Annotated in this window: 108 protein-coding genes, 1 tRNA gene and 9 pseudogenes (1 of these 118 only partly in view); 65 read left to right on the forward strand and 53 right to left on the reverse strand. The window is 69.6% G+C overall.

Going from position 1 to position 112053, the window contains the following annotated elements; all coding sequences use genetic code 11:
- Positions 1–93: pseudogene (locus tag AC07FN_RS15775) on the reverse strand (superoxide dismutase); the annotation flags it as partial.
- Between the two features lie 164 nt (positions 94–257).
- Between AC07FN_RS15775 and AC07FN_RS15780 the strand changes: the two are divergent.
- Both AC07FN_RS15780 and AC07FN_RS15785 read left to right on the forward strand, forming a co-directional pair.
- On the forward strand, positions 258–1061 hold the full coding sequence (locus AC07FN_RS15780; protein ID WP_478396268.1) for an SAM-dependent methyltransferase: 804 nt from the start codon (positions 258–260) through the stop codon (positions 1059–1061).
- Between the two features lie 106 nt (positions 1062–1167).
- Positions 1168–2280, forward strand: a complete 1113-nt coding sequence (locus AC07FN_RS15785; protein ID WP_478396269.1) for an acyltransferase family protein — start codon at positions 1168–1170, stop codon at positions 2278–2280.
- Positions 2281–2324: 44 nt separating this feature from the next.
- On the opposite strand, the gene AC07FN_RS15790 is transcribed toward AC07FN_RS15785, so the two are convergent.
- Entirely contained in the window at positions 2325–3692 is a 1368-nt protein-coding gene (locus AC07FN_RS15790) for a S28 family serine protease (RefSeq protein ID WP_478396270.1), read from the reverse strand.
- 148 nt (positions 3693–3840) lie between these two features.
- On the opposite strand from AC07FN_RS15790, the gene AC07FN_RS15795 reads away from it, so the two are divergent.
- On the forward strand, positions 3841–4236 hold the full coding sequence (locus AC07FN_RS15795) for a PPOX class F420-dependent oxidoreductase (protein ID WP_478396271.1): 396 nt from the start codon (positions 3841–3843) through the stop codon (positions 4234–4236).
- An 85-nt stretch (positions 4237–4321) separates the two neighbouring features.
- Here AC07FN_RS15795 and AC07FN_RS15800 read toward each other — a convergent pair whose 3' ends face one another.
- The gene (locus AC07FN_RS15800; protein ID WP_452618179.1) at positions 4322–5272 is read right to left on the reverse strand and encodes a coiled-coil domain-containing protein; all 951 of its coding nucleotides are present in this window, start codon (positions 5270–5272) and stop codon (positions 4322–4324) included.
- A 267-nt stretch (positions 5273–5539) separates the two neighbouring features.
- Positions 5540–6115, reverse strand: coding sequence for a TetR/AcrR family transcriptional regulator (locus tag AC07FN_RS15805; RefSeq protein WP_452618178.1), 576 nt, complete (start codon positions 6113–6115; stop codon positions 5540–5542).
- Positions 6116–6557: 442 nt separating this feature from the next.
- Here AC07FN_RS15805 and AC07FN_RS15810 point away from each other — a divergent pair, with 442 nt between their 5' ends.
- From AC07FN_RS15810 to AC07FN_RS15820, 3 genes and pseudogenes are all read left to right on the forward strand, one after another.
- Positions 6558–8051, forward strand: coding sequence for an aldehyde dehydrogenase family protein (locus tag AC07FN_RS15810; RefSeq protein ID WP_478396272.1), 1494 nt, complete (start codon positions 6558–6560; stop codon positions 8049–8051).
- Between the two features lie 188 nt (positions 8052–8239).
- Positions 8240–9789 (forward strand): annotated as a pseudogene (locus AC07FN_RS15815) (APC family permease).
- 21 nt (positions 9790–9810) lie between these two features.
- Complete coding sequence (locus AC07FN_RS15820; protein WP_478396273.1) at positions 9811–11358, forward strand: GMC family oxidoreductase; 1548 nt, start codon at positions 9811–9813, stop codon at positions 11356–11358.
- Positions 11359–11468: 110 nt separating this feature from the next.
- On the opposite strand, the gene AC07FN_RS15825 is transcribed toward AC07FN_RS15820, so the two are convergent.
- From AC07FN_RS15825 to AC07FN_RS15835, 3 genes are all read right to left on the reverse strand, one after another.
- The gene (locus AC07FN_RS15825; protein WP_478396274.1) at positions 11469–11843 is read right to left on the reverse strand and encodes a VOC family protein; all 375 of its coding nucleotides are present in this window, start codon (positions 11841–11843) and stop codon (positions 11469–11471) included.
- Positions 11840–12406 carry a TetR/AcrR family transcriptional regulator gene (locus AC07FN_RS15830; RefSeq protein WP_478396385.1) on the reverse strand — a complete coding sequence of 189 codons (567 nt, stop codon included), beginning with the start codon at positions 12404–12406 and terminating at the stop codon, positions 11840–11842. Before AC07FN_RS15830 ends, AC07FN_RS15825 begins: the two co-directional genes overlap by 4 nt.
- Positions 12407–12622: 216 nt before the next feature.
- A complete protein-coding gene (locus tag AC07FN_RS15835; RefSeq protein ID WP_452618173.1) occupies positions 12623–13186 on the reverse strand; it encodes a helix-turn-helix domain-containing protein in 564 nt (187 codons plus the stop codon).
- A gap of 49 nt (positions 13187–13235) precedes the next feature.
- On the opposite strand from AC07FN_RS15835, the gene AC07FN_RS15840 reads away from it, so the two are divergent.
- The gene (locus tag AC07FN_RS15840; RefSeq protein ID WP_478396275.1) at positions 13236–14408 is read left to right on the forward strand and encodes a benzoate/H(+) symporter BenE family transporter; all 1173 of its coding nucleotides are present in this window, start codon (positions 13236–13238) and stop codon (positions 14406–14408) included.
- A 57-nt stretch (positions 14409–14465) separates the two neighbouring features.
- Here AC07FN_RS15840 and AC07FN_RS15845 read toward each other — a convergent pair whose 3' ends face one another.
- A complete protein-coding gene (locus AC07FN_RS15845) occupies positions 14466–15101 on the reverse strand; it encodes a cyclase (RefSeq protein ID WP_478396276.1) in 636 nt (211 codons plus the stop codon).
- A gap of 368 nt (positions 15102–15469) precedes the next feature.
- On the opposite strand from AC07FN_RS15845, the gene AC07FN_RS15850 reads away from it, so the two are divergent.
- Positions 15470–16366 (forward strand): TIGR03619 family F420-dependent LLM class oxidoreductase, encoded by an 897-nt coding sequence (locus AC07FN_RS15850; protein ID WP_478396277.1) that lies wholly within the window; start codon positions 15470–15472, stop codon positions 16364–16366.
- 36 nt (positions 16367–16402) lie between these two features.
- Here AC07FN_RS15850 and AC07FN_RS15855 read toward each other — a convergent pair whose 3' ends face one another.
- Both AC07FN_RS15855 and AC07FN_RS15860 read right to left on the reverse strand, forming a co-directional pair.
- Positions 16403–16936 (reverse strand): DinB family protein, encoded by a 534-nt coding sequence (locus AC07FN_RS15855; protein WP_478396278.1) that lies wholly within the window; start codon positions 16934–16936, stop codon positions 16403–16405.
- 9 nt (positions 16937–16945) lie between these two features.
- Positions 16946–17110, reverse strand: coding sequence for a hypothetical protein (locus AC07FN_RS15860; RefSeq protein ID WP_478396279.1), 165 nt, complete (start codon positions 17108–17110; stop codon positions 16946–16948).
- Between AC07FN_RS15860 and AC07FN_RS15865 the strand changes: the two are divergent.
- The 12 genes and pseudogenes from AC07FN_RS15865 to trpA all read left to right on the forward strand — a co-directional run.
- Positions 17084–17173, forward strand: a pseudogene (locus AC07FN_RS15865) (3-alpha-hydroxysteroid dehydrogenase); the annotation flags it as partial. The gene AC07FN_RS15860 and the pseudogene AC07FN_RS15865 overlap by 27 nt on opposite strands.
- 73 nt (positions 17174–17246) lie before the next feature.
- Positions 17247–17519 (forward strand): SDR family oxidoreductase, encoded by a 273-nt coding sequence (locus AC07FN_RS15870; RefSeq protein WP_478396280.1) that lies wholly within the window; start codon positions 17247–17249, stop codon positions 17517–17519.
- 199 nt (positions 17520–17718) lie between these two features.
- Positions 17719–18402, forward strand: coding sequence for an HAD family hydrolase (locus tag AC07FN_RS15875; RefSeq protein ID WP_478396281.1), 684 nt, complete (start codon positions 17719–17721; stop codon positions 18400–18402).
- Positions 18399–19439 carry a phosphotransferase family protein gene (locus AC07FN_RS15880; protein WP_478396282.1) on the forward strand — a complete coding sequence of 347 codons (1041 nt, stop codon included), beginning with the start codon at positions 18399–18401 and terminating at the stop codon, positions 19437–19439. The genes AC07FN_RS15875 and AC07FN_RS15880 overlap by 4 nt, the downstream gene beginning before the upstream one ends.
- A gap of 1 nt (position 19440) precedes the next feature.
- Positions 19441–20652 (forward strand): acyl-CoA dehydrogenase family protein, encoded by a 1212-nt coding sequence (locus AC07FN_RS15885; protein ID WP_478396283.1) that lies wholly within the window; start codon positions 19441–19443, stop codon positions 20650–20652.
- A gap of 312 nt (positions 20653–20964) precedes the next feature.
- Positions 20965–21720, forward strand: a complete 756-nt coding sequence (fabG, locus tag AC07FN_RS15890) for a 3-oxoacyl-ACP reductase FabG (protein WP_478396284.1) — start codon at positions 20965–20967, stop codon at positions 21718–21720.
- The gene (locus tag AC07FN_RS15895) at positions 21720–22904 is read left to right on the forward strand and encodes an acyl-CoA dehydrogenase family protein (protein ID WP_478396285.1); all 1185 of its coding nucleotides are present in this window, start codon (positions 21720–21722) and stop codon (positions 22902–22904) included. Before fabG ends, AC07FN_RS15895 begins: the two co-directional genes overlap by 1 nt.
- On the forward strand, positions 22901–24019 hold the full coding sequence (locus AC07FN_RS15900) for an acyl-CoA dehydrogenase family protein (RefSeq protein WP_478396286.1): 1119 nt from the start codon (positions 22901–22903) through the stop codon (positions 24017–24019). The genes AC07FN_RS15895 and AC07FN_RS15900 overlap by 4 nt, the downstream gene beginning before the upstream one ends.
- Positions 24020–24213: 194 nt before the next feature.
- Complete coding sequence (locus tag AC07FN_RS15905) at positions 24214–24666, forward strand: MaoC family dehydratase (RefSeq protein ID WP_478396287.1); 453 nt, start codon at positions 24214–24216, stop codon at positions 24664–24666.
- Between the two features lie 217 nt (positions 24667–24883).
- Positions 24884–25024: a tryptophan biosynthesis modulator TrpM gene (trpM, locus tag AC07FN_RS15910; RefSeq protein ID WP_435829115.1), complete on the forward strand. Its 141-nt coding sequence runs from the start codon at positions 24884–24886 to the stop codon at positions 25022–25024.
- A 98-nt stretch (positions 25025–25122) separates the two neighbouring features.
- Complete coding sequence (gene trpB / locus AC07FN_RS15915) at positions 25123–26364, forward strand: tryptophan synthase subunit beta (RefSeq protein WP_478396288.1); 1242 nt, start codon at positions 25123–25125, stop codon at positions 26362–26364.
- A gap of 11 nt (positions 26365–26375) precedes the next feature.
- The gene (trpA, locus tag AC07FN_RS15920) at positions 26376–27206 is read left to right on the forward strand and encodes a tryptophan synthase subunit alpha (protein ID WP_478396386.1); all 831 of its coding nucleotides are present in this window, start codon (positions 26376–26378) and stop codon (positions 27204–27206) included.
- Positions 27207–27272: 66 nt separating this feature from the next.
- On the opposite strand, the gene AC07FN_RS15925 is transcribed toward trpA, so the two are convergent.
- From AC07FN_RS15925 to AC07FN_RS15945, 5 genes are all read right to left on the reverse strand, one after another.
- Complete coding sequence (locus AC07FN_RS15925; RefSeq protein WP_478396289.1) at positions 27273–28832, reverse strand: AbgT family transporter; 1560 nt, start codon at positions 28830–28832, stop codon at positions 27273–27275.
- A gap of 245 nt (positions 28833–29077) precedes the next feature.
- A complete protein-coding gene (locus AC07FN_RS15930; protein ID WP_478396290.1) occupies positions 29078–29695 on the reverse strand; it encodes a TetR/AcrR family transcriptional regulator in 618 nt (205 codons plus the stop codon).
- 70 nt (positions 29696–29765) lie between these two features.
- Positions 29766–30539: an SDR family oxidoreductase gene (locus AC07FN_RS15935; protein ID WP_478396291.1), complete on the reverse strand. Its 774-nt coding sequence runs from the start codon at positions 30537–30539 to the stop codon at positions 29766–29768.
- A 104-nt stretch (positions 30540–30643) separates the two neighbouring features.
- Positions 30644–31399 (reverse strand): SDR family oxidoreductase, encoded by a 756-nt coding sequence (locus tag AC07FN_RS15940; protein ID WP_478396292.1) that lies wholly within the window; start codon positions 31397–31399, stop codon positions 30644–30646.
- A 43-nt stretch (positions 31400–31442) separates the two neighbouring features.
- Positions 31443–33116 carry a class I adenylate-forming enzyme family protein gene (locus AC07FN_RS15945; RefSeq protein WP_478396387.1) on the reverse strand — a complete coding sequence of 558 codons (1674 nt, stop codon included), beginning with the start codon at positions 33114–33116 and terminating at the stop codon, positions 31443–31445.
- Between the two features lie 198 nt (positions 33117–33314).
- Here AC07FN_RS15945 and AC07FN_RS15950 point away from each other — a divergent pair, with 198 nt between their 5' ends.
- The 3 genes from AC07FN_RS15950 to AC07FN_RS15960 all read left to right on the forward strand — a co-directional run bounded on the left by AC07FN_RS15950 (position 33315) and on the right by AC07FN_RS15960 (position 35748).
- Complete coding sequence (locus tag AC07FN_RS15950; protein ID WP_478396293.1) at positions 33315–34295, forward strand: chitinase; 981 nt, start codon at positions 33315–33317, stop codon at positions 34293–34295.
- 171 nt (positions 34296–34466) lie between these two features.
- Positions 34467–35051 carry a DNA-binding protein gene (locus tag AC07FN_RS15955; RefSeq protein ID WP_132487565.1) on the forward strand — a complete coding sequence of 195 codons (585 nt, stop codon included), beginning with the start codon at positions 34467–34469 and terminating at the stop codon, positions 35049–35051.
- A 40-nt stretch (positions 35052–35091) separates the two neighbouring features.
- A complete protein-coding gene (locus AC07FN_RS15960) occupies positions 35092–35748 on the forward strand; it encodes an RES family NAD+ phosphorylase (protein ID WP_207954457.1) in 657 nt (218 codons plus the stop codon).
- A gap of 275 nt (positions 35749–36023) precedes the next feature.
- Here the strand turns inward: AC07FN_RS15960 and AC07FN_RS15965 are convergent, their stop codons facing one another.
- A complete protein-coding gene (locus tag AC07FN_RS15965; RefSeq protein WP_478396388.1) occupies positions 36024–37001 on the reverse strand; it encodes a TerC family protein in 978 nt (325 codons plus the stop codon).
- 528 nt (positions 37002–37529) lie between these two features.
- Between AC07FN_RS15965 and AC07FN_RS15970 the strand changes: the two genes are divergently transcribed.
- Both AC07FN_RS15970 and AC07FN_RS15975 read left to right on the forward strand, forming a co-directional pair.
- A complete protein-coding gene (locus AC07FN_RS15970) occupies positions 37530–40343 on the forward strand; it encodes an alpha/beta fold hydrolase (protein ID WP_478396294.1) in 2814 nt (937 codons plus the stop codon).
- Positions 40340–41269, forward strand: a complete 930-nt coding sequence (locus tag AC07FN_RS15975; protein ID WP_478396295.1) for an ABC transporter permease — start codon at positions 40340–40342, stop codon at positions 41267–41269. Before AC07FN_RS15970 ends, AC07FN_RS15975 begins: the two co-directional genes overlap by 4 nt.
- Positions 41270–41336: 67 nt before the next feature.
- On the opposite strand, the gene AC07FN_RS15980 is transcribed toward AC07FN_RS15975, so the two are convergent.
- Positions 41337–42377 (reverse strand): sigma-70 family RNA polymerase sigma factor, encoded by a 1041-nt coding sequence (locus AC07FN_RS15980; RefSeq protein ID WP_478396296.1) that lies wholly within the window; start codon positions 42375–42377, stop codon positions 41337–41339.
- A gap of 76 nt (positions 42378–42453) precedes the next feature.
- On the opposite strand from AC07FN_RS15980, the gene AC07FN_RS15985 reads away from it, so the two are divergent.
- From AC07FN_RS15985 to AC07FN_RS16010, 6 genes are all read left to right on the forward strand, one after another.
- Positions 42454–43044, forward strand: a complete 591-nt coding sequence (locus tag AC07FN_RS15985; protein WP_478396297.1) for a DinB family protein — start codon at positions 42454–42456, stop codon at positions 43042–43044.
- Between the two features lie 607 nt (positions 43045–43651).
- The gene (locus AC07FN_RS15990; RefSeq protein ID WP_478396298.1) at positions 43652–45346 is read left to right on the forward strand and encodes a sensor histidine kinase; all 1695 of its coding nucleotides are present in this window, start codon (positions 43652–43654) and stop codon (positions 45344–45346) included.
- 44 nt (positions 45347–45390) lie between these two features.
- Positions 45391–45831: a roadblock/LC7 domain-containing protein gene (locus AC07FN_RS15995; protein ID WP_478396299.1), complete on the forward strand. Its 441-nt coding sequence runs from the start codon at positions 45391–45393 to the stop codon at positions 45829–45831.
- A gap of 2 nt (positions 45832–45833) precedes the next feature.
- On the forward strand, positions 45834–46193 hold the full coding sequence (locus AC07FN_RS16000) for a DUF742 domain-containing protein (RefSeq protein ID WP_358572567.1): 360 nt from the start codon (positions 45834–45836) through the stop codon (positions 46191–46193).
- Complete coding sequence (locus tag AC07FN_RS16005) at positions 46174–46746, forward strand: GTP-binding protein (protein WP_452618147.1); 573 nt, start codon at positions 46174–46176, stop codon at positions 46744–46746. The genes AC07FN_RS16000 and AC07FN_RS16005 overlap by 20 nt, the downstream gene beginning before the upstream one ends.
- Positions 46747–46778: 32 nt before the next feature.
- Positions 46779–47345, forward strand: a complete 567-nt coding sequence (locus AC07FN_RS16010) for a GAF domain-containing protein (RefSeq protein WP_478396300.1) — start codon at positions 46779–46781, stop codon at positions 47343–47345.
- A 58-nt stretch (positions 47346–47403) separates the two neighbouring features.
- On the opposite strand, the gene AC07FN_RS16015 is transcribed toward AC07FN_RS16010, so the two are convergent.
- Positions 47404–48963, reverse strand: a complete 1560-nt coding sequence (locus AC07FN_RS16015; RefSeq protein WP_478396301.1) for an acyl-CoA dehydrogenase family protein — start codon at positions 48961–48963, stop codon at positions 47404–47406.
- 642 nt (positions 48964–49605) lie between these two features.
- Here AC07FN_RS16015 and AC07FN_RS16020 point away from each other — a divergent pair.
- The 6 genes from AC07FN_RS16020 (at position 49606) to AC07FN_RS16045 (ending at position 55591) form a co-directional block, all read left to right on the forward strand.
- A complete protein-coding gene (locus AC07FN_RS16020; protein WP_478396302.1) occupies positions 49606–50502 on the forward strand; it encodes a LysR family transcriptional regulator in 897 nt (298 codons plus the stop codon).
- Between the two features lie 234 nt (positions 50503–50736).
- A complete protein-coding gene (locus AC07FN_RS16025; RefSeq protein WP_478396303.1) occupies positions 50737–51930 on the forward strand; it encodes a CaiB/BaiF CoA transferase family protein in 1194 nt (397 codons plus the stop codon).
- A complete protein-coding gene (locus AC07FN_RS16030) occupies positions 51927–52700 on the forward strand; it encodes a crotonase/enoyl-CoA hydratase family protein (RefSeq protein WP_478396304.1) in 774 nt (257 codons plus the stop codon). The genes AC07FN_RS16025 and AC07FN_RS16030 overlap by 4 nt, the downstream gene beginning before the upstream one ends.
- Complete coding sequence (locus AC07FN_RS16035) at positions 52697–53431, forward strand: acetoacetate decarboxylase (RefSeq protein ID WP_478396305.1); 735 nt, start codon at positions 52697–52699, stop codon at positions 53429–53431. The genes AC07FN_RS16030 and AC07FN_RS16035 overlap by 4 nt, the downstream gene beginning before the upstream one ends.
- Before the next feature lie 14 nt (positions 53432–53445).
- Complete coding sequence (locus AC07FN_RS16040; RefSeq protein ID WP_478396306.1) at positions 53446–54390, forward strand: 3-hydroxyacyl-CoA dehydrogenase NAD-binding domain-containing protein; 945 nt, start codon at positions 53446–53448, stop codon at positions 54388–54390.
- 16 nt (positions 54391–54406) lie between these two features.
- Positions 54407–55591, forward strand: a complete 1185-nt coding sequence (locus AC07FN_RS16045) for an acyl-CoA dehydrogenase family protein (RefSeq protein WP_478396307.1) — start codon at positions 54407–54409, stop codon at positions 55589–55591.
- Between the two features lie 85 nt (positions 55592–55676).
- Here AC07FN_RS16045 and AC07FN_RS16050 read toward each other — a convergent pair whose 3' ends face one another.
- Positions 55677–57104 (reverse strand): MFS transporter, encoded by a 1428-nt coding sequence (locus tag AC07FN_RS16050; protein WP_478396308.1) that lies wholly within the window; start codon positions 57102–57104, stop codon positions 55677–55679.
- 60 nt (positions 57105–57164) lie between these two features.
- Here AC07FN_RS16050 and AC07FN_RS16055 point away from each other — a divergent pair, with 60 nt between their 5' ends.
- Positions 57165–57689: a winged helix-turn-helix transcriptional regulator gene (locus AC07FN_RS16055; protein ID WP_478396309.1), complete on the forward strand. Its 525-nt coding sequence runs from the start codon at positions 57165–57167 to the stop codon at positions 57687–57689.
- A 54-nt stretch (positions 57690–57743) separates the two neighbouring features.
- Here the strand turns inward: AC07FN_RS16055 and AC07FN_RS16060 are convergent, their stop codons facing one another.
- Entirely contained in the window at positions 57744–58610 is an 867-nt protein-coding gene (locus AC07FN_RS16060; RefSeq protein WP_478396310.1) for a helix-turn-helix transcriptional regulator, read from the reverse strand.
- 123 nt (positions 58611–58733) lie between these two features.
- On the opposite strand from AC07FN_RS16060, the gene AC07FN_RS16065 reads away from it, so the two are divergent.
- Entirely contained in the window at positions 58734–59639 is a 906-nt protein-coding gene (locus tag AC07FN_RS16065) for an SDR family NAD(P)-dependent oxidoreductase (protein WP_478396311.1), read from the forward strand.
- A gap of 43 nt (positions 59640–59682) precedes the next feature.
- Here AC07FN_RS16065 and AC07FN_RS16070 read toward each other — a convergent pair whose 3' ends face one another.
- Together AC07FN_RS16070 and uvrB are read right to left on the reverse strand one after the other, a co-directional pair.
- A complete protein-coding gene (locus AC07FN_RS16070) occupies positions 59683–60123 on the reverse strand; it encodes a VOC family protein (RefSeq protein ID WP_478396312.1) in 441 nt (146 codons plus the stop codon).
- Between the two features lie 617 nt (positions 60124–60740).
- Positions 60741–62897, reverse strand: a complete 2157-nt coding sequence (gene uvrB / locus AC07FN_RS16075) for an excinuclease ABC subunit UvrB (protein WP_478396313.1) — start codon at positions 62895–62897, stop codon at positions 60741–60743.
- Positions 62898–63005: 108 nt separating this feature from the next.
- On the opposite strand from uvrB, the gene AC07FN_RS16080 reads away from it, so the two are divergent.
- The 3 genes from AC07FN_RS16080 to AC07FN_RS16090 all read left to right on the forward strand — a co-directional run bounded on the left by AC07FN_RS16080 (position 63006) and on the right by AC07FN_RS16090 (position 64741).
- On the forward strand, positions 63006–63437 hold the full coding sequence (locus AC07FN_RS16080; RefSeq protein WP_452618127.1) for an SPW repeat protein: 432 nt from the start codon (positions 63006–63008) through the stop codon (positions 63435–63437).
- 94 nt (positions 63438–63531) lie between these two features.
- Complete coding sequence (locus AC07FN_RS16085) at positions 63532–64128, forward strand: ribonuclease FAU-1 family protein (RefSeq protein ID WP_478396314.1); 597 nt, start codon at positions 63532–63534, stop codon at positions 64126–64128.
- Between the two features lie 106 nt (positions 64129–64234).
- Positions 64235–64741 carry a DUF402 domain-containing protein gene (locus AC07FN_RS16090; protein ID WP_478396315.1) on the forward strand — a complete coding sequence of 169 codons (507 nt, stop codon included), beginning with the start codon at positions 64235–64237 and terminating at the stop codon, positions 64739–64741.
- Between the two features lie 45 nt (positions 64742–64786).
- On the opposite strand, the gene AC07FN_RS16095 is transcribed toward AC07FN_RS16090, so the two are convergent.
- Both AC07FN_RS16095 and AC07FN_RS16100 read right to left on the reverse strand, forming a co-directional pair.
- Entirely contained in the window at positions 64787–65437 is a 651-nt protein-coding gene (locus AC07FN_RS16095) for a response regulator (protein ID WP_207954460.1), read from the reverse strand.
- Entirely contained in the window at positions 65434–66588 is a 1155-nt protein-coding gene (locus tag AC07FN_RS16100) for a sensor histidine kinase (protein ID WP_478396316.1), read from the reverse strand. The genes AC07FN_RS16095 and AC07FN_RS16100 overlap by 4 nt, the downstream gene beginning before the upstream one ends.
- A 183-nt stretch (positions 66589–66771) precedes the next feature.
- On the opposite strand from AC07FN_RS16100, the gene AC07FN_RS16105 reads away from it, so the two are divergent.
- The 3 genes from AC07FN_RS16105 to AC07FN_RS16115 all read left to right on the forward strand — a co-directional run bounded on the left by AC07FN_RS16105 (position 66772) and on the right by AC07FN_RS16115 (position 69011).
- Positions 66772–67320: a GlcG/HbpS family heme-binding protein gene (locus AC07FN_RS16105; RefSeq protein WP_478396317.1), complete on the forward strand. Its 549-nt coding sequence runs from the start codon at positions 66772–66774 to the stop codon at positions 67318–67320.
- A gap of 61 nt (positions 67321–67381) precedes the next feature.
- Positions 67382–68140 carry an ankyrin repeat domain-containing protein gene (locus AC07FN_RS16110; RefSeq protein WP_478396318.1) on the forward strand — a complete coding sequence of 253 codons (759 nt, stop codon included), beginning with the start codon at positions 67382–67384 and terminating at the stop codon, positions 68138–68140.
- Between the two features lie 163 nt (positions 68141–68303).
- On the forward strand, positions 68304–69011 hold the full coding sequence (locus AC07FN_RS16115; RefSeq protein WP_478396319.1) for an ankyrin repeat domain-containing protein: 708 nt from the start codon (positions 68304–68306) through the stop codon (positions 69009–69011).
- 7 nt (positions 69012–69018) lie between these two features.
- Here the strand turns inward: AC07FN_RS16115 and coaE are convergent, their stop codons facing one another.
- Both coaE and rpsA read right to left on the reverse strand, forming a co-directional pair.
- Positions 69019–70209 carry a dephospho-CoA kinase gene (coaE, locus tag AC07FN_RS16120; RefSeq protein WP_478396389.1) on the reverse strand — a complete coding sequence of 397 codons (1191 nt, stop codon included), beginning with the start codon at positions 70207–70209 and terminating at the stop codon, positions 69019–69021.
- A 194-nt stretch (positions 70210–70403) separates the two neighbouring features.
- On the reverse strand, positions 70404–71906 hold the full coding sequence (gene rpsA / locus AC07FN_RS16125; RefSeq protein ID WP_478396320.1) for a 30S ribosomal protein S1: 1503 nt from the start codon (positions 71904–71906) through the stop codon (positions 70404–70406).
- A 292-nt stretch (positions 71907–72198) separates the two neighbouring features.
- On the opposite strand from rpsA, the gene AC07FN_RS16130 reads away from it, so the two are divergent.
- The 4 genes from AC07FN_RS16130 (at position 72199) to AC07FN_RS16145 (ending at position 76953) form a co-directional block, all read left to right on the forward strand.
- Positions 72199–73053, forward strand: coding sequence for a class I SAM-dependent methyltransferase (locus AC07FN_RS16130; protein ID WP_132487613.1), 855 nt, complete (start codon positions 72199–72201; stop codon positions 73051–73053).
- A 241-nt stretch (positions 73054–73294) separates the two neighbouring features.
- On the forward strand, positions 73295–74224 hold the full coding sequence (locus AC07FN_RS16135; protein WP_478396321.1) for an N-acetyltransferase family protein: 930 nt from the start codon (positions 73295–73297) through the stop codon (positions 74222–74224).
- Between the two features lie 45 nt (positions 74225–74269).
- Positions 74270–74932, forward strand: a complete 663-nt coding sequence (locus AC07FN_RS16140; RefSeq protein ID WP_478396322.1) for an ATP-binding cassette domain-containing protein — start codon at positions 74270–74272, stop codon at positions 74930–74932.
- The gene (locus tag AC07FN_RS16145) at positions 74929–76953 is read left to right on the forward strand and encodes a YhgE/Pip family protein (RefSeq protein ID WP_478396323.1); all 2025 of its coding nucleotides are present in this window, start codon (positions 74929–74931) and stop codon (positions 76951–76953) included. The genes AC07FN_RS16140 and AC07FN_RS16145 overlap by 4 nt, the downstream gene beginning before the upstream one ends.
- Positions 76954–77065: 112 nt before the next feature.
- On the opposite strand, the gene AC07FN_RS16150 is transcribed toward AC07FN_RS16145, so the two are convergent.
- The 5 genes from AC07FN_RS16150 to polA form a co-directional block, all read right to left on the reverse strand.
- A complete protein-coding gene (locus AC07FN_RS16150) occupies positions 77066–77515 on the reverse strand; it encodes a hypothetical protein (protein WP_478396324.1) in 450 nt (149 codons plus the stop codon).
- The gene (locus AC07FN_RS16155) at positions 77476–77889 is read right to left on the reverse strand and encodes a MerR family DNA-binding transcriptional regulator (protein WP_478396325.1); all 414 of its coding nucleotides are present in this window, start codon (positions 77887–77889) and stop codon (positions 77476–77478) included. Before AC07FN_RS16155 ends, AC07FN_RS16150 begins: the two co-directional genes overlap by 40 nt.
- 43 nt (positions 77890–77932) lie before the next feature.
- Positions 77933–79252, reverse strand: coding sequence for a Tn3 family transposase (locus AC07FN_RS16160; RefSeq protein ID WP_478396326.1), 1320 nt, complete (start codon positions 79250–79252; stop codon positions 77933–77935).
- A gap of 182 nt (positions 79253–79434) precedes the next feature.
- Entirely contained in the window at positions 79435–79845 is a 411-nt protein-coding gene (locus AC07FN_RS16165; protein ID WP_478396327.1) for a VOC family protein, read from the reverse strand.
- Between the two features lie 241 nt (positions 79846–80086).
- Complete coding sequence (polA, locus tag AC07FN_RS16170) at positions 80087–82732, reverse strand: DNA polymerase I (protein WP_478396390.1); 2646 nt, start codon at positions 82730–82732, stop codon at positions 80087–80089.
- 136 nt (positions 82733–82868) lie between these two features.
- On the opposite strand from polA, the gene AC07FN_RS16175 reads away from it, so the two are divergent.
- Positions 82869–83291 (forward strand): PaaI family thioesterase, encoded by a 423-nt coding sequence (locus AC07FN_RS16175; protein WP_478396391.1) that lies wholly within the window; start codon positions 82869–82871, stop codon positions 83289–83291.
- Between the two features lie 4 nt (positions 83292–83295).
- Here the strand turns inward: AC07FN_RS16175 and AC07FN_RS16180 are convergent, their stop codons facing one another.
- Together AC07FN_RS16180 and AC07FN_RS16185 are read right to left on the reverse strand one after the other, a co-directional pair.
- Positions 83296–83826: a LysR family substrate-binding domain-containing protein gene (locus tag AC07FN_RS16180; RefSeq protein WP_478396328.1), complete on the reverse strand. Its 531-nt coding sequence runs from the start codon at positions 83824–83826 to the stop codon at positions 83296–83298.
- A 212-nt stretch (positions 83827–84038) separates the two neighbouring features.
- A pseudogene (locus AC07FN_RS16185) lies at positions 84039–84374 on the reverse strand (helix-turn-helix domain-containing protein); the annotation flags it as partial.
- Here AC07FN_RS16185 and AC07FN_RS16190 point away from each other — a divergent pair.
- Complete coding sequence (locus AC07FN_RS16190; protein ID WP_478396329.1) at positions 84274–84750, forward strand: cupin domain-containing protein; 477 nt, start codon at positions 84274–84276, stop codon at positions 84748–84750. The pseudogene AC07FN_RS16185 and the gene AC07FN_RS16190 overlap by 101 nt on opposite strands.
- Before the next feature lie 48 nt (positions 84751–84798).
- Here AC07FN_RS16190 and AC07FN_RS16195 read toward each other — a convergent pair whose 3' ends face one another.
- Together AC07FN_RS16195 and AC07FN_RS16200 are read right to left on the reverse strand one after the other, a co-directional pair.
- Positions 84799–85410, reverse strand: coding sequence for an ANTAR domain-containing response regulator (locus AC07FN_RS16195; protein WP_093273187.1), 612 nt, complete (start codon positions 85408–85410; stop codon positions 84799–84801).
- A gap of 117 nt (positions 85411–85527) precedes the next feature.
- Entirely contained in the window at positions 85528–86919 is a 1392-nt protein-coding gene (locus tag AC07FN_RS16200) for an amino acid permease (protein ID WP_478396330.1), read from the reverse strand.
- 163 nt (positions 86920–87082) lie between these two features.
- On the opposite strand from AC07FN_RS16200, the gene AC07FN_RS16205 reads away from it, so the two are divergent.
- The 5 genes from AC07FN_RS16205 to AC07FN_RS16225 all read left to right on the forward strand — a co-directional run bounded on the left by AC07FN_RS16205 (position 87083) and on the right by AC07FN_RS16225 (position 91050).
- Positions 87083–87156: transfer RNA gene (locus AC07FN_RS16205), tRNA-Leu, on the forward strand.
- A gap of 87 nt (positions 87157–87243) precedes the next feature.
- Positions 87244–88479 carry a site-specific integrase gene (locus AC07FN_RS16210; protein WP_478396331.1) on the forward strand — a complete coding sequence of 412 codons (1236 nt, stop codon included), beginning with the start codon at positions 87244–87246 and terminating at the stop codon, positions 88477–88479.
- Positions 88480–89261: 782 nt separating this feature from the next.
- Entirely contained in the window at positions 89262–89585 is a 324-nt protein-coding gene (locus AC07FN_RS16215) for a hypothetical protein (protein WP_478396332.1), read from the forward strand.
- Positions 89585–90748, forward strand: a complete 1164-nt coding sequence (locus AC07FN_RS16220) for a putative T7SS-secreted protein (RefSeq protein ID WP_478396333.1) — start codon at positions 89585–89587, stop codon at positions 90746–90748. The genes AC07FN_RS16215 and AC07FN_RS16220 overlap by 1 nt, the downstream gene beginning before the upstream one ends.
- Positions 90745–91050, forward strand: a complete 306-nt coding sequence (locus tag AC07FN_RS16225; RefSeq protein ID WP_478396334.1) for a hypothetical protein — start codon at positions 90745–90747, stop codon at positions 91048–91050. Before AC07FN_RS16220 ends, AC07FN_RS16225 begins: the two co-directional genes overlap by 4 nt.
- 635 nt (positions 91051–91685) lie before the next feature.
- On the opposite strand, the gene AC07FN_RS16230 is transcribed toward AC07FN_RS16225, so the two are convergent.
- Positions 91686–92192: a hypothetical protein gene (locus AC07FN_RS16230; RefSeq protein WP_478396335.1), complete on the reverse strand. Its 507-nt coding sequence runs from the start codon at positions 92190–92192 to the stop codon at positions 91686–91688.
- A gap of 171 nt (positions 92193–92363) precedes the next feature.
- On the opposite strand from AC07FN_RS16230, the pseudogene AC07FN_RS16235 reads away from it, so the two are divergent.
- A pseudogene (locus AC07FN_RS16235) lies at positions 92364–93114 on the forward strand (IS701 family transposase); the annotation flags it as partial.
- Between the two features lie 35 nt (positions 93115–93149).
- Here AC07FN_RS16235 and AC07FN_RS16240 read toward each other — a convergent pair.
- The 5 genes and pseudogenes from AC07FN_RS16240 to AC07FN_RS16260 all read right to left on the reverse strand — a co-directional run bounded on the left by AC07FN_RS16240 (position 93150) and on the right by AC07FN_RS16260 (position 96066).
- Positions 93150–93680, reverse strand: a complete 531-nt coding sequence (locus tag AC07FN_RS16240; protein ID WP_478396336.1) for an IS3 family transposase — start codon at positions 93678–93680, stop codon at positions 93150–93152.
- Between the two features lie 6 nt (positions 93681–93686).
- Positions 93687–93949 (reverse strand): annotated as a pseudogene (locus tag AC07FN_RS16245) (FAD-dependent oxidoreductase); the annotation flags it as partial.
- Complete coding sequence (locus AC07FN_RS16250; RefSeq protein ID WP_478396337.1) at positions 93946–94620, reverse strand: arsenate reductase ArsC; 675 nt, start codon at positions 94618–94620, stop codon at positions 93946–93948. The gene AC07FN_RS16250 and the pseudogene AC07FN_RS16245, both read right to left, overlap by 4 nt.
- Positions 94604–95692 (reverse strand): ACR3 family arsenite efflux transporter, encoded by a 1089-nt coding sequence (gene arsB / locus AC07FN_RS16255; RefSeq protein ID WP_478396338.1) that lies wholly within the window; start codon positions 95690–95692, stop codon positions 94604–94606. The genes AC07FN_RS16250 and arsB overlap by 17 nt, the downstream gene beginning before the upstream one ends.
- Entirely contained in the window at positions 95689–96066 is a 378-nt protein-coding gene (locus tag AC07FN_RS16260; protein WP_478396339.1) for an ArsR/SmtB family transcription factor, read from the reverse strand. Before AC07FN_RS16260 ends, arsB begins: the two co-directional genes overlap by 4 nt.
- A gap of 129 nt (positions 96067–96195) precedes the next feature.
- Between AC07FN_RS16260 and AC07FN_RS16265 the strand changes: the two genes are divergently transcribed.
- The 3 genes from AC07FN_RS16265 to AC07FN_RS16275 all read left to right on the forward strand — a co-directional run bounded on the left by AC07FN_RS16265 (position 96196) and on the right by AC07FN_RS16275 (position 98733).
- Positions 96196–97269 carry an ArsO family NAD(P)H-dependent flavin-containing monooxygenase gene (locus tag AC07FN_RS16265; protein ID WP_478396340.1) on the forward strand — a complete coding sequence of 358 codons (1074 nt, stop codon included), beginning with the start codon at positions 96196–96198 and terminating at the stop codon, positions 97267–97269.
- A 69-nt stretch (positions 97270–97338) separates the two neighbouring features.
- Complete coding sequence (locus AC07FN_RS16270) at positions 97339–97653, forward strand: MerR family DNA-binding protein (RefSeq protein WP_478396392.1); 315 nt, start codon at positions 97339–97341, stop codon at positions 97651–97653.
- Positions 97654–97809: 156 nt separating this feature from the next.
- Positions 97810–98733, forward strand: a complete 924-nt coding sequence (locus AC07FN_RS16275; RefSeq protein ID WP_478396341.1) for an alkylmercury lyase family protein — start codon at positions 97810–97812, stop codon at positions 98731–98733.
- 118 nt (positions 98734–98851) lie between these two features.
- Here the strand turns inward: AC07FN_RS16275 and AC07FN_RS16280 are convergent, their stop codons facing one another.
- The 3 genes and pseudogenes from AC07FN_RS16280 to AC07FN_RS16290 all read right to left on the reverse strand — a co-directional run.
- On the reverse strand, positions 98852–99421 hold the full coding sequence (locus tag AC07FN_RS16280) for an MFS transporter (protein ID WP_478396393.1): 570 nt from the start codon (positions 99419–99421) through the stop codon (positions 98852–98854).
- A gap of 215 nt (positions 99422–99636) precedes the next feature.
- Entirely contained in the window at positions 99637–99936 is a 300-nt protein-coding gene (locus AC07FN_RS16285; protein ID WP_478396394.1) for a helix-turn-helix domain-containing protein, read from the reverse strand.
- 34 nt (positions 99937–99970) lie between these two features.
- A pseudogene (locus tag AC07FN_RS16290) lies at positions 99971–100474 on the reverse strand (recombinase family protein); the annotation flags it as partial.
- 588 nt (positions 100475–101062) lie between these two features.
- Here AC07FN_RS16290 and AC07FN_RS16295 point away from each other — a divergent pair.
- Both AC07FN_RS16295 and AC07FN_RS16300 read left to right on the forward strand, forming a co-directional pair.
- Positions 101063–101245, forward strand: a complete 183-nt coding sequence (locus tag AC07FN_RS16295) for a hypothetical protein (protein WP_478396342.1) — start codon at positions 101063–101065, stop codon at positions 101243–101245.
- Positions 101232–101864 (forward strand): hypothetical protein, encoded by a 633-nt coding sequence (locus AC07FN_RS16300; RefSeq protein WP_478396343.1) that lies wholly within the window; start codon positions 101232–101234, stop codon positions 101862–101864. The genes AC07FN_RS16295 and AC07FN_RS16300 overlap by 14 nt, the downstream gene beginning before the upstream one ends.
- Positions 101865–102145: 281 nt before the next feature.
- Here AC07FN_RS16300 and trhA read toward each other — a convergent pair whose 3' ends face one another.
- From trhA to AC07FN_RS16325, 5 genes are all read right to left on the reverse strand, one after another.
- Positions 102146–102835, reverse strand: coding sequence for a PAQR family membrane homeostasis protein TrhA (gene trhA / locus AC07FN_RS16305; protein WP_478396344.1), 690 nt, complete (start codon positions 102833–102835; stop codon positions 102146–102148).
- A gap of 49 nt (positions 102836–102884) precedes the next feature.
- Positions 102885–103022 (reverse strand): hypothetical protein, encoded by a 138-nt coding sequence (locus AC07FN_RS16310; protein ID WP_358582119.1) that lies wholly within the window; start codon positions 103020–103022, stop codon positions 102885–102887.
- A gap of 203 nt (positions 103023–103225) precedes the next feature.
- On the reverse strand, positions 103226–103405 hold the full coding sequence (locus AC07FN_RS16315) for a hypothetical protein (protein WP_358387629.1): 180 nt from the start codon (positions 103403–103405) through the stop codon (positions 103226–103228).
- On the reverse strand, positions 103402–103740 hold the full coding sequence (locus AC07FN_RS16320) for an STAS domain-containing protein (RefSeq protein ID WP_478396345.1): 339 nt from the start codon (positions 103738–103740) through the stop codon (positions 103402–103404). Before AC07FN_RS16320 ends, AC07FN_RS16315 begins: the two co-directional genes overlap by 4 nt.
- Before the next feature lie 381 nt (positions 103741–104121).
- Positions 104122–104325 carry a cold-shock protein gene (locus AC07FN_RS16325; RefSeq protein ID WP_478396346.1) on the reverse strand — a complete coding sequence of 68 codons (204 nt, stop codon included), beginning with the start codon at positions 104323–104325 and terminating at the stop codon, positions 104122–104124.
- Positions 104326–105549: 1224 nt separating this feature from the next.
- Between AC07FN_RS16325 and AC07FN_RS16330 the strand changes: the two genes are divergently transcribed.
- Positions 105550–105870, forward strand: coding sequence for a helix-turn-helix domain-containing protein (locus AC07FN_RS16330; protein WP_478396347.1), 321 nt, complete (start codon positions 105550–105552; stop codon positions 105868–105870).
- A gap of 502 nt (positions 105871–106372) precedes the next feature.
- Here the strand turns inward: AC07FN_RS16330 and istB are convergent.
- The 4 genes and pseudogenes from istB to AC07FN_RS16350 form a co-directional block, all read right to left on the reverse strand.
- Complete coding sequence (istB, locus tag AC07FN_RS16335; RefSeq protein WP_478396348.1) at positions 106373–107161, reverse strand: IS21-like element helper ATPase IstB; 789 nt, start codon at positions 107159–107161, stop codon at positions 106373–106375.
- Positions 107162–107191: 30 nt separating this feature from the next.
- Complete coding sequence (gene istA / locus AC07FN_RS16340) at positions 107192–108547, reverse strand: IS21 family transposase (RefSeq protein WP_478396349.1); 1356 nt, start codon at positions 108545–108547, stop codon at positions 107192–107194.
- A gap of 149 nt (positions 108548–108696) precedes the next feature.
- A pseudogene (locus tag AC07FN_RS16345) lies at positions 108697–109197 on the reverse strand (MFS transporter); the annotation flags it as partial.
- Between the two features lie 17 nt (positions 109198–109214).
- A pseudogene (locus tag AC07FN_RS16350) lies at positions 109215–110557 on the reverse strand (FAD-dependent oxidoreductase).
- A 100-nt stretch (positions 110558–110657) separates the two neighbouring features.
- Here AC07FN_RS16350 and AC07FN_RS16355 point away from each other — a divergent pair.
- Positions 110658–111506, forward strand: coding sequence for a helix-turn-helix domain-containing GNAT family N-acetyltransferase (locus AC07FN_RS16355; RefSeq protein WP_478396350.1), 849 nt, complete (start codon positions 110658–110660; stop codon positions 111504–111506).
- A gap of 71 nt (positions 111507–111577) precedes the next feature.
- Positions 111578–112053: the start of a flavin-containing monooxygenase gene (locus tag AC07FN_RS16360; RefSeq protein ID WP_478396351.1), read on the forward strand. The gene runs 631 nt beyond the window's last position; only the first 476 of its 1107 coding nucleotides appear in the window; it begins with the start codon at positions 111578–111580; its stop codon lies beyond the right edge, outside the window.

Raw genomic sequence — 112053 nt, forward strand, 5'->3', positions numbered from 1 at the left:
GCTGTGGTGCAACTCGTTGATCTCACCGGCGATCGCCGGCTCCAACGCCGCGTAGTCGTAATCCAACTCCGGCAACACGTACTGCTGCGCCATTGTCCTCATCCTTCCGCCGATCATCTGCGATCGACGAAAGTCTCAAACTTCAAGCGCGCTGCAGGTCAATGACACGATGGTGGTGTGCTCGATCACGTTTCACCCTGTTCGGCCGATGCCCGGCCGACTACGCTCCGCTTCCTGCACGGTTACCCGGAGGCATCATGTCGGCACACGGCCAGCTCCCGCAGGACCTCGACCCGGACCGCCCCAGCGGCGCCCGCGTGTACGACTTCTTCCTAGGTGGCGGCAGCAACTTCGCGGTCGATCGCGAGCTGGGCCGGCGCGTGCTGTCGGTGGCCCCGGACATGCGGCTGAGCGCGCTGGCCAACCGCGCCTGCCTGCACCGGGTGATCCGGATGTGCCTGGCCCAGGGCGTTCGGCAGTTCCTCGACGTCGGCTGCGGCATCCCGTCGATCGGCGCCCCGCACGAGCTCGTCCAGCGGCTCGACCCGACCGCGCGCGTGGTCTACGTCGACAACGAGCCGGTCGCCGTGACGCACGGCGAACTCGTCCTCGAGGGCAACCCGAACACCGCCATCGTGCAGGCCGACCTGCGCGACATCGACGAGGTGCTGGCCGCCGCCGACGTCCGGCGGCTGCTCGACCGCGACCAGCCCACGGCGGTGCTGATGTTCGCGGTGCTGCACCACGTCCCCGACCGCGACGACCCGTCCGCTCTGGTCCGCGCCTACCTGGAGTCCTTCGCGCCCGGCTCGTTCCTCGCGCTGACCCATTTGACTGCCGACCACGCGCCGGAGATCATGCGAGCCGTGTTCGACCTGCTGCCGACCGGCCCCGATCCCGGGACGTCGCGCAGCCGGGCCGAGCTGGAGTCCCTGCTGGCCGGCCTCGACCTGGTCGATCCGGGCGTGGTGCCGATCGCGCAGTGGCGACCGGAGCGGGGCGATCTGGACCTGCTGCAGGCTGTGCCGCTGGGCTACGCCGCTGTGGTGCGGAAGCCGTGACCGACCCGGCAGCGGTCCGGTGAACCGGTTCTCGTCGTGATCAAACCGATCAGAATCCGGCAATAATCAGACAAAACTCCCTGGTACGGTGGCGGGCGTGCCCGAAATGACTACTGCCAGAACCCGTCAAACCTCGGGCCGGAGCACTCGCAAGATCAGCTGGGACGTGGTACGCACCGGCTGCGTGGTGCTCGTCATGTGCTACCACTCGACGTTCCTCGGCATCTTCCTGCACCCCGAGATGACGCCGCGCGACATCGTCTTCCCCTACCAGGTCGGCGCGAGCCTGCTGCTGGTGATCTCGGCGTACTTCGCCTGCGTGACCATCGGCCGCGGCACCGTGCTGCGCTACTGGTGGGGCCGCATCGCGCGGCTGCTGCCGCCGTTCCTCGGCGCGGTCGTGGTGATCTTCGCGGTGATGCGCTGGGCGGCGATCGAGGGCTGGTTCTACCCGAGCTTCAACGACCTCTGGTGGAACCTGCTGATGCTGTGGAACTGGAAGCCGGCGGACTACTGGTTCATCGACGGATCGCACTGGACGGTTCCGCTGCAGCTGATGGGCTTCACGGCGGCCGCGCTGCTGTTCCGCACCAGGTGGGGGCACGGGCGGCGGATCATCGCGGTGCTGTGGGCGGCCGTGCTGGTGCCGATCGCGCAGTGGCCGATCCGGGTGGCCGACAAGTCCGAGGCGTACCGCACGATCGTCGACGGCATCGGCGTGCACCGCTGGCACCTGTTCGTCGCCGGGGTGGCGATCTGGCTGTGGTCGACGCGGCGCATCCACCTGCTGCACTTCGCGGCGATGCTGGCGGCCTGCATGCTCGGCCAGGCGCTGCACAACTACAGCGAGACGCCGGAGGGCCTGATCGCCGACTGGGGCTCGACGGTCGCGGTGTGCATCGGCATGGTCGTGGTGGCGCTGACGGCCTTCGGGCCGGACTGGAATCGGTTCGTCCCGGCGTGGCTGGCCGGCCGGATCACGTGGTTCGCCGGGATCTCCTACGGCGTTTTCCTGGTGCACCAGACCATCGGCTACATCGTCATGAAGAAGCTCGACGAGGTCGGCGTCGACCCGCTGCTGCAGACCGCCGCGATGCTGGTCGGCGGCACGGCGCTGGGCTGGGCGCTCACCCGCGTCGTCGAGCGCCCGACGCACAAGTTCCTGATGCGCGCCTACGACTCGCTGGCCGGCCGCCGCACGCGGTCGAGCGAAGCGTGAGGGGCGCCCGCCACCGGCCGAGCCGGTGAGACGCCCCTCGCGCGTCAGACCGGGCGCTGCGTCGCGGGCTCCGCGTCGAGCGGGGTGAGAACGCGGGCGGGCGCCTGGACGCCGGCCCAGCGGCGGACCGCCGCTTCCGCCTCGGCTCGCTGCTGATCGGGCAGGCCCTCGATCTTGGCCCCGTGGTTGCCGCCCGGCACCACGTAGCTGTAGGAGTCTGCGGTGCCCTGGCCGAGCTCGAAGGGTTCCGCGCTCCACGGGTCGCGCTCGCCGTTGACGAACATCAGCTCCGCTCCCCTGCTGCGCACCCACGCGTCGACCTGCCGCATGACGCCCGGCTCGAAGCTCATCGGGATGTCGCGCGACACCAGGTTGCGGGGCTGGCCGAGCTCGCGGTGGTGCAGCAGGTCGGCCAGCGGCTCGTCGGAGACGCCGGGCCAGCCGAGCTGGGTTCCGGCCTGGTAGTAGTACGGCGCGTACGGCTCGATTCCCTGGTCGGTGTAGAAGGAGAACTGCACGGTCTCGTCGAAGAACGCGTAGATCTCGTCGGTGCTCGCGGTGGTCGCCGGGACCTTGCCGCAGTCCTGCTGGCCGCGGTACTGCCAGAACGCGAACGGCGCGTCCAGCACGACCATCTCCAGGCCCCGGTCGATGTCGCCGATGATCCGGTCGAAGGTCAGCCCCTCGGCGTCGACGTAGGCGCGGAACTTCGCGAGCATCTCGTCGCGCCGGACCAGCGCCTCGCGCTGCACCGCGAGCAGCGCGCCGCGGCAGGCCGGGTCGGTGCCGACCGAGGCCAGGAACTCGTCGTAGACGTCCCGGTCGTTGTCGACGTCGTTGGGCGCCACGTAGGCCACCGTGCCTGCCACGTCGTCGGGGTAGAACCGGCGGTGGTAGACGGCCGTCATGCCGCCCTTGCTGGCGCCGGTCGTGAGCCATTCGCGCTGGTAGGCGGACTTCAGCGCGGCGATCACCCGGTGCTGGTCGGTGGCCGCCTGCCAGATGTCCAGGTCGTTCCAGTCGGCGGGATCGGGCCGGGACGGGGTGAAGAACCGGTGCTCCAGGTCGACCTGGTTGCCGTCGACCAGCCGCGTCGGCTCGGTGCGGGCGGTCCGGCTCGGCAGCTCGTACCCGCTCGTGTAGAGCACCGTGGGCCGGTCGAGGTCGCGGTGCAGCAGGGTCAGGCGCTGCTGGAACTGCCCGGCTTCCGGGTGCCGGTGGTCGTCGGGCTGCGTGAAGGTCAGGTCGAACAGCCGGAATCCCGGCTCGGTGGGCCGCTCGCCGACGACGGTCAGCCCGGGCACCGCCGCCAGCCGCTCCCCGATGTCGTCCGGCGGAGCCGCGCCCACCGGCGCCCCGACGAGCAACATCCCGCACACCACCGCGAAGGTGACCAGACCGCGCCAGTTCATTCCGCCTCCTGCTGGGCCCGAGATCAGGCCGAACCTAGTTCCACCGGGCGGCAGCGGGAAGGCCGCGGCGTGTTCTCGCCGATTCCCGCTGCGCCAGCTGGAATCCTCGCGGCAGGTAACGAGAACCGCCTCCCGGAAGGAAGAATCGATGCCGAAGGAAGACCTGCCTGCGGACGTGCAGGAGCTGCTGTCGCGCCCGAACCCGGCGGTGATCGCCACCGTCAACACCGCTGGCGCGCCGGTCTCGGTGGCCACCTGGTACCTCTGGGACGGCGGAAAGGTGCTGGTCAACATGGACGCGGGCCGGGCGCGCCTGAAGCACCTCCGGGCCGATCCGCGGGTGTCGCTGACGGTGCTGGACGGCAACAGCTGGTACCGGCACGTCAGCTTGCGCGGCCGGATGATCGCCCTGGAGGACGACCCGGACCTGACCGACATCGACCGGCTGGCCCGGCACTACACCGGCGAGCCGTACCCGGTCCGCGACCGGCCGCGGATCAGCGGCTGGATCGAGGTGACCTCCTGGCACAGCTGGGGCGGCTGACGGCGGCCCGGCGCGAGCAGGCAGCGGTGAACGGCCTGTTCACCCCGCTAGACGGTGCGAACGGGCCGTTCACTCCACCACCCGGTCAGGCCGTGGCGGCGGCGTCCGCCTCCTGGGGCACCGGCTCCTCGTCGCGCTGCTTGGGCACGTTCACGTCGTCGGACGGCACCTGTCCACTGTGGACCACCTCGGCGACGTAACCGTCCGCCTCCTCGCTCCCCGCGCCGGCCTCCGTCGCCGCCAACAGCGGCTCCGCCGTCGCCAGCACCTGCTGCGCAGCCCGGACCCGCTCCGCGACGTCCTGCCGCATCCGCAGCAACGACTCGGCGTACTCGTCCGCCTCGCGCATCCGCCGCTCGGCCTCGGCGGTCGCTTCGCGGACCCGCCGCTGCGCCTCATCGCGGCTCTTCTGCTCGCGCTCGGCCTGGATGCGCATCGCCTCTTCGCGGCGCGCCGCCATCGACACCTCGAAGTCGTGCTCGACCTGGGTGCGCCGCTCCTCGGCCTCGGTGTCCAGCCGGCGGCGGCACTGCTCCGCCTCGCGCGCCATCGCCTGGACCTCTTCGCGGGTGCGGGTCAGCATCTCGCCGCGCTGCTGCTCGGACTGGCGGCGCCACTCGTCGGCCTCGGCGACCAGCTTCTCGTAGCGTTCCCGGAGCTCGGCGGCGGCCTGCTCGGAGCGCGCCCACTCGTGCTCGGACGCGGCCTGCGCGGCGGCGACCACATCGTTCGCCTCGTCCTGCGCGAGCCGGACCATCCGGCGTAACCGGTCGGTCAGCGCGGCGGCGTCGATCGGCGTGCGCGCCTGCTCGTCGAGCTGCTCCTTGAGCGACTCGATCTCGGCTCGGGCCTGGTCCAGCTGCGCCGACAGGTCGCCGACCTGGCTGAGCGCCGAATCCCGGTCCTCCGTGATGAGCCTGATCTCGTTCTCGGTCTGCTGGATGTAGAACTTCACCTGCGATCGGCGGAACCCGTACCACACTGTGTCGAAATCCGACTTCAGCGGCACCAGTTCGCGGTCTTCGATGTGCCCCACGGTCTCACCCCGCTCGATTGATCAACTTTGCTGGGAGCGAGCCACGCCCCGACGCGGCAAGTCCGTTGTACACCTGGAGAACGTCCCCGCGATGTGCTCCGCCGGACTGAATCCGCCGGAGTGCACGCGCGGACGCGAGGTGCCACGGATCGCTGCGCCCATTGTCGCCCCCAGCGGCGATCGAGATCAACAGCCCGGAATCCGGTGCAATGCAACGGTCATCGGATGTTGACCATCCGGTCACCAGGGCGGAATTGCCTGCTGGAATCAGGTTTTCGCGCCCGGGCCGAGCACCCGGCGGAATATCGTCTCGATTTCATCTCGGCTCGGCACCGATTCCCGGACGATGCCTTGCAGCAGCAAACCGCAGAACAGAACGGACAATGCACGCCCGGTGGCCGGATCGGTGTAGGAGGCGAACAGCTCGGCCAGCGCGGTGTCCCATTCCTGGCTGACGCCGCGCAGCGCCGGCTTGTGCAGCGAGGCGATGTAGAGCTCGTGCTCGACGGCGGTCTGCGAGCGGGCCGGGCCGAGGTAGTGCAGCACCAGGTCGGTCAGCGCGACGGCGAGATCACCGCCGCGCTCCAGCCGCTCGGCCCACCGCCGCAGGTGCTCGACGTCGTCCTCGGCGGCCTGCCGCAACGCGCTGGCCAGCAGGTCGTCGAGCGTCGCGAAGTAGTAGGTGGTCGACCCCAGCGGAACACCGGCTGCGGCCGCGACGGCACGGTGCGTGAGCTTCTCGACCCCGCGCTCGGCGACGACCGTGATCGCGGCGCGGGCGATGCGCTCGCGGCGGGCCGGGTCCTTGCGGCGGGCGGCGGGCGCGGGCTGGGTGGTCGACATTCGCTTCGGCGTTCCTCCCGTGAACTCCACAACGGTGTCCAGCGTGCCATGTTGACCACCCAGCGCGATGCGGCCCAGGTCACCGGAACGGCGTTCCGCCTGTTCATCACGCCTTTTTCGGCGATTCATCCCGGGGCCGCAACCCTGATGATGTACAGATGTACAGGACCGGTGTTAGGGTCTTCCGCGGCACTGCGCCGGGACACAAGCGTTAACCCGCCACCGAATGGACCGCCAGGAGGTGAATTCCGCAACTCGCGGGTCGATCGGTCCCCATTCGGCGAATAGCGCGCCGCCCGCGCTTACCGGCGGCGCAATCGACGGACGCGCTTTAGTGTGGCGGAGCGAAACGGATCGCGGCCATGTGCACACCGGTACCAGAAGTGCGCAGCTGTGCGGTTCCGGCGCGAAAAGCAGAATCGACATCACGGGGAAACGAGCCATGTCGCAAGCAGAGAATTCGACAGCCTCGCTGTTCATCGATGGCGAGTGGGCGTCGGCCGCCGACGGCCGCACCCGCGAGATCCGCTGCCCCGCCGACGGCTCGCTGGTGGCCACGGTCGCCGAGGCCGGGCCGGCCGACGCCGAGCGGGCCATCGCCGCCGCGCGCCGCGCCTTCGACGACGGCGCATGGGCGAACACCTCACCGTGGGAGCGCGGCGACCTGCTGCTGCGGGTCAGCGACATCCTGCAGCGGGACAAGGCGGAGTTCGCCCGCGCCGAATCGCTGGACACCGGCAAACGGCTGGTCGAGAGCGAATTCGACATGGACGACATCACCGCGTGCTTCCGGTACTTCGGCAAGATCGCCGGCACCGACGCGGGCCACCTCGTCGACACCGGATCGCCGGACGCGATCAGCCGCGTGCAGTACGAGCCGGTCGGCGTGTGCGGCATGATCACGCCCTGGAACTACCCGCTGCTGCAGGTGGCCTGGAAGGTCGCCCCGGCGATCGCGGCGGGCAACACCTTCGTGCTCAAGCCCAGCGAGCTCACCCCCAGCACCTCGATCCTGCTGATGCGGGCGCTGACCGAGGCCGGGCTGCCCGCCGGGGTCGGCAACCTCGTGCTGGGCACCGGCGCCGAGGCCGGCTCGGTGCTGGCCGAGCACCCGGACGTCGACCTGGTGTCGTTCACCGGCGGCCTGCACACCGGCCGCAAGATCTCGGCAGCCGCGTCCGCGACGGTGAAGAAGGTGGCGCTGGAGCTCGGCGGCAAGAACCCGAACGTCGTGTTCGCCGACGCCGACTTCGAGACCGCGGTGGACTACGCGCTGACCGCGATCTTCCTGCACTCCGGGCAGGTCTGCTCCGCCGGTGCGCGGCTGATCGTGCAGGACGAGCTGCACGACGCGCTGGTGGACGAGATCGTCCGCCGCGCCGAGCGAATCCGCATCGGCGGACCGTTCGACTCCGACGCCGAGACCGGGCCGCTGATCTCCGCCGCGCACCTGAAGAAGGTGGACGACTACGTGGCCAAGTCGGTCTCCGAAGGCGCCGTGCTGCGCACCGGCGGCCGCCGCCCCGAGGGCGAGCGCTACGCGAACGGTCACTACTACCTGCCGACCGTGCTCGACGAGGTCAAGCAGGGCAGCCACGCGGTCAACGAGGAGTCCTTCGGGCCGGTGCTGACCGTCGAGCGCTTCACCGACGAGGACGACGCGGTGCGCATCGCCAACGACACCTACTACGGCCTGGCCGGCGCGGTGTTCAGCGGCGATCCGGGCAAGGCCCAGCGGGTCGCCAACCGGCTGCGGCACGGCACCGTCTGGATCAACGACTTCCACCCCTACCTGCCGCAGGCGGAATGGGGCGGCTTCAAGCAGTCCGGCATCGGCCGCGAACTCGGCCGCGCAGGCCTCGGCGAGTACCAGGAAGCAAAGCACGTCTACCAGAATCTGCGGCCCGGACCCCAGAACTGGTTCTCCGGAGAATAAGGAGGAATTCCCCTCGCCCCGCGGCGGTGACCGAGCCACCGCCGCGGGAACCGCGCGGCCGATCGGGCCGCGCTTTAGCTCGAAACCGCCGCCGTAGGCGGTGTTCTTCGCGCGACGCAAAACAACCACCCGATTCGTTCCCCTCCCCGCATCCGGCGGGCGGGGAGGGTCGGGAAAGGAGTCGGGGCATGAGCGCGCCCAATTACGACGCCGAGCTCAACGAGTTCGGCTACACCAACAAACTGAAGAGAAGCCTGGGCGGATTCTCCACCTTCGCCGCCGGGATCAGCTACATCTCGGTGCTCACCGGCACCTTCCAACTGTCCTACTTCGGCCTGTCCTTCGGTGGCCCCGCCTACTGGTGGTCCTGGCCGATCGTGTTCGTCGGGCAGTTGCTCGTGGCGTTGAGTTTCGCCGAGCTGGCATCCCGGTACCCGATCGCGGGTTCCATCTACAACTGGGCGAAGAAGCTCGGCGGTCAGCACGTCGGCTGGCTGGCCGGCTGGATGATGCTGCTGGCCTCCATCGTGTCGATCTCGGCCACCGCGCTGGCCTACCAGAACACGCTGCCGCAGATCTGGTCCGGCTTCCAGCTCGTCGGCGACGGCAGCACCGGCACCGAGCAGGCCGTCAACGGCATCTTGCTGGCCCTGGTGCTGATCCTGTTCACCACGATGGTCAACGCCTTCGGCGTGAAGCTGATGGCCCGGATCAACAGCGCCGGGGTGTTCATCGAGCTGGTCGCCGCGGTGCTGCTGATCGTCGCGCTGGCGCTGGTCGTGGTGAACCCGCCGACGATCGTGTTCGACACCAACGGCACCGAGTCCGCCTTCGGCGGCAACTACCTGAGCGCGTTCCTCGTCGCCGGGATCGCCTCGTCGTACGTGATGTACGGCTTCGACACCGCCGCCTCGCTGGGCGAGGAGTCCATCGACCCGCACCGCAACGCGCCGAAGGCGATCCTGCGGGCGCTGATCGCCTCGTTCATCCTCGGCGGCCTGATCATCCTGCTCGGCCTGATGGCCACCAAGGACTTCTCGGCGCCGCAGCTGGCCGAGAGCGGCCTGCAGTTCGTGCTCAACGACGCGCTGGGCCCGCTGGTGGGCCGGCTGTTCCTGCTGTCGATCTTCGTGGCGATCACGGTCTGCGTGCTGGCGGTGCACACCGCGGCGATCCGGATCGCCTTCGCGATGGCCCGCGACAACGCGCGCCCGCCGGTTCGCTGCTGGCGCGGGTGAGCCCGCGTTTCCAGACGCCGATCGTGCCGGCCGTGGTCATCGGCGTGCTCGCGGTGGCGCTGCTGGTGGTCAACGTCGGGCAGCCGCAGATCTTCACCGCGGTCACCAGTCTGGCGATCATCCTGATCTACATCTCGTACCTGCTGGTCACCGTGCCGATGCTGGTCGCGCGGCTGCGCGGCAAGTGGTCGGTGCCGCGGGACGAGGCCAAGCGGCAGGGCCGGTTCAGCCTGGGCAAGCTCGGCCTGCCGATCAACGTCCTGGCCGTGCTCTGGGGCGTGGGCATGACGGTCAACCTGGCCTGGCCGCGCCGCGAGGTCTACAACGCCGAGCCGCCCTACCACTGGTACCTGCAGTACAGCTCGGTGCTGTTCGTCGGAGTCGCGGCGGTCGGCGGGTTCGCGTACTACTGGTTCGTCCAGCGCCACAAGGTCGGCGTGCTCGCGGACCACGCCGCCCGGTCCACCTCGGACGACGACACGACCAGCCCGGTTGCCTGAGCGGAAACGGAGTTTCGATCCATGACTGACCAGTTCGACTACGTCGTGGTGGGCGGCGGCAGCGCCGGCGCAGCGGTCGCCGCGCGGTTGTCCGAGGACCCGGATGTCACCGTGTGCCTGCTGGAGGCCGGGCCGTCCGACGTCGGCGACAAGGCGATCCTGGAGCTCAATCGCTGGATGGCGCTGCTGGAGTCCGGTTACGACTGGGACTACCTGATCGAGCCGCAGGAGAACGGCAACTCGTTCATGCGGCACGCGCGGGCCCGGGTGCTCGGCGGCTGCTCCTCGCACAACTCCTGCATCGCGTTCTGGGCCCCGGCCGAGGACCTCGACGAGTGGGAGTCGATGGGCGCCACCGGGTGGGGCGCCAAGGACATCTTCCCGCTGTACAAGCGGCTGGAGACCAACGACGGGCCGGGCGAGCACCACGGCCGCAGCGGTCCGGTGACCATCCGCAGCGTCCCGCCGGAGGACCCGTGCGGCGTCGCGCTGCTGGAGGCCTGCGCCCAGGAGGGCATCCCGACCACGGAGTTCAACTCCGGCAAGACCGTGCTGCACGGCGCCAACTGGTTCCAGATCAACGCGCGGGAGGACGGCACCCGGTCCTCGTCGTCGGTGTCCTACCTGCACCCGAACCTGGACCGGCCGAACCTGGAGATCCGCACCCAGGCGTGGGCCAAGAAGATCACCTTCGACGGCACCCGGGCCACCGGCGTGCAGTACCTCGACGCGGACCTGATCCACACCCGCGCGGTGACCGCGCGCCGCGAGGTGGTGCTGTCCGCCGGCGCCATCGACACCCCGAAGCTGCTGATGCTCTCCGGCATCGGGCCGTCCGAGCACCTGCGGGAGTTCGGCATCGACGTGCTGGTCGACTCCCCCGGCGTCGGGTCCAGCCTGCAGGACCACCCGGAGGGCGTGATCAGCTGGGAAGCCAAGCAGCCGATGGTCACCGATTCCACGCAGTGGTGGGAGATCGGCATCTTCACCACCACCGAGCCGGGCCTGGACCGCCCGGACCTGATGTTCCACTACGGTTCGGTGCCCTTCGACATGCACACCGTGCGCCAGGGCTACCCGACCTCGGAGAACAGCTTCTGCCTGACCCCGAACGTCACCCGCGCCCGGTCCACGGGCACGGTCCGGCTGCGCAGCCGGGACTTCCGGGACAAGCCGAAGGTGGACCCGCGGTACTTCACCGACCCGCACGACATGCGGGTGATGACCGAGGGCATCAAGCTGGCCCGCAAGATCGTGGCGCAGCCGGCGATGCGGGACTGGGCGGGCGCCGAGCTGTTCCCCGGCCCGGACGTGCGCACCGACGACGAGATCGCCGACTACCTCAAGCGCACCCACAACACCGTCTACCACCCGTCGGCGTCGGTGCCGATGGGCGCCGAGGGCGACCCGACGAAGCCGCTGGACCCGCGCCTGCGGGTGAAGGGCGTGCAGGGCCTGCGCGTGGCGGACGCCTCGGCGATGCCGTTCCTGGTGGCGGTGAACCCGAACATCACGACGATGGCGATCGGCGAGAAGTGCTCCGACATGCTCAAGGAAGACAACCGCTGATCAGGTGAGGGGAGCGCCGATTTCGCGCGAAATCGCCACCCGTGCGCCACTCCGAGAGCGCGTCTGCCGAAGGTCCCTCCGGTCCCCCGTCCCGGAGGGGCCTTCGGCTTTCACGCCGTGGTCATGACCTCGTAGAGGTTCCCGGTTTCGTCGGTGAAGAACAGGCCGCGGGGGCACAGCGGGTGGTCGGTGCGGCCGTTGGCGGGATCGCGCGGGCTGTTGCCGTAGGACACACCCCGCGCCTGCAGCCGCGCGAGGATCTGGTCGAACTCCGGCGGTTCCACGTCGAACGCGAGGTGGTGCGGTTCGGCCACCGGCAGGGTCATGAACTGCAGGGTCAGCGAGTCGTTGACCGCGACCGGCGCGAACTTCCCGTCGACGCCGTCCGGCGGCAGGCGCCGCAGGCCCATGATCCCGGCGAAGAAGTCCGCCTCCGCATCGTTGTCCCGGGCCGGGACGATCGTGTGGTTCAGGATGACCGTCATTTCGCCTCCTCCTTCGCGCCGTGCAAGAAGACCTCGACGATCTCGGCGGTTTCGACGGCCGCGGGCTCCGCCATCCGCGACCGCACGAACAGCAGCCCGAGGAACATCGCCGCCAACTTCTCCGGCGGCAACCGCAAGGACTCCCGCTCCGGCTCGAACAGGTCGGCCATCGCCTCGCGGATCTGCCGCATGGATTCCGCCCGGTCGTCGGGCTTCGGCGGCTCTCCGCGCCCGCGCAGCTGCCCGGAAGCATGCAGGGATCCGACCACCGCGCCCATCCGCTCCAGGTGCGCGGCCAGCGCGTCGGCCGCGTCGACGAGCCGCTGCGCCAACGGCTCGTCGATCGAAATCGAGCCGATCTCCCGCACCACGTGGTCCGGCCGGACGGCTTCCGCCACGCACGCCCCCAGCAGCTCGTCCTTGTCCGCGAAGACGCGGAAGATCGTCGCCTCACCGATCCCCGCGGCTCGCGCGATGCGGCTCGTCGTCACCGCCGCCCCGTACTCCGCGACGAGCGGCACGGCCGCCGCGATGATCATCGCCCGCCGCTCTTCCGGACTCATTCCCGGCGCCCTGCGCCGCGTCTTCGTTTCCGCCATGCCTCCAAAGTACGGAGTGAGCACTCACTCCGTCAAGGGTGAAGTGAGTGCTCACTCCGATCTATTCCGCCGCTGATGCGGAGTGAACGGCTCGTTCGCCTCGCCGGGCGAGGCGAACAGGCCGTTCACTTCATCCACACAACGCCGGCGCGGTCCAAGGCGCTCGCGAAACCGGATGCTTCAGGTCGACTCGACGTAGCGCATGACGAGCGTCGCGGTGGCATCGACTTCCAGCGCTTGGTAGACGTGGTCGACGCCGCCGTCGAAGCGGATGTAGTCGCCCGGGCCGAGCGTTTCGGGCGCGGGTTCCGGGCCGGCGACCAGGGTTCCGGAGTGCACCAGCAGCTGCTCGATCACGCGCGGCCGGTGCGCGGCCGAGACGTACCGGCTTCCGGCGCGCACGTGCAGCCGGTACACCTCCAGCTGCTGGCCACCGCCGAACACCCGGTCCATCAGCTGCACGTCCACCGTCCGCCCGGAGAGGTCCGAGCCGCTGGCCCGGCTGACCACCACCGCCGGCTCCGCGGCGGCTTCGGGCTCGGCGACGAGCAGCCATCCCAGCGGCACGTCGAGCACCGTCGCGAGCGCATACAGCGTCTCCAGCGTCGGATTGCGCCGGCCCGCCTCCAGCTCGGAGAGCGTGCCCTTGCCGATGTCGGCCCGGCGGGCGGTCTCGGACAGCGACAGGCCGCGCAGTGCCCGGGCGGCGCGCAGGTTCGCGCCGACCACCTTGACCAGCTCCACCACTTCCTCCTAGCATCGCATCGTTCCATAAACAGAACGGAAGCTCAAAGTGCAGTTGCGGCAACAGCTCCCGACCGCCCCGCCGATGTCCACATTGGTCTCCGGCGCCATCACCACGCTGGTCGGCGTGGTGAGCTCCGCTGCCATCGTCTTCCAGGCCGCGCGGACACTCGGCGCGGGCCCCGCGGAAATCGGCTCGTGGATCCTCGCGCTCGGCGCGGGCATCGGCGTCACCTCGATCGCGCTGTCCCTCCGCTACCGCGCGCCGGTCGTGCTGGCCTGGTCCACGCCCGGCGCCGCGCTGCTGGCCACGAGCGGTCAAGGGACCTCGATGGCGGAGGCCGTCGGCGCGTTCCTGATCGCCGCGGCGCTGACGGTGCTGGTCGGGCTCACCGGCTGGTTCGAGCGGGCGGTCAACCTGATCCCGGCGTCGATCGCGTCCGCTCTGCTCGGCGGCGTGCTGCTGCAGTTCGGGCTCGGCCTGTTCACCACCATGCAGACCCAGTTCTGGCTGGTGCTGGCGATGCTGGTGGGCTACCTGCTCGGCAAGCGGCTGCTGCCCCGGTACGCGGTGCTCATCGCGCTCGTGATCGGCGTGGTGTTCGCCGCCTTCCAGGGCTCGTTGCACTTCGACGGCGTCGGCTTCGCGCTCGCCACGCCGGTGTGGACCTGGCCGAGCTGGTCGCTGCACGCGACGATCAGCCTGGCCGTGCCGCTGTTCGTCATCACGATGACCTCGCAGAACCTGCCGGGCATGGTGACGCTGCGCGCCCACGGCTACTCGACGCCGGTCTCGCCGATCCTGTCCTGGACCGGGGCGGTGAACGTGGTGCTGGCGCCGCTGGGCTGCTTCGGCATCAACCTCGCGGCGATCACCGCCGCGCTGTGCATGGGCCGCGACGCGCACGAGGACCCGGCGCAGCGCTACAAGGCCAGCATCGCCTCGGGCGTCTGCTACCTGCTCTTGGGGATCTTCGGGGCGATGCTCGGCAGCCTCATCGCCGCCTTCCCGATCGCGCTGGTCACCGCGCTCGCCGGGATCGGCCTGCTGGACACCATCGGTGGCTCGCTGGCCAAGGCCACCGAGGACCCGGGCAGCCGCACCGCCGCGCTGATCGCGTTCCTGGTGACGGCCTCGGGCGTGACCGCCTTCGGCATCGCCTCGGTGTTCTGGGGCCTGCTCGCCGGCCTCGCCACCCACCTGATCACCAGGAGAGGATGATGCGGAACGGCCTGCCCGCCTCCGTCGCCGAGGCGGGCAGGCCGTCTCATCGCAGGATCAGCCGATCGTCGTGGTGGTCAGGACCGGGTTGGGGTTCGGGAAGCACCGCGACGGCACGTTCTGGTCGCCGATGATCGACCCGACCACGGCCGTGAAGGTCAGGCCCGGGTCGTCGTGGCTGGTGCCGTGCAGCTTGGTCTCGATCGTGCCGGAATCACCGGCCGTGAGGTGCGCGGTCACGGTGGGCAGCTCGAACTCCGAGCCGCCGGCGATCGGACCGTCCAGGTGGATCGTGGCGACGTTGCCGTCCACCGTGAACGTCGGCGGGTTCGGCCCGAGACCGGAGCCGCCCGTCAGGTCCGCGGAGACGAACGTGGTGTTCGCCGGGATCGGGATCTTCAGGTCCATGCCCTCGATCCGCTTCACGGTGTACCCGTTGACCTCGGCGGGCACGGTGTTCGGACCCGGGTCGATCACGATGTCGAGCGCCCCGCCGGGAGCGACCGAGGCCGGCGCGGTGACGTCGGCGGCCTGCTGCAGGGCGAACTTCTGCTCCCCGACCGGGGAGTCACCGGCGCAGTCGAAGTTGATGTCGAATGCGGCGGCCATGGCTTGGGGGGTCAACGCGAGCGCCGTGGCCGCGGCGACCGCCGCGGTGATGGCGGCACGTCTACCACGAAGAAGGGACTTCATTGGCCTCACCTCGCAGAATCGGTGAACGAAAGGGGCGAGCCGCGCGGCGACCGAAATACTTACTGACGAGTAAACTCGGCGTCAACGCGAAGGCTTTTCACAGAATTCACAGCCCGCACCGAGCACCACGGCCCGCTGTCCCCGGCTCCGCGCGCAACCGCCGACGGGCTGGATCGCGTTGCGACATCCGTGTTCCGGCGAAGCTCGATCGGCTCGATTCGCGACCTGGTGTGATCGCGGAGCTCCATTGGTGGTAGTTACACGCTCACCCGGGGCAAGGCCGCGGCCCGCGGCGCGCACTCGCCCGAACGCCGACCAGGTGCGCCCGTTCCGACCAGCGCCATCCCGGATCGACAGGAGGATTTCCCATGCGTCTCGGACTCGCCCTCCCCCAGTTCGGCCCCTTCGCCGACCCGACCCTGGTGCCGGCGATCGCGGCCGAGGCCGAAGCGCTCGGCTTCGAAAGCCTCTGGACCGGCGAACGCGTGCACGCCGCCACCACCCCGAGCACGCCGTACCCGGGCGGCACCATGCCCGAACAGTTCCGCAGCGGCCTCGACCCGATGCTCGTGCTGACCCTAGCGGCGAACGCCACCACGCGCCCGCGGCTGGGCACCAGCACGCTCAACGCCCCGCTGCACCCGCCGATCCACCTGGCCCGCAGCCTCGCCGGGCTCGACCGGCTCAGCGGCGGCCGGGTCATCGCCGGGCTCGGGCTCGGCTGGTCGCGCGACGAGTACGACGCCGTCGCGGTGCCGTGGCGGGAGCGCGGCGCCCGGCTGGACGAGACGCTGGACGTGCTGGAAAGCCTCTGGGCGGCCGACCCCGTGCGGCACGACGGCAGGTTCTGGACCATCAGCCCCGGCGACTTCCGGCCCAAGCCGGTGCAGCAGCACCTGCCGATCTACCTGGGCGGGCTCTCCCCCGCCGCGTTCCGGCGCGTCGGTCGCCGCGCGGACGGCTGGCTCGGCGTGGCGCTGCCGGCGGAGGCGCTGCGGGGCGCGCTCGCGAGCATCGGCGACCAGGCGCGGGACGCCGGGCGCGGACCGATCGCCACTGCCCTGCGCATCAACGCCGCGGTCCACGCCGCGGCGACGGAGAGGCCGGGGACCGGCCCGGTCGAGCGGCTCGTCGACTACCTGCACGAGGTGGCGGAGCTGGGCATCGACGACGCGTTCGTGGACCTGCAGTTCACCACCTCGACCCCGGCCGAACTCCTGGACCTCGCGGCCAGGATCCGCAACGCCTTCGAAACCACCGACTGACGAACCGCACCGGATCTCGCCTGGAGCCGGACGGGTTCAGGCGAAGCTCCGGCCGGCCGAGGCGCGGTAGAGGTCGCGCAGCAGGCTCACCTCGGCGCCGTGGTGGAACAGCTCGCGGTTGAGGTGCAGCGCCAGCGCCACGTAGCTGCGGTCGGCGAACGGCCCCTCCGCCGGACCGACCGGCTTCTCCCAGCCCTCGACGTCGAGCGCGCCGATCCCGTTGCGCCACAACGCCTTCTGCTCGTCCAAGTAGGCCAGCGCGGCTGCGGCGGTGCCCGGGTAGTCGTGGTTGTCCATCCGGTACGACGCGTCGCCGAAGTGGTTGTCGGCGCGCATCGCGAAGACGTGCCCGGAGATGTGGCCGAGCCGCCAGGCGATCGTGGTGAACGGCGGCGGCACCGGCTCCGGGTCGCTGAAGTCCATCGCCCAGCCGTCGTCCACCTGCCGCAGCGACCAGCACCCGGCGACCGGCTCCCAGAAGTACTCCTCGTCGGTCAGGCCGTCGAGGCCGGGGCGCCACATCGTCCAGTAGAAGTCGAGCTGATCCAGCACTTCCGCCCGCCAGTCCATGCCGCGAGCCTAGACGAGCAGTACCGATGTGCTCGGTGGCCGAAAGCCACGTGACGGCGGCCGCCTTAATGGCAGTTTCTGCCACACGAGGCGGTCGCATCCGGGGTCCGGCTCGTCGACGAGCCGCTCGACACCTTCCAGCGCATCATCCAGACGAATCTCGTCGGTGTCCACATCGGAATCCAGGCCGTGGTTCCGGCGATGCGGCGGGCCGGCGGCGGGTCGATCGTCAACGTCTCGTCGGCCGCCGGCCTGGTGGGCATGGAGCTGACCGGCGCGTACGGCGCGGCCAAGTGGGGGGGTGCGCGGCATGACGAAGCTCAGCGCCGTCGAACTCGCACCGGAACGCATCCGGGTGAACTCGGTGCACCCGGGCATGGTGCTCACCCCCATGACCGCCCCGACCGGGATCAGCATCGACGAAGGCGGATTCCCCAGCGCTCCGTCCGGACGGGTCGGCCGTCCGGACGAACTCGTCGGAGCGATCACCTACCTGCTCAGCGACAGCGCGAGCTACAAGACGGGCGCGGAGCTCGCCGTCGACGGCGGCTGGACGGCCGGCCCGCCGATTCCCGGCCACTAGGAATGCCGGGACCACCGGGTGCGCGGACCGCGCCCGGTGGTCACCGCCCCGCACGAGCGCCCAGCCCCTCGGCGCCACCGCCATCGGCAACGACTCGTCCAGGTTCGACCTGCGGCGACCGCCCGAATTTCGCGGAACACCGCCCGAGGTGAGCAGCGGGGTCTAGCGCACATACCGTCTAGTCGGTACGGTCCTGGGCATGGGTTCCAGTGACGCGACCCCGGAGATCCGGGCGGCGATCTTCGACTACGGTGGCGTGCTGACCACTCCCGGCCGCACCGCCATCCGGGCCTGGACCGAGCACGAGCGGATCCGCCCGGAGACCTTCTCCTCCGCGATCAAGGACTGGCTGTCCCGCAACGCCCCCGCGGGCACCCCGATCCACAAGCTGGAGACCGGCGAGATCACCGCCGACGAGTTCGACCGCACCCTGGCGGAGCGGCTGCGCACCGTCGACGACGGACCGGTCGCGCCCGACGGACTGATGGGCCGGATGTTCGCGCGGATGCGCAGCGAGCCCGCCATGCTCGACCTGGTGCGCCGGCTGCGCGACTGCGGCGTGCGGACCGCACTCCTGTCCAACAGCTGGGGCAACAACTACCCCTGGGAATTGCTCGACGGGCTCTTCGAGTGCACGGTGATCTCCGGCGAGGTAGGACTCCGCAAGCCCGATCCCCGCATCTACGAACTGACCCTGGACCGGCTCGGCCTCACCGCGGGCGAAGCGGTGTTCGTCGACGACGGCGCCCCGAACATCGAAGCCGCCGAGCGCCTCGGCCTGCAGGCGGTGCTGCACACCGACGTCGCCGCGACCCTCACCCGGCTCACCGAGCTCGTCCCGGCCCTGCGCCGGAGCGTCCCGCAAGGCAAGGAGAGTTCATGAACGCCCAACCGTCGCCCGGCGAGCTGCCCGGCCTCGACCTGGACCGGCTGCGCGCGCACCTCGACGCCGAGCTGCCGGGCCTGGTCGGCGGCCCGCTGACCGGCGAACTCGTCCAAGGCGGCCGGTCGAACCTGACCTACCTCGTCGGTGACGGCGCGAACCGCTGGGTGGTGCGCCGTCCGCCGCTGGGCCACGTGCTGGCCACCGCGCACGACATGAGCCGCGAGTTCCGGGTGATGTCCGCGCTGGCGGGCACGCCCGTGCCGGTGCCCGAGACCCACCTGCTGTGCCAGGACGAGGACGTCGTCGGGGCCCCGTTCTACGTGATGGAGTACGTGCCGGGCACCGTCTACCGCACGCCGAAGCTGACCGATCAGCTCGCCCCGCAGCAGCGCGTCGACCTGGCCTGGCAGCTGATGGACGTGCTCGCCGACCTGCACTCGATCGACCCGATGTCCGTCGGGCTGGGCGAATTCGGCCGGCCCGAGGGATTCCTGGAACGGCAGGTGCGCCGCTGGAGCAAGCAGCTCGCCGCCTCGCACAGCCGCGACATCGACGGCATCGACGAGCTCGCCGCCCGGCTGGCCCGGACCGTTCCCGGCACGCCGCGCGCCGGCATCGTGCACGGCGACTACCGGCTGGACAACGTGATCGTCGGCGACGACCAGCGCATCCGGGCCGTCCTGGACTGGGAGATGGCCACCGTCGGCGATCCGCTCACCGACCTCGGGCTGCTCGCCGTGTACTGGGAGGGCTTCAACGGCGTCGAGCGCAACCCCATCGCCAAGGGCGTCGGCCCCGAGTACGGCTTCCCCACCGCCCGGCAGCTGCTGGACCGCTACGCCGAACGCAGCGGCACCGATCTGTCCGAAATGGACTGGTACGTGGCGTTCGGGTTCTTCAAGATCGCCGTGATCCTGGAAGGGATCCACTACCGCTTCATCCACAACCAGACCGTCGGCGAGGGCTTCCAGCACGTCGGCGCTCTGGTGGCACCGCTGGTCGCCCAGGGTCTCGCCACCCTCAAGGAGGAATGAGATGGATTTCGGCTACGACGAACGCACCGAGGAGCTGCGCAAGCAGCTGCTGGACTTCATGGACTCCCACGTCTACCCCGCCGAACCGGTGTTCCTCGAACAGCTGGCCGCGGGCGACGACCCGTGGTCGGCGCACCCGCCGATCATGGAGGACCTCAAGGCCGAGGCCCGCAAGCGCGGTCTGTGGAACCTGTTCCTGCCCGGTGAGCACGGCGCCGGGCTGACCAACCTCCAGTACGCGCCGCTGGCCGAGATCATGGGCCGGGTCGGGCGGCTTGCCCCGGAGGCCACCAACTGCGCCGCGCCGGACACCGGCAACATGGAGGTGCTGTCGCTGTTCGGCACCGAGCAGCAGAAGAAGCAGTGGCTGCAGCCGCTGCTGGACGGCGAGATCCGCTCCGCTTTCTGCATGACCGAACCCGACGTCGCCTCCTCCGACGCCACCAACATCGGCACCCGCATCGAGCGCGACGGCGACCACTACGTGATCAACGGCCGCAAGTGGTTCTCCTCCGGCGCGATGAGCCCGCGCTGCAAGATCCTGATCGTGATGGGCAAGACCGACCCGGACGCCGAGCGGCACCGCCAGCAGAGCCAAATCCTGGTGCCCAAGGACACGCCCGGCGTGCAGGTCATCCGCAGCATGAACGTGTTCGGCTACGACGACGCCGACCACGGCGGGCACGCCGAGATCGTGTTCGACAACGTCCGGGTGCCGGCGGAGAACATCATCGCCGGCGAGGGCGAGGGCTTCGCGATCGCCCAGGCCCGGCTCGGGCCGGGCCGCATCCACCACTGCATGCGCGCCATCGGGATGGCCGAGCGGGCGCTGGAGCTGATGTGCCGCCGCGCCAACGAGCGCATCGCCTTCGGCAAGCCGCTGGCCGAGCAGGGCGTGGTGCAGCACTGGATCGCCGAGTCGCGGGTGAAGATCGAGCAGGCCCGGCTGCTGGTGCTCAAGACCGCGTGGCTGATGGACACGGTCGGCAACCAGGGCGCGCACACCGAGATCCAGGCGATCAAGGTCGGGGTGCCGGAGATGGTCACCTGGGTGATCGACCGCGCCATCCAGGCGCACGGCGGCGGTGGCGTCAGCCAGGAGTTCCCGCTGGCCAACCTGTACGCGCACGCCCGCACCCTGCACATCGTCGACGGTCCCGACGAGGTGCACCGCCGCTCCCTGGCCCGCCGGGAGCTGAAGAAGTACAAGTAAGAGGTGCGGGCTGGTTTGCGTAGCGGTGCAAGCAGCGGAACCTCAGAGGCCTTCTCGGTCCGGGATCCCCGACTCATGTATGACCAATACGCCACGCTGGGGCTGTCCTCCCGAGAAAGACCTCTGAGAACCCGCGGCGGTGCAGGTTGCGGGGGCCGGAAAGGAGAAAGCGGCTGGCGCCGCTTGCCTGACGCAAACCTGCAGCCGCGTACGCAATACCACCGTCCCTGAGGCCTCGTGAGTGGTAGTGGTCGTTGGAACGGCCATTACCACTCACGACCCCAACCACAACCAAACCTGCGAGGAGATCAAATGGCAGACAGTCGTGTCGCGATCGTCACCGGTGCCGCACGCGGAATCGGGGCGGCCACTGCGAAGCGCCTGGCCGAGGACGGCTTCGCCGTGGCGGTCATCGACCTCGACGAGAAGCAGTGCGCCGACACGGTGTCGGCCATCGAATCCAGCGGCGGCAAGGCGCTGGCGGTCGGCTGCGACGTCAGCGACGCCGGGCAGGTGCAGGCCGCGGTCGACCGCATCGCCGCCGAGCTCGGCGGGCCGACGGTGCTGGTCAACAACGCCGGCGTCATCCGGGACAACATGCTGTTCAAGATGTCCGAGGACGACTGGGACACGGTGATGAACGTGCACCTGCGCGGCGCGTTCCTGATGAGCCGCGCCGTGCAGAAGCACATGGTCGAGGCCAAGTGGGGCCGGATCGTGAACCTCTCCAGCACCTCCGCGCTGGGCAACCGCGGCCAGGCCAACTACTCCACCGCCAAGGCCGGGCTGCAGGGCCTGACCAAGACGCTGGCCATCGAGCTCGGCAAGTTCGGCGTCACCGCCAACGCCATCGCGCCCGGCTTCATCGCCACCGACATGACCAAGGCGACCGCCGAGCGGGTCGGGATGGGCTTCGAGGACTTCACCAAGGCCGCGGCGAGCCAGATCCCGGTGGCCCGCGTCGGCCAGCCGGAGGACATCGCCAACACGGTGTCGTTCTTCGCCGACGAGCGCTCCGGGTTCGTCTCCGGCCAGGTGATCTACGTGGCCGGCGGACCGAAGGCGTGATGACCGTGGACGCCGACGAACTCCGCGGCAAGGTAGGGGAATTCCTCGCCGCGAACGATCCCGCGCAGATGGACCGGCTGGAGTTCCTGCGGGCCCGCTTCGACGCCGGGCTGGCGTGGGTGCACTTCCCCGCCGGCCTCGGCGGCCTGGGCGCCGCACGGGAGCTGCAGCCGGTGATGGACGCCGCCTTCGCCGAGGCCGGCGCGCCGGACAACAAGCCGCAGCTGAACGTCATCGGGCTGGGCATGGCCGCCCCGACGATCCTGCGCTTCGGCAACGACGAGCAGCGCCGCCGCTATCTCCGTCCTCTGTGGACCGGAGAGGAGATCTGGTGCCAGCTGTTCTCCGAGCCGGGCGCGGGCTCGGACCTCGCCGCGCTGTCCACACGGGCCGTGCGCGATGGCGACGAGTGGGTGGTGGACGGGCAGAAGGTCTGGACGTCGCTGGCGCACCAGGCCCGCTGGGCGATCCTGGTCGCCCGCTCCGACCCGGACCAGCCCAAGCACAAGGGCCTGAGCTACTTCATCTGCGACATGACCGCGCCGGGCGTGGAAGTCCGCCCGCTGCGGCAGATCACCGGCGAAGCCGAGTTCAACGAGGTGTTCCTGACCGGGGTGCGGATCCCGGACTCCCAGCGCCTCGGCGAGGTCGGCCAGGGCTGGCAGGTCGCGCTGGGCACCCTGATGAACGAGCGGGTCGCCATCGGCGGGCGTGCGCCCGCGCGGGAAGGCGGCATGATCGGCCTCGCCGCGCAGGCCTGGCGCGAGCACCCCGAGAAGCGGACGCACGGCCTGCACGACCGGCTGCTGCGCCTGTGGGTCGAGGCCGAGGCGACCCGGCTGACCAGCATCCGGCTGCGCCAGCAGCTCGCCGTCGGCGAACCCGGCCCCGAGGGTTCCGCGGTCAAGGTCGCCTACTCCGAGCAGAACCAGGCGATCACCGGGTTCGAGCTGGAGTTCCTCGGCGAACCGGGCCTGGCCTACGACGACTGGACGTTCCGCCAGCCCGAGTACACCGACTTCGTCAAGCGCGGCCCCGGTTTCCGGTACCTGCGGGCGAAGGGCAACTCGATCGAGGGCGGCACCACCGAGATCCTGCGCAACATCATCGCCGAACGGGTGCTGGGTCTGCCGCCGGAGATCCGCACCGACAAGGACCGGCCGTGGAAGGAGCTGCCGCGATGAGCGCCCCGGACCTGCTCTACAGCGAAGTCGAAGAGGACCTGCGCTCGAACGTCCGCCGGCTGCTGCGGGACCGGTGCGACTGGACCGCGGTGCTGGCCCGCTGCGAGACCGACGAGCCCTACGACCTCGCGCTGTGGCGGACCCTCGCCGGCGAGCTCGGGCTCGCCGCGCTGCTGGTGCCCGAGGACCTCGGCGGCGCCGGGGCCAGCGCCCGGGAGCTGTCGGTGGTGGCCGAGGAGATCGGCCGGTCCGTCGCGCCGGTGCCGTTCCTGAGCAACCTGCTGACCACCGCCACCCTGGTGGCCTGCGCGGACGAGCCGCGGGTGCGGGAGATCCTGCCGCAGTTCATCGACGGCTCGCAGCTCGGCACCGTCGCCGTCGGACTGACCACCGTGCCCTACAGCGCGTTCCCGCAGTCGGTGAAGGCCGACGGCGCCGCGCTGACCGGCTCGGTGTCGGCGGTGGTGGATCTGGAGGTCGCCGACTACGTGGTCGTGCCCGCCGCCGACGCGGACGGCGCGGCGCTGTACCTGGTGGACACCTCGGTGTCCGGGGTGTCGCGGACGCCCACGACGTCGCTGGACCTCACCAGGCGGATCGGCACGCTCGCCCTGGACGGCGCGGTCGGCGAGCGGATCGCGGCCGGCGCCGACGCCGAGCGGATCCTCCGGCAGGCGCTGGTGACCGCGGCCGGGCTGCTGGGCGCCGAGCAGGTCGGGCTGGCCCAGCAATGCCTGGACGCCACCCTGGAGTACGCCAAGACCCGCTACCAGTTCGGCCGCCAGATCGGCTCGTTCCAGGCGGTCAAGCACCGGCTGGCCGACCTGTGGGCGGCGGTGAGCTCGGGGCGGGCCGTGGCCCGCAACGCCGCCGACGCCCTGGCGCGCGGCGACGAGTCGGCGGAACTCGAGGTCGCCATCGCCCAGGCCTACTGCTCCGAACTGGTCGTGCAGGCCGCGGAGGAGCACCTGCAGCTGCACGGCGGCATCGGGATGACCTGGGAGCACTCGGCGCACCTCTACCTGGGCCGGGCCAAGAGCTCCCAGCTCACCTTCGGCATCGCCGAGGCGCACCGGCAGCGCATCGGCGAACTCGCCGACCTGCCCACGCCGTAAAGACCGTCTCCGTACTCATCTTGCACAGCGGTGCCGGTAGCGGAACCTCAGAGGCCGCCTCGACTGCGGGAACCCGCAGCGGTGCGAGTTGCGAGGGTGGGCTAAGCGCCTGCGGCGCTTCACAACAACAGACAGATAACCGGGATCAACGGTCTGGCGCACAGCTTTTCGTTGTCGCTCAAGGAGGTTTTGCGTTGCGGGTATTCAGCAGCAAGGAAGAGATCGTCGCGGCCAAGGGCGAGGAGCTCGGCACCAGCGAATGGCTCACCGTCACCCAGGAGCAGGTGAACCTGTTCGCCGACGCCACCCTGGACCACCAGTGGATCCACATCGACATCGAGCGCGCCGAGCAGGGTCCGTTCGGCGGCCCGATCGCGCACGGGTTCCTCACCCTGAGCCTGCTGCCGAAGCTGAACTCCGAGACCTACAAGTTCGAGGGCGCCAAGATGGGGATCAACTACGGCCTGAACAAGGTCCGCTTCCCCAGCCCGGTCCTGGTCGGCTCGCGGGTCCGCTCCACCACGGAGCTCGCGGACGTGACCGAGGTGGCCGGCGGCCTCCAGCTGACGGTCAAGTCCACCATCGAGATCGAGGGCGGCGCGAAACCGGCCTGCGTGGCGGAGGGCCTCACCCGGGTGGTCTTCTGACCGATCCTCCACGTGACGGGCACCACCTGGGAACGCTCCGGCCAGCGGACCAGGTGGTGCCCGTTGCTATGACCATTGTTGTGGCGGAGCAAGCACATTCCGCCAATGCGGGAACGGCGGGCGACTCGGACTGTTCCGAAGCCGGACTTCGAGATCTTCCGGCGATCTGAGCCCGGCCGGTGTACTAGCGGCACAACGGCTGCTAGATTTTCGCTTCGTGAACGTTGGCGCGCGCTTTGAACCTGGTTGCCGCACATGCGGCTGCCGGGCTCCCGCGCGCCGCGTGCGGGGCCGCCGAGTGCGGTACCACATCGGATGTGAGCCTGGGCAGGTCAACGGCCGACGATGGCAGCACTGAGCTGATACTCGACCTCGCGAGCTCATCGTGCTCGCGAGGGTGCTTTGCCACTCATACGCACCTGACCGCGGGCACGGTTGTGCCCGCGAGGAGACATCATGATGTGCCGCCGGTTCTTCTTCCCTGCCCAGAACAGCGATAATGACGCCTATTTCGGCGCTTTCGGTGGATCATTCGTCCCGGAAGCGCTGTTCGCGACCATCGACGAGCTCGCCGACGAGTACGCGGCGGCAAAGGCCGACCCTTCGTTCGTCGCGGAGTTCGATCGCCTGATGGCCCGCTACGTCGGCCGCCCCAGCCCCTTGACCGAGGTCACCCGGTTCGCCGAGCAGGCGGGCGGCGCCCGCGTCTTCCTCAAGCGCGAAGACCTGAACCACACGGGCTCTCACAAGATCAACAACGTGCTGGGGCAGGTGCTGCTGGCCAAGCGGATGGGCAAGTCCCGCGTGATCGCCGATACCGGCGCAGGTCAGCACGGCGTGGCCACCGCCACCGCTTGCGCGTTGCTCGGCCTGGAATGCACCGTCTACATGGGTGAGTTCGATACCCGGCGACAGGCGCTGAACGTGGCCCGCATGCAGGTTCTCGGCGCCGGCGTGGTGCCGGTGACGTCCGGCAGCCGGACGCTCAAGGACGCGATCAACGAAGCGTTTCGCGACTGGGTATCGACTGTCCGAAGTACCCACTACGTGTTCGGCACGGCAGCCGGGCCCCATCCCTTCCCCAGCTTGGTGCGCGACTTTCAACGGGTGATCGGTGTGGAAGCGCGCAGCCAGATCCTGGAACACGCCGGCCGGCTACCGGATGCGGTCGCGGCCTGCGTCGGAGGCGGTTCCAACGCCATCGGTCTTTTCCACGCCTTCCTGCCGGACGAGCACGTCGGGCTCTACGGCTTCGAAGCCGCCGGCGAAGGACTTGGCAGCACGCGCCACGCAGCGACGATCGGTGCGGGATCGGCCGGTGTCCTGCACGGTTCGCGCTCGTACGTCCTGCAAGACGAGCAGGGGCAAACCCGGGAAACCCACTCGATCGCCGCCGGCCTGGACTATCCCGGCGTGGGACCCGAACACTCCTATCTGCACGCCACCGGCCGCGCCCACTACCTGCCCGTCACCGACGCCGAGGCGCTGGAAGCGTTGCTGCTGCTGTCCCGGACCGAAGGGATCATCCCCGCGCTCGAATCCAGCCACGCCTTGGCAGGCGCGTTGCGACTTGGCCAGGAACTGGGCCCCGGAGCCGTTATCTTGGTCGGCCTGTCCGGACGCGGCGACAAGGACATGGATACGGTCGCCCGCGAAGCGGGGTTCCTCGACGGCCCGACCGCCGCGGAGGTGGCCTGATGACCGGCGGCATCGAGCACCTCGACAACGCCTTCGCCCGCATTGCGCAGCAGGACCGCGCCGCGCTCATCGGCTTCCTCCCGGCAGGTTTTCCAAACGCCGGAGAGAACGTGCAGGTGCTGACGGCGATGGTCGACGGCGGCTGCGACATCATCGAGGTCGGGTTCCCGTACAGCGACCCCATGCTGGACGGTCCTGTCAACCAGACCGCCTACGACATCGCGCTGCGCGGTGGCGTCACCGCCGAAGCAGTCCTGAACACCGTCAGCGCGATCACTTCCCGTGCGGCGGCGCCGGTGTTGGTCATGACGTACTGGAATTGCGTTGACCGCTACGGCGTCGAGGAGTTCGCGGCCGATCTCGCCGCGGCCGGCGGTGCGGGCTGCATCCTCCTGGATCTGCCGGTGCAGGAGTCGGCATCATGGCGTCGTGCGGCCGAACGGCACCGGCTCGCAACCGTTTTCGTGGCGGCACCGAGCACACCCGACGATCGTCTGCGCACGATCACGGCGGCGGGGTCCGGCTTCGTCTACGCCGCATCCATCATGGGCGTTACCGGCGCACGCGAATCTGTCAGTGCCGATGCGGAGAAACTGGTGCTCCGCACGCGCGCGACCACAGCGCTGCCGGTGTGCGTGGGTCTGGGGGTGGCCACCGGTGCCCAAGCCGCTCAGGTCGCCTGCTACGCCGATGGCGTCATCGTCGGGTCCGCATTCGTCCGGCAGTTGCTGGATGCGCCCGACTTCCCCACCGGTCTCGCGCGCATCCGGCGGCTGACAGCAGAGCTGGCACGTGGTGTGCGCACTCGCCATTCCGGTGTCGACACCGGGTCGCGACCGTAAGGAGTCCGGCGCTTCTCCCCTTGATCTGCTCCTGCGGCGCAGATCAAGGGGAGAAGCGACCCCGGGTCAGGGTGCGATGTGGATGCCCATGCCGGGGCCCAGGGGCAGGTCCGCGAAGTAGAAGACCGTCAGGATCAGGGCCCACACCAGCCAGAACGGGACCACGAACGGAACCATCCTGGCGACCAGGGTGCCCATCCCCGCGTTCGGTTCGTAGCGGCGCAGGTAGCCCAGGATGATGATCATGTACGGGTTCAGCGGCGTCATGATCTGCGTCGCCGAGTCGCCGACCCGGAACGCCGCCTGGGCGAAGCCCGGCTCGAAGCCGAGCAGCACGAACATCGGCACGAACACCGCCGCCATCAGCGTCCACAGGCTCGAACCCGAGATGATGAACAGGTTCAGCGTCGACGCCAGCACCATGAACCCGAGGAACGCCGGGTAGCCGTCCAGGCCGAGCGCTCGCAGCAGGTCCGCGCCCGAAACCGCCACCCACGCGCCGAGGTTCGTCCAGTTGAACAGCGCGATGAACTGGCCCAGCATGAACGCCAGCACCAGGAATCCGGTGAGGTCCCGCAGCGCGGCGGCCATCAGCTTCGGCACGTCGGCCGCGCGGCCGATCGCCCCGACGATCGCGCCGTAGACGATGGCGGGCACCGCGAAGCCGAAGAAGATCAGCGTGGTCACCGAGTCCAGCAGCGGCGACTTCGGCAGGAATCCGCCGGTTTCGTTGCGCAGCGGCGAATCCGGCCACAGCACCAGCAGCAGCACCAGCCCGAACGCGATCAGGAACGCCACGCCCGCCCAGATCAGCCCGCGCCGCTCGGCGGGCTCCAGCGCCACCGCGGGCACCGGCTGGTCGGCCACTTCGGACTCCTCGCGGGGCACGCCGGTGCGCGCCAGCCGCGGCTCGATGACCTTGTCGATCAGCACCCCGGCCAGCAGTCCGAGCAGGATCGAGGACACCACGTTGAAGTAGTAGTTCGACACCGGCGTGACCGCGGTGCCGGCGTGCGGCAGGGTTTCGGCGACCTTGTTGCTGATCCCGGCGAACAGCGCGTCCAGGCTGGTGACCACCGGCGCGGTGGAGTACCCGGCGCCGGTGGCGGCGAAGCCGCCGAGCAGCCCGGCGACCGGGTGCCTGCCCGCCGCCTTGAACACCAGCGCGGCCAGCGGCGGGATGATGATCATCGACGAATCCGCCATCACGCTGGACGAGATCCCGACCAGCCCCACCGCGTACGGCAGCACCCAGCGCGGCGCCCCGCCGAAGGCGGCCCGGATCATCGCGGTGAGCAGCCCGGTCCGCTCCGCGAGCCCCACCGCCAGCATGATCGTGACCACGGTTTCCAGCGGCGGGAAGCCGATGAAGTTCTCCGCCATCTTGGTGAACAGGAACTCCAGGCCCTCGCCGCTGAACGCGCCGCGGATCCGCGTCACCTCGTCGGCGCCGGGGATCCGCACGGTGACGCCGAAGGCGGCGACCACCGTGGACACCACCGCCACGACGAGGAACAGCAGGCCGAAGAGGATGAACGGCTCGGGGAGCTTGTTGCCGACCCGTTCCACCAGGTTCAGCACTCGGTCGAGCCTCGGTGGCCGGGCGGCCCGGGTTTCACTGCTCATGCTGGCTCCTGCGGCCGGAGGGAAAGCGCAAGCAGCAGCGAACCTGCCGGGACCGCCCGGCGCAACCCCCGGCGGCGGATTGATCGATCCGCGCAACACGACCGAAACCGGCGACCGGTCGTGAGTGCTTTCGGCTGCTGCAGCGACTGCCGCCCCGCGAGCGCGGGGACGTCGACCGCATCGAGAAAGCGCTGCACCGCGAATTCCCCAGCAGCAACCGGGAATTGCAGGAGTGCCGGTAGCGACTACGGGCGCAGGGACGAGATGAGGAGGTCCGCGAACTGCTCGCCGACCTCCTCGCCGGTGAGCTTGCCGTCCTGGCGGAACCAGGTGCCGAGGTGGTGCACCGCGCCGAAGAAGAAGTCGACCACCAGGTCGGCGGCCTTGTCCTCGCGGAACACCCCGGAGCGCTGGCCCTCCTCGATCAGCGCCCGCACCCGCTCGTGGTAGCGCCGCCGCTGCGCCCGGACCTCGGCCTGCTTGTCCGGGTGCAGCAGGTGCATCGAGCGGAAGAAGATCACCGTGTCGTCGAGGTTCGCCGCCGTCGTGGCGACGACGTCCGCGGCGACCGCGTGCAGCCGCTCCTGCACCGGAGCCTCGCTGTCCGCCGCGCTCTCCAGCCGCGCCTGCTGGTCCCGCAGGACCCGCGCGTAGATCTCGTAGAGCAGGTCGTCCTTGGAGCCGAAGTAGTGGTACATCGCCCCCTTGGTGACCCCGGCCGCGTCGACGATCTGCTGCACCGAGGTCATCTCGAAGCCCTGCTCGGCGAACAACCGCGTGGCCATGGCCAGCAACCGCTGCGGAACCGGTTCGGCGCCCACCGCCGGTCCGGCAGTAGTGCGACCGTTCGCCGACCGCGCCATGTCAACCTCCCCTGTCGATCTACACCCAGCGTATCGACCCACCGGCGCGAACCGGCGGCGACACCTTCTCCTACTGCACCTTGCGCTGGAGCTTTCGCATCCCGGCTTGCCAGCGCTGCGGCTCGGCGGCCCGCAGCGCGTAGTAGTCGGCGACCTCCGGGTGCGGCAGGATCAGGAACTCACCGCTGCCCAGCGAGTCGGCGACCACGTCGGCGACCTCCTCCGGTTCGAGCGCGCCCTTCGCGAGGATCACCTCGCCGGCGTTGCTGCTGGTGCCGAGCATGTTGGTGCGCACGCCCTGCGGGCACAGCGCCTGCACCGTGATGCCCTGGTCGGCGTAGCTGATCGCCAGCCATTCGGCGAAGCCGAGCGCGGCGTGCTTGGTCACCGAGTACGGCGCCGCCTTCAGCATCGTCAGCAGCCCGGCGGCCGACACGGTAGCCAGGAAGTGCCCCTGGCCCCGCTCCAGCCAGTGCGGCAGCACCGCGCGGGCGGCGCGGACGTGCGCCATGACGTTGACCTCCCAGGACTGCGCCCAGGCGGCCTCGTCGGCCTCCGGCCCGCCGCCGCGGGAGATCCCGGCGTTGGCGCAGAACAGGTCGATCCGCCCGTGCTCGCCGAGCGCCGTGTCGACCAGCGCGCGCACGCCGTCCTCGCTCGCCGCATCGCCGGGCACCGCCGTGCCGCCGACCTCGGCGGCCACCTTCCGCACCGCGTCGGCTTCCACGTCGCCGAGCACGACCTTCGCCCCGGATGCCGCGAACTTCCGGGCCATCGCCGCGCCGATGCCGTTGCCGGCACCGGTGATCACCACGACCGCATCAGCGAGCTGCAACTCGCACACCGCCCTTCCCGAGTCTGGTTCCGCTTGCACCAGCGGCGATTTCGCGCGAAATCGCCGATTCCCACGCGTGCCGGATGGTGATTTCGCGCGAAATCACCAAGAGCTCACACACCGCCCTTCAGGGTCACGCCGCCGTCGAGCACGAGGACCTGTCCCGTGATCCACGAGGCCTCGTCGGAGAGCAGGAACGCCGCCGCGCCGCTGATGTCGGCCGGAATTCCCAGGCGCTTCAACGGATAACCCGCGGCGACCTCGTCCTCCTTGTCCTCGTACAGCGCGGTGGCGAACTTCGTCTTCACCACGGCCGGGGCGACGCCGTTGACCCGGACCTTCGGGCCGAGTTCCACCGCGAGGTCCTTGGTGATGTACGACAGCATCGCCTTGGTGGCGCCGTAGAAGCCGATGCCCGGCGCGGGCCGCAGACCGGCCACTGAGGACACGTTGAGCACCGAGCCGCCGTGCTCCTTCATCCACGCCTGGTGCACCTGCTGGGTCCACGCCAGCGCCGCGAGCACGTTGACCTCGAAGGTCTTGCGCGCGATGCCGTGCTCCAGCTCGATCAGCGGCCCGTAGGCGGGGTTGATGCCGGTGTTGTTGACCAGCATGTCCACCCGGCCGAACGTCTCCACGGTCTTGGCGACCGCTTCCGCCTGGTGCTCCACGTCGTCGGCCTTGCCCGCGATGCCGAGCGCGTTCTCGGCTCCGCCCAGGCCCTGCACCGCCTCCGCCAGCGGCTCGGGCTTGCGCGCGGTCAGGGTGACCTTCGCGCCCTCGGACACCAGGCGCTCGGCGATGGCCAGGCCGATGCCGCGGCTGGCGCCGGTCACGATCGCCACCTTGCCGTCGAAACGCTTGCTCATGAATTTCCTTCCTCTCCAGGCACTTCCGATGCCGAACGGCCCGTCACCGCGCAGCGGCTCGGGCGGTGTCCCGCAGTTCGCGGCGCAGGATCTTGCCGGTCGCGGTCTTGGGCAGCTCGTCGAGGATCTCGATGCTGCGCGGGTACTTGTACGCGGCGAGCTGCCGCTTGCAGTGGGCCACGAGATCCTCGGCGGTGGCCGACGCGCCCGCGCTCAGGCTGACGTAGGCCTTGACCGTCTCGCCCCGGTAGGAGTCCGGCACGCCGACGACGGCGACCTCCCGCACCGCGGGGTGTCCATAGAGGACGTCCTCCACCTCGCGCGGCCAGACCTTGAAGCCGGAGGCGTTGATCATGTCCTTCTTGCGGTCCACGACGTAGAACCAGCCCTGCGCGTCCATGAACCCGACGTCGCCGGTGTGCAACCGGCCGCCGCGGATGCCCGCCGCGGTCTCCTCGGGCTTGTTCCAGTAGGACGGCACCACCATGGGCCCGTCGACGACGATCTCGCCGACCTCGCCGACCGGCAGGTCCTGCCCGGTGTCGTCGACGATGCGCAACACGGTGTTGTAGGTGGGCAAGCCGACGCTGAGCGTGCCCGACTCCTCGTCGACCGGAGCCTCCAGGTGCGCGGGCACCGACGTCGCCGTCGCGGTCGTCTCGGTCAGGCCGTAGCCGTTGCGGATGTAGTGGCCGTACCGCGCGCGGAAGGCCTCGACGACCGCCGACGGCAGCGGCGCGCCGCCGGAGTACACCAGCTCCAGCGAGGAGAAGTGGCCGGCGGTCACGTCCGGGTGGTTCATCAGGGCCATGTACGCGGTGGACGGGCCGACCATGTAGCAGGGCCGGTGCTCGGCCAGCGCGTCGAGCACCACGCCCGGCTCGAAGCGGTACACCAGGTCGAGCTGCCTGCCCAGCGCCAGCGCGGCGCCGAGCTCGCAGACCAGGCCGGTGATGTGGAACAGCGGTGCGAGCCCGAAGATCCCGTTGCCGCCGAGCTTCTCGACGCGGGTCCGCATGCCTTCGGCGTTGAACACGACGTTGCCGTGCGTGTTGGTGGCGCCCTTGGGCACGCCGCTGGTTCCCGAGGTGTAGACCAGCAGCGCGACGTCCGAGCTCGACAGCTCGACCTCCGGCGGCCGCCGGCCGGCGTGCGCCCGCGCGACCGCCAGCAGGTCCGCGCAGCCGGCGGCCGGGCGGCGTTCGAGCTTGGCGAACAGCCGCGGGTCGTGCCGGGTCTGCAGGTCGAGCTCGCTGGTGGTGATCGCGACCCGCACCCCGGCGGGGCCGGCGAGCTCGCCGAGGACGTCGTGCCAGCCCTGCTCGGAGGAGACGACCGCGGCCGGCTGCGCGTCGGCGAGGATCTTGGTCAGCTCGCGGGTCCGGTACATCGGGTTGAGCGGCACCACGATCGCGCCGGCCTTCCACCCGGCCAGCAGCGCGATCGCGAACTGCGGCACGTTCTGCAGGTACAGCGCCACCCGGTCGCCCCGGCCGACACCGTGTTCGACGAGGTGGCAGGCCAGGCCGTCGCTGAGCTCGTCGAGCTCCCGGTAGCTGAGCCGGCCGTCGAAGTAGGTGATGGCCACGCGATCCGGATGGTCCCGGCGGGCTGCGGCGAACAGTTCGAGCATGGTGCCGAACCGCGGCTCGATCGCCACGGGCACGTCGCCGTCGTAGAGCGCCAGCCAAGGCCGTTCGTCGTACGCGCTGCCCAACACGTCACCTCCACGTTGAGACCGACCAGTCGGTACGTCCAGTCAACGGCGCGCGCCCCGTCTCGTCAACCCTCGGCGGCATGCCGTGCTCCAAGCGGCGCAACTCCGGCGTCGCAACCTCGCCAAAACCTTGACCGGACAACTGGTCCAGTCCATTTTTCGAGGACATCATCCGGCTCTCACCCCACGGAGGCCCGCATGACCGGAAGACTGGCCGCGCTCGCCGCGGCCGTCCTCGCCACCGCACTCGCGTTCGCACCGGCCGGCTCCGCCGCCACTCCGGAGGCCGTGCCCAACCACCACCTCACCGGGTACTGGCAGAACTTCGTCAACGGCGCCAAGCCGCTGAAGATCAGCGACGTCCCGGCGAACTACGACGTCATCGCACTGGCCTTCGGCAACGCCGATCCGGCCAAACCCGGCGCGGTCACCTTCAACGTCGACCCGGAGCTGTCCACCGCGCTCGGCGGCTACACGGACGAACAACTGAAAGCGGACATCGCCGCGAAGAAGGCCGAGGGCAAGTCGTTCGTGCTGTCCATCGGCGGCGAAAAGGGAAACGTCGATCTGGGCAGCGAAGCGAACGTCGCAAATTTCGTCGACTCGGTTGGAAAAATTTTAACCGATTACAGCATCGATGGGTTAGATATTGACTTGGAGCACGGGCTCAACGTCGCCAACACGACCAGCGCGATCCGCCAGCTGCGCGAACACATCGGCGACGGATTCGTGCTCACCATGGCGCCGCAGACCCTCGACGCGCAGCCCGGCGGCTCCTACCTGCAACTCATCGAGAACGTCAAGGACATCCTCACCGTCGTGCACACCCAGTACTACAACTCAGGTTCGATGAACGGCTGCGACGGCCAGGTCTACAGCCAGGGCTCGGTCGACTTCATCACCGCACAGGCGTGCACCCTGCTGCAGACTCTGCGCCCGGACCAGGTTTCGCTGGGCCTGCCTGCGACCGCATCGGCGGCCGGTAGCGGGTACGTCGATCCGTCGATCGTCAACAACGCGCTGAGCTGCCTGGCGGCGGGCACCGACTGCGGTCAGTACACCCCGGACCAGCCGCGCCCCGAGATCGGCGGTGTGATGACCTGGTCGATCAACTGGGACGTCAGCAGCGGCAATGCTTTCTCGGATCCGGTTCGGACCCATTTGGACAGCCTGCCGTAGCCACATCCGACTCCGGTCGGGGTCTTCAGATCCACGATCACGCCAAAGAACACCCCGACCGGAGTCGGCCCGCGGTCACGTTGTGCAATCCACATGCTACGACAAGTGATATTTGGCACTGGGGCGCACGTTCGCGCACACATTTCCCGAATCCCGCGCTACCCTGGAGTCATGTCAGCCGCGCTGGAGACCGTGTTGGCACGAGCCGGTTTAAAGGTCACCGCCAACGAATTCCTGACCCTGGTCGAGGATGCCGCGAAGAAGCTCACCTCGCCGCAGGTGGACCCAGCCGCGCACTTCACCGAGGCGGAGCGACGGGCGCTCACCGAAGCAGGCCTGGACCTGACGCCGCTGAGCGACTCCGAAGTCGACGCTCGGGCGCGGACCGTCGCCGAACAGGCGGTGCTGCGCGACACCGCGCTCTCGGTCAACCAGGCCGCGGACCGCGTGGGAGTGGACAGCAGCCGGATCCGCCACCGCATCAGCGAACGACGGCTGATCGGCTGGAAGGACCGCGGCGGATGGCGACTGCCCGCGTGGCAGTTCAGCGACACCGACGTGCTGCCCGGCCTGGACGCCGTGCTCGCGCTGATGCCCGCCGACCAGCCGGCGCTCGTGCTGGCCAACTTCATGACCACGCCGCAGGAGGACCTCGAAATCGGGGACCGGCCGGCGAGCCCGCGCGAGTGGCTGCTGGCCGGCGGCGATCCGCAGCGGGTCGCCGAGCTCGCCGCCACCATCGGCACCCCGGCCTGAGCGCACTCCCCAACCTTCGAGACACCAACCCAGGACCTCCATGGCACGGCTACCACAGCCGCCAGCGCCCGCTGCGCTGCAGGCGATGCTCCGGCGCACCGAAGACGTCATCGCGGTGCCCGCCGGCACTCGCCTCGTGCGCGTGTTCACCTCCGGGGGCAACCACCCGCAGCAGTGGAACAGCTTCCGCTACGCCGGCCCGCTGCCGCACGCCCGGTTCGACCCGCACCTGCCCAACTCCCAGGGCGGCCCGACGGTCACCCGGGAACACGGCGTGCTGTACTTCTCGCTGTCGGTGCAGACCTGCATCGCCGAGGTCTACCAGGCGACCTCCACAGTGGACCGCCGGACGCGCAGCCCGCACCTGGTGCTGTTCCGTCCACGTCGGACGCTCCGGCTGCTGGACCTGACGGGCCTGTGGCCCACCCGGGCCGGCGCCTCGCAGGCGATCAGCAGCGGCCCCAAGCTCCGCACCCAGGCGTGGGCCCGCGGCATCCGCGCGGCCTACCCGGAACTCGACGGCCTCTGGTACCGGTCCTCGATGGACGCGGGTAACCCGTCGCTGTGCCTGTGGGACCCGCCGGCGGCAACGGCGCTCCCGGATTCCCCGGACGTCCTGTTGCCCCTGAGCCACCCGGGACTGGACGTCCCATTGGGACGGGTCTGCAAAGAACTGAGCTACACGTTGCTCGATTGAGCCGGATGTGTTCGCTGTTGCGATAGAGGCTGTTCTGGCGCCGACGTGGGGCCTGCCGAGCGGCTTGCGCCGGCGAAGAGCTGAAGCGAACGGCCTGTTCACCTCACCAATCGAGACGAACGGTCCGTTCACTCCACATCACGCAGCGCGAATGCAACATTGCGCCAATGAATTCTCGACTGGGCTCAACAGCAACATAAATCTCAATGGACCGGAACGGCTGCAACAGAAGTGCCCGGAGTTCTCAGTGGAACTCCGGGCACTCGTGTTTCAGGTCAGGCGTTCTCGGCCGGTTCCTGTTGCTGCGACTCGGTGTCCTTCTTCGACTTCGCCAGGCTGGCCCAGGTGGTGATGCCCAGGACCACGATGATGAAGCCCAGCGACATCCAGTTGGTGATCTCCAGCCACTCCGGCACCAGGTGGTACTCGTGGAACGCGTGCAGGATCAGCTTGATGCCGATGAACCCGAGGATCACCGCCAGGCCGACCGACAGGTAGATCAGCTTGTCCACCAGTCCGCCGAGCAGGAAGTACAGCTGCCGCAGGCCCATCAGGGCGAAGGCGTTGGCGGCGAAGACCAGGAACGGGTCCTGGGTGATGCCGAAGATCGCCGGGATCGAGTCCACCGCGAACAGCAGGTCGGCGCTGCCGATCGCGACGATCACCACGAACATCGGGGTCAGGAAGCGCTTGCCGTCGATCTTCACGGTCGACTTGGCGCCGTGGTAGTCGTCGGTTACCGGGAACACCTTGCGGATCCAGCGGACGACCGCGTTCTCCTGGTACTCCTCGTCCTCGTCCTTCTTGCGGACCATGCTGACCGCGGTCCAGATCAGGAACGCGCCGAAGATGAAGAAGACCCAGACGAACTCGGCGATCAGCGCGGCGCCGACCGCGATGAAGATGCCGCGCATCACCAGCGCCAGCAGGATGCCGATCAGCAGCACCCGGTGCTGGTGGATGGACGGCACCGCGAAGCTGGACATGATCACCATGAAGATGAACAGGTTGTCCACGCTCAGCGAGTACTCGGTGATGTAACCGGTGAAGTATTCGATCGCGAAGTGCGAGTCCCCGAACACCCAGACGCCGATCCCGAACAGGATCGCGCAACCGACGTAGAACACGACCCACTTGGCTGCTTCGGCGGTGGTCACCTCGTGCGGCTTGCGGTCCACGATCACGAGGTCGAGCAGGAGCAGCAGGGCCAGGCCGCCGAGCGTGGCCGCCCAGATCCACCAGGGAACGTCCAGTCGATCGACTGCGGGCTGTGCCTGTTGGGCCAGCAACGTCACGGCACCCAATTCATCACCTCCGGTTCAGGGCATGCGCCAGGGACCGGAGGTCTCTTCCACCGGCCTTCGGCCGGTCGACGGCACCGGGCTTGTCCGAGCAAGTTCCGTGATGACGACACCGCCGCGAAGGAATACTCCCCTCCACTGCCAAGATTGTCACTTATGCGTGGGTCCGCACACCACCCCGGGGTCGCACAAGCAACGAACATCACGTCGCGAACCGTACGGGGGACCGCTCAGGGCAGCAACGGGAGCCATCGGGGCATCACACCGACGGCCGCCACGAGATCATTGCGTCTCACCCGATCATCGCTATGATCACCACCGCCCGGTCGTACCGGGACCGCACGCGGGGATGCGGAAGCGGCCTCGGCGGTCGGCACGACGACGTGTCCGGTTGCTGTTTGGTCTCTGGTTCATAGCGTCTTGCCTTCGCCCCCGTCTGGAACGAATCCGGTGCCGTCGTCTTCACCTACTGTCGAATGCGTGTCCGCCTCCCCCCGTCGCCGCAAGGGCCTCGCGCTGATAGCCCTTACCTGCGTTGCTCTCGTGGTGTTCGGTGCTTTCCTGTGGTCCGGTGACGAGAAACCGGCCGCCACGCCGGAAGCGCCCCGGGAAGCGCTGCTGGACGTGCTCGACGGCCCCGGCGCGAACGAGCGGGTGCAGATCGACGTCACGCTGTTCGCCCCGGCGGACACCCCGGCGCCGTCGATCCTGCTCGCGCACGGCTTCGGCGGCAGCAAGGACGACACCGCGGCGGAGGCGCAGGAGCTGGCGCAGCGCGGGTTCACCGTGCTCACCTATTCCTCCCGCGGTTTCGGCCGCAGCACCGGGAAGATCGCGCTGAACGACCCCGACTACGAGGTGACCGACGCCCGCCAGCTGCTGGACTGGCTGGCCCGCCAGCCGGAGGTGCTGCGCGACGGCGAGGGCGATCCGAAGGTCGGCGTCACCGGCGGCTCCTACGGCGGCGCGCTGAGCCTGCTGCTGGCCGGCACCGACCGGCGGGTCGACGCGATCGCGCCGGTGATGACCTACAACGACCTCGGCCAGGCATTGCTGCCCAATGCCGCCTCGCGGGACCAGATCGACGGCGGCACCCCGGCACGCGGCGCCGCGTCCGCCCAGGGCGTGTTCAAGCAGGCGTGGGCGGGGCTGCTGTTCTCGGCGGGGAGCTCGCCGGAGCACCGCGCCGAGGACCCGCCGCAGGCCCCGCCGACGTCCGACGGCGCCGCGGCCATGCCGACCGGGCAGCCGCTGACCTGCGGGAGCTTCACCGAGCAGGTGTGCGCTGCCTACACCGAGGTGGCGCAGACCGGCCGCGCCGGGCAGTCGACGCTGGACCTGCTCGACCGCGTCTCCCCCAAGACCGTCACCTCCCGCATCACGGTGCCGACGCTGCTGGTGCAGGGCGAACGGGACACCCTGTTCGGCCTCGACCAGGCCGACGCAAACGCCCGGCAGATCTCCGCCGCCGGGGGCAAGGTCAAGACCATCTGGTTCGCCGGCGGTCACGACGGCGCCTCGCCGGACGCGGCGCTGCGGGGACGCATCGCGGACTGGTTCGCCTTCCACCTCGGCGGGGTGCCGCCGGTGCCCGATCCCGGCACGGCCTTCGAGTACGACATCGCGGGACGGCCGCAGCGCAACGGCGAGATCCCGGTGCGCACCGTGTCGGCACCCGCCTACCCGGGCGTGCACGCCGAGCGCACACCGCGCTTCGCGCTGCAGCTGCACGGCGCGGTCACGCAGGTGGTCAACCCGCCGGGCGGCAGCCCGGCCGCGACCAGCTCGCTGCCCGGCGCCGGCGAGGTCCTCGACGCCGCGGGCAGCCTCGGCCGCTCGCTGGCGCGCGACCTGCCCGGCCAGGCGGCGGTGTTCCGCACCGATCCGCTGGACAGCCAGCTGCTGATCTCCGGCACGGCGCAGACCCGGATTTCGGTGGCGTCGGTGCCCGGGCAGCCCGCGACCGGGGACGCGGTGCTGTTCACCAAGCTCTACGACGTCGGCCCGGACCAGCAGCGCAGCCTGATCGGCAACGCCGTGTCGCCGCTGCACGTGACCGGCCTGCCGGCGGACGGCACGCCGGTCGAGGTGGACGTGGCGCTGCCGGGCGTCGTGCACCCGCTGGAGACCGGTCACCGGCTGGAACTGGCGGTGGCCACCACCGACCAGGCCTACGCGGTGCCGCGGGAACCGGCGGTGCACCGCATCGGCCTGGCCGGCGACGGCTCGGTGTCGATCCCGTCGGTGCGCGGCGAGACCACGACCGGCAACTCGGTGCCGGTGGCGCCGCTGGTCGGCATCGGCATCATCATCGCGGCGGCGCTGGCGGCGTGGGTGCTCTCGCTGATCCGGCGCAAGACCACCGATGACGTCGACCCGCTGCTGGCCGACACGCCGCTGCTGATCGCCGGGCTGACCAAGTCGTACCCGGAGAAGCCGGCCGCGGTCCAGGACCTGTCGATCCGCGTCGAGCGCGGTCAGATCGTCGGGCTGCTCGGCCCCAACGGGGCGGGCAAGACGACCACGCTGCGGATGCTGCTGGGGCTGCTCAAGCCGAGTTCCGGGCAGATCCGGGTGTTCGGCCACCGGGTGGCCGGCGGGGCTCCGGTGCTGTCCCGGGTGGGTTCGCTGGTCGAGACGCCGGGCTTCCTGCCGCACCTGTCCGGCCTGGACAACCTGCGGTACTACTGGGCGGCGACCGGGCGGCCGATGCTGCAGGCCCGCTTCGACGAGGTGCTGCAGATCGCCGGCCTCGGCACGGCGGCCCGCCGCCCCGTCCGCACCTACAGCCAGGGCATGAAGCAGCGGCTGGCGATCGCGCAGGCGATGCTGGGGCTGCCGGAGCTGCTGGTGCTCGACGAGCCGACCAACGGGCTGGACCCGCCGCAGATCCACCAGATGCGCGAGATCCTGCGCCGCTACGCGTCCACCGGCCGCACGGTGCTGGTGTCCAGCCACCTGCTCGCCGAGGTCGAGCAGACCTGCACGCACGTGGTGGTCATGCAGAACGGCCGGCTGGTGACGGCGGGCAGTGTGGGCGACATCGTGTCGGTCAACGGCGAGGCGACCTTCCGGGTCGACCAGCCGGAGCAGGCCGCCGAGGCGCTGTGCACCATCGAAGGGCTCGGCCCGGTGGAGACCGACGGCGACCTGGTGCACGCCGACCTCGCCGGGCACTCGACCGCGGTGGCGGTGAACGTGCTGGTCGCCTCCGGGATCGAGGTGCACCAGGTGGGGCCGCGGCGGCGGTTGGAGGACGCTTTCTTGCAGCTGGTCGGGGAGGATCACCGGTGACCGAGGACGCCGAAGGACCCAAGGTCGAGCAGCTGGACACGGCCGAGACCGCGGTGGTCCGGTCCGGCCGCCGCCAGCCGAACCAGGCCGACGGCAGCGTCGAGGGCTACCGCGCGAAGCAGACCCTGCCGGTGCGGGTGGAGCTGGCACGGCAGCTCCGGCGCCGCCGCACCCGGCTGGTGCTGGGCTTCCTCGCCGTGCTGCCGTTCCTGCTGCTGCTGGCCTTCGAACTCGGCGACGACGGCGGGCAGCGCGGCCGCACGCTGGCCGACATCGCCACCGCCAGCGGCCTGAACTTCGCGGTGTTCACGCTGTTCGCCTCGACCAACTTCCTGCTGGTCGTGGTGGTGGCGTTGTTCTTCGGCGACACCGTGGCCAGCGAGGCGTCCTGGTCGAGCCTGCGGTACCTGCTCGCCGCGCCCATCCCCCGCACCCGCCTGCTCCGGCAGAAGGCGGTCGTTTCGGCGCTGCTGTCGGGTTTCGGGCTGCTCCTGCTGTCGGCGGTCGCGCTCGGCGTGGGCCTGGTGTGGTACGGCGGCGGCGACCTGGTGAGCATCACCGGCGAGGCGGTGCCGTTCCCGACCGGGGTGGTCAGCCTCGCGGCGGCCACGGTCTACCTGGCGGTGCACCTGGCCTGGATCGCCGGGCTGGCCCTGTTCCTGAGCGTCAGCACGGACGCGCCGCTGGGCGCGGTCGGCGGCGCGGTGGTGGTGTCGATCCTGTCGGAGATCCTGGACCAGATCACGGCGCTGGGAGACCTGCGGAACTACCTGCCGACGCACTACTCGACGGCCTACTCGGACCTGCTGGGCCACGAGGTCGAGTGGACGGCGATGGCGCACGGGGCGTTCTCCGGCCTGGCCTACGCGGCGGTCTTCGCCGCCCTGGCGATCTGGCGCTTCAACCGCAAGGACATCACCAGCTGACGAAGGCTGTTCTCGGACTCGTTTTGCGTGGCGGTGCGGGTAGCGCCGGAAGTACTCACGATCCCCGTCAGGGCATGTCGGTGGGCAGGCCGAAGGGCGGGAAGTGGTCGCGGCCGATGAACGACGTGACCTCGGCGATGCGGTCGTCGCGCAGCGTCAGCACGTTCACCGACCAGGCCAGGTGGGCGCCCGCCTCGTCGTCCCAGAGGTAGCAGCCCACCGCGGGCTGGCCGTTGGCGCTGGTCCGGAGGTGCCGCCAGGCGCCGCAGACCAGCGGGACGTGCACGGCGAAGTCGGTGACGGCCTCGATGCCTCGGTACCAGTGCCGCATCGGCGGCATCGACCAGGTGACGTCCTCGGTCAGCAGCGCGACCAGGGCGTCGGCGTCGCCGTGCTCCAGCGCGGCGGCGAATCCGCCGACGATCTCGCGTAGGCGCGCGTCGTCGATCTCCCGCAGCGCCTGCTGCTGGGTGCGGGCCGGGACGCGCTCCGCGACGACCTTGCGGGCGCGTGCCAGGGCCGAGTTCACCGACGTGGTCGTGGTGTTCATGGTGGCGGCGATCTCGGCGGCGGAGAAGCCGAGCACCTCGAAGAGCAGCAGCGCCGCCCGCTGGTTGCCCGGCAGGTGTTGCAGCGCCGCGACGAAGGCGAGCTCGACGGCTTCGCGCTGTTCGTAGCGCGAAGCCGGGCCGGCCGGGCCGTCGCCGAGGCCCGCGTCCGGGTAGGGCCCCAGCCAGGCGACTTCGGTCACCGGAACATCGCCGGTCACGGCGCGGTCGCTGGCCGGGCCGAGATCGATGGGCAGCGCCCGCTTGCCGCGCGCTTCGATCGCGTCCAGGCAGGTGCGGGTGGCCACGGTGTAGAGCCATGAGCGCAGCGAGCTGCGGCCTTCGAAGCGTGCGAGGCCGCGCCACGCCCGCAGGAGCGCGTCCTGCAAGGCGTCGTCGGCGTCGTAGGTGGAGCCGAGCATGCGGTAGCAGTGCGCGTGCAGCTCGCGGCGCAGCGGCTTCACGAGCCGGGTGAACGCGGCATCATCACCGCCGCGCGCCCGCGCCAGGTCGTCCTCCGCCACCGGATCCGAAGTCCGCGCGGAAAAAACTTCGCTCACGGTCGACGATTCTGCCGCATCGCAGGAGTCCCTGTGTCGACCTGACATCGACCGCTTGCGCAGGAGACGATCCACAATGGCCGAGGCAGACCTGAAAACCGATCTCCACCGGTACCTGCGGGAGGCGCGCGCGGCGCTGCTGTGGAAGCTGGACGGGCTTCCCGAGCGCGACATCCGCCGACCGCTGACGCCGACCGGCACCAACCTGCTGGGGTTGGTCAAGCACCTGATCACCGTCGAGCTGCTGTACCTGAGCCACGTCTTCGGCGAGCCCTTCGACGAGCCGGTGGCCTGGTTCAGGCCGGACGCCGAGCCCAATGCGGACCTGTGGGCCACCGCCGACGAATCCCGGGACTACATCGTCGGGTTGTACCGGCGGGCGTGCGAGCACTCGGACGGCACGATCGCGGCGCTGCCGCTGGATTCGGCCGGCTACGTGGAGTGGTTCGCCGAGCCGGACCGGGAGACGACGCTGCACGGGATCCTGGTGCACATGATCGCGGAGACGAACCGGCACGCCGGGCACGCGGACGTCGTCCGGGAGCTGATCGACGGCGCCGTCGGCCTGCACGAGGGCATCCCGATGATGGCCCCCGGCGATCAGGAGTGGTGGGCGGACTACCGGACCCGGCTGGAGCGGATCGCGAGCGGCGCCGCGCAGAGCTGACCGGTTCGGCGGGCTCGGCCGTCGAACGCCCGAACCCGCCACCGCGTTCCGGCGTTCCATTTCGCCACCACTGGACCACATCGATCCACTGTGGACCCATGAATTGGAGACCCGGCTCGAACCGGATCGACTCCGCCGGGCGCTTCGGAAAAGATCAAGAACAATTGGCGACGGATCGGTTTCGCCGGCATCCGCCGCGCGAAGATGGGCCGAACGCCGGGTCATATATACCCGAATGGAGTATCGAAGCGTCGTCACTTGCGAGGACATCCGCCGCCGAGGCCCGCCCAGGCCAAGGATCTCTGCAGCTCAGCAGCCGATCGACCGGTGCCCGGACAACGCGCGGAGCCACTCCCAGCGGGCGCCGCGCCCAGGCGAGCGGAGTCGCGGATTCCACATGCGGACGGGAAGTTTCGCCACGTAGCGTCAGGTAATCCGCATTCTTCCAATAGGTCGACCCCCTGCCTATTCAGCTCCCTTTAGTGTCGCTAGGATCACCCTCGGTGATAAAGTTGATCAACTAGTGAGCACCAGTAGTCCCAGCGGTGACGCCCCGACCTCAGGCACTCGTGCCCGTCGCCGAACATTCCCCGTACCAAGGACGCTGATGTCAGAGTTCCCCCCATCGGCCGCGGGATCCGAGCACTCGCCCGGATCGCGGCGCAGCACGGACGACGACCTGCGGAGTCGATTGTCGCGGCTGGTCATGGTGCACTTGGCCGCCATGGCCGTGTTGGGGATCGCCGCCGCTGCCGTGCTCGCCACCAATCCTTCCGACGTGCTCCGCTACACGGTGCTCGGCGGCGGCCTGGTCGGCTGCGCGGCCATCGCGCTCATCGCCTTCAACCGGGTCAACGCCACGGCGGCCGCCGTCGAGAGGCAGATCGCCGAATCCTCCCAGCGCTCCGAGAAGTGGGTCGAGGAGTCCGCGCAGCACACGCAGCGGTGGATCGAATCCCTGCGCGCCACCGTCGAACAGGGCAAGAACGAGTTCCCCCGGCTCGTGGAGCAGGTGCGCGCGGGCGAGCCGCCCGCGCCGCGGTGGCCCGCCGACGACCCCGCCCCGGGCAGCCATCCCTTCGCGCTGCTCTCCCACGAGATCCGGCAGGCGCAGGCCGCCGCCGAGTTCGCCGTGGCCCGCCTGCAGCAGGCCCCCGGCCCCACCGGCACCGCCGAGCCCAGCGTCGCGGTGTTCGCCAACATCGCGCGGCGGGTGCAGTCCCTCGCGCACCGGGCGATCCAGCGGCTCGACGAGCTGGAGCAGATGGTGGAGGACCCGGATCTGCTCAAGGGCCTGTTCGCCGTCGACCACCTCGTGACCGGCATGCGCCGGCAGGCGGAAAGCCTCGCCGTGCTCGGCGGTTCGATGCCGCGGCGGCAGTGGAGCCGGCCGGTCCCCATGTACACCGTGCTGCGCTCCGCGGTCGCCGAGGTCGAGCACTACGCCCGTGTCAAGGTGCTGCCGCCGGTCGAAGGCACGGTCCACGGCCACGCCGTCGCCGACGTGATCCACCTGATCGCCGAACTCGTCGAGAACGCCACCGCCTGCTCGGAACCCGACACCCAGGTGACGGTCAGCACCCAGCGGGTCACCGCCGGGCTGGCCATCGACATCCGGGACCGCGGGCTGGGCATCAGCCCGGCCGACCGGACCAAGCTGAACGCGCTGCTCGCCGATCCCAGCCGCGTCGACCGCGACGAGCAGCTCAAGGACGGGCGGATCGGCCTCTACGTGGTCGCGCAGCTGGGCCAGCGGCACCACGTCGCCGTCGAGCTCGAGACCAACATGTACGGCGGAACCGACGCCCACGTCGTGGTTCCCCTCAGCCTGCTGGGCGACGCCGAAGAGCCGCAGCAGGCGCCCGCGGTCGTCGACAGCGTCGCCGCTCCCGAGCCGCAGCCGGTCACCGCCCCGGCTCCCGCGCTGCCCGCCATACCGGCCGCCGAGCGCAGCGGCGCGCACCGGGCCCCCATCGAGTGGGAACCGGTCCGGCAGTTCGACGCCGTGGTGCCCGCCGCGTCGAACGGGACCGGCACCACGCAGTGGTACGGGCGGCACACGGGAATCGTGCCCGACGCCGTCGCCGAAGACGCGATCACCACCCCGCCGGGCAACCCCGAGCGCCCGCCGCTGCCCAAGCGCGACCGCACCAAGTCGTACGTGGCGCCCCAGCTCGCCGGCGGTCCCAAGCCCGCCGAGGCTCCGCGCGGTGGCCCGAATCCCGGCCTGTGGGCCGCATACCGACACGGCGTCGAAGGCGGCGCCCGCGACAACGACGGTCCGGGTGACCACGGCGCCTGACCTCGCCTCGTCCGCACCGCATTGAATTCAAGGAGACGTTACCCATGGCCAATGACCTGCCCGCTGGCCAGGCGTCGGACCTCGGTTGGCTGCTCGCCGACCTGCTCCGCCGGGTCCCGCACACCCGCTGCGCGCTGCTGGCTTCCACGGATGGGCTCAAGCGGCACTACCACGGCCTCGACGCCGACGAGGCCGACGCCCTCGCGGCCTGGGCCGCCGCGCAGTGCTCCCTCGCCCGCAACGGCGGGGCCCGCTTCGGCGCGGGCGACGGGGTCCGCCAGGTCGTGGTGGAGTTCGACGACCTGCTGTTCTTCGTCTCCGCCGCCGGCGTCGGCGCGGTCCTCGTCGTGATCGCCTACCCGGACGCCGACGCCAGCGTGCTCGGCTACGAGATCGCCCAGCTCGTCAAGCGCGTCCCGGCGCACCTGACCACGGCCATGCGCCAGCCCACCGCCGCCGCGCGCGCGGGCGAGGTGGGCGGCTGATCATGTCGGTTCCGCCGGACAAGCCCTGGCTCGACAGCGAAGCGGGGCCGCTGCTGCGCCCGTACTCGCTCACCAACGGCCGGACCAAGCCGACCGCCACCCTGACGCTGCAGTCGATGGTCCGGTCCACCGGCAGGATGGCGCCCGAACGCATCGAGCCCGTGCACGCCAAGATGCTGGAGCTGTGCCGGTTCGCCACGTCGGTCGCCGAGGTCTCGGCGCACCTGCACCAGCCCGCCGTGGTCACCAAGGTCCTGCTCTCGGACCTCATCGACTGGGGTGCCGTCACCACCCGCCTGCCCGACGACCTGCCCGACCGAGGACAACTGGAGGCGTTGCTCCATGGTCTCCAACAACTCTGACCTCTTCCCGACCGCGTTCAAGTTCCTCATCGCGGGCGGGTTCGGCGTCGGGAAGACCACCTTCGTCCGGTCGGTCAGCGAAATCGAACCGCTGACCACCGAGGAAACGCTGACCGTCGCCAGCATCGGCACCGATGACCTGGCCGGGGTCGGCGACAAGAGCACCACCACCGTCGCCATGGACTTCGGGCGCATCACGTTCGCGCCGCAGAACATCGTGCTGTTCCTGTTCGGCACCCCGGGGCAGGAACGGTTCTGGTTCATGTGGGACGACCTGGTGCACGGCGCGCTGGGCGCCGTCGTGCTCGCCGACACCCGGCGGCTGCAGGACTGCTTCGCCGCGGTCGAGTTCTTCGAACAGCGCGGCGTCGACTTCGTCGTCGCGGTCAACCAGTTCCCCGACGGCTTCCGCTACGAACCCGATGAGGTCCGGGAAGCGCTGGACATCAAGCCCCACGTGCCGATCGTCCTGTGCGATGCCCGGGACCGGCGCTCCGCTGGGGCGGTCCTCGCGCGCCTCACCGAGCACGTCCTCACCAACCGTCCTCTGTAGCCGATACCCGCACTGCGGAAACGGAGCCCCTCTTGACCACCTTCGACGCGACCGGACACCGCCACTTCACGCCCGTGGACAACGACGCGCCCCAGCGCGCGGCGCGCCTTCGGCAACTCGGGCTCGGTGAGCGAGCAGAGCCGGCGTTCGACGCGTTCGCCCAGCACGTCGCGAAAATGCTCGGCGTCCCCAACGCCATGGTCAACTTCATCACCGACAGGCACCAGTACCTGGGCGGTTTCTACTCGGCGGTGATGCCCCCGGAGCCCGCCGGAGTCCCCGCGGATTTCGATCCCCGCAAGGGTCCGATGGACACCGGCTACTGCCCGCACGTCATCGCCCGCGGCATCGCGCTGGTGCTGGAAGACGTCTGCGACTACCCGAGGTTCGCCGGCAACGACATCGTGGACCGGATGAACGTCCGCTCCTACCTGGGCGCACCGCTGATCGACCGCACCGGCACCGCGCTCGGGACGGTCTGCGTCATCGACACCGAACCGCGCCCGTGGGGGCGCGAGGGCCTGCAGGCCATCAAGACGCTCGCCGGCGAAGGGGTGGAGCTGATCCACCAGCACGAGCGGGAGAGGCTGGGGCGGTGAGCCCGCGGCGGCGCTGAAACCGCGGTGAGCGGGCCCGCTGCGGGCCCGCTCTGGGTCCTCAGCCCCGCCGCAGCAGCGCGTCGAGGGCGTGCTCCTCGCCCGGGCGGCGCTGTTCGACATCGCCGATCTTGCCTCCGTATGCCTCGATGTGCCTGGCAATGGCGTTCACCGTGGGCAGTTCGTCGAACGGCAGATCGTTCTCGATGGCGCGCAACCGCTCGCGCAGGCGCTGCTCGCACCAGGAAGCGGTGTACGAGTGCATGTCGGATCGATGCCGGACCTCGCTGGTCAGCGCCGCCAGGATCGCCCAGCACGACAACTCGCCCACGGCGCTCGCGAGCATGTGCCGTTGCGGGGCGATGGCAGTGGCCCTGGTGGTCAGCTTGGCGACTGCGGCGGCGAGTTCCTGCACCTGCGGCGCCGCGTCGAACTCGTCGAGGAGGGCGACGAGTTCCTGCGGCTCGGCGAGGAACGCGGTGCCCAGGTAGACCGTGAGGGTGTCGGTCGAGCCTTCGAAGATCCGGAACAGCCGGTAGTCGCGGAAGAACTGGCCGACGATGTTGGTGTCGAGGTAGCCGCGCGCGCCGAGCAGCTGCACGCACCGGTCCACGACGTGCCACATGAGTTCGGCCCCGAGGACCTTCGCGGTGAAGTACAGCGGTTCCGGTACGCGTTCGTCGCCGTCGAGCCGCGCGGCGATGTTGTCCACGAGCGTTTCGACGGCCTGCGTCGCAGCCGTGCATTCGGCGAGGATCTGCTGGATCCGGCCGTTCTCCGCCAGGTTCCCGGTGGCGACCTCGCGCCGGCACGCGAATCGGTGCGCGAGCTCCAGTGAACGCATCATCGCTCCCACAGACCCGGCGGCGATGGTCAGCCGGCCGAACGCGAACGCGGTCTTCGCCACGCGTAGCCCCTGGCCTTCGGAACCCAGCATGGCTTCGGCGGGCACGCGCAATTCGTTGAAGGTCAGGCTGTTCTGCGGCACGGCCTTCATCCCGAGGGTGAAGACCTCCGGCCCGTGCTGGAACCCGGGGTTCGCGGAATCGACCAGGAAGCCGGTGATCCCCGCGTCCTGGCCGCGTTCATCGGTCAGCCGCGCGAACACGTTGATGTACTTGGCATCGGCGCCCAGGCTGATCCACTGCTTTTCCCCGTTGAGCACATAGGACCCGTCCGGCTGCCTGGCCGCGCGGGTGGCGATGGCGTGCACGTACGACCCCTGCCCGGGTTCGCTGATCGCGCTCGTGATCAGCTGCCTACCCTGCGCCAGTTCGGGCAGGACGGCTCGCTTCACCGCCTCCGGGGCGAAGTTCTGCACGGGTGGGACGCCCAGGGTGTTGTGCACCCCGACCAGGACGAACACGTTCGCGTCGATCGCGCCGAGCTGCGTCATCACCCGGGCCATGTCCGAATGCGAGAGCCCGAGCCCCTGGTACTCCCGGGGGATTCGCAGGCCGAACAGGCCGGCCGCGCCCAAGTCCGGCACCAGTGACAGCGGTACCGAACGGCGCTCGTCCATCCTCCGCGAGTCCAGCCGTTCCCTGCTGTACTCGCGCAGGAAGTCCAGCAACCCCGATACGACGTCCGGGTGCGGCGCGCCTCTACCGGTCGAGTCCATAGATCCCTCCTATGAGGACCGCTCAGCGGTGATCGTTGCGACGCCATGACGGAGTTCCGGCCGGTTCCGGGGTGGGGGCGTGCCGGGTGCGGGTCGTCAGGGCGCGAAAAATCCCCTGCAGGACGAGATTCCACGCAGGTGAGTTGCGAAGTGTCCTACGGCGTAAAGGCGACTCCACGGCCGTTGGCCGCTCGGCCTGCGAAGGTCGGCTGCCGGTCGACGCGGGGCCGGTCGACGAGCGGGGAGACCGGGGTCGGCCCGCCGCGCGCACCGACCGCCGGCAGCGGCGCCGGTCGGGACGGTGGAGAAGCGTGCCTGCACCTACGGGGAGCGAGAACGCGAAGCGGCAGGACGACGTCCATGCACATCTCCGATCCGACTTGGCTCACTGCACCTGTTCAACTACGAACAGTGAGATTAAACTAGCTCGCCCTACTTCTTACGGGTACCACCTTTAAGGTGACCAAACCGGCATCCTGCCCGAACTTTGTTACATAGAGCGATATTCCCTTTTCCTCGCGGGATTGCGACATCGCCTCGACCGGCCTGGATGATCATCAACGAGACGATCATCACTCTTCTCCCCTGCCGCATCCGGCGGACGCGTTCGCGCGCCCGAGCAGCGGGGTAACCTACTGCTTGATGGAGATGTTCCACCTGCGCTACTTCGTGGCGGTCGCGGAGAACCTGTCCTTCTCCAAGGCCGCCCGGCAGCTGCACATGGCGACCTCGCCGCTGAGCCAGCGGGTGCGGGACCTCGAACGCGACCTCGGCTCCGTGCTGTTCGAGCGGGACTCGCACCACGTGCAGCTGACCGACGCCGGTGCGGCACTGCTGCCGATCGCCAAGGACGTGCTCGGCCGCTTCGACGACATCCCGTGGCGGCTGCGCGAGGCGATCAGCCCGCAGCGCGCCGTCGTCTACATCGGCATCCCGCCCGGCCTGCACTCGTCGATGCGGCAGCGGCTCAGGGCGTTCGAGGACCGGTGCGCCGCCGAATGCGACGTCAAGCGCTGGCCGAGCGGCAGCGACGACCTGCTCGCCGGGGTGCAGCGCGGCGAGCTCGCGGTGGCGCTGGTGCACCTGCCGGTGCACGCCGAGGGCATCGAGGTGTTCGAGCTGATGCGCGAGCCGCTCGGGGCGGTGCTGCCGGCGGCGGAGTTCGGCTCCCGCAGCTCGGTCTCGCTCGCCGAGCTGGTCGACTACACCTACGTCAGCCCGGCGCCGCGGATGCTGCCGACCTACTACGGGGAACTGCTGGCGCGGTTGGAGGCGGCGGGAATCCACCGGCGGATCACGCTCGACACCGGCGATTACGGCAGCACGAGCGAATTGGTGGCGAACGGATCGGCATTCTCCATTTCGATGCTGGATCCGGAAAGCGGGATGCACAAGCACCGCAGCGAGAACACGGTCGTGCTGCCGTTCGAGGATTTCGATCCGAGCCTGGCGACGGGCATGATCTGGCGTCGCGACCGCGCCGAAAGCCAGCCCGATCTCCGCCGGCTGATCGACGAGGCCAAGCTCGCCCTCCGCTGATCATCCGCCGGGTGCGCAATTTCGCGAGGAATTGACCATCGCCCGGATGGACATCGAATTAATTGCGCCCCTCCCGCGCGGGGCGACCACTCGATTTGGCGTGACCGCTGCGGTCATGCCATTGTTCGCGCATCGGTGCCGCTGATCAATTGAAGCGCCGCCCCATCCCGGCCTAACGTAGTTAGCGAAGCAAACAAAAGCCGGGACAGCTCCCCTTTCCCACCTGGAGCGGCGATGATGACGAATTCCGCACCGAGCACCGGAGGCAGGTCCGGCCCGCTGGCCGGCGTCCGCGTGATCGACATGGCCACCGTGGTGATGGGCCCCTACGCCGCGCAGATCCTCGGCGACCTCGGCGCCGACGTGATCAAGATCGAGTCACCGAAGGACACCGCGCGCTTCGGCACCCTGCACCGCACGCCCGGCATGACGCCGCTGGCCCTCAACGTCAACCGCAACAAGCGCAGCGTCAAGCTCAACCTCAAGGACGACGCCGACCGGGAACGCGCGCTGGAGCTGATCGGCAGCGCCGACATCCTGATCACCAACATGCGGATCGGCGCCCTGCGCCGCCTGGGCATGGACTACGAGAGCCTCGCCGCCGCCAACCCGCAGCTGATCTACGCGCACGCGCAGGGCTTCCGCCCCGACTCCGACCGCGCCGACCTCGCCGCCTACGACGAGACGGTGCAGGCGGCCTCCGGGCTGCTGGACGTGGCGCAGCGCGCGGGAGACATCGGCGAACCGGTGGTGCTGCCGAGCATCTTCGCCGACAAGGTCGCGGCGCTGACCATCGCCTACTCGGCGCTCGCGGCGCTGGTGCACCAGCGGGCCACCGGGCGGGGCCAGCTGGTCGAGGTGCCGATGGCCGACACGCTGCTGGCGTTCAACCTCGTCGAGCACCTGCAGGGCCGCACCTTCGAGCCGCCGATGGGCCCGACCGGGTTCGCGCTGTCGATGAACAAGGGCCACCGGGCGCGCCCCACCAAGGACGGCCTGGCCATGATCATCCCCTACTCCCCGCAGAACTACCGCGACCTCTTCTGCGCCGCCGGCCGGCCCGACCTGGCCGAGGACCCGCGGGTCAACGGCGAGTTCGTCGACGTCCGCCGCGACGGCGAGGCGATCTCCGAACTGGTCGAATCGGTCACCCCGAGCCTGACCACCGAGGAGTGGATCGAGGTGTGCACCAAGCACAGCATCCCGGTCGGCCCGGTGCTCCGGCTCGACGAGGCGGCCGACGACCCGTACGTCCGCGAAGGGCACCTGCTGGACGTCGCCGAGCACCCCAGCGAGGGCAGCTACCGCGTCGTCGGGGTGCCGATGAACTTCTCCGCGACGCCGGCCTCGGTCCGCAGGCACGCCCCACTGCCCGGCCAGGACACCGAAGAGGTCCTCGCCGAACTCGATGCGCGGAGGCTCGCATGACCGCCCCGAACACCGCGGTGCAGACCGAAACCGTCGGCTCCGTGCTCGTGATCACCATCAACCGCCCGGCGGCGCGCAACGCCATCGACGCCGCCGCGGCCCACGGCATCGCGGCCGCCATCGACGAGCTCGACGCCAACCCCGACCTGCGCGTCGGCGTGCTGACCGGCGCGGCAGGCACCTTCAGCGCGGGCATGGACCTCAAGGCCGCCGCGCGCGGCGAGTCGCCCACCGCGCCGGGCAAGGGCTTCGGCGGCCTCACCGAGGCCGAGACCGGCAAGCCGCTGATCGCCGCGGTCGAGGGCTACGCCATGGGCGGCGGGTTCGAGCTGGCGCTGGCCTGCGACCTGGTGGTCGCCGCCGAGGGCGCGCGGTTCGCGCTGCCCGAGGTCAAGCGCGGCCTGATCGCCGGTGGCGGCGGCGTGATCCGGCTGCCGAAGCGGATCCCGCACCCCCTGGCGATGGAACTGCTGCTCACCGGCCGCGCCATCGATGCGGCGCGGGCCCGCGACCTCGGCCTGGTCAACCGGCTGGTGGCCGACGGCGAGACCGTCCCGGCCGCGCTGGAACTCGCCGCCGAGGTCGCCGCGAACGCGCCGCTGGCGCTGGCCGCGGTCAAGAACGTCGTCCGGCTCGCCGACGGCATCTCCGACGCCGAGGCGTTCACGTTGCAGCGCAACGAAACCCGCACCCTCCGGGAGTCCGCGGACTTCGCCGAAGGCGTCCAGGCGTTCACCGACAAGCGAACTCCGAAGTGGACCGGACGATGAACCGCGAACAGATCCTGCGCAGCCTCAACACGCCGCTGACCAACCCGGCCTACGCGCCGGCCGTGGCGAGGTTCACCGACCGCGAGTACCTCAACATCGTGTACCGCACCGATCCCGAGGCGCTGCGGGCGGTGGTCCCGGAGCCGCTGGAGTTCGACGAACCACTGGTGCGCTTCGAGATCATGCAGATGGGCGACGTCACCTCGTTCGGCCCGTACGTCGAGGCCGGGCAGGCGATCCCGGTGCGCCTCGGCGATGAGCACGGCGAATACCTGCACGCCATGTACCTCGACAACTTCCCGGCCACCGCGGCCGGTCGCGAGGCCAGCGCCTTCCCGAAGGTGATGGGCAGCCCGGCGCTGTACGTCGACAACGCCGCGCTGGTGGGCACCCTGGACTGCGGCACGCTGCGGGTCGCGACCGCGACGATGGGCTACAAGCACCACCCGCTGGACCTCGACGAGGCCAAGGCGCAGATCACGACGCCCAGCTACATGCTCAAGATCGTGCCCGGCTACGACCACCGGCCGCGCGTGTGCGAGCTGGTGCGCAGCCAGATCACCGACGTCGTGGTGAAGCAGGCCTACACCGGCCCGGCCCGGCTGCAGCTGTTCGAGCACGTGCTCGCGCCGGTGGCGGACCTGCCGGTACGCGAGATCGTCTCGGCGAGCCACATCCTCACCGACCTCACCCTGGGCGGCATCGAGCCCGTCCACGACTACCTGGCCTGACCCGGGAGGACATCATGCATCCACAATGGACGAAGGTGGCGGTCGTCGGGGCCGGGACCATCGGACTGTCCTGGGCCGCGCTGTTCGCCTCGCGCGCCATCGAGGTGCGCATCAGCGATCCGCGCGATGACCTCGCCGACGTGGTGCGCGACGCGATGCCGATGCTGGCCGCGAGCATTCCCGGCGCCGACGCCGACGACCTGCTCGGCCGCATCCGGCTCACCGGCGACCTCGCCGAGGCCGTCGCGGATGCCGAGCTGGTGCAGGAGAACGGCCCGGAGCGGCTGGAGTTCAAGCAGCGGCTGTTCGCCGACATCGCCTGCCTCGCACCGGAGAACGCGGTGCTCGCGTCCTCCAGTTCCGGCATCATCGCCTCGGCGATCGCCGCCGAACTGCCCGACGAGGTGGCCGCCCGGCTGCTCATCGCCCACCCCTTCAACCCGCCGCAGGTGGTGCCGCTGGTCGAGATCGTGCCCGGCGAGCGCACGGCGGAGGCGGTCGTGGTGGCCGCGATCGAGTTCTACCGGGCGCTGGGCAAGACCCCGGTGCGGCTGCACAAGGAGATCCCCGGCTTCGTCGCCAACCGGCTGCAGAGCGCGATCATGCAGGAGTCGATCTTCCTGGTGCAGGACGGGGTCGTCCGCGCCGACGAGCTCGACGAGGTGATGAAGGCGTCGCTCGGCGGCCGCTACGCGGCGGTCGGCCCGTTCGAGAGCTTCCACCTCGGCGGGGGGCCCGGCGGGATCCGGCACATGATGGCCCACCTCGGTGTGGGCATGGCGGAACGCTGGAAGGACCTCGGCCACCCGGAGCTGACCCCGGAGACGATCGCCGCCGTCGCCGACCAGACCGAAGCGGCCTACGGCGCAGGCCCCGAGGAGTACCGGGGGCGCTCCGAACTGCGCGACCGCAAGCAGAACGCGCTCAACACCGCACTGCACGACATCGAGCACAACTGATTTGAGGATCATCGCAATGCCCAAGCCCGCCAATGCAAATCCTGATTTCTTCGGCTTCTACGACCTGCTGAGCGAGTCCGAGCGCGCCGAGCTCGCCGAGATCCGCGCGTACCTGGAGCGCGAGATCAAGCCGCTGGCCAACGCCGCGTGGGACAAGGCCGAGTTCCCGTTCGAGGTCGTCGAGAAGTTCGCCAAGCTCCAGCTGGCCGGCTACCAGTACCCCGAGTACGGCGACGGGAAGCAGCGCAGCCCGCTGTTCACCGGATTCCTCAGCCTGGAGCTGAACCGGATCGACCCGTCCCTGGCGGTGTTCTCGGGTGTCCACACCGGACTGGCGATGGGCAGCATCTACAACGGCGGCGACCAGGAGCAGCGGGACCGCTGGATCCCGGACATGGCCGACATGACCAAGGTCGGCGCGTTCGCGCTGACCGAGCCGGAGGGCGGCTCCGACGTCGCCGGCGGCATGCGCACCACCTCGCGCCGCGAGGGCGGCCGGTGGGTGCTCAACGGTGCGAAGCGATGGATCGGCAACGGCACGTTCGCCGACCTCGTCGTGGTGTGGGCGCGCGACGAAGCCGATGACCAGGTCAAGGGGTTCGTCGTCGAGAAGGGCACGCCCGGCTTCACCGCCACCAAGATCGAGGGCAAGATCGCGCTGCGCACCGTGCAGAACGCCGACATCGTGCTCGACGACGTCCGCATCCCGGAGGCCAACCGGCTGCAGAACATCAACAGCTTCCGGGACACCGCCAAGGTGCTGGCCAAGACCCGCGGCGGCGTGGCGTGGCAGGCGCTGGGCGTGGCGGTCCGCGCCTACGAGCTGGCCCGCGAGTACGCGGTGCAGCGGGTGCAGTTCGGCAAGCCGATCGGCGGGTTCCAGATGATCCAGGACCTGCTGGTGAAGATGCTCGGCAACATCACCGCGATGTTCGGCATCGTGGTGCGCCTCAACGAGCTGGTCGCGCAGGGCCGCGGCGGCGCGGAGCAGGCGGCGCTGGCCAAGGCGTTCACCACCACGAAGATGCGCGAGGTGGTGGCCTGGGCGCGCGAGCTGTTCGGCGGCAACGGAATCGTGCTCGACTACGAGGTCGCGAAGTTCTTCTCCGACGCGGAAGCGGTCTACTCCTTCGAGGGCTCCCGCGAGATGAACACCCTGATCGTCGGCAAGTCCATCACCGGCCTCAGCGCCTTCGCCTGATCGCCGTCGTGAAAGCCGTCGCCTGAACGGCTTCGGTCCCGTGAGTGCTTTGGGGTGCCATAGCGCCCCAAAGCACTCAAGGTGCCTACTTCCGCAGCGGGCCTCGTTCGCCCCCGCGCCCGAACCGGACCAGCGCCAGCACGGCGGCGGCGCCGGCGAGGGAGACGACGCCGGTGAGGACGGCGACGTGGTTCCAGCCGGACAGCCGGGCGGCGATGTCGTCGTGCGGGGCGGCGGCGAGAACACCGACGACGGTGACGCCGATCGAGGCGCCGACGTAGCGGGTGGTGTTGTTCATCCCGACCCCCACCGCGGCCCGGTCAGGCGGGACGGTCGCCGTGGCCTGCCGTCCCAGACCGGCGTTGAGCACGCCGGTGGCGACGCCTGCCACGAGAAGGCCGGGGATCAGCTGCCCGGCGGTCGAATCCGCGCCGAGCCCGGTGAGCATCAGCAGGCCGATGCCCGTGACCACGAGCCCGATCGCCAACTGCGCCGTGCCGGTCAGCCGTGCGACGAGCCGGCGGCTGAGCACGGCCGAAACGGCGCTGGTGCCGGACCACAGCCCGAGCAGGGCACCGGCCTCCAGGGTGCTCATCCCCATGCTGGTGACGAGGAAGGTGCAGGCGAACGACATCAGTGCGATCACACCGGCGCCGGTGACCGCGGCCGCCATCGTGGCCGCCGCGAAGTCACCTCGGCGGAACAGCGCGAACTCCACCATCGGCGACCGGCTCCGGAGCTGGCTGATGGCGAAAGCCGTCAACGCCACCGCCGCACCGCCGCCGCAGGCCAGCGCCGGCACGAGTCCGCCTTGGCGCACTTCGACCAGCGCGACCAGCAGCAACCCCATCCCGCCGGTCATCAGCGCGGCGCCGAGCAGGTCCAGGCGCCGGCCCGGGATCACCGCGGTCTCGGGGAAGCACCACCGCGAGGCGATGGCGATGCTCACGCCGACCGCGGCCAGCAGCCAGTACGGCGCGCTCCACAGGCCCGCGAGATCGAACAAGCCGGTCATCAGCGGGCCGAGCGCGATGCCGAGGCCCATGCTCGCGCCCCACCAGCTGGCCGCCGCCGAGCGGGCCCGGGCGTCGCTGTTCACCGCTGCGACGAGACCCAACCCGGTAGCGATGACACCGGCCGCGCCAACGCCTTCGACGAGCCGCCCGATGACGAATTGCGTCGCCGTGGCCGAGGTGGCGCACACCGCGGAGCCGACCGCGAACACGTACGCGCCGAGTTCGAAGACCCGGCGGCGGCCGGACTGGTCGGCCAGCGCGCCCGCGGCCAGCAGGCTCACCGCGAGGCCGGTGCTCATCGAGCTCAGGATCCACATGGTGGCTCCCGGTCCGGCGGCCAGCGCGCCGGTGAGCGTCGCCGCGTTCCCCAGCGGACCCGAGTAGGCCAGCATCGCCCCGAACGTGCTCAGCGACGTCAGGACGAGCGCCGCCGCGAATGATCCGCTCGCACCGCTGGTGCGCCGGTTCGTGGCATCGCGAAGACTTAGTCTGTTCACCAGACCATAGTTGCACGACGATGGTCTGGTGAACAGACCGCATCGCGGTACAATCGCGTCGTGGCACTCGGAACCGGATACGACCAGCAGGGTTGCTTCCTGGCCCGCGCACTCGAAGTGGTCGGCGAGCGCTGGACCCTCCTGATCCTGCGCGACTGCTTCTACGGCGTGCGGCGCTTCACGGACCTGCGCGAGCACCTCGACATCTCCCGAGCCGTGCTCACCGACCGGCTCGACACCCTGGTCGAGGCGGGCGTGCTGACCCGGGACGATGCGGGCGGACACCCGGAGTACCTGCTCACGCAGGCCGGCCGGGCGCTGTGGCCGGCGATCTTCGCCCTGTCCAAGTGGGGCGAGCGGTACACCAGCGGGCCGCACCCCGCCCGGATCTTCAGCCACGCGGCATGCGACGCCGACATCGACGAGTCCGGACGATGCCCCGCGTGCGGCCGGCACCCGGACCCCGACGACCTCGTCGTCCGCCTCGGCCCCGGAACGAACGCGATGCAGCGCAGCGACCGCGTAGCCCGAGCCCTGCAGAACCCCCACCGAATGCTGACCCCGATCGGCACCGCGACCGACTGATCGGCCGGGGCGCCGCGCCGGCGCGAACCGAACCGGGCCCGAGCAAATACCCCATCACTGCACGCAGAACTCGTTGCCCTCCGGCGCAGAGCAGGTGATCTGGCCGCAGGTGACGCGGAGGAGGTCGAGTTTTCCGGCGTCGGTGGTGCCGGTTGCTGCGGTGTAGGTGACCATGCGGAGGTCTGCGCCCGGGACCAGGAGAACGTCGCAGTCAAGCCGGATCTCGCCGACGTTCGGGTGGTGGATCGTCTTCTGCTCGCTCGTGTGCTGGGCAGCGGACTCCGTGACCCAGTGGTGCGCGAAGGCTTCCGATTCCGCACGGAGGTCCCGGACGAGGCGGTTGAGCCGGGCGTCGGCGGGATAGCGGGAGACGGCGTCTTTGAGGTCGGCGACGATCGACGCTTCGAAGACGTCGAGTCCGCGTTCGGTCTCAACGGGCGGCAGGGCGGTGCCATTGCCGAACAAGGCTCGGGCGAGGTTGCGTTGCTCGACCGGGAGCGCGGAGGGATCGCCGTTGAGGACGCACCACATGGCGTTCCACCACACCAGCGTCCAGTCCGCCGTGAACACGCCGATCGGGACGTCGCCCAGGCGCACGGCGAGCCGCTGGACGCTCGCGGGAATGTGGGCACTGATCGTGCCGTCCTGCGGCGGCAGGAGTCCGGCGCTGCGGTAGAGCTGGTCGCGTTCGGTCCGGGAGAGCTGCAGGGCCCGGGCGAGGGCGCCGACGACCTGGGCGGAGGGGTTCTTCGCGCGGCCCTGCTCCAGACGCAGGACGTAGTCGACCGAGAGTCCGGCCAGCTGGGCGAGCTCCTCACGCCGCAGTCCGAGCGCACGCCTGCCGCGCGTCGCGGTGAAGCCGGCGTCGACGGGTGAAAGCCGGTCGCGCCAGCCGTGGAGGAGCTCGCCGAAGTCAGACATGAGTCCATTCTGGCGGCGATCGTTGAGCCTGGGTATTGCGAGTCCTAGGGACATCCAAGTCACTGGCCGGCTGCGGCGGGTGCGAGGAAGTTCGGTGTGCACCAACCAGCAAGGGAGCCTTCCGTGCAGCACACCATCGTGATGACCGGCGCGAGCGGCGGTATCGGCCGGATCGCCGCCGAGCACATCCTGCGCCAGTCGCCGGACACCCATCTCGTTGTCGTCGTCCGCGAATCCACCGGCACGCAGTTCGGCAGCAACGTCTCGTACGTCGTGGCGGACCTGAACTCGCTGAAGAGCGTCCGATCGGCCGCTGCCGAGATCCGGGACCGGCTCGACCGGGGTGACCTGCCGCCGCTGCGGCACTTCGTGGGCAACGCGGGCATCCAGTACACCAACAACCTCACCGAGGGCCCCGAGCGGATCGAGTCGACGTTCATGGTGAACGTGCTCGCCAACCACATGTTCGTCCGCACACTCGAAGACCGCTTCGCCGGCAGCGGCCGGATCGTGGTCACTGTCAGCGACACGCATTTCGGCGATCTCAAACACAACATCGGCATGGTGCCCGGCCCGGCATGGGACTCACCCGATGTCCTCGCCCGGACGCGTGCCTTCCCCAAGCCCGAGACCGCAGCCGCAGGGCGTACCGCGTATTCGACCAGCAAACTGGCCGCGATCTACCTGGTACACGAGTACGCGCGCCGCCTGCCCGCCGGGATCGACGTCATCTCCTACAACCCGGGCTTCGTCCCCGGCACCGGTCTCGCCCGCAACGCCGGTCCCATCGACCGCTTCCTGATGCGCAGAGTCCTGCCACTGCTGGCTTTCACACCGTTCGGCACCCACCGCGACGATGCAGGCCGCTACCTCGCCGAGGTCGTCCTGGGCAGCACGCAAGCCCCGACCGGTTCCTACATCGACCGCGACAAGGCGACCCGCTCCGCAGAAGAGTCCTACCACCCGCAACGTGAACAGGAACTTTGGGACGCCGCCGAACGACTAATCGCCCTTGATCCGGCGAAATGACGTACGGCCGCCCGGCTTCGGGGAGAGCGTCGACGGAGCTGTGTCACTGCACGCAGAACTCGTTGCCCTCGGGATCACGCAGGACGATGCAGTAGCCGTTGGGTTCGTCCACCTCGCGCACGTAGGTGGCCCCCGCTGCGTTGAGGCGCTCGACGTGCTCGGCGATGATCCGGCGGCGCTCGGCGGTCTTGTCGAGCGCCAAGCCGCGCTGGCTGACGTTGACGTCGAGGTGCACCCGATTCTTCGCCGTCTTGCCCTCGGGCACGCGCTGGAAGAAGATCCGCGGCCCGTCGCCCGCCGGATCCATCACCGCGGCGAAGGCGTCCCACTTCTCCTCCGGCAGCCCTATCTGCCGCCCGAACTGCGCCCACGACTCGAATCCCGGTGGCGGCGGCTGGAGCTCGTACTCCAGCGCAACAGCCCAGAACGCCGCCAGCCGCGCCGGCTCGCGGGCATCGAAGGTCACCTGAAACGCCAGGCCCATCACGACCACCTCCGACGCGGACCGTAGCGTCGGGCACCGACAGGTCAGACGGCCGCCAGGACGACGTCGGTCTGCGGGAAACCATCTCCGGCGCACAGCAGCGGCTGCCCGGTCACGCAGGCGACCGCGTAGGTCGGGCAATCGCCGAAGTCCAGCCCCGCCGGATGCCGCCCCTTCCCGAACTGCTCGCAGATCTCGACCGCGACCTTCCGGTGCTGCGCCCCGCAGTCGATGACCTCGACGCCCGCCTCCTCGAAGAGGCGGGCGAGCAGGGTCCGAGCGCAATTTCCATTGAGCCTTTTTCATCCTGGTCGGCCCGCAGCCGCGAGTCGCAAAGTTGCATGTCGATGAGGCGCCGCATGCGCCGCAGGCGCATAACCCACCTACGACACTGGCACCGCCGCGGGTTCACGGTGCCCACCCCCTCCGGGGTTCCCTCGGCGAGGACGGCCCTGACGCCGTGTATTGGGCATACATAAGTCAGGGCACCCACAGTCCAGGGAGCCTCTGAGGTTCCGCTACCCGCACCGCCACGCAAAACGAGGCTGGAAAAACCTCAATGAGAATCGAAGCTTCGATTTCAATGGAAATTGCGGATCCCCCCGCCGGACGCGCGGTCACTCGATGCCGGCGGCGTCCATGCCGCGGATCTCCTTCTTCAGGTCGTGGATCTCGTCGCGCAGCCGCGCCGCCAGCTCGAACTGCAGCTCGCGGGCCGCGTTCATCATCTGGTCGTTGAGCTGCTGCACCAGGTCCGCCAGCTCCGCGCGCGGCATCGACTTGATGTCGCGGTCCTCCAGCAGCCCGGCGCTGGCCACCGACTCCCCGGTCGGCTTCTTGCCGCGCGAGACGTTGCGGCCGGAACCGCCGACGGCCACCGACTCCTCGGTGTCCTCGGACTCGGAGTACACCCGGTCCAGGATGTCGGCGATCTTCTTGCGCAGCGGCTGCGGGTCGATGCCGTGCTCTTCGTTGTAGGCCTTCTGCTTGGCGCGGCGCCGGTTGGTCTCGTCGATGGCGTGCCGCATCGAGTCGGTGATCCGGTCCGCGTACATGTGCACCTGGCCCGACACGTTCCGGGCCGCGCGGCCGATCGTCTGCACCAGGCTGGTGCCGGAGCGCAGGAAGCCCTCCTTGTCGGCATCCAGGATCGAGACCAGCGAGACCTCCGGCAGGTCCAGGCCCTCGCGCAGCAGGTTGATGCCGATCAGCACGTCGTACTCGCCCAGGCGCAGCTGCCGCAGCAGCTCGACCCGTCGCAGCGTGTCCACCTCGGAGTGCAGGTACCGCACCCGGATGCCCAGTTCGAGCAGGTAGTCGGTGAGGTCCTCGGCCATCTTCTTGGTCAGCGTGGTGACCAGCACCCGCTCGTCGCGCTCGGCGCGCTCCCGGATCTCGTGCACCAGGTCGTCGATCTGGCCCTCGGTGGGCTTGACGATCACCTCGGGGTCGATCAGCCCGGTCGGGCGGATCACCTGCTCCACGAACTCGCCGCCCGCCTGCGCCATCTCGTACGGGCCCGGCGTCGCCGACAGGTACATCGTCTGGCCGATCCGGTCGGAGAACTCCTCGAACGTCAGCGGCCGGTTGTCCAGCGCGCTGGGCAGCCGGAAGCCGTGCTCGACCAGGGTCCGCTTGCGGGACGCATCGCCCTCGTACATGCCGCCGATCTGCGGCACCGTGTAGTGCGACTCGTCGATGACCAGCAGGAAGTCGTCCGGGAAGTAGTCGATCAGCGTCGCCGGCGCCGATCCGGCGGGACGGTCGTCGATGTGCCGGGAGTAGTTCTCGATGCCGGAGCAGAACCCGACCTGGCGCATCATCTCGATGTCGTACTGGGTGCGCATCCGCAACCGCTGGGCCTCCAGCAGCTTGTTCTGCTTCTCCAGCAGACCCAGCTGCTCCTCGAGCTCGGCCTCGATGCCGCGAATGGCCTTGTCCATCCGGTCCGGGCCGGCCACGTAGTGCGTCGCCGGGAAGATCCGCAGGTCGCGCACCTCGCGCACGACCTCACCGGTCAGCGGGTGCAGGTAGTGGAGCCGGTCGATCTCGTCGCCGAAGAACTCCACGCGCACCGCGAGCTCCTCGTAGGCCGGGATGATCTCCACGGTGTCGCCGCGCACCCGGAACGTGCCGCGGGCGAACGCGATGTCGTTGCGGGTGTACTGGACGTCCACCAGCGCGCGCAGGAACACGTCGCGGTCGATCTCGCCGCCGACCTCCAGCGGGATGGCCCGGTCCAGGTACGACTGCGGGGTGCCCAGGCCGTAGATGCAGGACACCGACGAGACCACCACGCAGTCGCGGCGGCTGAGCAGGTTCGACGTGGCGGAGTGGCGCAGCCGCTCGACGTCCTCGTTGATCGACGAGTCCTTCTCGATGTAGGTGTCGGTCTGCGGGACGTAGGCCTCGGGCTGGTAGTAGTCGTAGTAGCTGACGAAGTACTCGACGGCGTTGTCCGGGAAGAAGCCGCGCAGCTCGTTGGCCATCTGGGCGGCCAGCGTCTTGTTCGGCTCCAGCACCAGGGTGGGCCGCTGGATGCGCTCGATCAGCCAGGCCGTGGTCGCCGACTTGCCCGTACCGGTGGCCCCGAGCAGCACGACGTCCTTCTCGCCGGAGTTGATCCGGCGCTCCAGGTCCGCGATCGCCTGCGGCTGGTCGCCGGCGGGCTGGTAGTCGCTGACCATGCGGAACCGGCCGCCGGCCCGCGGGATGTCGCTGACCGGCCGGAACTCGGAACGGGCCAGTACGGGGTGCTCAGTCGCGAATGCCACGACAACCAATGTACGAGCCCACCCCGACATCGTGTCGCGTCACGGGGTGCTCAAACGGCCACCAGGGCAGATAATGGATTGCGTCACCCCAGTGCAGGAGGTGGTGTGATGTCGAGCAGCGCACCGATCGCTGGGCATCCGGATCTCACCGAGATGCGCCTGCGCTACGAGCGGGCGGCGGAAACTCCGACCGCTCAGGTGGCGGACGGCTTCACCGTGCTCGGTGGCCTGTTCGTCGCATTGTCACCGTGGATCACCGGCTTTCACGCAATGACGCCGTCGTTGACGCTGAACAACCTGGTCACCGGTCTGACCGCGACCGTTCTAGGGCTCTCGTTCGCGGCCGCCTACCACCGCACGCACGGCATCGCCTGGACTGTTCCGGTGCTGGGTGTGTGGACGATCGTGGCCGTATTCATCATGAGCGGCACCGCCATCACGACCAGCAGCGTGCTGTGCAACGTGATCGGCGGAGCGGTCCTGATCCTCGCGGGTTTGGGCACGATGGCTCCGGCCTACGCCACCCGCGCGACGACCTGACCCCGACCGATCGGAGGTGACGGAACACAAGTGGTGAAGGAATAGCGGGCGCGACGACCTTCGGACGTCGCGCCCGCCCGCATACAGTGGCAGGGTGACCACGCAGCGCGAGATCGCCGAACAGCTCGGCCTGCCCGTTCACCCGCCGAAGGTCGAGGTCTTCGACCTCGTGGCGAACACCAACACCGATCCCAAGGGCCACGTGCGCCCCGTGACGCATTACGCGCGCGAGCCCTTCGGCCTCTACCTGGCCCGTCCGATGCCCGGGCATCCCCGCATCGCCGCCCTCGAATCCTGGCTGCTGCCCTCGCTGGGGCTGCGCGTGACCCGCTGGTACTGGCATCCCGGCCACGAAGACGACGTGGACTTCTACATCGACGTGGCGGACGTCGAGCCGGGCGAACGGCAGTGGCGGACCGTCGACCACTACCTGGACATCGTGGTGCGGGACGGGCGCGCGGCGGAACTGCTGGACATCGATGAATTCGTGATCGCGGTGCGCGCGGAACTGCTCGATCCGGAAACCGCGGAACGCGCGATGCGACGCGCCTGCGCCGCCGTCGACGGCCTCGCGAGGCACGGGTACGACCTGTCGAAGTGGTTGCGCGACAACGGAATCGAGCTGTCGTGGCGTGGGCAACCCGTCCAAGATCCCGTACCGGACCAGCGGACGCTACCGCCATCCCGGTGATGATCCCACCACGCACCGAATTGATATTCGACGAGCTCCGAAAAGTTACGTTAAAAACTGGTGCTGTCGATCTTTCAACGCTGTTTTCCCGTTACTGTCTGACGCCGTGAGCGCTGCGATTTCACCCCAACTGGTTGAAGTTATCGACGTCTTCAGCTCGCAGCGTAGGGAGTCGTCCGGTGTCGTCGCGCCGCTGGAGGTCTGCCACGTCGAGCGCTGGGGGCTCTCGGTGGAATGCCCGACACCGGACGCGGCGGACCACGCCGCCGAGATCACCTGGCTGCTGCCCGACCTCGGGCTGCGGCTGACCCGCTACCGCCCGCGCCGCAGGCACTCCCGCCGCGGGCCGAGCCTGCTCACCGCGGTCCACATCGAGCGGGAAACCCGCTCCTGGACCACCACCGACCTGCTGCTGGGCCTGGAGGTCGAAGAGCACGGTCGGCCGCGGATCACGCGCGCGGCCGAGTTCGCCGCCGCTGTCGGCAACGGCCTGATCCGGCTCAGCGAAGCCGACTACGCGCTGCGCACGGTGCACCGCACGCTCGACGAGGTGACCCGCCACCGGGACATCAACCAGTGGCTGGCCCACCGGGGCATCTTCGACATCTGGTGACCAGAACCGCGTCCCGGGCGGTTCCGAGGCGACCGCTCCTGGCGGTCAGCGGGGCGGGCCGCCGTCGAGGCGGATGAGGCGGCGCTCGACCGCCGCGCTCACCGCCGCCATCCGGCTGTCCACCCCGAGCTTCGAGTAGATGTGCACCAGGTGCGTCTTCACCGTCGCCTCGCTGATGAACAGCTTCTTCGCCAGCTCCTTGTTGCCCAAGCCCTGCGCCAGCAGCTCCAGGATCTCCACCTCCCGGGCGCTCAGCGACTGCTCCGGCGCGCGGCTGCGCTGCAGCAGCCGGGACGCGATCTCCGGCGAGAGCATGGTCTTGCCCTGCGCGGCCGCCCGGATCGCCTGGAACAGCTCCTCCGGCGGGCCCGCCTTGAGCAGGTAGCCGGTGGCGCCCGCGTCGATGGCGCGGGTGATGTCGGTGTCGGCGTCGTAGGTGGTCAGCACCAGCACCCGCGGCGGGGTGTCCAGCGCCAGCAGCCGCCGGGTCGCCTCCACGCCCTCGACGCCGTCGCCGAGCTGGAGGTCCATCAGCACCACGTCGGGCCGGAAGGCGTCCGCCTGCCGCACGGCCTCCACCGCGGTCGCGGCCTCGCCGACGACCTCGATGCCCGCATCCCCGGCGAGCAGCGCCTGCAGCCCGGCCCGCACCACCGGGTGGTCGTCGACCACCAGCACCCGCACCGCGTCCGTCACGAGATCCCTCCCACCGGCAACGTCGCCGCCACCGCCGTGCCTTCGCCGGGCCGGCTCTCCACCGCCAGCTTGCCGCCCGACTGCTCCACCCGCGCCCGCATCCCGGACAACCCGTAGCCGCGCCCGGCGCCGGGGCTCGGGGCGGCCGGGTCGAAACCGGTGCCGTCGTCGCGCACGTCCAACGTGACCTCATCGTCCAAATAGGACAACGTCACCCCGGCGATGCGCGCCGCGCTGTGCTCGCGGACGTTGGCCAGCGCGCCCTGGGCGACCCGCAGCAGCACCGCGTCGTCGGCCGCCCTGGTCGGCAGCGGCTCGCCCACCACCTCGAAGCGGACCTCCACGCCCGACTCCGCCGCGGTCCGGTCGGCCAGCTCGCGCAGCGCCTCCGGCAGCGACTGCCGTTCGAGCGCGGCCGGCGCGAGCCCGCGCACGAACCTGCGGGCCTCAGCGAGGTTGTCCTCGGCGACCTCCCCCGCGCGCCGCACGTGCTCGTTGGTGTCGCCGCCGCGCTCCGCCGCCTGCAGCAGCATCCGGATGCTGGACAGGCCCTGGGCGATCGTGTCGTGGATCTCGCGGGCCAGCCGCTCGCGCTCCCAGCTGATGCCCGCCTCGCGCTGGACTTCGGCCAGCTCACCGCGCGTGCGCACGAGCTGGTCGATCAGCGCCTTGCGGCGTTCGCTCTCCCAGCGCAGCTCCAGGAACACCGCGGTGGCCATCGTCGCGACGGCCAGCGGCACCAGCACGTCGACGACCTCGAACCTCGGCGCCAGCCGCAGCTGCCCGAAGATCACCGTCGCGGTCAGCAGCACCACGGCGATGATCAGCGGCTTGGGCCGCAGCAGTCGCAAGCAGACGAAGAACAGCGGCACCGCGCACCAGCTGAAGCTCGGCGCCACCAGCACCAGCGCGCACCAGAGGGCGACCACCGCGACCAGCCACAACTGCCGCACGCGCTTGCTCTGCCCCCAGAAGACCACACCGAGCACGTAGACCACGACCAGCGCCCCGGAAAGGACCAGCAGCAGCGGCGTCACGCCCGCCAGGCCGTGCGCGGCGACGTAGCGCGACGCCGAAGACGCGAGCAGCACGAAGAAGCCCACGTGCATGGCGCGGTACAGCCAGCCTCCCGGCCGGAGGTCGTCGGTCAATGCGGTCCTCTCGTCGCGTCGAAGACACGAACCTAGACGGCGCGTCCCGAGCCCGCATCAATGGATCGGTTGATCCGGGATCCACCGGGCAAGGGCGTCGAACGATCCTTTCCGACGACGTCCGGAGCCCGCCTGCGACGGAAGCTTGGAGCACAAGCCAATCGGACCTAGGAGCGAATTCCGATGCAGTCCACCACCCGCAACCGCGCCATCGTCGGCACCCTGGTCGGCCTCGGCATCCTCGGCGGCGCCACCGGCCTGACCGTCGCGCAAGCCGACCCGGTCCAGCAGCAGGCCCCGCAGCGCCCGCCGGCCGCCGTCCTGCAGCAGCCGGTGCTGAGCATCGACGCCGCCACCAAGGCCGCGCAGGCCGCGCTCGACGCCGCCGAGGCCAAGGGGCAGCGCGTCACCGTGTCCATCGTGGACCGCGCGGGCAACGAGCGGGTGCGCCTGACCGGCGACGGTGCGGGCCCGCAGAGCGGCGAGTCCGCGAAGCGCAAGGCGTTCACCGCGGTCGCCTGGGGTCGCGCGACCTCCGAGCTGGGCAAGCAGGCCACCGGTGACGGCGCCACGCTGCGCGACATCCCGGGCACGCTGTTCCTCGGCGGCGGCGTCCCGGTGATCGCCGGTTCGCCGATCGCGGGCATCGGCGTGGCCGGTGCGCCCAGCGGCGACCTGGACGAGGAGTTCGCCCGCGCCGGGCTGCAGGCCATCCAGGCCGAGCTGCGGTAACACCCCCGGGCCGGTCCTCGGTGTCGCCGGGGACCGGCCACCACCCGAGCAGGAGGATCCGATGAGGACCGCGCACACGGGCGCGATCGGTCGACGAGTGGCGGTCGGGATGTTCGCCGTGATCGCGCTCGCCGCCTGCGCCCCGGCCGAGCCGCCGACGGCACCAGCGACTCCCCCGCCGCCGCCCGCGGCACAACAACAGCCCGCCCCCGAGCAGCACGCGCCCAACCCCGCGGCGGATCAACAGCTGCTGAGCGCCGCCGACGACGGCGATCTCGAGCAGGTGCGCGCCGCACTCGCCGTCGGCGCCAACGTCGAAGCCCGCGACGAGCGCGAGCGCACCCCGCTGCTGCTGGCCGCGCTCGCCGATCACGTCGACGTCGCCCGCGAGCTGGTCAAGGCCGGTGCCGATCCGGACGCGCAGGACGATCGCCGCGACAGCGCCTTCCTGGTCACCGGAGTGACCGGCAGCGTGGGCATGCTCGAAGCGCTGCTGCCCGCGAACCCGGACTTCGCGCTCACCAACCGCTTCGGCGGAACCGCGCTGATCCCGGCCGGTGAGCACGGGCACGTCGAATACGTGCGCGCCGCGGTGAAGACCGGCATCGACATCAACCACGTGAACGACCCCGGCTGGACCGCGCTGCTGGAAACCGTGGTGCTCGGCGACGGGAGCGAGCGCTACCAGCAGGTCACGCAGCTGCTCGTGGACGCGGGCGCCGACGTGAACATCCGCGACAGCAACGGCATGACGGCGCTGCAGCACGCCGAACGCAACGGCTACACCAAGATCGCCGAGATCCTCCGCTCGGCGTCCTGATCGCGGTGGCGCGGACGACCCCCGAAATCGCCCCACCGCTCGGGGTGGCGGGCAACGATGCTCCCCACCTCTCGTGAGTGTTCGTTCCGGTAAGAACCGGAGCGAACACTCACGAGCGCTGCCGGGCCGGCAGGTTCGGTCACCGGTGGCGGAGGATGATCCGATGGGCACCGCACGCACCGGTGCGATGCCCGGCGAGCAATGGCTCGCCACCCGTGCCACCGGCGCAATTCCCCCGTCGCCGGGAGCACCGCAGCTCAGCCCGGAAAGGCTCCCGATACCGATGGCGGATCAACAACTCCTGCAGGCGGCCCGCACCGGCGACGTCGACGCGGCCCGTGCCGCGCTCGCCGCGGGCGCCGACGTCGAAGCCCGCGACGAGCACCAGCGCACTCCGCTGCTGCTGGCCTCGCTGGGCGATCACGTCGACGTCGCCCGCGAACTCGTCGAGGCCGGTGCCGACCCGGACGCGCAGGACGACCGCCGCGACAGCGCCTTCCTGGTCACCGGAGTGACCGGCAGCGTCGCCATGCTCGAAGCGCTGCTGCCCGCCAACCCCGACTTCACGGTGACCAACCGCTTCGGCGGCATCGCGATCATCCCGGCCAGCGAGCGCGGCCACGTCGACTACGTGCGCGCAGCGGCCCGCGCCGGCCTGAACGTCGACCACGTCAACCGGCTCGGCTGGACGGCGCTGCTCGAAGCGGTGATCCTCGGCGACGGAAGCCGCCCGTACCAGGAGATCGTGCAGATCCTCCTCGATGCGGGAGCGGACGCGAACATCCCCGACCACGACGGCGTCACGGCGCTCCGGCACGCCGAGAACCACGGCTACGCCAAGATCGCCGAGATCCTCCGCTTGGCGACCTGAGCCGGGCTCAGCCGGCCCAGCCGGTGTGCTCGGCCCACTGCCAGGCCCTGGGGAGCGCCTCCGCGAACCAGGGTTCCTTGGCGTCCGCGTAGGCCCCGTGGTCCGGGTCGGCGGCGTGCTCCGCCGCCACCTTCCGCTTGAGCGCGAGGTATTCGTCGCGGACGGCTTCGTCGGCGCGCAGCCACGCCGGGAACAGCAGGGCGACGCGCTGACCCGGCGTTCCGTCGACCCGGACGTGCAAGTTCGCGTAGCGGCCCGGGTCGGCCGACACGTGGATCCGCTTCTCCCAGAGCGCCGGATCGGGCGCGAAGGTGTGCGGGGTGTCGCCGCGGATGTCCGGCAGCACCGGGAAACCGGCCTCGCCCAGCGGCCCGGCGAGCGCGTCCGCGTCGGCCAGCGACCGGACCGTCAGCTGCAGGTCGATGATGTCCTTCGCGGGCAGGCCGGACACCGAGGTCGAGCCCACGTGGTCGACCCGCACGGCCTTGTCGCCCGCCGCGCGTTCGATCCGGGCGATCAGCCGCCGCGCCTGCCGCGGCCATTCCGGATCCGGATCGACCAGCTCGGGCGCCCGCTTCGGCGGGCGGCGGCGCAGCCGCACGTTCTCCTCGAACGGCACCAACCGGTCCTGCCACAGCGCATCGACCTGGGCGTGCACGGCATCGACCGAACCGCTGTTGTCCAGCCACACGTCCGCGACCTCGCGCCGCTGCTCGGTGGTGGCCTGCGCGGCGATGCGGGCGCGGGCGTCGTCCTCCGACAGGCCGCGGTCGATCAGCCGCCGCACCCGGTCGGGCTCCGGCGCATCGACGATGACCACCAGGTGGTAGTTCGGCGCGTAGCCGACCTCGACGAGCAGCGGCACGTCGTGCACCACGACCGCGTCGGCGGGCGCTTGCGCCATCCGCTCGGCCGTCAGGTCGCGGATCTTGGGGTGTGTGATCGCGTTGAGGTCCGCGCGCGCTTCGTCGTCGCCGAAGACCTTGCCCGCCAACGCCGGGCGGTTCAGCGCGCCGTCGGCGTCCAGGATGTCCTGGCCGAACCGCTCGACGAGTTCGGCCAGCCCCGGCGTGCCGGGCTGCACCACCTCGCGGGCCAGCGCGTCGGCGTCGATGAGCACGGCGCCGCGCTCCACCAACCGCCGGGCCACCGTCGACTTGCCGGACCCGATTCCACCGCTCAGTCCCACCCGCAACACGAAACCCATCTTGCCAGCCCACCGGGCCGCGCGGACCGACGACCCGGGGCGAACGGCCTGTTCACCCCGATAGACGAGACGAACAGGCCGTTCACCTCCGCAACTCAGCTGAGCCGGGTTCCGGAAAAGACTCACGGCCCCGCACCTCGGAAGGTGCGGGGCCGTGGTGTTGCCTCAGCCGCTAGGCGTCAGGCTCACGCGCCGCCGGAGAGCTTCTCCCGCAGCGCCGCCAGCTGCGCGTCGCTGGCCAGCGAGCCGCTGTCCTGCTCGTCGCTCGAAGCCGACGAGTAGTTGCCGCCACCGCTGGCCGGCTCCTCGCCGCCACCGGCCGCGGCGGCCGCAGCGGCCTCCGCGTCGGCCTGGCGGGCCTTGACGATCTGGGCGATGTGCTTCTCGTAGCGCGTGTGGGCCTCGGCGTACTGCCGCTCCCATTCCTCACGCTGCTTCTCGTAGCCCTCGGTCCACTCCTGGGTCTCCACGTCGAAGCCCTCGGGGTAGATGTAGTTGCCCTCGTTGTCGTACTCGGCCGCCATCCCGTACTGGGTGGGGTCGAACTCCGAGTCGGGGCTGAAGCCCTCGTTGGCCTGCTTCAGCGACAGCGAGATCCGGCGACGCTCCAGGTCGATGTCGATGACCTTGATCATCACCTCGTCGCCGACCTGGACGACCTGCTCCGGGATCTCCACGTGGCGCTCGGCCAGCTCGGAGATGTGGACCAGACCCTCGATGCCCTCGTCGACGCGGACGAACGCACCGAACGGCACGAGCTTGGTGACCTTGCCCGGCACGATCTGGCCGATCGCGTGGGTGCGGGCGAACTGGCGCCACGGGTCTTCCTGGGTGGCCTTCAGCGACAGCGAGACGCGCTCGCGGTCCATGTCCACGTCGAGGACCTCGACGGTGACTTCCTGGCCGACCTCGACGACCTCGCTCGGGTGGTCGATGTGCTTCCAGGACAGCTCCGAGACGTGCACCAGACCGTCGACCCCACCGAGGTCGACGAACGCACCGAAGTTGACGATGGAGGACACGACGCCCTTGCGGACCTGGCCCTTCTGCAGCTGGTTGAGGAACTCGCTGCGGACCTCGGACTGGGTCTGCTCCAGCCAGGCGCGGCGGGACAGGACCACGTTGTTGCGGTTCTTGTCCAGCTCGATGATCTTGGCCTCAAGCTCGCGGCCGACATAGGGCTGCAGGTCGCGGACACGGCGCATCTCGACCAGCGACGCGGGCAGGAAGCCGCGCAGGCCGATGTCGAGGATGAGGCCGCCCTTGACGACCTCGATGACGGTGCCCTTGACCGGCTCGTCCTTCTCCTTGAGCTCCTCGATGGTGCCCCAGGCGCGCTCGTACTGCGCACGCTTCTTGGAGAGGATCAGCCGGCCTTCCTTGTCCTCCTTCTGGAGAACAAGGGCCTCGACGAAGTCGCCGACGGTGACGACCTCGGCGGGGTCGACGTCGTGCTTGATCGACAGCTCGCGGGAGGGGATGACGCCCTCGGTCTTGTAGCCGATGTCAAGCAGCACCTCGTCGCGATCGACCTTGACGATGGTGCCCTCAACAATGTCCCCATCGTTGAAGTACTTGATGGTCTGGTCGACGGCGGCGAGGAAGTCCTCCTCCGTCCCGACGTCGTTCACTGCGACCTGCGGCTTGGTGGCGGCTGCAGTCGGGACGGTGGTGGTGTCGGTGGACATCAGGTGGGTTGCTCCGGTACGGATAGTTTGGTCGCTGGATCTACGTTGTTGCCGCGCCCCGGGCCGGGACCAGCTGATCCGCTGGACCAGCCAGATCCCGCTCCGTCGACCGTCCCCACCACCGGTGCGACCCGGCAGTCGGAGCCGTCGGCGAAAGACCCACGACGCGGGCGGTATCGTACGCGCTTTCTCGATCGTCGGGCAAACCCCGGTACGCCCGAAAGACCGACCGGTCCCGGGCGAGGAGAATGCCCCACGTCCGAGCAATACCCGATATCGGCGGGGAGAACCCTTGGCACGAGCCGATGACCCGGAACACGACGAGCTCCAGAGTAGCTCCGCGGAGCGACTGTTGGGCACAACGGGTGTGAGCAAACGCACTGTCGACGCGGCGGAATCGCGGGGCGCGAGCCGGCTGTGGTGGGACGCCGACGCCGACGACTACCAAGCCGAGCACGGCGCGTTCCTCGGCGACAGCGACTTCATGTGGTGCCCGGAGCGGCTGCGCGAGGCCGACGCCGGACTGCTCGGCGACGTCCGCGGCAAGCGGGTGCTGGAGGTCGGCTGCGGCGCGGCGTCGTGCTCGCGGTGGCTGGCAGACCAGGGCGCGCACCCGGTGGGGCTGGACATCTCGGCCGGGATGCTGCGGCACGCGGTCGCGGGCGGCGAGCGCAGCGGGACCGCGGTGCCGCTGGTGCAGGCGAGCGCGGATTGCCTTCCGTTCGCCGACGCCTCCTTCGACCTGGCCTGCTCGGCGTTCGGCGGGGTTCCGTTCGTGGCCGATGTCGGCGCGGTGTTCCGGGAGGTCGCGCGGGTGCTGCGGCCGGGCGGCCGATGGGTCTTCGCGGTGACGCACCCGATGCGGTGGATCTTCCCCGACGATCCGGGGCCGACCGGGCTGACCGCCACGCACTCCTACTTCGACCGCACGCCGTACCTGGAGGTCGACGACGCGGACCGGGCCACCTACGTCGAGCACCACCGCACCCTCGGCGACTTCGTCCGGGAACTGGCCGGCGCCGGGCTGCGCCTGGTCGACCTGATCGAGCCGGAGTGGCCGGCGGGGCACACTCAGACCTGGGGGCAGTGGAGCCCGCTGCGCGGACGCCTGTTCCCCGGGACCGCGATCTTCGTCTGCCACCGCTGAGGGAGAATATTTCCAGGCTCGTTTTGCGTGGCGGCGCGAGTTGCACCCCTGCGGGAATTGCGGTCGCCGCCTGAACCGTGGGAGCCCCGACTTGCGCATGACCAGCGGCATCGGGACTGTCCTCGCCGGACGACGTCCGAGAACCCGCGGCGGCGCAAGTTGCGCAGGTGGGCCCAAGCGCCTTCGGCGCTTCAAGAACGAGTACCCAAGTCAACAGTCGAGACAGCGCTGAGGGGAAGTCGTGGCGACTGCACAGGAGTTGATGCGGGCGCAGCTCGCGCGGTTCGCCGCGCTGGACCCGCAGCTGCCCGAGGCCCACCAACTGCCGGCCGGCGCCGAGGCGATCGTGGCCCGGATCCCCGGCGGCGGCACGGCCGCCGGGCTCGCCGCGCGGAACTCGAGCCCGCCGGGGTCGGCGCAGAGCCTCTGGCAGGCCGGCGAGGTCTTCGAGCTCTTCCCCATCATCGGCGAGCAGCCCCACGCCGGCATGGACGCGCTGCTGCACACCTGGCGCGAGTGGCTGGCGACGCAGGCGCCGGGCCCCAACTCGGCCTGCACGGTCGTGTGGCCGAGCCGGGACGTCGAGGCGACCAGGGCGTTGCTGGATCACGGTTTCCTGCCGCTGGCCTGCCTCGCCGTGCGCCCCACCGCGCCGGTTGCATATACGAAACTATCTGGTACCGTAAACATACGTCGCGCCGGACCGGCCGACCTCGACGCCGTCGTCGAACTCACCCTCAGCGAGCTCGAATACGCTGCCATGGTCGGCACGTCGACGTACCGACCAGACGCTCCGCAGCTGAAGCGGACCGCTGCGCACGTGCGTCTGCACTCCAGCGATCCGGTATGGCTGGCGGAGCAGGACGGGACGCCGGTCGCGGTCGCGGAGTGCGGCTGGGTCGACACCGCCAAGTCACCCGGTGGCTCCCGGCTCAGGCCCGGCACGTGGGCGTACGTCAACTGCGTGTCGGTGCAGGAGAAACTCCGCGGCACCGGCGTCGGCCAGCAGCTGATGGCCACGGCTCACAACGAGTTCGCGCGTGCCGGAGCCGTCGGCAGCTTCCTGTACTACAACCCGCCCAACCCGTTGTCCTCGGTGTTCTGGCCCCGCCAGGGCTACCGGCCGCTGTGGACGATGTGGGAGGTGCGCCCGGCCACCGCGCTGCGCTGAGGCTCGCGCGGCCGGCGCGCCGGTCGTGAAAGTCGAGGAGACTGCGTGGAGATCGTCGCCACCGGCGTCGAGGTCATCGGAGCGCACGGGACGCTGCTGGCGCCCACAACGCTACGGGCCCGGACCGGGCAGGTCCTGCTGGTCGCGGGCGACCCGAACTCCGGCCGAACCGCGCTGGCCCTGGCCCTCTCCGGTCGGCTGCGCCCCACCCACGGCACGGTGCGCCTGGACGGCGCCATCGACGCGAGCGCGCTGCGGCGCAGCGTCGCGGTCGTCGACGCGCCGCAGATCACCGAGCCCGACGACGCGCTGGCGGTGCGCGACGTCGTCGCCGAAGGCCTGAGCCTGGCGGGCCGCAGATCCGGCCGCCGCCGGGTCCGGGACTGGCTGTCGGCCCGCGACTGGCTCCCCGAAGGCGCCGGCGAGCAGCGCTTCGAGCACCTGGCCGGGTACGAGCGCACCCGGCTGCTGACCGAACTCGCCTGCGAGGGCCGCGCCACCAAGGCCCTGGTGCTGGACTGCCCCGACCGCCACGGCGGCGACCCCACCGGCTGGTACTCCCAAGCCGCCCGCCAAGCCGAGCGCGGCCTGGCCGTGATCGCGCTCTGCTCCCCGCACTCCGCCGACAGGCTGGGCATCTCGCCCGCCCGCGTCGGCACGGACAACCCCGAACAGTCCACTCTGGATTCTGCTGAAGGTCTGCGATGACTACATTCCGGCTCGCCGCCACCGAGCTGCGCCGCCTCACTTCGGGCAAACTGCCCAAGCTCGCGCTGCTCGCGGTCACCCTGGTGCCGCTGCTGTACGGCGCGATGTACATCTACGCGAACTGGGATCCCTACGGGAAGCTCGACTCGGTGCCCGCGGCCGTGGTCGTCGAAGACGCCGGCGAGCAACGCGAGGACGGCACGCGGCTGGACGCCGGCCAGGACGTCTACCAGGAGCTCCTGGATTCCGGCACCTTCGACTGGACCCGCACCGACGCGCAAGAGGCGCAGGACGGCGTCGCCAGCGGCCGGTACACGTTCGCGCTGGTGGTGCCGAGGGACTTCTCCGGTGCACTGGTCTCCCCCGCCGACTTCGAGCCGCGGCAGGCGAAGCTGCAGCTGATCACCAACGACGCCAACAACTACCTGGTCGGCACCATTGCCGACAAGGTGGCCTCCGAGGTGCGCAAGGGGGTCGCGGCCAGCGCCGGGACCGAGGCGGCGAACCAGTTCCTGCTCGGGTTCAGCACCGTGCACGACAAGACCGCAGAGGCCGCCGACGGCGCGGGCCAGCTCGCCGACGGCGCGGGCCAGCTCCGCGACGGGCTCGGGGAAGCCCGGCAGGGCACCGACCAGCTGGCCTCCGGCGCGCACCAGCTGGTCGACGGCCAGACCAAGCTCGCCGACGGCGCCGACCGGCTCGGCGACGGCACGCAGCAGCTGCGCAGCGGCCTCACCGAACTGCAGCGGTCGACCGCGCCGCTGCCGGAGCAGACCGCCAAGCTGGCCGACGGCGCAGCGCAGGTCGCCGCAGGCAACGAGCAGCTCGCCTCCAAGGCGGAGACGCTCGGCGGGCTCTCGCAGGAGATCGTCGACAACCTCAGCTCGACCAAGAAGGACATCGCCGACCAGCTCCGCAAGAACGGGGTGGACGAGGACGCGGTGCAGCGCATCGTCGCGGGCATCGACGAGCTCAACAAGCCCATCACCGACGCCAACGGCAAGGTGCAGACGCAGGTCGGCCAGTTGCGGAAGCTCGCCGACGGCTCCCAGCAGGTCGCCGACGGCAACCGCGCGCTGGCCAACGCGATGCCGACGATGACCAACGGCATCGGACGCCTCGCCGACGGTGCCGTCCAGGTCGACAACGGCGCGCAGCAGCTCCGCTCCGGTGAGCGCCAAGCGCTGGCGGGCACCAAGCAGCTCAGCAGCGGTGCGGACCAGCTCGCGGGCGGCACCAAGCAGCTCTCCGACGGTTCCGGCAAGCTCGCGGACGGTTCGAGCACGCTCGCGACGAAGCTGGGCGAGGGCCTGAACGACATCCCGGACCCCGACGAGGACACCCGCAACGCAACCGCGGACACCATCGGCGACCCGGTCGCCATCGACACCATGGCCCAGGTCAAGGCCGGCACCTACGGGGCCGGGCTGGCACCGTTCTTCATGGGCCTGGCGCTGTGGATCGGCGGTTTCGTGCTGTTCCTGCTGATGCGCCCGCTGTCCAGTCGCGCGCTCGCCGCCGGGGTCGCGCCCTGGCGGGTCGCGATCGGCGGCTGGCTGCCCGCGGCGATCGTCGGGTTCGTGCAGGCCGTGCTGCTGTACCTGGTCGTGGTCTTCGGGGTGGGCGTGCAGCCGGCGCACACCTGGTGGACGCTCGGATTCCTGATCCTCACGTCGTTCGCCTTCACCGCGGTGGTGCACGCGCTCAACGCGGCGTTCGGGCCGAAGGGCAAGTTCATCGCCCTGGTCATCCTGGTGCTGCAGCTGGTCACCGCGGGTGGCACGTTCCCGTGGCAGACGATCCCGGAGCCGCTGCACCCGCTGCACCAGGTGCTGCCGCTGGGCTACGTCGTCAACGGCCTGCGCCACCTGCTTTACGGCGGGGCGGGCACGGCGGCGGCGACGACCGCGGCCGGTGTCCTGCTGTGCTACCTGGTGGCGTCGCTGCTGCTGAGCACGATCGCGGCCTGGCGCCAGCGGGTCTGGACGCCCACCCGCCTCAAGCCCGAACTGTCCCTCTGAGGTGTGCGGGGTGGGTGGCGATTTCGCGCGGAACCGCCACCCCCCCCCCACGCTTAGGGTTGATTTTGCGCGAAACGAAACCCCCCCCCTCTCGGCGGGAACAACGCGTTTATCAGGTCAGCGGGATCGCGACCTCCATGCCGACCGCGTCGCCGGTCTCGTCGAGCCTCCCGACCTGGCGCATCGCCGCGAGATCCAGGTCGACCCCGCGCCGCTCGGCCTCGGCCAGCAGCGCGACGACCGCGGGCTGCACCGCCGAGTCGATGACCGCCACGCCGTCGTCGTGCCGCCAGCCCACCACGAGCTCCGGCCCCGCCCGGACCTCACCGCGCACGACCGCCAGTCCCGGAATCCCCCAGTCCGCGGGCATCGGCCGAGCGACCGGCCAGCAGCACAGCAGCTCGACGTCGTCTTCGGTGGAACCGGCGCGGATCGACGACCAGAACGGGCCGGTCGGCGCGTTGTCCGCCGTCGCCAACGCCTCCCACAACGCGCCGAAGGCGGCGTTCGCCTGCTCGTCGGTCAACTCCTCGTCGGCTCCGTCGGGGACCGGCAGCGCCACGCCCACCCAGTGCTGCGCGCCGGCCTGCCGCTCCGGATCTCCCAGTCCGGCGCGTTGCCGTTCAACAACGCCGTCGCCACCTCCAGCGCGGCGTCCTGCCGCCGCCGCTGCTCGGCCAGCCGAGCCCGGTGGTCTTCGAGCACCTCGACCGCCTCGCGCCGACCGAGCAGCGCACGCCCGGCCTCCGGCAGCCCGATGTCGGCCGCGCGCAACGCCTTCAGCCGGATCGCCACCTCCAGCTGACCCGCCGAGTAGCGCCGGTAGTTCGACCACGGATCGACCGCGGCCGGCTTCAGCAACCCCTGCTTGTCGTACAGCCGCAACGCCTTCGCGCTCAAACCGGTCAACTGCGCGAAATCCCCGATACCGAGCATGCGTCCAGTCTGGACCTTGCCCCGCGGACAGAGTCCAACCTCGTCAGTTCGGCCAGGCGAGGGCCTCGTCGGTGCGGCGCCGCGCGCCCCGCGACCGGTCGAAGCCGGGCTTGCCCCACTGACTCGACCCAGCGAGGAAGATCCGCCGGGTGCACAGCAGATCCCGCAGCGTCACCAGCACGCACATCTCGTAGACGGCGCGTTCGATGCGCCCCTCCTTGTCCACCACGGCGTCCCGCCACTCCTCCGGAACCGCGTCGCCCAGCGGGATGTCGCCGGGTGAGTCGTAGAAGCGGCCGTCGCCCCAGGACGCGGTGTAGTCGCCGACCAGCTCGCCGAGCGCCGCCATGATCGGCCAGCAGCCGACGTCCCGGCAGCGGAACTCCAGGCCCGCCAGCACCAGCCGGAGAACCTGTTGGTGGTGCGCGGAATACGCGCCCCGCAACACCGTGCGCTTGCGCCGGCCGCGCACGGCGTCGCGGGCCTCGTTGTCGCGCGTCAGCTGTCTGAGCAGCTTCTCGCTGGCGATCGGGTACAGAACCGTTCGCACGGGTTCGTCGGGACGATCCAGGGCGGCCCGGGCGATCTCGACCAGGAGCAGCTCCCGCGCCTGCGTCTGCGACGTGGCTTCGGCGCCGACGTCGAGCCGCTGCTCCACCCGCTCCCGGAGTTGTTGCAGCAGGCCGACCAGCACCCGCCCGAGCAGATCGGTGATCTCATTGCGGCGCACCGAACACAGCGCACCCAGCAATGTCACCCGCACCGCTCGCGGCTGCGACCGCAGCTCGTCGTGGTGCGCGCGGGCCGCCCGCACGCACCACGCCTCCACCAGTTCCGCCGGAACGTCGTCGAAGAGCTCCGCCGGAAGCCGGAGAGCCTGCACCACGGCCTGCTTGTCGACCTCCTTCAGGAGCGCGCCCAGCCAGACCTGGCCCGCGGTGTTCTCCTCCAGGTCGACCAGCAGCTCGGACGGCAACCCCAGCGCCTGCAACGACATCAGGCTGTCGATCTCCAGCAGGAGTTCCCGCAGGTCGATCCGGCCCACCTCGGACCGCAGCTCGGCCAGTGACCACTCGGGACACTCCGGGGGATCCGCCAGCAGCACCTCCAACTGGTCCGCCGAGTCGCCCATCCGGACCGCGACGCGGTGGCAGAGCAGCCTTTCGAAGTCCTGCAAGACCCGGCTCGCCACCTCCCTGGCCTGGTCGGGCCCGGGAGGCTCGACCTCCGTCGCGCGGCAGTGCGCGATCAGCGCGGTGGCGAGCTCGTCCCGGCCCCGCCCCGGCCGGACGGTCTCGTCCGTCAGCCACGCCAGCCACTGCCCCTCGTCGCCCAGGCCCACCGGGCATCTGAGCGCATCCACTATCTGCCCCGTCAGGAGCTCAACTGTGTCCCTCGTGAAACCCGAGGTCGAACCCACTTTCACAACCTCGCCCCATGCCCCCAGCACGGATCTTGCCCCATTGCGCGCAAAGGTAGCGCCAGCGCCGACGCCACGATCGAGCGATCACGAGACGCCGGGCGAGCGCGGGGCGGGAAGGGGTGCTACTCAGCCGCGGTCTCCTCGGCGGCGTCGTCGTAGCGGGCGATCTCGATCAGGTTGCCGTCCGGGTCGCGCAGGTAGAGCGAGGTGATCGGGCCCTCCGCGCCGATCCGGCTGACCGGGCCCTCCTCGATGCGCACCTCGTTCGCGCGCAGGTGCTCCTGCACCTCGGCGAGCGGGTGGGACGTGACGAAGCACAGGTTGGCCGAGCCGGGCACCGGGTGCGTCGCGGTCGGCTCCACCAGTTCGCTCGCGGCGTGCAGCTTGATCGTCTGCCTGCCGAAGCTCACGGCGCGCCGCTCGCCGGGGAACTCCACCGGCGTCATGCCGAGGATCTGCTCGTAGAACTCCACTGCCCGATCGACATCGGCGACGGTGAGGACCAGGTGGTCCACTCTGTCGATGCTGATCATGCTCCTCCTCGGGGTTGGCGCGGATGGCCGCGCCCGACCGACGCCCGGTCCGCGCGCGTCCGGCAACGCGCGTACGGCAGGCTATCCGCACCGATTCGATGCGGGGTAGGGCGGGGCCACCGACGGTGACATCCGCCATTCAAAGGGGTTGCGCCACATCGACTCCGGCGAGTGACCACTTCGTGACGGCGCCGAAACACGAACTCAACGAGTAACGACCGGCACCCGAGGCGTGACGGCCTCAGTGCGCGGCGGCGTCCCAGGAGCGGCCGACGCCAACCGAGACCTCCAGCGGCACGTCGAGCTCGTAGGCCGAGCCCATCTGCTCGCGCACCAGCTTCTCCACCTCGTCCCGCTCGCCGTCGGCGACCTCGATGATCAGTTCGTCGTGCACCTGCAGCAGCATCCGCGACCGCATGCCGCTGTCCCGCAACGCGCGGTGCACGCCCAGCATCGCGACCTTGATGATGTCGGCCGCGCTGCCCTGGATCGGCGCGTTGAGCGCCATCCGCTCGGCCATCTCCCGCCGCTGCCGGTTGTCGCTGGTCAGGTCCGGCAGGTAGCGGCGGCGACCCAGGATCGTCGACGTGTAACCGTCCTTGCGCGCCTGGTCGACGACCTCCCGCAGGTAATCGCGGACCCGGCCGAACCGGGCGAAGTAGGCGTCCATCTGCGCCTTGGCGTCCTCGGCGGAGATCCGCAGCTGCTGCGCCAGCCCGTACGCCGACAGGCCGTAGGCCAGGCCGTAGGACATCGCCTTGACCCGGCGGCGCAGCTCCTGGTCGACCTCGTCTATCGGCACCCCGAACGCCTTGGACGCGACGTAGTTGTGCAGGTCCTCGCCGGTGCGGAACGCCTCGATGAGCCCCTCGTCGCCGGAGAGGTGCGCCATGATGCGCATCTCGATCTGGCTGTAGTCGGCGGTCATCAGCTCCGCGTACCCGCCGCCGACGACGAAGACCTCCCGGATCCGGCGGCCCTCCTCGGTGCGGATCGGGATGTTCTGCAGGTTCGGGTCCGTCGAGGACAGCCGGCCGGTGGCGGCGATGGTCTGGTTCAGCGTCGTGTGGATCCGCCCGTCGTCCGAAATGGACTTCACCAGGCCGTCCACAGTGGTCTTCAACCGGGTGGCGTCGCGGTGCTCCAGCAGGTGCTGCAGGAACGGGTGCTCGGTCTTCTCGTACAGCGACTGCAGCGCCTCGGCGTCGGTGGTGTAGCCGGTCTTGGTGCGCTTGGTCTTCGGCATGTTCAGCTCTTCGAAGAGCACCACCTGCAGCTGCTTCGGCGAGCCGAGGTTGATCTCCTTGCCGATCACGCCATAAGCGTCCTGCGCCGCCTGCTTGACGCGCGCGGCGAAGCGCGCGCCCAGCTCGGCGAGCTGCTCGGCGTCGACCGCGATGCCGGCGCCCTCCAGCTCGCTGAGCACCACCAGCAGCGGCAGCTCCAGATCGGTGAGCAGCGCGCGGCTGTCGATGCGGTCCAGCTCCGCGTCCAGCGCGTCGGCCAGCTCCGCCACCGCGCGCGCCTTCACCAGCTCGGTCGAGGCGGCCTTCTCCTTGGTCTCCGCCTCGTCCTCCAGCAGCGACAGCTGCCCGTCGTCGTCGCCCTGCTCCGCGCGCAGCTCGCGCTGCAGGTAGCGGACCACCAGGTCCGGCAGCTCGAAGGACCGCTGCCCGGGCCGCACCAGGTACGCGGCCAGCGCGGTGTCGCTGGTCAGGCCCGCCACCGTCCAGCCGCGGTCGCGGATGGCGTGCAGCGGCCCCTTCACGTCGTGCGCCGCCTTCGTCGTCGCCGGGTCGGCCAGCCAGGCCGCCAGCGCCTGCTCGTCCTCCTGGGTCAGGGCGGCGACGTCGACGAACACGCCCGCGCCGTCGGCGGTGGCCAGCGCGACGCCGGTCAGGTCGCCGTGACCGCGGGCCCACTGGCCGGTGCACGCCAGCCCGACCCGGTTGCCGTTGCGGGCGTGCTTGTCCAGCCATCCGGCCAGCTGACCGGGCTGCACGACGCCGCCGGAGATCTCGAAACCCTCCTCGACCTCGGGCTCGGCGCTGGACAGCGTCGCGAACAGCCGGTCGCGCAGCACCCGGAACTCCAGGTCGTCGAACAGCCGGTGCACCGCGTCGCGGTCCCAGGCCCGCACCGCCAGGTCCGGCGGCGCCAGCTCCAGCTCGACGTCGCGGACCAGTTCGGTCAGCTGCCGGTTGAGCAGCACCGACGACAGGTGCTCGCGCAGCGAGTCGCCGACCTTGCCCTTGACCTCGTCGACCCGGTCCACCAGGTCGGCCAGCGAGCCGAACTGCTGGATCCACTTGGTGACGGTCTTCTCCCCCACGCCCGGGATCTTCGGCAGGTTGTCCGACGGGTCGCCGCGCAGCGCCGCGAAGTCCGGGTACTGCTGCGGCGTCAGGCCGTACTTGTCCTCGACGGCCTGCGGCGTGAAGCGGGTGAGCTCCGAGACGCCCTTCGTCGGGTACAGCACCGTCACGTCGTCGGTGACCAGCTGCAGCGCGTCCCGGTCGCCGGTGCAGATGGCGACCTTGAAGTCCGCCGCGGTGGCCTGGGTGGTCAGCGTCGCGATGACGTCGTCGGCCTCGAAGTTCTCCTTGCTCAGCACCGGGATGTTCAGCGCGCCGAGGACGTCCTGGATCAGGCTGACCTGGCCGCGGAACTCGTCCGGGGTGGCGCTGCGGTTGGCCTTGTACTCGGTGAAGGCATCGCTGCGGAAGGTCTTGCGGGAGACGTCGAAGGCGACCGCGAGGTGCGTGGGCTGCTCGTCGCGGAGCAGGTTGATCAGCATCGAGGTGAAGCCGTAGACCGCGTTGGTGTGCTGGCCCGTGCCGGTCTGGAAGTTCTCCTTGGGCAGGGCGTAGAAGGCGCGGTAGGCCATCGAGTGGCCGTCGATGAGCAGCAGGCGTCGGTCCTCGGAATGCGTCACGGCGGCGAGTCTAGGCTGAAGCTCTGACAGCTTGTACCGGAGGCGACAGGAGGACCCAGGCGTGGCCGCACTCAACGACGGCAATGCTGTGACCAGCGAGAACGACCGGTTGAACCGGGTGCTGACGGCCGCCGAGGAGCAGCTCACCGCGCTGATGGGCATCGAAATCGTCGAATGGGCCCCCGATCGGGTGGTCGGCACCATGCCGGTCGCCGGCAACCGCCAGCCCTACGGGCTGCTGCACGGCGGCGCGAACGCGGTGCTGGCGGAGACCGTGGGCTCCATCGCCGCCGCGCTGCACGCGGGCGACGACCGGATCGCGGTGGGCCTGGAGCTGACCTGCACGCACCACCGCGCGGTCACCGAGGGCGTGGTCACCGGCGTCGCCACGCCGGTGCACCTGGGCCGCGCGACGGCGACCTACGACATCGTGATCACCGATGAGAAGGACCGGCGGACCTGCTCGGCGCGCTTGACCTGCGTCCTGCGCGACCAGCCTCCGGGGCAGTGATCTGTCACCCGCGGAAGCTGTCCAGCAACATCCTCAACGCGGGCCCCGCCGGACCCGGCGGCACCGCCAGCGACGTGGTGATCTCGACGCCCGCCAGCGGACGGATCGCGACGTGCCGGGCCGGCGGCAGATCACCGGCGCGGTAGAACGCGGTCCACGACGCGGTGGGATCGGTCGCGATATCGGCGAACGTGCCCTGCAGGTGCGTGAACGGCGGCCCGACGGGCGGTTCGACTCCTGCGTCGCGCAGCGCGGCGGTGATCAGGTCGTGGAACGGCGGGTTGGCGTCGCGAGGCGCGAGGCGCAGCGGCAACTCGGCGAGCTGCTCCAGGCTCAGCACGTCCTCGTCGGCCAACGGGTGCCGCGCGGGCACCACCGCGTACACCGGATCCGTCCACAGCGGGACGAGTTCCAGCCCGGGCGCCGACGACATGGCCCGCACGAGGGCGGCGTCCAGTTCCCCGGAGCGGACCGCCGCCAGCCGGTCGGCGAGGCCCGACTTGGCGATCCGCACCCGCAGCCGCGGCGCCGCCACGACCAGGTCGTCGACCGCCGCGACACACGTGGATCGGGGGCCCGTCCGGTGCCGAGCCGCAGGACGCCTTCGGTGCCGACCTTGATCTCCCCGGCGACCGCGAGCACCCGCGAGGCGGCGGCGAGCACCGCCCTCGCCTCCGGCAGCAGCCGCTCGCCGGCCGAGGTGATCCGGATCTGCCGGGTGGACCGGTCGAACAGCTGCACCCCGAGCTCACGTTCCAGCCTGCGAACCAGCTGGCTCACCGCGGGCTGCACGATGTTCAGGCGTTCGGCTGCCCGGCCGAACCCGCCTTCCTCGGCCACCGCGACGAAGTACTGCAGCTGCCTGATCTCCACGTTCCCATCATGAACGGTGATGGGTGCGCGTGGTGATCGCGCCTTGTTCGGCCCCGCCCCCGGATGTGGACTCGATCGGCAAGGACCACACACCCGTTGCGGAGGGGAAATGACTGCCCGAGCCGTTGTCGTGCACGCCGACGACGCAGAGATCATCCAGGCCGGCACCACGCAGACGCTGCTGGCCGACAGCAGCGCGACCGGAGGCATCACCGGCGCCAACCTGATCAGCATTCCGGCGGGCGGGGACGGCGCCCACCCGCACGTCCACGAGACGTCCGCCGAAGTGTTCTACGTCCTGGACGGCGCCATGGAGATCCTGCTGGACGACCGGATCGAGACCGTCGGCAAGGGCGGTTTCGTGGTGGTGCCGCCCGGCGTGCCGCACGCGTTCGCGGCGACCGAGGACTCCGCCGCGGAGATCTTCATCTACATCACGCCCGGCGTCGACCGGTTCGAGTTCTTCCGGCTGCTGCAGCGAATCACTCGCGGAGAGGAGCCGGAGTCGGCGCTGGAGGACATCCAGGACCGGTACGACGTGCACTTCACCACCAGCCCGGTGTGGGACGCCGCCGGTCATCGCTGAGCTGCCCGGCGTCGGCCGCCGAACCGCGGCCGGCGCCGGGCCGCCGGACTAGGAGAGGTTCTCCAGCACCGCCTGGGCGACGGCCTTCATCGTGGTGCGGCGGTCCATCGCGGTCCGCTGCAGCCAGCGGAACGACTCCGGCTCGGAGAGGTTGTGCTTGTTCATCAGCAGACCCTTGGCCCGCTCGATGGTCTTGCGCGCCTCGAGGCGCTCGGTCAGGTCGGCGACCTCGGCCTCCAGCGCCTGCACCTCGGTGAACCGGGACACCGCGAGCTCGATGGCCGGCACCAGGTCGCGCTTGGCGAACGGCTTGACCAGGTAGGCCATCGCGCCCGCGTCCCGCGCCCGCTCGACGAGGTCGCGCTGGCTGAACGCGGTCAGGATCACCACCGGCGCGATCCGCTCGCCGGCGATGTTGGAAGCGGCCTCGATGCCGTCCATCTTCGGCATCTTGACGTCCAGGATCACCAGGTCGGGGCGCAGCTCCTCGGCGAGCCGGACGGCCTCCTGCCCGTCGCCCGCCTCGCCGACGACCTGGTAACCCTCTTCGCGGAGCATCTCCACCAGGTCGAGCCTGATCAACGCCTCGTCCTCGGCCACGAGTACGCGACGTTCGACGGGCTTGGCCTCGCGTGTGTCCTCGGCAGCCGGCGTCGTCACCGGGATCCTCCAAAAATCGGGTCCGCCGATGCGGTCTGCATCGGGAAACCGCAGCTTACCGGCTGTGACTTCACGCCGAGGTAAACACGCGACGTGACCATTGCGACATCGCGACGATCAAGCCCGCGCGACCCGCCGCCGCACGAACAGGACGTAGATCAGCAGGATCGCGGCGAGGCTGATCAAACTCAGCGTGAGCTGCGATCGGACCTCCTCGATGGCGCCCATGGTGACCACCACGGCGACGATCACGACCAGCGTGGCCCAGGTCAAGTAGGGGAAAAGCCACATCTTCAGCTTCAGCCGCTCCGGCGCCTCCCGCTCCAGCCTGCGGCGCATCCGCAGCTGCGAGGCCGCGATCATCCCGTAGATGAACAGCGCGACGGCACCGGCGGAGTTGATGATGAAGTAGAAGATCGTGTCCGGCGAGACGTAACTCGCGGCAACGGCGACGTAACCGACCAGTGTGGACAGCAGGATCGCCTTCCACGGCACGCCGCGGCGGTTGATGTCGCGCACCCAGCTCGGCGCGAAACTCCGCCGCTGCAAGGCGAAAAGCATCCGGGAGGCGGTGTAGAGACCGGAGTTGAGCACCGAGATCACCGCGGTGAACACGACCACGTTCACCACGACTTCCGCGGCGGGCAACCCGAACCTGGCGAAGGCCGCGGCGTACGGGCTGCTCTCGCTGGGGATCTCCTGCCACGGCGTGATCATGACCAGCAGGGTCACCGAACCGACGTAGAACAGCAGCACCCGCCACACGACCGCCTTGGTGGCCTTGGCGACGGCCTTCTCCGGCTCCTTCGACTCGGCCGAAACGATGGTGACGATCTCGGTGCCGAAGTAGGAGAAGATCACGATGACGACGCCGTGCAGCACGGCGAAACCGCCCTTGGCGACGAACCCGTCCAGCGCGATGTTGCCGACCGAGAACTCCGCGCCCGGCCACAGCCCGAGCACGAAGATCGTCCCGCACACCAGGAAGATCACGATGGTGATGACCTTGATGGAGGCCAACCAGAACTCGGTCTCGCCGAAGGACCGCACCGAGACCAGGTTGGTGGCGGTGAGCAGCAGCATTAGCACCAGCGAGATGACCCATTGAGGCACGACCGGCACCAGCGGGTTCAGCAGTTCGGCGCCGACGACGGCCTCGAAGGCGACCACGCCGACCCAGTAGTACCAGTACAGCCAGCCGATGGTGAACCCCGCCCAGTCGCCCAGCGAGGTCCGCGCGTACTCCATGAACGACCCGAGCGTGGGAGCGGCGGTCGCCATCTCGCCGAGCATCCGCATCACGAGCACGACGATCAGCCCGCCCAGGGCGTAGGACAGCACGGCCGCGGGCCCGACAGTGGAGATCACCGCCCCGCTGCCGATGAACAGGCTGGCGCCGATGATGCCGCCGAGCGCGATCATCTGGAGGTGGCGGTTCTTCAGGCTCCGCCGCAATCCGATGTCGTCGCCACTGCCCGTCGCGGACTCGATCCTGGTTTCATCGACCATCACGGCCCCCCGTGTTCGACCGGCCACCCGGAGTAGAGGCTGTGAACCTAACTCGCGAAGATCACCACCACCAGGGTCCCGAACCAGGACAAACCGCCCGGAGAAGTGCCGCACACCCCTGAATCGAGTGGTTGATCAAGGGTCACGTATGCTGACGACGAAAGCCCCCGTAGCCCAATCGGCAGAGGCAGCGGACTCAAAATCCGTCCAGTGTGCGTTCGAGTCGCACCGGGGGCACGCGTCAGTGCAGGTCAGCCCATACGCGGCTGTGCCTGCCATTTGGCGTACCATGGGCCACCCATCCTAAACCCATCCTTTTGGGAGATGATCATGGCCCGCCCTCCACTTCCGCTTGGCACCTGGGGCTCGATCCGGATCCACGGCAGAGTCGACGGCGAGTGGGTCCCCAAGGCGGAGATCCCTACAGGGACGAAGATCACCAGCTGGCGCGCCATGGCCAAGTACCGGGCGCATGACGGCGTCACTCGACAAATGGAGCGCCGAAGCAGCAGCGAAACGAAGGCACGGCGGAGTCTGCGCGAAGCGCTCGGCAAGCTAGTCAGTCAGCAGACCGCGCTCGACTCCGGCACGCGCTTCAAGGACGCCGCAGCGCTCTACCTCGACCAGATCCGGACCCGCCGCCGAGGCACTACATACGACCGCTACAAAGGAAGACTAGAGAAGCACGTCTTTCCAGAAATTGGACACCTACTTCTTCGCGAATGCACCGTCAATCGACTCGAAAAATTTATGACCAAGCTCGAGCACGATGAGGTCGCCGCCAACACACGCCGAGGAATCCGAACAGTACTGTCCGGCGTGATCCAGTACGTCATCCGCAATGATGAAACTGGGACCATAAAACGAAACCCTGTTCACGACCTCTCAGACATCGAGGGCTCCACCAAGAAGCCAGTGGCGATGACGGCCGAGCAACTGAGGGACTTTCTAGCCAAGCTCGACGCCGACAAGGTTGCCAAGAAATCTGACCTGCCCGACTATATCCGGTTCTTGTTCGGCACGGGAACCAGATTCGGAGAGGCACTCGCCGTTCGATGGCGAGACCTCAATCTCACAGACGAAACATGGAACATCCAGGTTGAGGATACCTCATACATCATCCCACCAGGACATTTGTTCGTCTCGGGCAACATCGTCGCCGTGTCAGGAAAGGGACTGGTCCGGCACGAGGGCAAGACGTTCAAAGCAAGGCGCGTCATCAAGCTGCCCTACTACCTGTATACACTACTACTAGTGCGCAAACCCATCGATGCCAATGAGAACGATCCCGTGTTCCCGTCTGGCACGCTCGGTTGGCGCCACCCAAGCAACATGCAGCGATCCGTTCGCCGAATGCGGGAACGCATCAAGTACCCAGGCTTCACCACGCACGTCGGCCGCAAGACAGTCGCCACCATCCTGGACATGTCCGGGCAAACCGCCCGCGAGATCGCCGACCAGCTTGGCCACGCCAACCCGGCTATGACCCAGAACGTGTATATGGGCCGCGGCGTACAGAACCCCGCTGCCGCCGCCGCGCTTGATGCCGCTTACAGCTAAATGACGGCCACCGGACCCGGCATGGTTTTCCAACCGTCCCGGGTCCGCCGCCGTCCAGATCGCAGGCTCGTACCGCCGCTGGACGCTCAGAGAAGCCGGTAACCTCCGGACCTAGTTGCCACGCCGATCCCTTTCTTGCGCCGCAAAGTGGCATCCCCGGCGTGTGCGGGGCCGACCACGGCTGACACGTCCACATCAACTGCCTGCTGGAGACATCCCCACGTGCGCGGGCCAACGGCCGCAGAGGTGTAGATCATGCGAGTGCTGCGGAGCTGTCCCCGCGTGCGCGGGGCCGACAGTGACAGTCGCAGCTCGAACACCGGCGCGACGGGACCGTCCCGCGTGTGCGTGGGGCCGATCGGTAGCTGCCCGCCCCGGTGACGTAAGTCGGGGAACCATCGCCACGCGCGGGTCCGACCGCAGCTTCGTCGCGATCCACCTCGCGCCCGCAGACCCATTCCCGGCATGCGAGGGGTCGACCTTGTTGACCTGGAATGTCAGCCGCGCGCACGGGCGGAAAGGATGAGTCCATCGAAGTCGACAGGGCACCACCCGGTCACGCCCGGCGGTTCGTTCGGTCCAGCCTTGTTCGTTGTTCGCGGGCTCGACGAGGACACCGGTTGCCAGCCCACCTACGTGTCCTGTTCACCTCCCCCGCCGGCCCCAGAGCTCGGTGCCGCGCTCCGCCGTTCGTGCGAATGATCACCAACCGGCCGTGCCCCGTTCTCGACATGCCTAGGGTGTGCCATGACCTGGAGACGAGCCGAGGATGGAGTTTGTTGGTGGACGGCTTTCGCGTCGACCTGACTGCCTTGACTCACGCATCGGAAGGCGTGCGCGACACGATCAACGCGATGAACCGGCGCAAGGTCAGCGACATCGACAGCCCAGCGGACGCCTTCGGCCACGACCGGCTCGCCACGACCGTCGCGGAGTTCTGCGACCGCTGGAACGAAGGCGTCAGCAACCTGACCGAGGACACTCAAGAGATCTCCGGGCGACTCGATCACTGTGTCCAGGCCTACCGGCACACCGACGAAGCCGCCCGAGCACACTTCGAGGGCATCCTGCACCGTGCCGGCGGCGACGACCCGGCGGCCCAGTAGTGGCGGCCGAACTCGGAACCACCACCGACCCCAAAGCCCTCGTTCCCGGCTTTCCGGACGCAGTCGGCGATACCGCAGCCTCGATGAAGGCGTACGGCGACAGCCTGCACGAGGCAGGCGACGGGCTCAAACGCATCGACAGCTCCGAAGGCTGGGAAGGCGAGGCAGCCGAGCAATTCCGGTCAGCCTTCGATGGCGAGCCAACGAAGTGGCTCGAAGCCGGAGACTGCTTCCACCAGGCGGCCCAGGCGTTGGAACGCTACAGCGGGACCCTGGCCTGGGCACAAGAGCAAGCCAGAGAAGCGATCGCGCTCTGGGATGCCGGCGAGGCCCAAACCAACTACGCCAAGAAACAGCACGACCGCGCGGTCTCCCAGGCCGAGCAGCAAGTGCCCCTGGGTTCCGGCCCGGTCAACATCCCCTTCCAGGACCCCGGCGAAGCCAAACGGCAGCAGGCCCGCAACATCCTCAACAACGCTCGCAGCCAGCTCGAGGTTGCGGCCGAGCAAGCCTCCGACGTCGTCGGCAGCGCACGCGACAAGGCCCCGGAAAGAAGCTGGCTGGCACAAGCCGGGGAGGTCATTGGCGACGCCGCCGGCGCCGCGGTCAATGCCGTTGCCTCGTTCGGTAACGCCGCGCTCAACCACCCCGAAATGGTCCTCGGCGTTGTAGGGGGTGCCGCGCTCACGGCTGTCAGCGCCGCCGGGGAGACCGCCGGTGTCGCACTCGACGCCACCGGTGTCGGCGCGGTCGCCGGAGTCCCACTGGGCGCCGTCTCCACAGCTGGAATCGCAACCGGCGTGGGGATGATCGGGGTCGCGATGGCCGGCTTGGGCGCCGAAGCGGCAGGCGATGACTACACCGAAGTCGTCGACACCGACGAGTCAGACGCGGCGGCGGATGAAGCAACGCAGGACCCGTCAGAGTTGTCGCAGTCAGACCGGCGTTCCGTCGAGTCCTACGAACGACTCATCAAAGAACACGAAGACAAGCTGGACGCCTACAAGCGCGATCCAGAAGCCTACGACAACAAAGGTATTCTCAAGAACGCCCCGAACGACGAGGTCCGCCAGCGGATCATCGACGGCCGTGTCAGGCATCTGGAGAAAGAGATCCAGACGTTCCGGGAGAACATCGACAAGATCTACAAGGGTGCACGATGAGCAACGACGAGTCCGTGGTGTCCGTCGAGGTCCTACGCCAGGTCCTCAACCAGGCACTGGACAACCTACAACAACAGGCAGGCGAGACCGTCGAACTCGACAAGGACTACTTCTGGTCGATCCCACCGGAAGCCGCCTACGACATCTACACCCAACCGGACCCAGAACAGCTGACCGTCGGCCAACTCTCCGAATCCTGGAACAACCTCGCACAGCTGCTCTCCCGTGGAGAACCGGTCCCGCCCTACGCTCTAGTGTGGATCTCCGATGTCCTCAAAGCCTTGGGACACCAGACTCGTTGACGGCCTCGACATGTTGAACCCGAACGGGCGCTCGTCGGGTGCAAGGCCGACACACGACTGTTCCGGGGGTTCGCGGAACCATCTCCGCGTGCGCGAAGCCGACACGGCTCACTGTCGACTACTGAACGCATCCACATGATCGGTAGCCGTAAAGCAATGCCCGTGCCGAGGGACCAATGCAATGAGTGAACGGTGGATACCCCCACCGCCAAGCAAGTCCCAGAAGATGCCAACAGCCTCTGGCCAGGGAAGCTGTGTGCCTCCGGTCGGATACGAACCGAAACTTGGACGTTTCCAAGGCTTGCCGTGCTGGAGTGTAGCTGATCGCGCTGAGCTGCGGCGATACCGACGTCAACACGTGGTTCATCGTGGTTCAACACACCCCGCAGCGGACCATAAAACATGGATTAACTATGGACTCCCTGGGCCCGGAGCAGAGTTTGACCAAGCACCGAATCTCCGACCGCACCGCTGTAGCACCGCCACGTCCCGCTGTTCCCGCGCCTTCGTTCGTTCCTCGCTCAAGCCTTGGTGCATCGCATGCCTAGTACTCCAGCCGTAGATCGTGATTTCTGATCGGAGCCGGTCCCGGGGCCTCGGCACGCGTGAGGGTGCCCGGTTTCGGGGCGGTTGCGTTAGCGCAGTGAGTGACGCTGGTAGCGCGACTCCGGTGGCCCGAAGGTCAGCCCGTTCTCGTCGAGGGCGTTGAAGATGGTCAGTTGGCTGTGGGGGAAGCAGAAGCTGACGGCGACTGTTCCCTGGGCCATGTCGCTCCCGGTCCATTCGAGGAGCTCGACGTCCTGAAGGACCTGGCCCTGCAGGGCATGCAGCTCGGGGCGCATGTCGTGGCACCACTGGAGATCGAAGTCGGGCCATCGGACCGGCTGGTGGGGGTCGACCGTGTTCCAGGTGATCGAGAGGTCGTCGAACTTTGCGTGGTTGATCTCAACCTGTTCTTCGGCGAAGTCGAGCAGGACTGGGCAGTCGGGGAACCACTCGCTGTCTTGAACGTCCCAGACCAGCCAGGCATGGGTCAACGGGAGGCCGATGAGCGCGCGCAGCTGCTGACCGTGGCCTGCCACGACCGCGGAGCAACCGTTGAGCCATTGAGGCCGGTAGCTTTCGATCCCGAAGTTGAACACGCCAGGGTCCTCTCAGAATCAGACATCACGCGACTTTGTCGAGGCTCTGGAGTTGGTCCGGGAACCGGTGAGGCCACCGTTGATCATCGGTGTGTGAAGATAGAAGATCAGACGGTTGCCGCAGGTCACAGCATAGATCCTGCCCGGTGGCAGGACAGGTTCGAGGTCCTGATGGGCCGCATCGCGGGGCGGTTCGCCCGGGTGGAACCGCGGCGCCGGGCGAGGGCGATGGTGCTCGGTCTGCTGTCGGACCTGCCACGCAAGAATTGCTGGACGCTCGCCGAGTACGCCGGGGACGCAACCGGACGGCCTGCAGCACTTGCTGTCCAGGGCCAGATGGGACGCCGACGCGGTCCGCGACGACATCCGCAGCTTCGTCGTCGAGCAGCTGCACGACCGCGACGTGGTGTTGGTCGTCGATGAGACCGGCGACCTGAAGAAGGGCACCGCCACGGTGGGCGTGCAGCGTCAGTACACCGGCACCGCCGGACGCGTCGAGAACAGTCAGGTGGCCGTTTATCTCGCCTACTCAACCCCGTGGGGGCACGCGGCGATCGACCGGGAACTGTACGTTCCGTACTCCTGGACCCAGGACACGGCCCGCTGCCGTGCGGCCGGGATCCCTGACACCGTCGGCTTTGCCACGAAACCCGCGCTCGCTGCCCGCATGATCGGCCGTGCGTTGGACGCCGACGTCCCCGCGTCCTGGGTAGCCGGTGACGAGGTCTACGGAGGCAACCCGCATCTACGGACCACGCTGGAGGGACGGCAGATCGGCTATGTCCTCGCCGTCGCCTGCGACCATCAGATCACCACCCGCGCGGGCAAGTTCCGCGCCGACGTCCTGGTCAAGAAGCTGCCGAAGCGGGCCTGGCAGAAGCTCTCCGCCGGCGCCGGAGCCAAAGGGCACCGCTTCTATGAACTGGTCCCCGGAAGTTGGACCGGGTAAGTAAGAGTTTAGGCAGCGAGGGCTTGGGCTCGGTATTGCACCGGGCTCAGGCCCTCGCAGTGTGTGTGGCCCCGTGTGGTGTTGAACCAGACGATGTAGTCATCCAGGGCGGTCGTGAACGCCTCGAGGCTGAGGTAGCGGGTGTGGTGGAAGAGTTCTTCCTTGAGGTGCCCGAAGAAACTCTCGATCACGGCGTTGTCGTGGCAGTTGGCCTTGCGGGACATCGACTGGGTCGCGCCCGCATCGGCCAGCAGCCGGCGCCAGGAGCGGTGCTGATATTGGAAGCCCTGGTCAGAGTGCACCAGCGGTGTCTGGCCCGCCTCCAGCGTCGCGAGCGCGTCGCGGAGTGACGAGTGGGTCAGTGCGAGGTTGGGTGAGGTACTCACCGAGTAGGCGATGATCTGCCGGTCGAACAGGTCCATCACCGGTGACAGATAGACCTTGCGGTCGGTGATGGTGAACTCGGTGACGTCGGTGACCCACTTCTCGTTCGGTGCGCTGGCGGTGAAGTCCCGGTTCAGCAGGTTAAGCCGCCTCATCTACCAAGTCAGGTCGAGGCGTTCGACGTCCTCGGCCCGCAGCTCGGCGCCGAAACGCTCGGCCTGGGACCGCATCTCCTGCATCAGGTCGGGGCCCATGATCCCTTCCCGGAAGCCCGGGAAGTTCTCCACTTCGGTAGTGGTCATCAACGCGCCACCTGGGTGCCCTCGAAGACGAGTGGTTCGAGCTCCGCCCGTGCGGCGTACACCGCAGCGGTGTACCCGGCAGGGCCAGAGCCCACAATGATCACGTTGCGGAAATTGCTCACTTCGCGGCCTCGGGCACCAGCTCGGCCAGCAGCGCTTGGACGCGGCGGTCGATGTCGTCGCGGATCGGACGGACGTCCTCAATGGACTTCCCGGCGGGGTCGGTGAGTTCCCAGTCCAGGTAGCGCTTGCCAGGGAAGACGGGGCAGGCGTCGCCGCAGCCCATGGTGATGACTACGTCGGCGGCTTCGACGGCGTCGGTGGTGAGCTTCTTCGGGAACTCCTGCGACAGGTCGAGACCGAGTTCGTTCATCACCTCGAGCACGGCGGGGTTGATGGTGTCGGCGGGTGCGGAGCCGGCGGAGCGGACGGTCACCCGGCCCTGGGCGTGGTGGTGCAGCAGGGCGGCGGCCATCTGGGAGCGGCCGGCGTTGTGCACGCAGACGAACAGGACCTCGGGAGTGGAGGGCACGATGGCTCCTTGATTCTTGGCGATGTCGGCCAGCCGCTCGCGAGCGAACCGGGTGGCCAGGGTGGTCAGGTGGGTATGCACGCGGGCGGTCGCGTGCAACTGCTGGTAGGTCTCGAGCACGACGGCGTGGATGGTTTCCGTCGCGAAGACACCCTCGAACTGGGTGTGCAGGTCGGCAGCGGCGTGATCGAGAAGTGCGGTGACCTGGGCGTTGGTCGGCCGGTACTCCTCGGCGTCGTGGTGGCTAGGTGGTGCGGACATGGTCGGCCTCCGTGGAGGTGGAACTGAACCAGTGCCGAGCGGCCAGTGAGACGTAGACCAGCCCGACCAGCACCGGGACCTCGATGAGGGGGCCGACGACACCGGCCAGCGCCTGGCCGCTGGTGACGCCGAAGGTCGCGATGGCCACCGCGATGGCGAGTTCGAAGTTGTTGCCCGCGGCGGTGAACGACAGCGTCGCCGACCGTTCGTAGTTCAGGCCGATGGCCTTGCCGAGCGCGAACGATCCGGCCCACATCACGGCGAAGTACACCAGCAGCGGTAGCGCGATGCGGACCACGTCCAGCGGGTTGGAGGTGATCGCATCCCCTTGCAGGGCGAAGAGGATCACGATGGTGAACAGCAGCCCGTAGAGGGCGACCGGGCCGATCTTGGGCAGGAACCGGTCCTCATACCACTCGCGGCCCTTGGCCTTCTCGCCGAGCTTGCGGGTGAGGTAGCCGGCGACGAGCGGGATGCCGAGGAAGATCAGGACGTTCTTGGCGATCTCCCACGCCGAGACATCCAGGCCGACCTGGGGCAGGCCCAGCCAGCCCGGCAGCACGGAGAGGTAGAACCAGCCGAGCGCGGCGAAGGCGATGACCTGGAACACCGAATTCAACGCGACCAGGACAGCGGCGGCTTCCCGGTCCCCGCAGGCCAGGTCGTTCCAGATGATGACCATGGCGATGCAGCGCGCCAGGCCCACGATGATCAGGCCGATGCGGTACTCCGGGAGGTCCGGCAGGAAGACCCAGGCCAGGGCGAACATCAGCGCCGGGCCAAGGACCCAGTTGAGCACCAGCGAGGAGATCATGAGGCGCTTGTCGCCGGTGACGGTGTCCAGCCGGTCGTAGCGGACCTTGGCCAGTACCGGGTACATCATCACCAGCAAGCCCAGGGCGATCGGCAGCGAGACCCCGTCGAGCTGCACCGTGTCCAGTGCCGGGCCGAGGCCGGGGATCCACCGCCCCGCGAGCAGGCCGACCACCATGGCGGCGCCGATCCACACCGGCAGCAGACGGTCCAGAGTGGACAGTTTCGCGACCACCGCGTTGTCAGCGTTCTGGCTCATGCCGTCACCACCGCGTCCGTCGCTGGGGCCAGGGAGTCCGACAGCAGCCGCAGGGTCTCGGGGCGGACGCGGTAGTAGATCCACGTCCCGCGCCGGTCGCCCTCGATGATCCCGGCTTCGCGCAGGACTTTGAGGTGGTGGGAGATCGTCGGGCCGGACAGGTCGAAGGCGTCGGTGAGGTCGCACACGCAGGCCTCGCCGCCGGCATGGGAAGCGATCAGCGACAGCAGCCGCAACCGCACCGGCTCGCCGATCGCCTTGAACACTTTCGCCAGCTCGGTGGCCTGCTCGGCGGTCAGCGGCTCCCGCATCACGGCGCTGGCACAGGGCTCGGCCTCGTCGCACGAAACGATCGGCAGCTCTTGGTTCGACATGCGTCTAACTTGACATCCATCTAGATAAGAACGCAAGCTCGGTGGCAGCCTTCCTGCCGCAGTGTGACCGGCGACTCGCCACGCCGCCAGGAGGCCCTGTAGCCGTGAGCAGATTGGGGAGGCGCGGGAGTGGCCGAGGTCCGGGACGTGGTGGTGATCGGTGGCGGTCAGGCCGGTCTGGCGGCGGGGTATTTCCTGCGGCGGGCGGGCCTGGACTTCGTCATCCTCGACGACCAGCCCGAACCCGGTGGCGCCTGGCGGCACTACTGGGACTCGCTACGGCTGTTCTCCCCGGCCGAGTACAGCCCGCTGCCCGGATGGTGGATGCCGCGACAACCCGGCGAAGAGTTCCCCACCGCCGAGCATGTCGTGGGCTACCTCGCCGCCTACGAAAAGCGCTACCAGCTGCCGGTGCAGCGGCCCGTGCGAGCGGAGGGGGTGCACGATGCGGGCGCGTGGCTGGCGGTGCAGACCGACCGGGGAGTGTGGCGGGCCCGGGTCGTGATCAGCGCGACCGGCACCTGGGCCGCTCCGCACCTGCCGTCCTACCCCGGCCGGGAGCTGTTCGCGGGTCGGCGGCTGCACACCATCGACTACCGCACCCCGCGGGAGTTCGCCGGTCAGCGCGTGGTGGTGGTCGGTGGCGGCAACTCCGCAGCGCAGATCCTCGCCGAAGTGTCCACTGTGGCCGAAACGACGTGGACGACCCGCCGGTCGCCGCGGTTGATGCCCGACGACGTCGACGGGCGGGTGCTGTTCGACGTGGCCACCCAGCGCGAGGCCGCACGCCGAGCCGGCATCCCCGACAACGGCGGGCCCCGCAGTCTCGGCGACATCGTGATGGTGCCCAGCGTGCGAGATGCCCGAGACCGCGGCGTCCTGCGTGCGGAGCCGATGTTCAACCGGCTCACCGAACACGGGATCGCGTGGGACGACGGCCGCGAACTCGACTGCGACGCGATCATCTGGTGCACCGGCTTCCACCCCCACCTCGACCACCTCGCACCCCTGGGACTGGAGATGCGTGACCGCGCGGTGCCCACCGAGGGGACCCGCTGCCTGCAGGAACCGCGACTGCACCTGCTCGGCTACGGGGACTGGACCGGCTGGGCCTCCGCCACGCTTGTCGGCGCCAGCCGGACCGCGAAGGCGGCCGTGGCCGCGATCGCCGAGGGGCTCCAGCAGCGCGAAGCAGTCGGCTAACCTGCCGTGCCCCTGAGCCGCCGGAGGGAGTGGGCGAGGTTGACCCTGTTGTGGGGTACAGGGTTGAGAATGGAGTGTGCGCAGCGGCGAGGTGGCCGGGGTGAGTGTGCAGACGTTGCGGTACTACGAACGTCGGGGCTGCTGGAGCGGCCGCCGCGGTCGGCGTCGGGGTACCGGGTGTATCCGGCCGGGGCGGTGGAGGTGGTGCGGTTCGTGAAGCAGGCGCAGCAGCGTGGGTTCACCCTCGACGAGATCGGTGAGTTGCTAGCGCTGGCCGATGGGGGTCCGCAGGACTGCGATGTGGCCCGGGCGGGCCACGGCCAAGATGGCCGAGCTGGAGCGGCGGATCGTCGAGCTGCAACGCATGCAGGATTCGCTGGCTGAGCTCGCCGCCACCTGCGAACTGCCTCGCCCGGACCGCCGGTGCCCGCTGTTGCATGCGCTGCACAATCCCCGGGAGGATGCACGAGGAGGCTGGAGATCCTGCAGGTACCGGATTGTCCCAATGTCGCGCTGCTGCACCAGCGCCTGGAGCAAGCGGTGATTGGTCATCCGGAGGCGGTCGAGGTGGCGCATCGACTCGTGTCGGACCTTGAGACGGCAGCTGCGGTGGGCATGACCGGTTCCCCGACACTGCTGGTGGACGGGGTTGATCCGTTCGCCGAGCCGGGGCAACCGCCGAGTGTGTCGTGCCGGCTCTACCGAGACGCCGATGGCCACGTCCTGGGAGCGCCGTCGGTGACCGATCTGCGGCGGGCTCTGGGCATCGCCGACGTTGAGGGCGACATTCCCCGCCTCGTCTCGTCCCTTGCGGGGGACTGCTGCGCCACATCCACCGCCCAGGCAGAGGTGTTGCGGGGCCAACGGGAGCGGGCGACCCCGGCAGACGCGGTCGAGCGCGCTGTGCACCACGTGATCCTGCGCGCGTTCGCCACCACAGGAGGCCCGCCCTCCCGCAGCGAGCTGGCCAAGGCTGTAGGCGGTGCCGGGGTCGACGACGTACTGGGCCGACTGCACGACGCCGACGTCGTGCGGCTGGCCCCGGACGGCGGGATCGCCGCCGCATATCCGTTCTCGGCACTCCCGACCCCGCACCGGGTGCGGCTCGCCGGCGGAGCCCAGGTCTCCGCGATGTGTGTGATCGACGCGCTGGGCATCCCGCCGATGCTTGGGACCGACGCGGTGATCACCACCGTCGACCCGGTCGACGGTGCCCCGATCACCATGACCGCTACCAACGGCCGGTTCATCTGGACCCCGGCCACCGCAGTGGTGTTCGTCGGTGCGCAGCCTGGCCACGGGGCCTCAGCCGAGACCTGCTGCGACTACCTCAACGCCTTCACAACCCAGTGCCACGCAGACAGCTGGACACACGCCCACCCCCAGATCCCCGGAGAGATCCTCGCACCGGAACAGGCCGAACAGCTCGGCCAACGGATCTTCGAAGGCCTGCTCCCCAGCTGACCTCGCCAGCGGGCTCGCCGGGGCGAGTAGCGTTGCGGGGGTCCTCGATCAGAGTTGTGTCCTTCCCACAGGGCCAACAAGTTCATCAGCCGCGAGCTAACAACACCGTTGCAGCAAGCTAGGGAGCGTGACGCTGGGGCCGGGTGGCGAGTGCCAGTAGCGCCCCGACCGCGGTCATCACCCCCAGAACGAGGAACAGGGCCGGGTAGCCACCCAAGCCCTGTGCCAGGGACGCCCCACCCCAGGGGGCCAGGGCGATGGCCAGCATCAGTGGTGCCGACAGCAGCCCGGACAAGCGTCCGTAGGCGGCGGTGCCCCACCGGTCGCTGACGGCGGTGGCCTGCAGCAGCGTGAACACCCCGCGGGTCATGCCCACCAGCATCGCGGCGGCCACGAGCAGCAGCGGCGGGCTCGGGAGGAGCCCGAGCAACACCGTCGCCGCGGCACAGGCGGCCAGGATGATCACAGTGCGCCCGCGGGCGCTGGTGTGGCGCTGCAGGGGCGCATAGCCCAGCCGCCCGAGAACCTGACCGAGGCCGCCAAGGCCCAACGCCCAGGCCGCCAGCTGGGTATCGAGGCCGCGTTCGGTCAGCAGCGGCACCTGGTTGATCACCACCGCGTAGACGCCGAACCCACCGATGGCCATGGTCGCCAGCAGCGCCACGAACGCACGACTGCGGGCAATCACAGCCGCAGTGCCATGACTTGAGGCGGGATCGTGGTGACCGTCCGCAGGCCAGGGCAAGGTGAGACCGGCGTGCAGCGGGATCGTCACGACCCCGACCACGGCGGCGAGCACGAGGTAGGTGGCGCGCCAGTCCAGGTACTCGTGATGACGCTCTGCGAAACGGGCCAGAGGTGCTCTCTGAAATGGGCCAGTTGAGGAGTGCAGCGTAACTGCTGTCAGCGGCGAAGTGGGATCACTCCGTCGGGTGCTGCGATGGGCGTCCCGGTAGCACGCGCCGAAAAACCAACGGTTAGCTCGGAAGCGCTGGCTGCCGGGCCGGGTCCGGGGTCGATCGCTCGGTTGGTGCTGAGTTCGGGGACGTACTTGTAGATCGTGGAGCGGCAGACGCCGAGCAGGCGGGCGATGGAGGCGACGGTGTTGTCGGGCTCGGCGAGCAGGGCGCGGGCGTGGCGGACCTGTTCGGGGCATGGCCAGTGGCCGGTCGAGGCGGACGCCGTTGGCGCGGGCGGCGGCAAGGCCCTCGCGGGTGCCGTCGACGATGAGTTCGCGGATGAACTCGGCCGGGGCGGCGAAGACGTGGAAGACCAGGCGGCCGCCTGGGATGGTGGTGTCGAGGTTCTCGTGCAGGGAGGTGAACCCGATGCCGCGCTTCCGGAGCCCGCTGACCAGGGACAGCAGATCGGCGAGGCTGCGGCCGAGGCGGGAGAGCTCCAGGACGACGAGGGTGTCTCCTTCGCGGAGGTAGTCTAGGTAGGCCCACAGCTCGGGCCGTGCAGCGTTCTTTCCGGACAGTTTCTCCTCGAAGACCCGGATGCACTCGGCGTTGGTGAGGGCGTCGACCTGGCGGCGCAGGTTCTGATCCGGGTGGAGACCCGGGCGTAGCCGACGCGCGCGCCGCCACCGATGGAGTCGAGCGGGTCGCCGTCGAGGACGAGTTCGGCTGGAGTGTGGGGCATCGGCGGCACCTTTCGTGATCGCGAGCGCGCCGACTGTACGACAAAGGGCGCTGACCGGGTTATCGACAGTCCGGCTTTGCAACACGTTTTCCGACATGGCCGAGGCGGTTCGGCGTCACGATCCGGCTAGTTGTTGATCACGTTGAGAAGGGTTCGATTCTCAACACCTGCCGCGCTGCCGGGTGGTCGTCGGGTCTGGTGGCGGGCCTGGAGGTCGGAGCGCACGCGGAACGCATGCGGGACGAGGTCGAGGCGGCTCCAGTGCGCTGTCGTACGTGCGGCCGGTGGCTCACGCGCACCGAAGCCCGTCGCCTGTGGTCGCATCACCGCGACGATCCTTGCGTGTGGCAGCAGCGCTTCCGCGATGCGGCGCGGTGCTTACGGGACCAGGAGCAGCCAGATGGCGATGTGGTGGCAGATTGCCGCCACCGACACCGCAAAGTGGAAGAACTCGTGGTAGCCGAATGCCGTCGGCCAGGCGTCGGGGCTTGAGGAACATCGGAACTGGCGCTAAGCCCTCGTCCCTGCTGGTCGCCGATCAACGCGGCACCGGCTTCGGCAGGTTCTTGAAGTCTTGGCACAGATAGCGCTCTATTGTCTGCCCTATCGCTGATCGCGTCCTGCGCAGGCGTCTCTGAAGCGGCACGTGAAGCGGCCCTGTTATCTGCAGCAAGGGGAGAGCCGGGTGTCCACCGTCGTTGCGCTGCCGACCGACACCACGGCGCTGACCGTGGGCCGGGCAGCGGAGCTCTTTCTCGACTCGCTGGCGAACCCGAACACGATCCGCGGCTACACCACCGCGATCGGCAAGACCGTCGGCCACCACTGCGAGCGAGCACCGCCCGCTCGCAGTGGTGGCCGACGATGAGGTCGGCGAGGCCCTGGAGTGGCTGTGGGGCCGGGCTGCGGTGGGGACTTGGAACGCTCGCCGTGCTGCGGTGGGTTCGTGGTTGTCCTGGTGTCGTGATCGCGGCCATGAGGCCCCGGCTGTGCCGGGGTGGACCAAGCGGCTCGCGACGCCGGATTCCGAGACGCCGGTGCGGTCCCGGCTGGCGATCGATCGGGTGGTGGCACGTCGCGAGGTCGCGCTCCGCGAGAAGACGCTCTACCGGATGCTCTACGAAACCGCCGCCCGCGCCGACGAGATCCTCGGGCTCAACATCGAGGATCTCGACCTTGCCGGACGCCGAGCCGGAGTGAGGGCCAAGGGCGCGCGAGCGATGACCCGTCGCCGGGGCCAGGCCCGCGAGGACGTCGTGCTGGAAACCGTCTACTGGGACGCCGGCACCGCTCGCCTTCTGCCCCGGCGTTCCTCACCAGGCGCCGCCCCGGCTCCGGCAAGGTCCTCGGCCCCCGCGACACCTGCCCGGACACCGAGCTGGCGCGGCTGTCCTACGGCCGGGCCCGCGCCCTTCTTGACGCCCACACCGCGCTCCAGGGGCCGGGTACCGGGTGGGATCTGCACGAGTTCCGCCACTCGGCGCTGACCCATCCCGGCGAGCAGGGCGCGAGCCTGTTGCTGTTGATGGCGAAGTCCCGGCATAGGAAGCCGGAGAACGTCCGCCGCTACTTCAAACCCTCTGGTGAGGCCATCGCAGAGGTCACCAGCCTGCTGGCTCCCGGCGACAGCCGCTGGTGAAAGCGGCAGGCGGAGTGCGGGTGATCGCTGCGCTGGTGTTACGGCTGATGCGTGGTGGGCGAAGGCCTGCTCCAGCTCCTGACGGAAGCCTCGGCGCCGCAAGACCGGGGGTCCTGGGCTGCTTGGTCGTCAGGGCGTGGCGGTTGCTGTGGGGAGGAGGAGCCAGATGGTGATGTGATGGCAGATCGCGGCGGCGGTGACGGCGGTGTGGAAGACCTCGTGGTATCCGAAGGTGCTCGGCCACGGGTCGGGCCACCGGGTGGCGTAGCAGATGGCCCCGAGGGTGTAGAGAACGCCACCGGCCAGCAGCAGCACCAGTCCTGCGCCGGCGGTGTGCAGCAGGTCGCCGAGGACGAACACCGCGACCCAGCCGAGGGCGATGTAGAGCGGGACACCGACCCACCGGGGTGCATGGGGCCAGGCGAGCTTGAGCAGCATGCCGCCGAGTGCTCCGGCCCAGACCACGCCCAGCACGATGCGGCCGGTGCCACTTGGCAGGGCCAGCAGGCCGATCGGAGTGTAGGTGCCTGCGATCAGAAGGAAGATCATCGAGTGATCCAGCCGCCGCATCCACGTGCGGGCACGTTCCGAGCGCCACGTGATGAGGTGATAGACGGCGCTGACACCGAACAGGCCGAGCACCCCGGCCACGTAGAGCGCCACGGCCACTGCCGTTGTCGGCGAGCCGCTGGTTGCGGCCAGGGTGATGAGCACGGTGCCGGAGGCGGCGAACCCGATCACGCTGGCCAGGTGAATCCACCCCCGCATCCGGGGCTTGACCGACGCATAGGCGCGACGCGTCGTCAAAACTTCGCTCATGCCACCAGGATACGAAGGTTTCGTGCTGCTGCTTGGTCGTGGCCGTCGATCACCGATCACCGGCCACGTCGGTGGTGAACGGGGTCCGCAGCGGGCGCAGGGTGTCCTCGCCTTGGTCTACTCGCCGGTGGTGGGGTACTGGAACGTTGCGGGGTGAGACGGGGTCGAGGAACGCAACGGGCGCCACCGGCATCCTCGTCCGGGAGCCGGGCGATGCGCGTTGTGACGCGGCAGGGTGCCGCGCCGGTCAACGTGTGCGGAGCCGGTCCGAGGCCCGTTGCTGGGTCGGAGGGAAGTAGAGAGGTTCACAGCAAAGTCCTTTCGGGAACGCTGAAGCCCACGGGCGCACCCGTTTTGGCTTCACATGTGCGGCCAGTGGTGGCGGGGTGGTTAGTCGGCGTCGGTGAGGAACACGCGTCCTCCGCCGTAGGCGGCGAGCTGGTGGTGGGCGCGGGCGATCGCATCGTGTTCGGTGCCGGCGATCCGCGCAGTGTGCTGGCCTTCGGCATCGGTGATCTGCCAGGCATCATCGGACAACGTCCGCGCGACGTGCCGGGAGTGTCGCATCACGCCATCACCACCGCGGTGTCCTGCCGCGGTGCCGCGTTCGAGTTGTTGGTGGTCGCGAACTCCGTGCGGGGGCTGCGGGCCGGGAGCGCGCTCACTCCGGCCGCATGCAGCACGCGGTGCACGCGGGGCGCCGCGTCGACGAGGTGGAGCGGGAGTTGCCGATGGGCCGCGTAGGTGTGTGCGGCGACGAGGAGGTCGAGCCCGGCGGCATCGATGGTGGTGGCCTGGGCCAGGTCCACGAGCGTTTCCGGTGGTGCGGTCAGCACATGCGGCCAGAGCCGCTCGGCCAGCCGGGTGACTTCCGCACCGGCGAGGTCACCGTCCACTGTGAACACCGTGGATAGGGTCGTGATCAGGCAGGACATGGCCCGCATCGGGCTCCAATGCACGTAGAAGGATCCGGTGGCGTGGCGCGACGCAGAGCGTCGCGGCTGCAGGCCGCAGGCAGGAACAATGCTCCGGGAACCCGGACCCGTGGAAAACGGGCTCGGCTCAACCGGAACGGAGAGGAACTGGTGTTGCAGCAGGCTGCGTCCAGCTGGCTCGTGACGCGCCCAGTGGGGGCGTCACGACGGCGGCGAACGTGCTGCTGAGGTAGATCGGTTCGGCGCGCCTCAACCGCACCGCAAGTGGAGGGTGCGGGAGCTATGCCGGCGAAACCGCGATTCCCCAGCCCGCGCACGAGGCACGGGCCGGGAAGAAACTCAGGCGGAGTCTCAGGCCACGCGCACTGCGTCGGCCTGCGGACCCTTGGGACCCTGGCTGACCTCGTAGGACACCTGCTGGTCCTCCTCCAGGCTGCGGAACCCGCCGGCATCAATCGCCGAGTAGTGCACGAACACGTCCGGCCCGCCCTCGTCCGGAGCGATGAAGCCGAAGCCCTTTTCCGAGTTGAACCACTTCACGGTTCCGTTAGTCATGCGTGTCTCCTCCTGGGAGCTGGGGTATGACAGGCGACCACACCGTGCGGAAGCCCGGGCCGGGGGATCTCAGACGGCGGCTAACTCCAGCTGCGACCAAAGAAAGAAGCTCGCCCGCATCAACATCCTGCGAGCATGCACAAAACACGAACCCAGAAACAACGACCGCCACTGACCCTACACGCCACCCGGCCGCCGTCAACCCGGACGCCGCGGCGATCACCCGGCTGTGCGCGCCAGGGCCCGGCCTGGCGTGTTTCGGCGAGTGGATCTTCAGCGCTGATGATCCGCCACCCAGCAGCGAGCGGGGCGCCCTCGTCAACCCGCTGCCGGACACGCCTGAACCGCCGCGGCTGACAGCGGAAGTAACGGCGATCCCCACCCTCCGAGCGCTGCGGGCCGATCGGCCCGCCTCCTCCACGGACCGCCAGAGACCCCCCAGGGCAGGGCGGATTTTCTGCAGCAGCGACCACAGAAACGTCACATCGGGCACTGGTGGGCGTCGACTACGTCGCTGCACCACCAGTCGCTCGGCGGCGCACGAGCACTTGGCCCCGACACGCGAAGGCCTGCACGTCATCGTTATCAAGCTGGGCGATGTCGGCGGCTCGCGGACCGGCGCAGGGCAGCACCCGCCGCGATGGGCGATCCCGTCCCGAGCCGCAAGGGATGAGCACGGCGGAAAGCCGCAGGTGAGCAGAGTTTCCTCACCTGATCGATGAAATCTATGATCGCTGGAGTAGACATTCCCCGCTGGGTGTGTGTAATCTTCTGCTCGTTGCGAGAGAGAGAACGTCTAGTGGCACGGGAGATGACGAACTACCCGTGAGCAAGTGCAAGACGGTCAGGCAGTCCGGGGCCGTTCAGTGGAAGGGGTTCCGGCAGGTGACCAAGGACAGTCGGCAAGGCACGACCGGAGCAGGCAAGAAGGCCCGGAGTCGACAGTCGCGTGCGGATAGGTAAGTCAGGAAACAGAGGAGAAGGGAAGGGTTGCACACCATCGGATCGCCTGCCTCCGGCTGAGTTGCGCCGGGCGGGTACCGCAGTCCCATCGGATTGGAAGGTGGTCTTCGGTTACGCGAACGCGATCCCCGCAGTCTCCGCCTCTAGTGCGGAGCACGCGGACACAGAAGGCCGATCTCACGGTCGGCTGATGGAAGTGAAACCCACAACCCTGGGGCCCCGGTGCCAACGCACCGGGGCCCCTCATGATGCGGAGGCGCGATGACCCCAGAGACCCACGACCCGCAGACCGCGGACGAGAAGTTCGACGACGAGCACTACCCCGCCTACACCATGGGCCGCGCCGCCGAGATGCTCGACACCACCCCGGCATTCCTACGCAGCCTGGACGAGGCACAACTGATCGACCCGCAGCGCTCCTCCGGTGGGCATCGCCGCTACTCCCGCTCCCAGTTGCGCCTGGCCGCCCGCGTCCGGGAACTGGTCGACCAGGGCACCGGGCTCGACGCCGCCTGCCGCATCGTCACCCTGGAAGACCAACTGCAGGAAGCCCGCAACCTCAGTGGTCCGACGCCACCGTGACGATCCCTCTGCCGAAACGCCTGGGCACCGACTCCGGAGCGGCGATCACCCCGCCCGAACATGAAGGCGCCCACGACACGCTGCGGGTCCACGCTGGCGACACGGCCAACAAGATCACGAATTGAGGCGCTGACCAGGACGTACAGGGCTAAGCGTTGGTTTTTCGGCGCCTGCTACCGGGAGGCCGATGGGCATGGTTGGCCGGGCGGCTTCGGATGTGGTGAGCAGGGCGACGATGGTGACGGGGCCGCCGCAGTGGAGGCAGTCGCGTTGGGCAGCGGTGAGCGGGACCGGCGTAGCCGGTCCAGGCGTCGGCGCCGGAGGCGTCGACGCGGTGCACCTCGCGCTGCTGCCCGCCATGATCTGGTTGGCTGCGCTTTGGCTGGCGGCGGCTCGTTTGCAAAGCGGTGAGCAGTAGCGCCGGTTCTTGGCCTGGCGTCCGGTGGCGATGAACGGCTCGGAACAGACCTGGCAAACCTTGGCGATGCTCTGAATGCAGTTGTCACGAGACATGCGCGTTCACCGCCTTGCGGAGTTTGTCGGAGGTTTCCTGGTGAGTTCGAAGCCGATAGGAGGGGCCGTCGATACCGACGACTGTCGCGCGGTGCAGCAGCCGGTCGAGCATGGCGGCCGCGACGGTCGCGTCGCCGAAAGCCGTTGCCCAGTCAGCGATCCCGACGTTCGTCGTCAAAATCGTGGACGACTTGAGATAGCGCTGGTTGATCACCTGGAACAGAGCTGAGGCGCCGTCGCCGGGCAGCGGAAGGTAGCCGAGTTCGTCGATCACGAGCAGTTTCGGTCCGGCGAAGAACCGCATGCAGGTCGACCAGCGGCCCTCGACTGCCGCCTTGTGACACTTCGCGGCAAGGTCGGTGGCGGTGATGAAGTAGACCCGGTTCCCGCCCTCGGCCGCGCCGCGCGCCAGCGCGGTCGCGAGCATCGTCTTCCCGACCCCGGGCGGCCCGACGAACAACACGTTCGAGGCGTCGTCGAGGAACCGCAGAGTCGCGAGATCACGGATCAGTTTCTCGTCGACCCCGGGCTGGGCAGCGAAGTCGAAGTCGCTGAGTATCCAGGGATCAGGCAGGCAGGCGAACCGCAGCCTGCTCGCGAGCCGGCGTTCCTCGGTGGCGTTGACCTCGATCTCCAGCAGCCGCTCCAGCGCGGCGGTCATGGACAGATTCTCGGCGCGGGCCTGGTCCAAGACCCGCGGTAGTGCGTCAGCGGCGTTGTCGAGTTTGAGATAGGACAGGTGACCACGCAGCTGCTGGTAACGGCGAGCCTCGCTCATCTGTGGCCCTGAACGGTTTCCGGACAACGATCAGTCCTCCTTGGACTCTGAAACAGGTGCTCTGTCCAACTTCGCCGCCGTGGCGGCATAGGCGGACAGGTCGATCACGACATGGGCTGCTGGCCCTGTCGCGGGCAGGCCGCGCAACTTCGCCGCCTCGGCCAACGCCGCCGCCGACGGCGGACGACGAGTCTTGTGGGAGCAAGGTCGTTCATGCGTGAATGCCGCCATCGCGGCCTGCTCCAGAGCGACCACGTGCCCGTCATCGCGGACGACCCGGCCCGCGCCGTCGGTTGCGCGACGATGGATCGCGACCGTGGCACCGCGCGCGGTGACGATCCGCAGATCCTGCGCGCCGAGCCGGTGCCGGACCCGGACCTCGCTGTCGCCCAGTCCTGGAGGAACCGAGTATTGGTTACCGCGGAAGGACACCAGTGCCTGCGGCGGGACGGTCCGAGCCTGATCGAACTCGGCGGGGAAGGTGACCAGCGGGGCCGGATGCAGCCGCTCCGCGGCCGCCATGTCCGCGACCGTGGTGCGCTCGCCGTCGCGGATCCGCCGGCGGTTGTCGAGCTTGATCGTGAGCCGGTCCAGCCCGGCCTGCGCCTCGGCGATCGTGACGTCATCGCCGAGCGTCCGCCACCAGCGCTGCGCGGCCGCATGGTTGGCCTTCTCCACCACGCCTTTGCGGTTCCCGCGCCGGGGAGGACACGTCACCGACCGGACCCCGTAGTGCTTGGCGACCTGGGCGAATGCGGGAAGGATGCGGCCGGACGAGGGATAGCAGACCGTCGCCATCCGGTCGAACCGCCAGACATGGGTGACGCCGCCGAGCTGGCGGACGACAGCGTCAATCGCCTCGACCAGGTGCGGAAAGTCCTCGGACTCGGCCAGGACGCCGCGCCATTTGCTGGAGTGCGCGAGTGCCCCGACCAGCAGATGCGCCTGTTTCCCAGCGCCCCAGCCTTCCGGCGGGTTCGGCAGCTCCAGCCAATCCCACTGGGTTTCCTCGCCCGCCGGATGCGTGATGATCGCGACGTCGCGACCGCGGGAAACCTGGCATGGCTCGCAGTGCGGACGCAGCTGATAGCGACGCAGCGCACGGGTGAAAGTCGAGTAGCCGCCCTGGTAGCCCAGCTCTCTGATCTCATCCAGCAGCGTCGAGGCCCACAAGTGCGGATCATCGGCAAGCCGCGCCCGGCAGTAGGCGACGAACGGCTCGAATGGATCCGCCGTCGACGACCGGTGTGTGCCCGGAACGACCTCGCTGGCCAGATACCGGCGGATCGTCTTGCGGTCACGCCCGAGATGTCTCGCGATCGCCGAGATCGACCAACCCTGAGCACGCAGTGCCTGCGCCTCCACGGCTTCCTCCACTGTGAGCATCTCGGCCTCCCAGCAACGGTCCACGGTGATCAACACCGAGAACCGTCACTCGCAAGCCTGTGACCAGCGCAAACAACACGCCGACAAGACACCTCAACTGGGGAAATTCAGAGAGCGGGACCGTCCCTATTCGCAGAGCGCCATCACTCGTTCAACACTGCGGTCAGAGGCGCGAACACGGTGCTGGCAAGTCCGGCCACGAGCGTGAGGGCAGTCAGCGCGCGGACACGATCCGGCCCGTACCAGCGGGTCAGCGCGGCGAACGCGGGCGGGTAGAAGGTGGCCGCCATCGACAGCCCCGCCACCGCCCACGCCAGCAGGAACAGCGCATAGGTCGGGGCGTAGGCGATCCCGACGAGGGTGGGCACCGCCAGGACCGACCCAGCGGTCATCACCGCACGAGGCCCACGCCGATCGAGCCATCGCCCCACCGCGATGCCCGCGAACGCGGAGACGATCTGGCTGACCGAGAACGCCCACGTCACCGCCGGCACCGACCACCCCGTCTCCACACTGATCCGCGGCGCGAGCACGGGAAAGGCGTAATACAGCACGCCCCAGCTGGTGACCTCGGTGACACACAGGGCGATCAACGCCCACCGTCGCCGCGCCTGCGGGATCACAGGAGCGACGACGGTGGTGGCCGGCATGGCGCCGTCGGCCGGCATCAGCGTTCGCGGGGCGCCGGGGCGCTCAACTCGACGAGCTCCGGCTGCGGCGCACCGCAACAGCCACCGCTGTTCTTCGCCGCCTCAGGCTCGTCGAACAGCCCCGCACCACCGCACACCCCGGTTTCCGGGAGCACGAGCTCGACGCGCCCGGCCGCTTCGGTGTCGCCGGCGATCGCGGCGGCCACGCTGCGGACCTGCTCGTAGCCGGTCATCGCCAGGAACGTCGGCGCGCGGCCATAGCTCTTCATCCCGGCCAGGAACACCCCGGGCTCGGGGTGGGCGAGTTCCTTCGCACCGTGCGGGTAGACAGTGCCGCAGGAGTGCACGTTCGGGTCGATCAGCGGCGCGAGCTCCACCGGGGCCTGCAGCACCGGGTCCAGGCCCAGGCGGATCTCCGACAGCCACGACAGATCCGGTCGGAACCCGGTCAGCACCACGATCTCATCGACCGGGTCGGTCTTGTGCCCCTCGAACGAGGTCAGCACCACCCTGCCGTCCCCGTCCGATTCAACGGAGGCGGTGCGAAACCCGGTCACCGTCCGGACATAGCCCGCCTCGGCCGCTTGTTTGGCGCGCAGCCCCAGCGCGCCGCGCGCCGGGAGCTGGTCGGCCTCGCCGCCACCGAAGACGTTGCCCGCCGTGCCGCGGCGCAGCACCCACACGATCTCGGTGCCCGGCACCTCCTCGGCGACCTGCGCCAGCCCCACCAGGGCGGTCAGCGCCGAGTGCCCGCTGCCGGCGATCGCCACGCGCTTGCCCGCGAACCGGGCCCGCGTCTGCGGATCGGTGAAGTCCGGTACCTGGTAGGTGATCCGCTCCCGTGCCGCGTGCTCGCCGAGCGCGGGCAGCCCGTCGCCGCCCAGCGGGTTCGGCGCCCCCAGGTACCGGAGGCGTCGATGACCGCCCGTGCCGTGATCCGCTCCGCACCACCGTCGGCGGTGGCCACGTGCACGATCAACGGTTCGGTGTCGCGTCCGGCATCGACCACACGGTCCCGGCCCCGCCGCGCCACCCCGACGACCCGCGCACCCAGCCGCACCCGGCCACCGAGGGCCGCCGCCAGCGGCTGCAGGTATGCCGACACCCAGTCCGCGCCCGTCGGATACGCCGCCGCATCCGGGCGCTGCCAGCCCTGGGCTGCCAGGAGCCGGGCGGCGGCCGGGTCGATCAGCTCCGCCCACCGCGAGAACAACCGCACGTGCCCCCACTCGCGCACCGAGGCCCCGACCTCATCGGCCGCCTCCAGCACCAGCGGCTCCAACCCGCGCTCGGCGACCTGCGCCGCCGCGGCCAGCCCGATCGGCCCGGCACCCACCACCACAACCGGCAACTCGTCCACAACTCTCCCCTTTCCATCGATGATGCTCGATGAAGATGGAGCGAATGTATCGATGCCAATCGATTGACGCAACCATCGATCCGTGTCGATACTTGGGCTCATGACGACGACGGCCCCCCAGACGCCCGAGATGCAGTTGCTGCCGGCCGAGACCGCGGCGACCTACGCCGAGTGGTTCGCCAGCCTGGCCGAGCCCATGCGGGTGCGGCTGCTGCACGCCGTGGCCGCGGCGGGTTCGACGACGGTGGGGGCGTTGACCGAGCTGCTGGGTATCAGCCAGTCCACCTGTTCCCACCACGTGCGCAAGCTCGCCGACGTCGGGTTCGTGGTGCTGTCCAAGCAGGGCACCGCCACCCGGGTCTCGGTCAACACCGCCTGCTGCACCGGGCTGCCACACGCGGCGGAGGCGGTGATGGGGATGCTCGCGCGGCCGTGCTGCCCGGACAACCTCCCCGACGACGTCACCGTCCGCCCCCTCGACGCCGCCGACTGGTCGGCGGTGCGCCGCATCTACGGCGAGGGCATCGCCACCGGCAACGCCACCTTCGAAACCGACGTGCCCGCCCGCAAGACGCTGGAAGCCAAGTGGATCCCGGAGCACCGGTGGGTCGCCGAGATCGACGGTGAGGTCGCCGGATGGGCCGCCATCACCCCGGTGTCCAACCGGGACTGCTACGCCGGGGTCGGTGAAACCTCGGTCTACGTCGGCGAGAACTTCCGCGGCCGCGGCGTGGGCAAAGCACTCCTGCACAAGCAGGTCACCGCCGCCGACGCCGACGGGCTGTGGACGCTGCAAACCTCGATCTTCCCCGAAAACCGCCCCAGCCTCGCCCTGCACTACTCCGCCGGGTTCCGCACCGTCGGCATCCGCGAACGCATCGCCCAACACCACGGCGTCTGGCGCGACACCGTCTTCCTGGAACGCCGCCGTGCCTGCGACGACAACTAACCCCACACACAACCCCGCAAATCCATGCCCGCCACCGAAGACCGGTGGTGGGGCGCTGAAAGGTGCCCGAATTGAGCGACCACGACGCCATCGTCATCGGCGGCGGCCAGTCCGGCCTCGCCGCCGCACACGCCCTCCGCTCCCGCAGTCTCCGCCCCGTCGTGCTAGAAGCCGGCGCCGAACCGGTCGGCTCCTGGCCGCACTACTACGACAGCCTCACCCTGTTCTCACCCGCACGGTTCAGCGCGTTCCCCGGCGTCCCGTTCCCCGGCGACCCCGACCACTACCCGCATCGCGACGAGGTCATCGACTATCTCCGCCGCTACGCCGCCACGCTGGACGTCGACATCCGCACCGACCACCGTGTCGAAACCGTCACCGCCACCGACGGCATCTACACAGTCCACACCGGACACACCTCGCACAGCGCGCCCACCGTGATCGCCGCATCCGGCGGGTTCAGCCGCCCCCACCGGCCGAATCTGCCCGGCCTGGAGCGCTCCACCGGCACCGTGGTGCACACCGCCGACTACCGCGACCCCGCCCC

This window comes from Saccharopolyspora sp. NPDC045941, from assembly GCF_056431445.1.

What these genes read in the sequence shown, in the direction of transcription:
- AC07FN_RS15850 (WP_478396277.1), top strand. Translation starts at nt 15,470, where the DNA reads ATGCGTCTCGGACTCGCCCTCCCCCAGTTCGGCCCCTTCGCCGACCCG.
- AC07FN_RS16005 (WP_452618147.1), top strand. Translation starts at nt 46,174, where the DNA reads ATGGTCTCCAACAACTCTGACCTCTTCCCGACCGCGTTCAAGTTCCTC.
- AC07FN_RS16015 (WP_478396301.1), bottom strand. Translation starts at nt 48,963, where the DNA reads ATGGACTCGACCGGTAGAGGCGCGCCGCACCCGGACGTCGTATCGGGG.
- AC07FN_RS15780 (WP_478396268.1), top strand. Translation starts at nt 258, where the DNA reads ATGTCGGCACACGGCCAGCTCCCGCAGGACCTCGACCCGGACCGCCCC.
- AC07FN_RS15880 (WP_478396282.1), top strand. Translation starts at nt 18,399, where the DNA reads ATGAACGCCCAACCGTCGCCCGGCGAGCTGCCCGGCCTCGACCTGGAC.
- AC07FN_RS16020 (WP_478396302.1), top strand. Translation starts at nt 49,606, where the DNA reads ATGGAGATGTTCCACCTGCGCTACTTCGTGGCGGTCGCGGAGAACCTG.
- AC07FN_RS15820 (WP_478396273.1), top strand. Translation starts at nt 9,811, where the DNA reads ATGACTGACCAGTTCGACTACGTCGTGGTGGGCGGCGGCAGCGCCGGC.
- AC07FN_RS16270 (WP_478396392.1), top strand. Translation starts at nt 97,339, where the DNA reads ATGGAGTGTGCGCAGCGGCGAGGTGGCCGGGGTGAGTGTGCAGACGTT.
- AC07FN_RS16355 (WP_478396350.1), top strand. Translation starts at nt 110,658, where the DNA reads ATGACGACGACGGCCCCCCAGACGCCCGAGATGCAGTTGCTGCCGGCC.
- AC07FN_RS16060 (WP_478396310.1), bottom strand. Translation starts at nt 58,610, where the DNA reads ATGTCTGACTTCGGCGAGCTCCTCCACGGCTGGCGCGACCGGCTTTCA.
- trpB (WP_478396288.1), top strand. Translation starts at nt 25,123, where the DNA reads ATGATGTGCCGCCGGTTCTTCTTCCCTGCCCAGAACAGCGATAATGAC.
- AC07FN_RS15845 (WP_478396276.1), bottom strand. Translation starts at nt 15,101, where the DNA reads ATGAAGTCCCTTCTTCGTGGTAGACGTGCCGCCATCACCGCGGCGGTC.
- AC07FN_RS16035 (WP_478396305.1), top strand. Translation starts at nt 52,697, where the DNA reads ATGAACCGCGAACAGATCCTGCGCAGCCTCAACACGCCGCTGACCAAC.
- AC07FN_RS15960 (WP_207954457.1), top strand. Translation starts at nt 35,092, where the DNA reads ATGGCACGGCTACCACAGCCGCCAGCGCCCGCTGCGCTGCAGGCGATG.
- rpsA (WP_478396320.1), bottom strand. Translation starts at nt 71,906, where the DNA reads ATGTCCACCGACACCACCACCGTCCCGACTGCAGCCGCCACCAAGCCG.
- AC07FN_RS15930 (WP_478396290.1), bottom strand. Translation starts at nt 29,695, where the DNA reads ATGGCGCGGTCGGCGAACGGTCGCACTACTGCCGGACCGGCGGTGGGC.
- AC07FN_RS15790 (WP_478396270.1), bottom strand. Translation starts at nt 3,692, where the DNA reads ATGAACTGGCGCGGTCTGGTCACCTTCGCGGTGGTGTGCGGGATGTTG.
- AC07FN_RS16225 (WP_478396334.1), top strand. Translation starts at nt 90,745, where the DNA reads ATGAGCAACGACGAGTCCGTGGTGTCCGTCGAGGTCCTACGCCAGGTC.
- AC07FN_RS15900 (WP_478396286.1), top strand. Translation starts at nt 22,901, where the DNA reads ATGAGCGCCCCGGACCTGCTCTACAGCGAAGTCGAAGAGGACCTGCGC.
- AC07FN_RS16110 (WP_478396318.1), top strand. Translation starts at nt 67,382, where the DNA reads ATGAGGACCGCGCACACGGGCGCGATCGGTCGACGAGTGGCGGTCGGG.
- AC07FN_RS15810 (WP_478396272.1), top strand. Translation starts at nt 6,558, where the DNA reads ATGTCGCAAGCAGAGAATTCGACAGCCTCGCTGTTCATCGATGGCGAG.
- AC07FN_RS15795 (WP_478396271.1), top strand. Translation starts at nt 3,841, where the DNA reads ATGCCGAAGGAAGACCTGCCTGCGGACGTGCAGGAGCTGCTGTCGCGC.
- AC07FN_RS16105 (WP_478396317.1), top strand. Translation starts at nt 66,772, where the DNA reads ATGCAGTCCACCACCCGCAACCGCGCCATCGTCGGCACCCTGGTCGGC.
- AC07FN_RS16250 (WP_478396337.1), bottom strand. Translation starts at nt 94,620, where the DNA reads ATGTCCGCACCACCTAGCCACCACGACGCCGAGGAGTACCGGCCGACC.
- AC07FN_RS15950 (WP_478396293.1), top strand. Translation starts at nt 33,315, where the DNA reads ATGACCGGAAGACTGGCCGCGCTCGCCGCGGCCGTCCTCGCCACCGCA.
- AC07FN_RS16260 (WP_478396339.1), bottom strand. Translation starts at nt 96,066, where the DNA reads ATGTCGAACCAAGAGCTGCCGATCGTTTCGTGCGACGAGGCCGAGCCC.
- AC07FN_RS16000 (WP_358572567.1), top strand. Translation starts at nt 45,834, where the DNA reads ATGTCGGTTCCGCCGGACAAGCCCTGGCTCGACAGCGAAGCGGGGCCG.
- AC07FN_RS15870 (WP_478396280.1), top strand. Translation starts at nt 17,247, where the DNA reads ATGACGAAGCTCAGCGCCGTCGAACTCGCACCGGAACGCATCCGGGTG.
- AC07FN_RS16070 (WP_478396312.1), bottom strand. Translation starts at nt 60,123, where the DNA reads ATGGGCCTGGCGTTTCAGGTGACCTTCGATGCCCGCGAGCCGGCGCGG.
- AC07FN_RS16030 (WP_478396304.1), top strand. Translation starts at nt 51,927, where the DNA reads ATGACCGCCCCGAACACCGCGGTGCAGACCGAAACCGTCGGCTCCGTG.
- AC07FN_RS15990 (WP_478396298.1), top strand. Translation starts at nt 43,652, where the DNA reads ATGTCAGAGTTCCCCCCATCGGCCGCGGGATCCGAGCACTCGCCCGGA.
- AC07FN_RS16045 (WP_478396307.1), top strand. Translation starts at nt 54,407, where the DNA reads ATGCCCAAGCCCGCCAATGCAAATCCTGATTTCTTCGGCTTCTACGAC.
- AC07FN_RS16330 (WP_478396347.1), top strand. Translation starts at nt 105,550, where the DNA reads ATGACCCCAGAGACCCACGACCCGCAGACCGCGGACGAGAAGTTCGAC.
- AC07FN_RS15955 (WP_132487565.1), top strand. Translation starts at nt 34,467, where the DNA reads ATGTCAGCCGCGCTGGAGACCGTGTTGGCACGAGCCGGTTTAAAGGTC.
- AC07FN_RS16025 (WP_478396303.1), top strand. Translation starts at nt 50,737, where the DNA reads ATGATGACGAATTCCGCACCGAGCACCGGAGGCAGGTCCGGCCCGCTG.
- fabG (WP_478396284.1), top strand. Translation starts at nt 20,965, where the DNA reads ATGGCAGACAGTCGTGTCGCGATCGTCACCGGTGCCGCACGCGGAATC.
- AC07FN_RS15805 (WP_452618178.1), bottom strand. Translation starts at nt 6,115, where the DNA reads ATGTCGACCACCCAGCCCGCGCCCGCCGCCCGCCGCAAGGACCCGGCC.
- istB (WP_478396348.1), bottom strand. Translation starts at nt 107,161, where the DNA reads ATGAGCGAGGCTCGCCGTTACCAGCAGCTGCGTGGTCACCTGTCCTAT.
- AC07FN_RS15785 (WP_478396269.1), top strand. Translation starts at nt 1,168, where the DNA reads ATGACTACTGCCAGAACCCGTCAAACCTCGGGCCGGAGCACTCGCAAG.
- AC07FN_RS16145 (WP_478396323.1), top strand. Translation starts at nt 74,929, where the DNA reads ATGACTACATTCCGGCTCGCCGCCACCGAGCTGCGCCGCCTCACTTCG.
- AC07FN_RS15875 (WP_478396281.1), top strand. Translation starts at nt 17,719, where the DNA reads ATGGGTTCCAGTGACGCGACCCCGGAGATCCGGGCGGCGATCTTCGAC.
- AC07FN_RS15885 (WP_478396283.1), top strand. Translation starts at nt 19,441, where the DNA reads ATGGATTTCGGCTACGACGAACGCACCGAGGAGCTGCGCAAGCAGCTG.
- trhA (WP_478396344.1), bottom strand. Translation starts at nt 102,835, where the DNA reads ATGAGCGAAGTTTTGACGACGCGTCGCGCCTATGCGTCGGTCAAGCCC.
- AC07FN_RS15825 (WP_478396274.1), bottom strand. Translation starts at nt 11,843, where the DNA reads ATGACGGTCATCCTGAACCACACGATCGTCCCGGCCCGGGACAACGAT.
- AC07FN_RS16240 (WP_478396336.1), bottom strand. Translation starts at nt 93,680, where the DNA reads ATGAGGCGGCTTAACCTGCTGAACCGGGACTTCACCGCCAGCGCACCG.
- AC07FN_RS15925 (WP_478396289.1), bottom strand. Translation starts at nt 28,832, where the DNA reads ATGAGCAGTGAAACCCGGGCCGCCCGGCCACCGAGGCTCGACCGAGTG.
- AC07FN_RS16040 (WP_478396306.1), top strand. Translation starts at nt 53,446, where the DNA reads ATGCATCCACAATGGACGAAGGTGGCGGTCGTCGGGGCCGGGACCATC.
- AC07FN_RS15895 (WP_478396285.1), top strand. Translation starts at nt 21,720, where the DNA reads ATGACCGTGGACGCCGACGAACTCCGCGGCAAGGTAGGGGAATTCCTC.
- AC07FN_RS16210 (WP_478396331.1), top strand. Translation starts at nt 87,244, where the DNA reads ATGATCATGGCCCGCCCTCCACTTCCGCTTGGCACCTGGGGCTCGATC.
- AC07FN_RS15940 (WP_478396292.1), bottom strand. Translation starts at nt 31,399, where the DNA reads ATGAGCAAGCGTTTCGACGGCAAGGTGGCGATCGTGACCGGCGCCAGC.
- AC07FN_RS15995 (WP_478396299.1), top strand. Translation starts at nt 45,391, where the DNA reads ATGGCCAATGACCTGCCCGCTGGCCAGGCGTCGGACCTCGGTTGGCTG.
- polA (WP_478396390.1), bottom strand. Translation starts at nt 82,732, where the DNA reads ATGGCCTACCGCGCCTTCTACGCCCTGCCCAAGGAGAACTTCCAGACC.
- istA (WP_478396349.1), bottom strand. Translation starts at nt 108,547, where the DNA reads ATGCTCACAGTGGAGGAAGCCGTGGAGGCGCAGGCACTGCGTGCTCAG.
- AC07FN_RS16325 (WP_478396346.1), bottom strand. Translation starts at nt 104,325, where the DNA reads ATGACTAACGGAACCGTGAAGTGGTTCAACTCGGAAAAGGGCTTCGGC.
- arsB (WP_478396338.1), bottom strand. Translation starts at nt 95,692, where the DNA reads ATGAGCCAGAACGCTGACAACGCGGTGGTCGCGAAACTGTCCACTCTG.
- AC07FN_RS15855 (WP_478396278.1), bottom strand. Translation starts at nt 16,936, where the DNA reads ATGGACTGGCGGGCGGAAGTGCTGGATCAGCTCGACTTCTACTGGACG.
- AC07FN_RS16115 (WP_478396319.1), top strand. Translation starts at nt 68,304, where the DNA reads ATGGGCACCGCACGCACCGGTGCGATGCCCGGCGAGCAATGGCTCGCC.
- AC07FN_RS16165 (WP_478396327.1), bottom strand. Translation starts at nt 79,845, where the DNA reads ATGATCAGCATCGACAGAGTGGACCACCTGGTCCTCACCGTCGCCGAT.
- AC07FN_RS16190 (WP_478396329.1), top strand. Translation starts at nt 84,274, where the DNA reads ATGACTGCCCGAGCCGTTGTCGTGCACGCCGACGACGCAGAGATCATC.
- AC07FN_RS16200 (WP_478396330.1), bottom strand. Translation starts at nt 86,919, where the DNA reads ATGGTCGATGAAACCAGGATCGAGTCCGCGACGGGCAGTGGCGACGAC.
- AC07FN_RS15985 (WP_478396297.1), top strand. Translation starts at nt 42,454, where the DNA reads ATGGCCGAGGCAGACCTGAAAACCGATCTCCACCGGTACCTGCGGGAG.
- AC07FN_RS16155 (WP_478396325.1), bottom strand. Translation starts at nt 77,889, where the DNA reads ATGCTCGGTATCGGGGATTTCGCGCAGTTGACCGGTTTGAGCGCGAAG.
- AC07FN_RS16080 (WP_452618127.1), top strand. Translation starts at nt 63,006, where the DNA reads ATGTCGAGCAGCGCACCGATCGCTGGGCATCCGGATCTCACCGAGATG.
- AC07FN_RS15830 (WP_478396385.1), bottom strand. Translation starts at nt 12,406, where the DNA reads ATGAGTCCGGAAGAGCGGCGGGCGATGATCATCGCGGCGGCCGTGCCG.